We start from the raw sequence: 115,343 nt of genomic DNA, 5'->3' as shown, positions 1-115,343 counted from the left end.
CGTGCGCCCGCCTCGCTTGCCCCGTATTGTAAAGAGGGCTAAAGAGACGCGATCATCTTTGGGAATGGACCATATGTTCAAGCTGTTGAAAAAAGGGTTCAAGAAACTTGAACGCGCAGAGGTCGGCCAATTCGGCAATGACGTCTCGACCCGGCGCACCCGGCATCTGGCCATGTGGCATTTCCACCTGTTCGACCATGCCTTTTTGCGCGGGCTCTGGACCAATCTCTACGAGATCGCCCCCGGCGTCTGGCGCTCGAACCAGCCTTCTCCGAAACGGATTGAACGCTACGCAAACATGGGGATCAAGACGATCCTTTCCCTGCGCGGTGATAAGGACGTGTCCTTTACCCTATTGGAGCGTCAGGCCTGTGAAGCGCATGGCATCAAACTGGTCACGACCAAGAAAGCCGCCGCACGCGGAGCGTTGAGTGGCGCGGATTATGTCGCGCTGATCGACATTCTGGCCTCGCTTGAAAAGCCTTTCCTCATCCATTGCAAATCCGGCGCGGACAGGGCGGGGCTGGCCTCCGCGCTCTATCTTCTGCATTGTGAAGGGGCCTCGATCAAAGAGGCCAAGAAGATGCTCTCGTGGCGCTTCATGCATCTCAAAAGCACGAAGACCGGTATTCTCGACTATATCCTGCGACTCTATGAACAGGATATCGAGGCCCACGGCCCAATTCCGATCCGCGAGTGGTTCGAGACCCGATATGATCGGAAGCGTGCAAGTCAGTTCAAGAAATTCCGGTCGTTCCCATGACACACGAAAAACCGCAGAAAACCGACAAGACCAAAGCCAAAGGCGAAAGTTCGGCCCCCGTCGCAGGCAGGCTACAGGTGATCCCCGACACGCAGTCGCGCGTGCTGATCCGCTGGCTCTGGCACGACTATCTGCAGGCGCATCTGGGCTATGTCGTCATCGCACTTGTTCTGATGTCGCTCGAAGGCGCGATGCTCGGGGCGCTGTCCTATCTCATCAAGCCGATGTTCGACAAGGTTCTGGTCGCGGGACACTCCGATGCGCTTATGTGGGTAGCTCTGGCCGTCTTCGGGGTATTTTCGCTTCGCGCCATCGCGTCTTTCGGGCAAAGGGTGATCATGTCCCGCGTCGGGCAAAAGGTCTCCGCCAAACTACAAGGCGATCTGGTCGCCCATATGCTCACGCTGGACGGGCGTTTTTTTCAGGACAACCCGCCGGGCACATTGATCGAACGCACACGCGGCGACAGCAGCGCCGCGGCCACGGTCTGGGCCACGGTGCTTTCGGTGGCTGCACGCGATATGGTCTCGCTGGTCTCGCTTCTCGTCGTCGCCATTTCCGTAGACTGGCGCTGGACCCTGATCGCCGTGGCGGGGGCCCCACTTCTGGCCTTGCCGATCCATGTGCTGCAAAACATCGTCCGGCGCACATCCCGACGCGCGCGCGCAGCCTCGGCCCGCGTTTCCACCCGTCTCGACGAGATCTTCCACGGGGCCACGACGATCAAGCTTTCGGGCACAGAACGTCGCGAAGCGGATCGGTTCGAGGGAGAAATCAACGAATTTGTCGACGAACAGATCAAATCGGTCGCCGGTCAGGCCGGTATTCCGGCGCTTATGGACCTTGTCGCCGGTCTCGGCTTCTTCGGTGTGCTGCTCTATGGTGGCCAGCAGATCATCGAGGGCACGAAGACCGTCGGGGAGTTCATGTCGTTCTTCACCGCGATGGCGCTTGTCTTTGAACCGCTGCGCCGCCTCGGCAATGTCTCCGGCGCATGGCAGGCAGCGCGGGCCTCTCTGGAACGGCTCTACGCCATTTTTGCAGAGCGCCCCGCCATCACCAGCCCCGCCAAGCCCGCTCCGCTCCCCGTGCCTGCCGCCTCCGCCGACATCCGGTTCGAGAATGTCGAGTTCGCCTATGCCGATGCGCCGGTTCTGCGCGGCACGAGTTTCACCGCCGAAGCCGGCAAGACCACGGCTCTGGTCGGGGCCTCCGGTGCGGGCAAGTCGACGCTGTTTCACCTGATGACCCGACTGGCCGATCCCGTCAAAGGACAAATCACAATCGGCGGTCTGGCCACCACACGACTGGCGCTCGCCGAGTTGCGTGGCCTCTACTCCGTGGTCTCGCAAGATGCGCTTTTGTTTGACGAAAGCCTGCGCGACAACGTCCTGATGGGGGCCGAGGTGGACGAGGCCCAACTCCATGCCGCGCTCAAGGCCGCCCATGTCGAGGACTTCATCTCCACACTTGATCACGGGCTGGACACCCCTGTCGGCCCGCGCGGCTCCGGTCTGTCAGGTGGTCAGCGCCAACGTGTGGCCATTGCCCGCGCCGTGTTGCGCAACCGTCCGATCCTGTTGCTGGACGAGGCAACCTCCGCCCTTGATGCGCAGTCGGAAAAGATCGTGCAAAACGCGCTGGAATCCTTGTCCAAAGGCCGCACGACACTGGTCATCGCCCACCGGCTCTCGACCATCCGCAACGCCGACAAGATCGTGGTGATGGACAAGGGCCGCGTGGTGGACGAAGGCACCCATGACGAATTGCTGGCCCGTGGCGGTCTCTATGCCGATCTCTACAGGCTCCAATATTCGGACGGGCGCACGGTTATAGACGGGAGTCTTTCGAAATCCGGGCCGCACCGCCCCCAAGGCGAAACCGGAGAAGAGGCCAAAGAGACCGGCCTGCTTGCCGCCACCAGCCGGATGTTTGGAAACATGTTGGGTCTGTTCGGACGCACAAAGGACTAAGGTCGATCCGACCCTTGAGCCGCCGCGCGATCTCGACATCCTCCATCTCGGGCATGTCGGGAAAGCCACCGATCCCGTCATAAAGCTCGCGCGAGATGAGAAAGGCCTGATGGCCATAGGGCAGGCCGAACAGCTTCGTGCGCAGATTGGCCCAGCCTGCAAAGACTTTCGGCGCAAGCCCTTTGGCCTCGCGAAAGGACAGCGAATAGACCAAAGCGCGGTCATAGGACTGCGCGAGATGCTGCACTGTCGCTTCTGCCCATCCCTCCGGCATCCATGTGTCGGCATGAAGAAACAAAAGCCAGTCGCCCTGCGCGGCCTCTGCCCCGCGACCAAGCTGCCTGCCACGTCCGGCCGGACCGGTGACAAGCTCTGCGCCTACGAAATCTGCCATCTTCTCCACCCCGTCGGTGGAGCCGCCGTCGCTCAGGATCAACTCGCGCACCAGCCCCGCATCCAGCCCCTCCATGAGCGACAGCATCGTGTCGCGCAGCAAAGGCGTCGTGTTCAGCGTCGGTATGATGACGGAAATAGGCGCGCGCATAGGGGCTCCGGCAGGTTTACAGCTTCTCTTGGCTCCTCTCCTTCCTATATGAAGGGGGACAAAAGGGGAAAGGGTTCAGATGACCTATGATGCGCGCAAAGTGATCGAAATATCCGGTGAAGACCGGCTGCACTTCCTGCAAGGGTTGATCACCAATGATGTCAAAGGGCTGGAGGCGGGCGCGGTCTATGCCGCACTCCTGACGCCGCAGGGCAAGTTCATGGTCGATTTCTTTCTCGTCCCCGAGGGGGATGTGATCCTGATGGACCTGCCCGCATCTCAGGCTGAGGCCCTCCTCAAACGCCTCACCATGTATAAGCTGCGCTCGAAAGTCACGCTGGCGCTGACGAAGCGCACGGTCTCGCGCGGCCCCGGCCCTGCTCCCGAAGGCGCGTTCCAGGACCCGCGCACGGCGGAGATGGGCTGGCGTGCCTATGACGAGCGGCCTTCTGAGGCGGCGGATTGGGACGCAATCCGCGTCGCGCATTGCGTGCCGGAATTCGGCGTGGAACTGACGCCCGACACCTTCATCCTTGAAGCCGGATTCGAGCGCCTCCACGGGGTCGATTTCAAAAAGGGCTGCTACGTCGGTCAGGAGATCACCGCACGGATGAAACACAAGACCGAACTGCGCAAAGGCTTGGCGACTGTGAACATTGAAGGCGCGGCCCCCGTCGGCACCGAGATTGTCACCGAAGACGGCAAAACCGCAGGCACGCTTTTCACCCAGTCAGGCGACAACGCCATCGCCTATCTGCGGTTTGATCGCACCAAAGGGCCGCTCACCGCCGGAGAGGCCCGCATCCACGTCGCGGCCTCCTGAGCCCCGCAAGCAAAGAAAAAGCCGCCCCCAAGAGGACGGCTTTCCAAATTTGGCGCTGAGACAGGAGATCAAGCCCGCTCTGAATATTCCATAGTCTCTGTGTTCACCACGATGTCCTCGTCGGTTCCGACAAACGGCGGCACCATCACGCGCACACCGTTGTCGAGCACGGCAGGCTTGAAAGAGTTGGCAGCCGTCTGACCTTTGACGACCGGCTCGGTCTCCACAATCTTGCAGATCACCTTCTGCGGCAGGGTCGCGTTCAGCGCCTCTTCTTCGTAGAACTCGACCACGATGGTCATACCGTCCTGAAGGAAAGGACGACGCTCGCCCAGAATATCCGCCGGAATCGTGACCTGATCGAAGGTCTCCGTGTCCATGATGTTCAACAGGCCGTCGCTCTCGTAGAGAAACTGCATGTCTTTTTGTTCGAGACGCACACGCTCGACCTTGTCGGCAGAGCGGAAACGTTCGTTGAGTTTGCGGCCGTCACGCAGGTTTTTCAGCTCGACCTGAGCAAAAGCCCCCCCCTTGCCGGGTTTGACGTGATCGACTTTCACAGCGGCCCAGAGGCCCCCGTCATGCTCCAGCACATTGCCGGGGCGAATTTCGTTTCCGTTGATTTTGGGCATTTTACTAAACCGTGGCGTTTGGTTGAATTCGTCTTCCAGACCCCTATATCTTGACAGGTGTGGGCTGGCAAGGCGCTCTGAAGCGGTTGGGAACAGGACACGCACGCTCCCAGCTATGCGCCAGGCGCATAAAAGGTATGCGATTGCGTTGTATCCGAATCGTTACAAACCTGCCATAAGGGCCCGCACGCCGAAAAGACAAGAGCAATAATACAAGGATCACCCATGGCTGAGTTCGTGGACGGCACCGCTTTTAATCATGAGCAAGGAACACGTGCCCGCAAGCTGTTTGCGGCTGTTGTGTTGGCGGCTCTTGATGATGCGATCGCCGATGACAAAAAATATGGCAATGGCCCGGAACAGATCGCCCGTTGGGCGCGGTCTCGTGATGGCCGCGAAGTTTTGTCCTGTGCCGGTATCGACCCGTGTGAACGCGTTGTCGATGGCCTGATGGAATTCGTCTCCAAAGGTATTCGTACCTCTGTCGCACTCTCGCGCGAAGAAAGCGAACGCCGTCATGCACAGGAAGCGGCAGAAGCGGCATAACACCCGCCCCTGCTTTGTATTGAACAAGACGCGCCAAGCTGCTGGCGCGTCTTTTCTTTTGCGCGAATGCACGATCTCAAGCACAGTTCACAGTGAAGGAGATACTGCATGAGCAAAAAGATCGACACAGACACCGTCCCCGCAAAAATCGGCACGCTGTATCCCCCGCCGCATCACACCGCCACACGCGCCCGCATCAAAAAGGCACTGGGAGATCAGGCTGGGTTGACGCAATTCGGCGTGAACCTGACCGTCCTGCCACCGGATTGTTCCTCCGCCCTGCCCCACTGGCACGAGAAAGAAGACGAGTTCGTCTATATCATCTCGGGACATCCCGCCCTGGTCTATGGCGCGACGGAAGAACGCCTTGCCCCGGGTGACTGCGCGGGCTTCAAAGCGGGAGAAGAAATCGGCCACTGTCTGCGCAACGATACGGATTGCGATGTTGTGCTGCTCGAAATCGGATCGCGCAAAAATGGGGAGCGTGCTTTCTATCCCGGACTGGACCTCATGGTAGATACCGCAAAAGCGGACCTCTACTTCCACCTCGACGGCACACCCTACCCCGATCTTCACAGACGAGGCCCCGGCGAAGATTGACACGTTCCGATGTGAGTATTTTCACCATCAGAAAACCCCTTCCCTCTCCTTTGTGCCTCAAATACTCATGACACACAGGAGGATGCGCATGACCAAAGCGATCATGATACAAGGCACTGGGTCCAACGTCGGAAAGTCCATGCTGGTCGCTGGTATTTGCCGCGCTTTTACCAAGCGAGGGCTACGGGTTGCGCCCTTCAAGCCGCAGAACATGTCGAACAATGCCGCTGTCACCCAAGATGGCGGCGAGATCGGGCGGGCGCAGGCGCTACAGGCGCGGGCCTGTGGGCTTTCGGCGCATACGGATATGAACCCTGTGCTGCTCAAACCCGAAAGCGATCAAGGTGCGCAGGTCGTGGTGCAGGGCAAGCGCATGGGCACGTTGAAGGCCCGCGATTACGGGCGCGAGAAGCCCAACCTTCTGCCGAAAGTTCTGGAAAGTTTTCATCGCCTCGCGACCCGAGCCGATCTTGTGGTGATCGAGGGCGCTGGCAGTCCGGCGGAGACCAATTTGCGACAGGGCGACATTGCCAATATGGGCTTTGCCGAAGCGGCTGATGTGCCTGTGATCCTTGTCGGGGACATTGACCGCGGCGGCGTGATTGCCCAGATCGTCGGCTCGCACACCGTATTGTCACCTGCGGATCGCGCGCGCATTCGCGGCTTTGCGGTCAACAAATTTCGCGGTGATCCCAGCCTGTTCACAGAGGGTTCGAAAGAGATCGAAGCACGCACGGGTTGGGCCGATCTGGGCACCTTGCCGTGGTTTTCCCAAGCACATCTCCTACCCGCAGAAGATGTGATGGACATCGCCTCGCGTGGTTCCGGTGCAATCAAGATCGCCGTGCCGAGACTCTCCCGAATTGCGAATTTCGATGATCTCGACCCTCTGGCCGCAGAACCCGACGTAACCGTTCAAATTATCGAGCCGGGGCAGCCCCTCCCCGGTGACGCCGATCTGGTGCTGATCCCCGGCACGAAATCGACCATTGGCGATCTGGCCTTTTTCCGTGCGCAGGGATGGGACATTGACCTTCACGCCCATGTCCGGCGGGGCGGGCATGTTCAGGGCATTTGCGGCGGGTATCAGATGCTTGGCCAATGGATTGACGACCCGCAAGGGATCGAAGGCCCCGCGGGGCGGCACCGTGGCCTTGGCTATCTGGATGTCGAAACCGTCATGGGCGGCGACAAAAGGCTCGCGCAAGTGCGGGCGACGGATCACGGTTCGGGGCACACAGTCACGGCCTATGAAATCCATATCGGCCGCACCGAAGGGCCGGATATGGCGCGGGCATGGTTGAGCGTCGAAGGCCGACCTGAGGGGGCCGCCTCTCCGGACGGGCGCATTATGGGCTGTTACCTGCACGGGCTGTTCTCCGCAGATGCCTTCCGCGCCGCCTATCTGTCACGCTTTGGGGCGGGGCCTTCTACGCTACGTTTCGAGGCCAGCGTTGTGGACACGCTGGACCAGCTTGCGGATCATATCGCGGCCCATCTGGACCTCGACCGCCTCTATGCGCTCTCGTCAGACATATCTGTGGCAGCCCGATCTGCGGGGTGACTACTCGAATTCGCGCAGGGTCAGGGCGCGTTGCACTTCGCGGCGTACAAGGCGTCGGACATTGCGCGTGATGCGCTGACCTAATTCGCCCTGCAATTCTTCGCGGATCACTTGCGCCACAAGCTCGCGCAGCGCCTCTTCGTCGAGGATGTCCTCTTCGGCATAGCCCGCGAGCGCCAGTTCCTCTTCAAGGCTGGGGTCTGGATCGGGTGCCACGCCTTCGGCCTCTGTTGCCTCGCTCAGCTCAGCGTCATCCGCCTCAGCCACATCAGCTTGCGCGATCACAGTGTCGGTCTCGACATCAGCCGCCGCTGCCTCCTGCGCGGCCTCGAAAGAGGTTTCTTCAATCACTTCGGCATCATCAATCTGGTCCGAATTGTCGCGCGCCTGTGTCATCTCAACTCCATCTGCATCAAAAGGGGCTTGCGCGGCCTCTTCACGCGTCTCTTCGGACGTGGCCTCGGGCATCCCCTGAAAATGGAATACACGGGCGCCGGTTTCAGCAAAGGCACGCGGCATGACGCGCGGGATTTCGGCCTCCAGATCTTCCGACCCGTCCGGCTCCCACTCGGCGGCTTGCGCGCCAACGGCAGCCTCAAGTTCGGCGATGCGCTGTTCCAGAGACAGGCGTGCCACATGGGCGGCGGCGACCTCGTCCGGCGTGTCATCAAGTGCCGCGTTCCAGCTCTCGGTCTTCGGGGCCTCCTGCGCAACATCGCTCGACTCGGTCACGGCAGAGTGCAGTTCCTCGGAGACCAAAGCCTCAACGCTCACAGTCTTAACAGACGCAGGCTCATCTTTCGGCAGATGCACAGCCTGTTCCGGCGACAACACGAGAGGTGGCACGGGAGAGGCGTCCGCACGAGGGGCCTCCGGCTCGGCTTCTGATGTAGCTACTTCCGGTTTCTCCACCCGAAAATCAGGGGTCAGAACAAGAGCAGCGGGCGCGTCGGCTTCGGGTTCGGCTTCAGGGGCTGGCGCAGCGGCCTCTTCGGACAAGGCCTCCTTGTTCAGCGGCCATTTGAGTGTCAGCGGTGCTTGCTCGCGACATGCGCGCACTGGGTCATGCGGCTGAGAATGGGTCTCGGCCACCAAACGACGGATCGACGCCAATACATCGTCCGTATCAAGATTTGTCATCGGATCAGACATCCCGACTCCCTAAAGCCTTTCGCGAAAAACTTGAGTCCAAGTGGTTTGCGAAAGGCTCCCTACATAAATACTTTGCTCTGCGCGTCTCGCAACCCTGTGATCCGAGTCTCCTGCGAAACGCGTTCCTCAACACTCGTGATGGTAGCCAGCTTCGGCCTCACATACAACAAAGTGTTTTGTGTAAAATGAAAACCCCGCAGACCGACAGAGCGGCCCACGGGGCAAACAGAACAGGCTGAGAGCCAAGCTCAGTCTTTCATCAAGCCTTTGAGAACCCGATCCAGCTTCTCACCTTGCGGGCTGACATAGGTGGTCGGCGCATTTTTGACCGCATTGTAGTAGGCGCTCGGATCATAAACCGGCACGTCCAGTTTGAGCTGGTCGACGGTCAAGAGTCCCATGGATTGCAGCACAGAGAAAGCCTGTGTCTCGCGGGCGATCCGCGCCTGAATAGCCGACACTTGCGCGTCCAGCAGGTCTTGTTCCGCATCCAGCACATCAAGAGTGGTGGCCGCACCGAGATCGGCTTCTTCCTTCACCCCGTCATAGGCCACGCGCTGCGCTTTCACATAGGCGTTGGAGGCCTCTTCAGACGCCGCATAGACCGACAGCAAGGACCAGTTGGTGCGCACGGACTGCTCGACCTCACGCGTGGTTTGCAAAAGCTCCGCACGACTTGCATCCCGATCCGCGATGGCTTCGCGCACTTGAGACGCAATGCTGCCGCCGCTGTAGATCGTGCCGGACACGCCGACGCTCAGGGAGGTGTAATTATCCTCATAAGCCGAACTGTTTGTGTTATCCGTCACAGAATGCGAAATCGAAGCATCCACCGTCGGCAAGATGCTGCGCTCGGCCACTTCGACCGTGATATCATGGGCACGCACTTCATGCTGCAAGGCGACAATGCCCGGATGTTTCTGCTTGGCCAAGGTCACAGCCGCTTCGACACCGGACACCGGAAGTTTGATATTTGGCGGGCTGGACAGTTTTTCGGGATAGTGGCCAATCGCGACCTTGTAGGTCTCGCGGGCTGCCGCCAACTCCCCTTGTGCCGCGGCCAGTTCAGCACGCGTGGAGGCCAGTTGCGCCTCATATTGCGACACTTCGGTGCGGGTGATTTCCCCGACTTCAAACCGGTCTTGCGCCGCACGCAGGTTTTGCTGGTTCAGCCGCACCGCACTCTGGCGCAGGTTGAGAACCGCTTGAGCCTCGCGCACACCCATGTAGGCATCCACGGCATCGGCCAGAACAGTCTGTTCGATATTTACCAAAGCGGCGCGGGTGGCGAGCACAAATTCCTTTTGCACATCAACCGCGAGCTTGTTGCGCCCGAAGGTATACAGGTCCGCAGAGGCCACGAGGCTCAGCGTATTTGACCATTCGCCATAGGTATCTGCATCATAAATCGTTTTGCCACCGGAATAGCTATAAGACAGGCTCGGACGCAAAGCAGCCATCGCCTGCGACACACCCTCGTCCGTGGCCCGCAAAGTCGCACGGTTCTGCTCCAGAAGGCCGGAGGTCTTATAGGCCGACGCCAGCGCATCGCCGAGCGTTTCCGCCCAAGACGCCATAGGCACCGCGCCGATCCCCAGCGCCGCCACACCGGCGAACAGCGTTTTCTTGATTGAGTTGCTCTTGCTCATTGGCCGTATGCCCCTTTGTTTTCTTCGAACGCCGGGGCCTGCCCGGCCTGTCTCACGTTCGCGTTCTTAAAGCGCGAATTCCGCGCGTTTTTCAAATCCCGGAAGAACTGGCGCAGTCGCATTGAACGCCATGCGCCAGGTAATTTCGCCATCTATCTTGTAGCCAATACGCACGATGCCAAGGGCTCCGTCGATAAAAATAGCGCAGATGCGGCCTTTTTCCTTCACTTGCGACAGAATGTCCTCAGGCATTTCCTCAACACCGCCTTGCAGGATCACGACATCATAGGGGCCGTGCTGCGGCTCTCCCTTGGCAATCGGTCCTGTTTCGAGGATCACATTGTCCGAACCGTTGGCGACCAGAGCCTTGGCGGCCTCTTCGGCCAGTGCCTCGTCTTCTTCAACCGCCACAACCGCCTGCGCCATGCGCGCGATCACCGCCGAAGAATATCCAAGCCCGCATCCCAGATCGAGCACAAGCTCGTCATTCTCGATGTTGAGCACATCCAACATCTTCGCCAAAATCCGGGGATCCAGCACCACGCGGCCATTGCCGAGATCGACATGATCCCCGACATAAGCCGCCGCACGTTTTTCTTCCGGCACGAAATTCTCGCGCGGCACGGTCAACATGGCTTCGATAATGGGGAATTTGGTCACATCGGATGGACGAACCTGTGTATCGACCATTGTGGTGCGGAGCTGGGTGAAGTCTGGCATGGGCTGAACTCTTTCGTTCAAGGGCATCTCTCGCGTCGTTTTGCCATAAGCCTGCGGCAGGAGCAATATATCAATGCATCTGCGAATTCGCACAAAAGGCGGGTTGCACCGCTTTCAAGCTTGGTATAGATAGCGGCACACCATTTCAGGCGAGTTGGCGGAGTGGTGACGCAGCGGATTGCAAATCCGTGTACACCGGTTCGATTCCGGTACTCGCCTCCAATAAAATCAACGACTTATCATTTTTCGCGCTCATAGGGTATCACCTTCAGTATCAGATTCGCGTTCTGTTCTCGTTCTGTTCATTTGCGCTTCGCCGCCGCTTGACGGGCTTGCATGATTTGCCGAGCTTCCCCCGCATATTTCGCAATCATTGCTTTAGTAGTGTGCCCACTATAGCTCGCAATTTCATCATCGGTGCAGCCCGCCCATGCCAAATCCATCACCCCGCGATAACGCAAAGCATGCTGGTCAAAGTCCACAAGGCCAAGGCGCTTGCGTTCGGCCAGCATGATCCTTGCCATTGAATAATAGCTCATGGCGGAACCATCGGGACGGGTCAGAATGTGCCTAGACGGGTCAGGCTCAAAGCCCAGAGACGCCCTAGCTTGGTCAAGGGCCGCCTTGAGATTGTCCGTGCATGGAAGCTGCAAAACCTTGCCCGTTTTGTTCTGCGTCAATTTGAGCATTTCCCCGTCATAGTCGCCCCACGTAAAGCCCACCCAATCGCCCGGCCTTTGAACACTTCCCAGACCGATCTCAAAGATAAGGCGGGGCAAGGGCTTACCCTCTTCGCGCATCTTATCGACAGCCCAATCAGGCCAAGGTATGTGAGGTTTCTTGCGGTCATCGGGGACCTTGAAGGGCTCAATGCCGATTGCGGGATTGTCAATGCGCCAGCGCTTGCGGATCGCCAACTTCGACAGCATTCTGATTGCGATCGGGATGTAGTTTGCGAAATTCACGTTGTGACGGTGTTTTTCCATCGCGTCATAGATATCGGCTTGGGTCAGCTTTGAAACGTCCACATGACCGATCTTTTTCTTGAGGTATTCAAATACCGCCTCAAGATCATCTCTGTATCGTGGAGCGAAACCGGCCCATTTATCTGTCCTTTTAAAGGCGTCGATCAGAGCGGCCCAAGAAGTTTTGGTCACAGCTCGTTTGCCGCTCCGAATTTCCCAATACTCGCGGTCAAAATCCGCCGTTCCCTCTTGTGCCATTATCCGGAAGTATTTGCCCTTGATCCGAACGTACCAGCGCCCAGAGGGGTGCCGCCAGAGGTATTTCTTGCGCATCGTCACCAGCTCACCCCCTCCATGCCGCGCGCAGCTTCACCGCGCGCGATGGCCTGTAATTGTTCCACATCCCAACGCTCATAGCCGCCGATTTTCGTGGGCCTGGGCAGGACGCCCTCCTCCACCAACCCTCTAAACTCAGAAGGCTTCAAATCCAGAAGCGCTGCGGCCTTTCTATCACTGGCAAAAAGTGGATTGAGACGTTTCATTTTTCGCTTATCCTCCGCCCCCAACCGGACTTCACGGCCAGCACTTGCCCCGAAAAGATGTCAATACTTGGAGACATCAGCACTATCCTCCGATTTGGGCGCCACAGTATTGCGCTCAAAAAATTCCGTGATGGCTTCTGCTGGAACCAGATTACGATTAAAAATCCGCACATGCCTAAGCTCATGCGCAGCGATTAACTGGCGGACACGCCGCACAGACAGCGACATGCGTGCAGCCGCCTCTTTCGGGCTCAACAGGTCTTGAGACATATCTTGCTCCAATGTGTTATCTTCTATAGCATAAGGGCAAAATACGGCAAAATATGCCGAAAACCCTATACTTGTGTCATATATTGCACTTTTGAGCAAAAAAGAGGGCCAATGTCAAGCGATTGGAGCGAAATAGGCGACCGTATGCGACGCATAAGAAACCAAGCAGGACAAACACAACACGAGTTTGCCGAGACCCTTGGCACATCTCCACGCTCATACAAGGCCTATGAAAAGGGCAGTCGAGAGGTACCAACGTCCATCGTACTGCGTCTCTGTGAAATAAGTGCGGTGAGCCCTAGTTGGATCTTGCTTGGGCAAACTGACCGACCACTCTCTTCCACTATTGAGGCCGTCCGAGACTCTCTTGATGCAGGTATCGAGTTGTTGCGCACTTCAGCAGATGATCGATCATCAGAAACCTGGACAAACTACCTGACACTCTTGGTCAAGCTTACTCTCGACCATGACCACAGCATTAGCGTTGAGGACGCGAAAGAAATCCTGAAAATAGGAGACAACAAATGACCCCCCAAAGTGACACCATGAAAATTGCGCCTAGAGATTTCGACCTTTTCCAACCCGAACAGGCTGTGGAAAAATGGCTTACTAAAAAGACACTCCCGGTCCGACGCCTAGCGATTAGATTTGGCAATGTAGCTTTCCTCTTCGCCATGGTTTGCGCAATGTTTTTTGTGTCCGACACCTTGTTCCCAGAATATCAAATCGCTGCATTTACAAGCGTCTGCACTCTTTTGGCCTTTAGTCTTACCTTAGACGCACTCAGCCGCAAACTCTTGAAGCTTCATTGACTGAATTCCTCACAAGTCTTATTCGATTGTGTCCACTCATTGTCGCCCTCATACGTTGCAGTTACGTCGACCTGAACCGCGCCGGGTTTGCCGGAGGCTGATTTGTCTTAGTTACGCGGCCATGTCTGATCTTTCCAGAGCTGCATAGAAGTTTGCCTCTGCTTCGGCTGGCGGGATATTCCCGATGGGCTCTAGCAGACGGCGGTTGTTGAACCAATCGACCCACTCTAGGGTGGCATATTCGACGGCTTCAAAGCTGCGCCATGGGCCACGACGGAGAATGACCTCGGCTTTGAACAGGCCGTTGATCGTTCCGGCTAGCTTTGTCTTGGTCGCCAATAGAATAATCATTTAATGTTGTCGGCGGCTAGAGGGGCCTACTTGTCGGCGGCAAGCCTATCCTGCATTAGTCCTTGTTAAGAGCACAAGTATGGCGGACCGCCACGTTTGCCAAAAATCAGCGTTGCGAAGCAATTAGATTGTGAGTTCTTCGGAGTCTCCTCTATACACCGACCCAAAGGCCAAAAACGATTGAGCTAACTATTGAAAGTCATCCCCGAGATAAACCGTAAACTCGCTGAGGCGCGTAAAAGGCTGGGTGTAGACCATCACGTGATGGCGACGCTTTTGGGCCTTGGGCCTGAAGGAGCGGAAAAGGTGAAGCTGTGGGAGCACGGCAAAGGAGGGAAAATCACCCCCACCAAGCAAAAGGCTATTGAAGGCCTGCCTATCAAAATACCCTACAAGGATACCTGCAAGAAACCTGCGTTCAGGTTCATTGATCTCTTTGCCGGGATAGGGGGGATACGTCTCCCGTTCCAAGAAGCTGGCGGAAGGTGTGTCTTCACCGCCGAAATCGACAAGCATAGCAAGATCACCTACGCAGCCAATTTCGGGGAAGTGCCCGAAAAAGATGGCGACATAACCAAGTTCGCCTCTTCGGAAATCCCAAGGCACGATGTGCTTCTCGCAGGTTTTCCCTGTCAGGCTTTTTCACAGGCTGGGAAAAAGCAGGGTTTTTTCGACACCCGTGGCACGATGTTTTTCGAGATCCAACGCATTTTGGCTATGCATCACCCGAAAGCGTTTTTACTTGAGAACGTCAAACAACTGAAGGGACATGACAAGCAGCGCACCCTAAAAACGATTATGGCAATCCTTCGTGGCGAGGCTTCTGTCGAAATTCCTGAGGACGTTCATTTGTCCAAGGAGGCTCGCGCAAGTCTGGGAACAAAACTCAACTACGATGTCGATTTTGAAGTGCTCAGGGCGCGTGATTTTGGGGTGCCCCAGATCCGTGAGCGCATTTACATCGTGGGTATCCGTCGCGACAAGGACGCACCGTCCAATCACGTGCGGATCAAGGAGATGTTCCACAGGGTCAATGAAAATTACCGCTCGAAGGTACCTCTAAAAGATATTCTTATTGATGATCCCGAACGCACTCTGGACTTCACCATCTCGGACAAGCTCTGGACTGGACACAAAGAGCGCAAAAAGCGAAACCGAGCTAATGGCAAAGGGTTCGGTTACAGCCTTTTTGACCACAGGTCTGAGTATTGCAGCACAATGAGTGCTCGCTACTACAAGGACGGCAGCGAAATCCTCATTGATCAGTCAGACTTGGGGCGCAATCCACGCAAACTCCTTCCCGAAGAAGCACGCGCCTTGCAAGGATTCCCCGAAGAATTCGTGATCGACCAAGTCGGAAAACCTCAACTTTACAAGCAGTTCGGGAATTCTGTTGCGGTTCCTGTGATCCGAGCGATAGCAAGCGAGATGCTTAAAGAGGCCAACATACGGACAAGGAAAACCTGATGGTCGACATCGTCTCTTCAGAGGTGCGTAGTCGAATGATGTCAGGCATAAAAGGCAAGGACACGAAGCCGGAAATCCTGATAAGACAACTATTACATCGTGCCGGCTACAGATTCAGGCTTCATCGGAAAGACCTCCCTGGTCGACCAGATATTGTCCTAACTCGCTACAACGCAGTGCTATTCGTAAATGGTTGTTTCTGGCATGGGCACGAGGACTGCAATCTTTTCCGCCTCCCGAAATCGCGCCCGGAATTCTGGGAAAAGAAAATTTTCGACAATCGGGCACGGGACCACCGAAAACAAATAGAACTCATTGAACTCGGCTGGCGGGTTGGTGTCGTCTGGGAGTGCGCATTGAAAGGCAAAAACGCATTAGATCACGATAGCATTTTGAGATGCCTTGAAGAGTTTATTCGCAGAGACAGCCCGTTTTACGAACTGCGTGGAACGCATCAGTAGAGGAGACAGACATGGGGACCGTTTTCGAGGACATGCTGGCGGACAACGATCGGATTCTTGTGACCGTTCCGACGGATGCCAAGGTTATTACCTTCAGCAACAGTGGAAGGGGCGGCAAACGGAACTGGTTTGCCATGACAACAGATCAGCTAAGAGGCTGCCTTGAAGACATGCTTGAGGACTTGGGCGCTTTCCCGGCTATTTATGAGGAAAAGTTGTGGAGGGAGTTGTTCAAGGCCCATCTGACCGAAGATGTGGCGCGAACCATGGGAGCCGTGCAGACGCTGCCACTTTTCGAGGTTCTAGCAAAAGTGATCCACTACTCTAACAGTTCCGGCCCCAGATCGTTCAAGACGATCAACCTAGAGCCGAATGCCGTGCGGCAGGCTATTGCCATGCTCGAGCGCGCTTAAGGCCTATTCGCCCGCCTCTAGGGCCATGTGCGTGTAGCCCAACCCCTTAAGTTTCTCAAGGCACCTCAGCGCCGTTTTTGCCTGGTGCGCAGACGGAATTTTCGATGGGATCGCGGCGCAGATCGACAGAACCCTGTCATCCATGGGCGAAAGGGCCTTTTTGTTGGCCCCCCAGTTCAGAACGTCCTGCCAGAAATCAGCGCCGACTTCGATTACCCAGCTTTCGCCGATCAAATCCTTCGTCAAGTCACTGTCCGCCCGCGCCTCCTGCGCTACCGAACGGACATATTCAGGATCCACGAGCGCGTCCAGAAACTCTTCGGGATACTCTAGCTCACGCTCTTTGAGAGCCTTCCAACAGGCCTCTTTCTTTGCCCATTCTCCGATGTGCCGCATGCCTGCCACCGGGTTCAGGATCACCTCCTGTGCCTCGCAACACGCGATATCAAGCGCTGCTTCGAGGCTAGCCAGATTTCGTTGCAGTCTCCAGACACGATCGAGATCGATCGCCTTGTTCATCTCAGTTACATCTGAAACCACTTTCGCAATGCCGTATGTAACAATGTTCGCGCGGTAGCCGCCCTCGTACCACGTTTCGGCGGCAGCGGAGACAAGTTTTTCTGTGGCACGGAAGACAATTGCCTTTGAAACTAGACGTTTGTACCAGGTTTCATCAAAGGAAACTCCGTCCTTGCCCCATCTTGTCCCAATACTCTTGGCGAAGTTCGCAAAGTTCTTCTGTGCGCCAAGGCTGACAATATGGGGTTCGCACCGGAACGAGTTTTCGTATTTTGCGAGATCTGTCTTAGTGAAGAACCCTGAACGCGGGTAGGTCCCGTCAAATTTCTTCCGCTCAGCAGGAGTCTTGTTTCCTCGCGCGTCCGCATATTGGCCACGGGCTCGTTCATAGAACCACTTTGTATCCTGGAACCCGTTTTCCCCAGCTGGCGCATAGATTTTGCGAGAGAACTCCTCCATTCGGATATGGAACGGGTGGTTAGAAAAGAAATCAGCGGCATTCACCTTATTCTGGGTGTTGGCGTATTCTGAAATCTTGGGGACAACGTCTTCAGCTACCTCCTTCGGAACGATGTTGAGTTTCATCTGGACGTAGACGTTTTTCAGCTGCTCGGACGCTGTCTTCATCGCGGCGTGGAGGGAGGCCGTCGTCTGGCCACCGTTTACGATCTGCAGGTTTTCAACGCTTGACAGAACAAGGCCGTCATCTGTCTTGGAAATGGTCACAGCATCTGCTGTCGCGGTGATCCCATTGTTGTAAGGTAGGAACATGTGCGGTTCCTTGACGATCGTGTCTCGGATGCCTCGGTTCACATTGCCCCGCGCCTGAAGGAAAGAGCGCACATTCGATTCAAGAAGGCGAGCACCCCATTTATTGTAGATGTTTGCCAGCTGGTCGCCATTGATGACAGCTAAATAGCTTTCCAGAGCGGCATCGCCACCAAATGCCTTCAGGATAGGGATGCTACCGCCAAAGTCCTTTTCGAGGTCGATTACCAGATCCTCTCGGGCTTGGCCCTGTTCCACATATTTCCGAAGCCGCTTCAAGTCCCAAACGTTGTAAGTGACACTCTTGCCGTCGACCTCCCCCGCGGAATAGGCATCAGCCTTTGTCGTGGTGGACGCAGTCGTGGCTATGATCAATTTTATTTTTTCGATTTGCGACCACTTGCGCCAAATAAGGTCACACAGGATCGCACCGTCACTGGTCTCCTCGATCGCGTCGCGGAACTCTTCGCTTCTTGCCGCACGCAAGAATTCTACAAGCTTCCCGAACAAGATCTTAATGTCAGCCACGCCCATAGAGCGGACCGTGTCACTATATCGGAAATCCACTAGGATCAGGCTCAAGGTGCTGTCTTCGTTCTCGGTCCCGATACTGTAGCCGGTAACAGCTATCGATTTGGTGAGCGTTTTGGCATCCTCTTTGCGACGGCGCTTCCACTCCCCCTCGTGCCTGCTCCAAGATGGCGTATCGATTTCGCCAGCCTCGTTCAGCATGTCGCCGACCAGTTCGAAAAAGCTCTCCTCCTGAAGAGCCCCTTCTGATGTCGCAGTTCCCATAATGTCGGTCTGGAACTGTTGGTGGAATTCCTCAAGTCCATCCATATCAGGTCTTCCCCGCTAAAATATCCGGTTCCAATTCTGTGTTAAAATGTGCGCATTCTGCCAAGTCGATTGCATAGGTGACGTTGTGGACGCCGCTGGTAAGGGGGGGAGTGATGCGCGGGAAGCCGTCGGCAACTACGAAAGTTCGGCAGGTACCGACAATCCAGCGACGCTTCTCGTAGTCGTGGACGCGTTCATACCCGACAGCTTCAAGGCGCTCCTCGAGAACGTTGAGGCAGTCCGGATAGTCCTCGAACAGTGCAACAGTATTTTCTACATGGCCATGTAGATTGTCGCCTTCCGGAATAACGGCGCTATCCACGTCATACACCCGAAGGAATAGCTGTCGTCCGGTTACATCAGAGAGCTGGTCCTCCGAGGAGATCCTGACATATGGCTTGGCTGCGCCTCTTCGCGCTTTCACCTCTATGCAGGCTGCGGGAAACTCGAAGTCCTTTGCTGCGCCCTCCGGTCCGGTCCAACCCTCTATCGCAGTCTCTGGCGAAACGTGTGTTGCGACTTCACGAAGGAACGCCAGCTCGCCAACCAGCCCGCGCTGCTCCTCTTTGCTGAGACCCTGAGAAGATCCTCCTTTGAGCAGAAAATGCCATCGGCGCGTTCGCCTGACGACACGGTCCAGCGCGGCTGACTGGTCTGGCGCACTTTCAGCCGCTTCGACAATATCGCGGCAAAGGGTTTCAAAAATCTCGCGGTGCGCACTATCGAGAAGCGATATGACAAGGGCTCTCCCATTGATTGTTCTGAAACGCACTTCGATGTTCTTGAGCGCAGGAAGATCGGAGGCCATCTCTGTTTCGGGCTTGAGGCCCATCAACAGTGCAGGGGCCTTATTCTCGACCGTCGCCCAGAAGAAGTCATGCTTTCCGTGCGCATTTACGCGCCTCATGTTTCCTTCTCTGAGGCCTTTCCACGGGTCATCGCTCATCAGCGTCCTCCTCGTCCTCATCGATATCAGGCTCGCCAAAGAGCTCACGCTGTTTGGTGGTGTTTATGATGTATTCAACCTTTTCGTCCGCAGTCGCGGAGCTGGGAAAGCTGATGGCCCAGGCAACAACGGGTTTGTCAGGGAAGTCCTTGTGGCTTGCGATGTGCTTGTTCTCCGGTTCCTTTATCTCGACCAAATAGAGAGCAATCAGGGGGCGGCGCTCTGCAAGTCGGTATATCTTACCGGGATAGTTAACCTTCGAACCTACAGGAATATTCTTATGCTTGCGGTAGTCAGCTTCAACCTGTAGTGCCATTTCCTCCGATAGGCCGAGCCTTTCAACGCCTCGGGAGGAAACGCGCATCTTGGAGCCGCCAATTGACATAAATCCACGCTCCAGATCAAAAGCACCGATTTTCCGTGTAATTGGGATAATTGGCCAACCGAGTGAGGTGTCCAAATCGCCCTTTTTCAAAGAGGCGATATGAACATCCCATTCAGCGAGTTCATCATCCTTACGTTTGCGAATGTATTGCCTTATCGGGTCGATCTGGGTTGTGATGCTCTCCTCCGCATTTACCCATGCGAGAAGGAAATCGTCGATGATCTCGACAGGAACAGCCTTTAACAAGTATCCGCCCCTAACGGTTTCAGCCTTTTCTGGAGAATAACCTTCCTCTTGAAGCCGTGTGATGAATGCGCCCGCAGCATTCCTGTTTTTTTGGAGATCCTCGCCATTCGAGGTCAATCTCGCTGTCTCAACAAAGTTGGAGGACAGGCCTACCGCCACCGTCTTTTTACCGGATCCTAGCTTGTTCCGCGCGGTGACCATTAGTGCCGAAGGGTGGCTTTTGACGGCCAAACCGAACTGCTTTGGTGTTGCCTTTGCGCTCTCCATGAGACGCAGCTCCTGATGCAGTTCCTCCGTTGCATCCGCGATGTGGGCGTACCAAGACACAGCTTCACGGGGCATCCAGATTCGGCACAAATCATCATAGCCCATGCGGTATCCGAACCAGCGGCCCATTTGCATAAGCGTGTCGTACATCATGGTGTTACGGAGGAACCAAGTGGTTGTCAGCCCTTCAAGAGTGAGGCCTCGGGAAAGTGAGAAGCCTCCAACAGCAATCACCGTGACGCCCTGCTTGCCGGACGAGGAATAGTCGAGGTCGTTTCGTGCGCTGTTGACTTCAACAACCTTCGCCGATGCGACAGCGCTATGAAGGGCTGCGCGCACTGCAGACCAATCAAAGCCGCTGAATGAAAATTCATCATTCCAGACCCTTTTGAGCGCCGCGATCTCTGGGTCGCGGTCCGCCGCGTCTCCGTTTGCGCCGTTTACACGAAGCGAATTCTGGATACTGTCGAGCACGTCATGAAGGCGAATGCGCAAAAGCCCTTGCACGCGTGTAAACCGGCTCGCATTAACTAGCATGGAGGCATGCTTGTCAGCTTGACCTCGCAAGTTACGGATCGCCCTCGCAATCAGAAACGCGCGGAGTGCGTCATTCAGAGATGGTGGCAACTCGTTGAGCTCGTGGTCGATCTTGTGCTTTAGCGGCAGGATGTCTTCGTTATCGTCGATGTAGCGGATAAATTTCGGTTCGGTGTCGTCATCCGGAATGCCCTCTATGAAAACTCGCTTGCCTCCGAAGTAGTTCGATGGTGCGTCCAGTCCGATAATAAAATCACGAGGGAAAAGATCTTCGCCCCACATGTCGTCTTCCTGATCGGGGTCGATGAAAATGTTTGCGAACGGAGTGGCCGTGTAGCCCACATAGCTGCTACGGTGGAACAGGCCGAGCAATTCGCGGATCTGGCGATTGATTCTCGTGACTTCTTCCTTTCCGTACTTCGTGTTGATCGATGCGTTGTCTGCTTCATCATCAATAAGTAGCATCGGCTGACTAATCATTTCCTCATCGCCGTGTGAGCTGTTCTCTTTTAGCCAATCGATCAGGTTCCCCAAAGTGCTGTAGTTCTTTTTGATCACCAGGACGACTGGAACTTTGTAAGAGTCAATCTGGCTCTTGTTGGTTGTCGCGACGGCTTTTTTGAAGTCGTCGATCGTCGTAGTAAGGCTGACAGGTACATTGCGATCATCTGACAAGCCGACGCCGACACGCTTGTTGCTCTTACCGGCTTTGGACATTCTGCCCGTATCACGACCAATGAAGCCCTCGTCGATACGTTGTTGTGTCTGGTTACGAAGATTGTTGTGAATACCTGCGATCACGATGATCAGTCTGTATCCGGCGTCTGCAGCCTTGCAGATCAGACCGGTGTAGTTTGCGGTTTTCCCGCTCTGAACGTGGCCGACAACCATCCCCTTTGAGTCAAAGGGGCTGTCTTGTCGCGGATTACCCATCCTGCCGAGTGTTTTGTCGGTGATATCGTCGAGCTTAATTACGACATCCTTCGGCAAACCGGTCCGGATCAGATGCTCGCGGTAACGTTTCCAATAGAACGGATCGATGTTCTGTTTGGCTTCGTCTAGCCAAGGTTCGAAATCATCGCTGGTCACAACCGCCCCGAGGCCCATGCTGATGCCGTTACGTTCCTCGAACTCCCGCGCCAGAAATTCCTCCTGTTCGGACGACACCGACTCGTATCCCATTGCAGGCATGACCGAGTTCAGCGTCTTAATCAGAGCACGCAGTTCATCTGCTGTTTTTTTATCAGAACCGACAATGGCTTGCGAAACCTGGGCATCCAGAAATTCGTAATTGCTCACTTCGCTCATTTCAGGCATCTTCCTCTAGGTATTTGTTTATAATTTTCTGCGTCCGGTCCCAGTGGGAGCGGAGTACAACGTTGTTTTTCAAAAGGTCCGGAATGACATCGGCTGAGATGCCCCCTTCAAGTAAGCTCGTGATCAGGGCCCCTACCTGAAGGCTCAGCGCTTCGTCATCAAGGTGATCGCTAGCCACTTTCTCCGCCCCGCCGATAATGTCGGCATGAATGGTCTCCACCGGGAGGGATGATCCAATCAAACGGATGCAGGCATCGAAATCGCTTTTCAGATCATCTCCTAGTCGGTCACGAAAGTCCTGGAAGACGGGGTGAGAAAGATCCGGTTTGAAGATGATTTTGTCATCTTGCAAAACACGGTTCCAAACGGGCAGCTGATCGTCTGCAATCAGTTTTCGCCCTCGGCGCGTGTAGGTTCTTTTCGATGTGGAAACAAAACGTTCAACGATGGTCTTTAGCTTGTTTTTCACGATAGGTGGAAGTTGCGCCGATGCCTTTTTAACGTCGATTTTCCAGTCGGCATCCATGGAATTAGGAATGTCTACCGCAACGCGGCAGAGTTTTGTGGACTCAGCTTGCCTTGCCAATCCAAGCCAACCACCTGCTATAATCAAACGGTCGGCCCGATAGACATAAAGCCCTTGCGATCTTTGGTGCCCCTCTGGTCCGCCAATGTCATCCCATTCCTGTTTGGACATTTTCTTATGGTGGGGGAGAGTAACACATTTGAAACTCACGACTCCATTCGACAATTTCATGAACTCTTCGGAGTCCAATTGGCGTGCAGGATGTCCTTCGGCGAAAGGGTCAATCGGGTCGAGTTTTACGTGGTTTAGATAGAGAGAAATTCGCGCAGGAGAGCCGCTCAGATAACGGTGGAAGACCAGCCTGAGGTGGCGTTCAGCCCTGCTAAGGGCTGCATTGAGCGTTTGGGTTCGTTTGGCATCATCGTTCTTGTAGCCGCCATCGAGGCGATCTAGTTTTTTCCAAACTACAATAGTACCGGAATCTCCGAGGTGCTCCGCTGAAGGAACAGTGCCTGGATCATCAAGGATGGCAGCTGACCACCGGTTTGTTTCGCCAACTCGATCTAGGTCCCAAACCGCAGCAGTCGTTTCTCCATCCTTTCGCGTCAGAACAGTTAATTGCCGGCATTGAGAAAAGCTCGCACTTTTTAGGCCTAGGCCAAAACGGCCTAGATCTTTCGCATCGCGTTCATCCCGAGGGTTTTTCGTGCCGGGCCTAAGAGCCTCCAGCAACTCTGTCCTCGTCATGCCGTGACCATTGTCTGCAATAGCAATCCATGGGTCATCTGAGACTGTATCGGCGTAAATATCAATTCGCTTTGCACATGCAGTAATCGAGTTATCTACAATATCTGCCAGAGACGTATCGAGGCTATACCCAAAATCCCGAAGCCCCTCAATCAGGCTCGCGGCATGAGGTGGAAGCTCAATTTCTTGAGACGCGGAAATATCCATACAAGGGCATCCGTTGAATTATTATTACAACAATAAAAACGAATTTGTCCTGGAACTTGACCTCGTGCAAGAAGTTTGCCCCAAAATGCTGGAAATTAACTCTTTAAGAGGAGACGTTCTGGTGCGATGAAATCGGCCATGCGCTTATTCACGGCGAAATCAAATTCTGTCCAGTCCGTATGTCAATTTTCCCTAGCTGTCGCGCCAGAGATGAAGGCAGTGCTCTGCGCCCTGGAAATTGGATCACTTTAAGTTAGAGTACACCACTAATTTTTCGGAAAGCTCGCATGAACTTGCGGCGATCTGGTCGCAACGGTTGCGCGGACCGTCGATAATGCGCCTTCAACATCGTAGCCACCCACGTTGAAACTGGGACGCCCTGTGCGCTTTCGCTTATCCTTCCAACTTCCCTCTGACACCCAACGGCAAACGCGCAGTCACTTTCCCATCGCGCCGCGACTGTGAGTGGGGCTTGAAAGGCTCGGGCGTGTCCTCAGCTTCAAGAACAAGATCAATTAGCCGACCAAGAAAGCCGACACGGTTTGCCCCTCTGCCGCAGCAACAGCCTTTAGCTGCGCATGACGCTCAGGGGTCAAATATGTCATGGCGGCTTTCTTGTTTGTCGGCATATCAATCAAAAAGTAATTTACTTGTCGGCGGCTAGCCTATCCTGCATTAGCCCTTACCGCGAGCACATGTGTGGCGGGCCGCCACGTTCGTTCAAAATCTGCGTTGCGGAAACTGCCTGTGACCTGCCCCGCGCTTTTCCTGATGCTCTCATGGGGGAATTTTGAAAAATGGCGCCAAGGCTTTAGCCCCTACCGGAGCTTTAAAAACTGAGCTTCCAAAGCAACTAGGGCGCCCGCAGCATATGGCAGACGGCTCTCAACAGACTTTGGAGTCATCCCTTTAATGTTGTCGGCGGTTAGCCTATCCTGCATTAGTCCTAGTTGAGAGTACAAATGTGGCGGGCCGCCACGTTTGCCTAAAAACCAGCGTTTCAGGAAGTCTCCCGCCGCTGCGTCTTTTCTGTCGCTCCCCCGAGGGTATCGCGTTTTGCATTCAGCCTAACGGCCTACACCTTCCCGATCCGGTATCTTGCAAAACGCAGGATCGGGATAACGATAACAAATTTCCGATACAGAAGGGGTTATTCACTCCACCTCTTCTCTTCCAAGCAAATCATCAATCAATAGTCGGACAACAAACGAAGCTGAAAGCCCTTCCCCCGCACAAAAGGCCGCAAAGCGGTCAGCTTGGTGCGGCGGAACATAGGCTTTCACAAGCTGTTTCTTTTCCTTCGACATAATCAATATGGTCCCATTTGTCGGCGGCTAGCCTATCCTGCATTAGTCCTTGCTAAGAGCACAAGTGTGGCGGCCCGCCACATTCTCAAAAATCAGTGTTCCTCCGGCCTGCGCGGCAGCTTTTGCCGTGCCCTGCATCAAGGGCAGCAATGCGCAGATAATGAGAGCCAAACTTAACCAATCAGTCTGCACAAAAAGAATTTTTGGAGCGATGAATTTGATTTTGTCCCAACTCGTCCGGACGTGAGATCGCTAATGTCTGGTACATAGACGATGGCTGCTAGGCCAATGGATATCACCCATTCTCGCACAATCCGCGCGCACTGGCGGGTCGAGATGTGAACCCGACATTGACAAAACATCATATCACAGGATGCTGCGACGCATCCGAGGTCGGCTTCGAGCCCATTTTACCAGATGCCGCAGCATGTATGAACGTCTGGATTGGGATGGATCGCTTAAAGATGAAAGATTCCACTTTTGTTTGCACCACAAACAGACTGATCAAGCCAGCGGGGACCAGCAAAAGCAAAAAAGTCCGGAGCGCGTGAAACGCACCGGCCCTTGGTATTTGAGGACATCCCTTATTTTAGCGTCACCCGGTTGGCATCAATTCCTGATAGGAAAGAACCGTCAATGAACGGTGCAATCGACTCTACGGTCGGTGGCTCACCTTCTATAGAGCCGCGCTCGATAATCCACGCTCCTTCATCAACCATCAACTCCAACATTTCTTGATCGAGTTGCATGTTGAAATTGTAGTTAGATGACGCCGCAGCCACCTCTTCGGGCGTTAACGTGCCACTTAGAACGTTCGACACGGATTGGTGCGAAGCGACAGGGTCGGAGTTCACGACTTGCTCCCCCGCATAAAGTGATGCAAGGACGGCGGTCACCACGTCGGGGTTTTCGTCGATCATCTTTTGCGTGGCGACGAGAATGAAATGCGTGCCGTAGCTGTCGACGGGAACTTCTTGGTAGGCGTCGCCCAAAACCTCTTTGGCCCCAGCATAGAACGACGGGAACATAACCCCTGCGTCCACATCACCGCGAGCCAAAGCCGGAACGATGTCAGGTGGACCGACTGCTAAGATTTCTACAGTGATATCTGCAGCCGCGACTTCCTTTTCGAACATGTAATGAACGTTCGTACCCTGTGTCAGACCGACTTTCATCCCGTCCAGTTCGGCAATCGTGTCGATTTCTGGGTCGCCGCCGTGAATGATGCGTGTTGCTGTGTATTGTGACATCTCTGCAATCACACGGAACTCTTGTTCTTGCATCGCACCAATGACGGCAGGAAATTCACCGTGGTCCTCTCGATGACTACGTACGCAAGCAACAAGCTCACGGCGCTCGGAGCGGGATAAAAAGCCTGGATAGATCATGCCCCTACCTGAATCGTTCCAGCATCAGACGTCAATTCTTTAAAACTCGGATCCTCAATGACTCCGAGTATAACACAGTAAACCGCTTGATTTTTTCATGCTCGGCCGACGCTATCGCCCAACCCCAGACCACAACTATCGACGCAGAGAGAGGGTCAAGAACGCCTAGAGCAAACCCAACGCTAAACCTGCTTGATGTGGACATAACCCACGACAAATTACGCTACAGCGTAATTTCCCAGAATTAGCGCTGTAGCGTAAATTTCGCACAGTACTACTTTTCGCGCGATGCCAGCTGCACCTACCCAGGGGGCCTTCATGGTCCATTGGTTTTCTGAAAACATACCATATTTTCTGACAAGGAGTTCGCCCGTTTCAGGCTACAGAAGCTCTTCGTATTGGTACAAAATTTCAGCGGTTTGGAATAGTTTTCGAGCCTTGATCCGCTGTAATAATACTTCGGCATCCATATCAGGGTGTTTGAACCGCTCACGCATTTTCCGCAATGCAACTACAGCTGCGAGTGGGTCAAGTTCGATTGCATCAGAAATAAACTCGTCGGCCGAGATTGCATCAATGTCAAAAGGGACGAGTGCTTCGCTTGGGAAATCCTTAAGGTTTTCCGTCACAATTACCTGAGCGGATGTTGTGATCGCCGCAGCAAGAACATGGCGGTCATCAGGATCAGGCAAATCCAGACCGGCTTCAAGCCCAGCATACCCAGAAACGCATGCTTCGGGGAAAGCGCGTTCCATAGCGGAACGCTGCTTGTTAGTGTCAGCCCCGCCCTTCGTAATCTTGGCTATTGCACCGGCAGTTTCATCCATAATTCTATCGCTCCACCGGGGCCGGAAAAATCCGGCCTCGGCCAGCGACAAGATTATATTTCTGCGCATCGCGCACGCCAGGACATTTGCGTCAATCAGTGCCGTGAAACGGTCAGCATAGTCACTCATAAAAGATCGTTCTCCATGTCCATTGCGGCAAGGTCAGACAGTGCTTCAGAGCGATCAGTGTCGCGTTTCTTTTTGTATTCAAACAGATCTGCTGCTTTCACACGGCGATGCCGACCTGTTTTGAAGAAGGCGATTTCCCCTTCTTCTAGAAGTTTCACGAGGTGTGGACGCGACACATTCAACAAATCGGCCGCTTGCTGGGTGGTCAGCTCTGCATCCACAGGGATCATCCGGAACCCTCTGCCGCTTGAAACCAACCGCAACAACTCCATCAAGGATGCCGCGAGGGCTGGAGCCAACGTCACTGGTTCGATCTGCTTCTCACCTAGTGCCAGGCTCAGCTCAACTGCCTCATCACCGTTCACTTGAGAGGCAAGGATGCGGCGAAGACTGTCAGCATTATCAATTTCAACCTGATCCGGCAAACGTTCTGCGAACGCTTCTTTTGCTTGCATCATCATGGGTTCTCTCCTTTTCACGCGACGGGACCCTACGCCCCATTCGCAATAATCAAAATAAACGAAACAAACGTAAATGCAAGCACCGCTTCGTTCGCAAATTGAAGAACTTCCGAGGCTGGTTGCCCGCGCCCGATGAGCAACCTCTTGGCCGGCACGGAACAATTGAGGCTTCATACGCGAAACAGATAATGCTCGTGTACTCACAAAAAACTTTGTAAACATTTCCTCGGCCGCATGAACAGCATAAAGAGAGAGCCCGAAGCCCTGAGTATGGGGTCCATGGCCAATCACAGATCACCTAAGCCTACTCTTCCGCAGTAACATTGGCGATATTGCGCGTCTTAATCCGTTGCGTTAGCCAACCCACATATGCCTCACTGACTGGACCTCTTTCTACGGACAACAGTCACCGTTGCGCATCGGCTTTATGCAGTCGGTTTATCTCATATGCGTCATTGGCTGACCCCCTAGGTCGAGCGGGTCTGTGATCCCGATTTACCCCTTGATGCCCGACATAGTGATCCCGCGCACAAAGGCGCGTCGCGCAAAGAGAAAAACCAGCATCATCGGCAGGGTCACGATTGTCGCCGCGGCAAAGGTACGACCATAGTTGATATCAAAAGTGGACCGGTACTGCATCATCGACAGGGTGGCGGTCATTTTCTCTTGGCTTTGCACCACTATAAGCGGCCAGTAGAGGTCATTCCAATGCGCCACAAAAGAGAAGACGGAAAAGGCCGCAGCCGCTGGCACAACAGCGGGCAAGATCAGCCGCAAGACGATCTCGATTTCGGTAAACCCATCGACCCGCGCCGCCTCGATAATTGAGTCGGGATAGCTGTGGAAAAACTGTCGAAACAGGAAAATGGCGAAGACCGAGACAAAGAAGGGAAACATCATCGAAAAATAGGTGTCGAGCAGCCCCATTTTGACCAAGCCGAGGTAAATCGGGATCGAGGTTACATTGATGGGCACTGTCAGACAGGCGATCACCGTGCCAAGAAAAATGGTCGACCCGCGAAATTTGAGCTTCGCCAAGGCGTAGGCCGCAGGCACCGCCGTTATAAGCTGCACCGCAAGGATCCCGCAGCAGACAATCAAGCTGTTCAACAGGTAGCGTAGATAGGGTTGGGTGACGAGCACATCGTAGTAGTTTTGCACCCCGGCAAATGTACGCGGCCAAAACCTGAAGTCGGCATCAAAGACCTCTGACGTGGGCTTAAGGCTCGACGAGAGCATCCACACAAAAGGAAACACCATCAAACATGCCCCGAGCAACAGCACGATCGTGAGACACACTCGGCCAAGGGTGAGGTCCTTGAATGCCGCGCGCAGGCGGCGAAGTCCAACGGCAGGTGGCGGGATGATCATATCGGTCATTGAATGCCTTTCTATGGCTCGCTCAGTGGGCTGTTCTATCGGCCAGAAGGGTTTGGATCAGTGCAAAGACAAAGATCACCCCGAGGAAAAAAACGGAAAGTGCCGCCGCATAGCCCATGTTGAAATACTCGAACCCTTCGAGAAAGGTGAGGTAGAGGAATACTTCGGAGGCATGGTCGGGTTGGCCTTGGGTCAAGACGGCGACGGTATCGAACAGCTTGAACGCGGTAATGGAGGAGGTCACCGCGACAAAGACGGAGGTCGGCGCCAATGCGGGCCAGGTGACCCGCAAAAACTCATCGACGGGATGGTCTGCGCCGTCAATTTTCGCCGCATCATAGAGGCTGCGCGGGATCGCCGTCAGCCCAGCCATGAACAAAACCATATTGAACCCGATAATGGCCCAAAGCGAAATCCCAGCCAGCGAAAACAGCACCGCCTCAGGGGAGCCGAGGAAATTCACGGGGCCAATTCCGATGGTGGAAAGCCATTGGTTCAATATCCCTTGGCGGCTGTCCATTAATGCGGACCAAACCAGTGCCATTGCCGTCAGGGTTGAAGTCACAGGCATGAAATAGAGGATTTCGAACAGGGATCGGAACTGTTTGCGGTTCTGAATAGAGATGGCCAGTGTCAGCGGGATGACGAAGGCGCAGGGCAAAAAGACCGCCGCATAGATCGCTGTGTTGCGCAGGGCATTGCCGAACTGTGCGTCTGCAAACATCTGGCGATAATTATCGAGTCCAACCCATTCCCAATAGTCGCTGATCAAGGAGTAATCCGTTGCACTCGCCAAAACCACAGAGATCATCGGGCCGATATAAATCAGCAGAATCAATAGGGCTGCAGGGGCAATCATCGCATAGGCGAGACGGGATTGTCGGCGATGCAAAGAGGCAGTGGCGCTCATGCCATGACCTCCGACAGTGAGAGAACAGGGTCTGAAATCCGTTGCCCGTCTGCTCCAAACAGCATCAACGCCCCTTCCGGCACCCCCACGCGAAAGGTTGAAGGCACCATAAGCGGAGCGCGAGCATCGGAGCCTTTTTGTACCCGCAAGCGCAGCGCAATATCGGGAGCGTGGAGCAATGCGGCATGAACCACCAACTCGCCGCCCAAATCCTCAACGCTGTGGCGTGTGACGGTAAGAGTCGTGGCCGGTTCCGCACCGGCAGCCCCTGCCTCGACAAGGCGCAGGGCTTCGGGACGTACGCCCAGAAACAGAGTTGCGCCCTCGGGCTGACGGGTCGCGAGCGGGAGCACCTGCCCTGCTAGATCAAGCCCCCCCGCGACGGTACGCACGGGCATCAGGTTCACCTCAGGCGACCCGATGAACCGCGCCACATCCACCGACGCGGGATCGCCATAGAGCGTTGAAGGCGCTCCGACCTGAAGCAGCCGCCCCTCTTGGAGCATGGCGACTCGATCGGACATGGTCATGGCTTCCACCTGATCATGAGTGACATAGACGAAGGTCAGGCCCGATTTGCGGTGCAGCTCAACAATCTCTCGGCGCACCTCCACGCGCAGTTTGGCGTCTAGGTTGGATAGCGGCTCGTCCATCAAAAACAGGCTTGGGTCGCGCACGAGCGCACGACCCAAAGCCACCCGTTGCCGTTGACCGCCCGACAACGCGGCAGGACGACGCGCCAAGAGATGCGCGATGCGCAGCTGTTCGGCGACCTGTTCGACCTTGGACGTAATCTCACGCCGTGTGCTTGTGTGGTTGGGGGTTAAAAACCGCGCCCCCGGCAAGCGGGCATACATGGGCAACCGCCCCATCACCAGCGGCATTGCCATGTTTTGTGCCACGCTCATGTGGGGGTACAGCGCGTAATCCTGGAACACCAAAGCCACATTGCGCGCCTTGGGGGCAGCCTCGTCGACCCCAACACCGTCGATCTCGATTCGCCCTGTATCTGCAGTTTCCAGACCCGAGATGATCCGTAGCAAAGTAGATTTCCCGCATCCCGACGCGCCAACCAACGACAAAAATTCGCCGTCATGAACATCAAGGGAGATCCCCTTGAGGACCTGCGTGTCGCCAAAGGATTTCGTAATATCGGTAAGAGTGAGCCGCGCCATGTTCTAAACCTATTTAATGGTGGTGGGGGCCGCGTGAGGCCCCCACCCTTTGGGATGTGAGCGCACTCAGCGTTGCATCAGCTTTTCAGCCACGGCCTTGAGCGCGTCCGCGCCTTCTTGCGGCGCAGTTTCACCGAGCATCACCGCACGGATAATCGACCGCTGTTCGCGCCAAATTTTCTCGGACTGCGTGCCGGGGTAGCCGTACCATGCGCCAGCGCGCTCATACTGGCTCGATGGCGTCGCAAAGTATGGCTCTGCGGCGTAGTACTCGCCGAGATATTCATCTTCGAGAGACATAAGGTTGGTTGGCAAGTAGCCTGTGTTCTTTGCAGTCAACTCTTGACCTTTTGGGCCGGTGAGGAAGGTCAGGTATTCCCAAACGGCGGCCTGTTTTTCAGGGTCTTGTGTGGTGATAATCCCCGCATTGCCCCCTGTGGGCAGAGTGCCATTGGCGTCATCCCAAACGGTGAATTTGATCGAGTGCAGATCAAACCCTTCGCCGACGCGCTCTTGCATCAGTTTAGCGGAGGCCGGCGAGTTGGCGTAGAACCCAACCTTGCCAGAGGTGAAAGCGGTCAATTGCGTGTCGATGTCGGTGCTAGGATCATAGCCACCCTCGGTGACGATACGGCGCGCCAATTCCATCGCGGCAAGGCTGCGTCCGCCTTCGTCGAAGGTCACTGTATCGCCCGCCCCATTGAGCATTTCACCGCCCTGCTGTGCGATCAACACCTGAAACGGCCAGTCATCGCCCCATTGATCAACAGCGTAAGACATGCCGTCGATGTCATCCCCAAGCGCGTCGATTTTGGCAGCAAGGGCTAGAACGCCATCCCAATCTGTGGGGAAGTCCTCGATCGCGACACCCACTTGGTCGAGCAGGTCGGCGTTAACGTACCACTGAATCACAGAAGCGTTGAACGGCATACCGTACTGCACGCCGTCAACCTGCCCCAATTTCAGCATTTGCGCAGTGTAGTTGGCGTCTTTCCAACCTTCACCTTCGGTCGCCATCATGGTCGACAGATCGACGATTTGGCCACGCGCGGACAAGGCACGCGCCAACGAAGGCAACTGGTTGTAGGCCTCGAAAGCGCAATCAGGCAAAGTGTCGGTGGCTGAGCCGCGCATTAGTTTGAGATGCGTGTCGGCATAGTTTTGAGCGGGTGCAGCGTAGATCACTTCGATCTCGTCTTGCATCTGGTTGAACATCTCGGCCAAGGGTTGGTGCTGGCGGCTGAGATGACCTGCGTTGGTCAAGCACGTGATCTGGGTTTTGGCCTGTGCCGCACCTGTCAGAGCAAGTGTGGCCAAAATGGCCAAGGTGAATTTCGACGTCATGGGTCTTCCTTTGCGCATATCAGCCCCCATCATGGAGGACCTCTCGGGAAACGTCTCTGCTTCATCAGGCCAGAGACTACCGTCGACGGTCTAGCGGTACAGGTGCGACGCTATGACGACAGTTTTTCTAAGCTTGCGTAACGGGTCGATGGCAGTTTGATGACCCTCGCCTCAGGGCGCGGCGCGGGGAAATGGAGACGTAATCTATGCGCAATGCCTGTGTCGTGTGCCTGTCACACAACTGCCCTAAGAGCCGCCCCAACAAGGAGCGTACTTATGAAAATCATTCACATCACCGACACCCATCTGATGCCTGCGGGCGAAACCCTCTACACGCTTGACCCTGCCGCACGGCTCAAACGGGTTCTTGATGACGTCAAGCTGCGCCATGCGGATGCGGATTTGCTGGTCCTCACGGGCGATTTGACCCAAGATGGCAACCCCGCCGCCTACAGGCTTCTCGAGACGCTCTTGACCGATATGCCGTTTCCTGTGCGTCTGTTGCTCGGCAATCACGACGATCGCGCCAATTTCCACGCGGCCTTTCCCGCCCATCCCGTCGACAGCCACGGGTTTGTACAATCGATGATGGCGGTTCCAGAAGCCCAAGACCGCCTCTTGTTTCTCGATAGCAACAGTGCATGTGAGGTTGGCGGGCGATTTTGCGGCCAGCGCGCGGCATGGCTGCGTGATACGCTCTCCACCTGCCCTGACAGCCCGCTGATGGTGTTTATCCACCATCCGCCCGTGGCCCATGGCATGGCACATTTCAACAACATCGGACTGCATGACACAGAGACATTGATGGAAATTTTGCGCGCCCATGTAGGCGGTGTGCGCCATATCTTCTTCGGCCATATCCACATCCCCTTGACAGGGACCACCCATGACGGAATCGGCTTTACTGCAGGGCGCGGCTGTACACATCAGTTTCGGCAAGACTTCAACAACCCTGCCCCTGATTGGGTAGCGGGTGTGCCAAATTATGGGGTTATCACGCTAACAGCGGCGCAAATCTCCTACCACGTAGTTGATACGCTCGACGCCGAAACGCTTGTTCCCGCCAACGTGTGCGCAGGACCGTGAGCCCCATAGGGTTTAGATTAGATATGCTGTCAGACTGATTTATGTTTCGGTGAAGTAACCATGGGTGTGGGTGGCGTCAATTTCATTATCATCATGCGTCACCCTCGCTACGCACGACCAAGGTCACCCTCTCCTTTCTTCGCACTCCAGATTCCGGGAAATACGCACCCCACTCAGGCGTTCATATTCGGTAGCGCTCACAAGCACGAAGCTCAAAACTCCATAGCGCGTGATCCCGACGGGTTCTTCGCTGGCGCATGACAATACCTCCAACCTATGTCTGGCCAAGTATGTGGAAGAAAAAACTTTCATTAACGCTTCCTTTGCTCCTGCAAACTTTAATTTGAATTAGAATTTCTCGACCCGAGCCTTCAACCCAGAGCCCCAAATGAAACTTCTGAAGCGCTATCTTCTCGACGCACTCCCTGCACTAATTCCACTGGGACCGTCGCCTCCATTTTTGTTGGACAGAAGGCCAAGCTTTCGTTCAGTCCAGCGCTGCGCCATACCCGTAGACGCTTGTGCGCCGGCAGAAAGGGCGGCGGCAATAGAAGGCAGCAAGAAGAACATCACAAACGAAGCAGCCAGCATACCAAAGAAAAAGAACATTCTCAGCCGGGCAGATAACGTCGCAGTTTCCGATACCGCGTCTTGCAGCATTGCGATCAGGATAAGGCCCAGAACATAGGTCAACAACTTCAAAACACCGAAGTTCAGGATTTGCGCCAGCCATGAAAAGAACCACCCTCTCGAAAAATCAAACAGCGCGAACGCAATAAACAAAGGACCAACAGCCGCCATCATGGTCAAACCCAGGGTGATTAGAAGCGAAACTGCAAACACAATCGCTGCGACCACACCACCAGTCACCATCATGACTGCATAGTAAAGCGCACCTGTGATTTTCCCGCTCACGCCCTGAGAAACATAGAACTTTTGTATTTCGTCGGCGATACGAGCTGTTTCGCGAAAGATGGCATCCGCAGGAAGCGTATTGCCTGCCTCCCCGCCAGCCAACTGATCAATAAACTCAGGAACGCCAGAGGTAATCGTGCTACCGACCCATGAAGTATAGTCCCCCGCCTTCACGACGAGGGTCCAAATCACAAGCAATTTCATGGCTCGGAATGTAAAATCCATCACAGGCTCTTGGATCGAGCCCCTCATGACGGCCCAGCCATAGAGGATGATGTAAAGGGTCATGGCCGCTGACAGCGGTGCGGCTAGTGTTCCAGACATTGAGCTAGCAATTTCTGCGGCTACCTCTGTCGTGTTGTCAATGAAGCCGCTATAGATGCTTTGCCACATGCTCAATCCTCGCTGGATGTGTCGCCAAAATATTTATCCAAGTCTTCAAGATCCTTTGCGCTGGTCGCCTGTGACAGGGCGTCTCTGGCGTTGATGCAGTCTGCATCGAGATCCGATCCGTTTTTCACTTCACATTCATCGAGCATCGCTTGCCGCGCATCTGGGTGTTCCATGTAATACTGAACAGTCTGAGGGGATTTCACATCGTCTTTGCAGGCGCTTAGAGTGATCATAGCAGCCAATATAATGCTGATTTGTTTCATGAATTAGTCTCCGAAATAGGTGTCGAGGTCTGAAAGGTCTTTTTCACTGACTTGGAGTAAAGCTTCTGTGGCCCGTCGCTCCTCGGCTTCAAGCTGGGCCTCCTGAAGCATCGTCATACCCTGGATGCGCACGGCATCGTTCTGAAGCATGGCTTGCTCCACAGCGATGCGAGCGTTCAGGGCATCAATTTCTTTTTGGGTCGAAGCTGATCCGATTTGCTGACGCAGCTTGTCCAGTCCCTCAAGGCGCTGATCAGAAACGGCAACAATACGCTCCGCTACAGCGCCTTTACGACTGGTGCTGTTGCGTATGCGGGCGACTTCCTGCGCATAGAAATCCTCTGCTGAAATGTCGTCGTCAACCATAGTGGAGAAGTCTTCAAATTTTTGAGCCGTTGAGGATAGGTCGCCCGTGAGATCATTCAGATTGAGGTCAAACGCGGTTGCGACCTCTTGGGCGTCTGTGCCGAGAATTTCTCTCACTTCACTATCGTTCAAAAGGCTTACGATATCGTCCATATCGGTCATGCCATTGATCGATTCATAGAGATGAACAGCCTGCTCATATTCTTTGACAAGCTGGGCAATCTCTTGGGCGAACTGCTGCTTCTGGTTCGCGAGACTTGTGGCATCTATTACAGGAACGCCTTGAGCAAACCCGGAATGAGCCATGAAACATCCGAAGACGACAGATGCTGATAGTAGGTTTTTCATGCTTTTCTCCTTAAGTAGCTTATTTGCGTGGTGAGGGGCTGACCGAATGTACCCGCCATAAACGGGCCTGAACCTCTGCACCCTCTCGCGAATAGAGGTCAGCAACCACGAGTGCCGCCGTTCCCGCTGACTGGCGCGCATGTGCTGTTAATTCGTGGGAAATACTCAACGTGTCCGCGAAAGGCAAAGGTCTGATGGGGAACCGCAACTCAGCATGTCCCGCCAGTGAAGTACCAGCCAGACGCACACAACGAGAACGGTTATCAGCATCACCAAAACTACTGTTCGCATCAGGCAATTAAATCCGTTCCTCGATCCAAATCCGCCAAACCACAGACACACACGATAGGTTTGAATTTTTATTCGAGTGTTCAGCGACACTGATTGTTTTTCATGGAATTTCTGAGCCTTGATCATCACACAGCAACCCCCATGAGAGAACTGGTGAGATCAAAACGAGAGAGCTTGTCCATTTCCGCGCACTGTGCATGTCGCGTTACCGTTCTCTTCTCATCCTCGGAGGGCCTACGCAGGCAATTCATGGGTTGCCTCCCGTCCGGAGCAACGCATGTGTCAGCTCTCCAACCAAACCGTCGAGAACGGCAATCTGTCTGGCTTCTTTTCGAGCCATCCCTACAAAAGAAGCTGCTGCGTTTTTTGTGCCATAAGGGCCGTCCCTCTGAGAATTTCGATCAGCCACAATCAGACAAAGTGCGGTCCTCGCCTCGCCAATCTGCGTGCACCTCTCTCGCCACAACCGACTGGAAATACCCAGTTCGTAGGCGCGCTCGTGCGCGGCCCGTATGACTGCGGTCCAGTCCGTCGGACAACCGCAGGCATACAGATCAATGTATTCCCCCATCTGTGTTCCTGCCAAAAGCCGAGCATGGGCCGGGCTGGTGGTCAACCGCCCCTCCCCCTTCGGTTTCCCTGCAATACGAATTTTATTTTTCTTTTCTTCATTCGTATTGAGTCGGACATTTTCGTCTGACTCGACGGACAACTCTGGCTGACTGTCCATTTTTGAAAAGTCTGCGAGCACTGCTTCTAGCGCTTCAGCAACCTCTTTCATTTTCTTGATGTCGCTTAGCTCGGCAGGGCGACGACGCGGCAAGATACTGGTCGCCGCCTCATCAGCATCAACGCTTTCCAAATCCCGTATCTGCCTAAAGAGGCCCTGAATATGCTCTCGTAACCGTTTGCTTTCTTCATCGGCCTGCATCTGGCGACTGGCCAAGGCGCGAATGTACTCCGCCTGCTCGATCAGCGGGGCCAGATTGATGCCCGCTGCCCGTTTAATGACACCCGCGACACGATCACCGGAGCGGCTCTTGCGCTCTGGGTACGTCCGCTTGATCAACCCCGCATCAACCAGTTCAGCTTCGATCCTCGCAATCTGACGTTTTGATAGTCCAAAGAGATGAGCAAGCCGTTCTAGAGAATGCCAAATGGCGCAAATTCTGTCCTGCTGGAAATCAGACGGCTGGCAGTTGTCTATCGCAAATTCGAGATACTTAAGCGCGCCGCTCGACAGCCCGAGAGAGGTCTTTGCTTGCTGTAGCAAGAGTTTCAATCGGAAGGGGGAAATCCCATCCGGCAAACCGCCATGTGTGAGGTGCTGTGTCATGACCACACCTCCTGCCCCGAACTTGCGAAATACCGCGATTTCTGGTATCCAAATAGAGCAATGAACTTTTGTGTGTCGTCGGACAGGGCTGCAACCCTTCCGGCGACTTTCTTTTCCCAATGGACACTTCGATGCGGGAGCAGGCTCTCCAGCCGACGGCAGCCTCCTCTCAACACCCAAAGCACTAGGGTATCAGGTTCTCCTCTCGTTCGACATATGTCCTGATACCAAAAAACACCTAATATATTGTTATTATTAATGAAAGTGAGGGATTGCAAATCCGTGTACACCGGTTCGATTCCGGTACTCGCCTCCATTTATTCTCAAAGACATAATAGCATCTTGCCGCTCGGATCTCGCCTCCGTTCTCGCGCCCGATTACTCCGTGCGCTGCCCGTCATACTTTGCGACCACCCTCTACCACCAGCAAACTGATGCAATCACGCCCGCCTAAACACCTGCACAGTTTGTAAGCACCCACAACGAATTGGCTCTAGTTGCGAATAATTCTCAATATTTCATTTGACAGTTGCGAATGATTATCATTTACATATCAGCAGCAGAGACAACCTAAATCCTGAAGGACGCCCCATGAGTTTGAAGCGAAGCATATTTCTCAGCAGCATCGCCGCGCTGGCCCTTACTGGTGCCGCGCAGGCAGACGAGAAGATGAAAGTTGTGACGACATTCACCGTGCTTGCCGATATGGCCCGCCATGTTGCCGGTGACGCCGCAGAGGTGGTGTCGGTGACCAAACCGGGTGCGGAAATCCACGGTTACGAGCCGACCCCGCGTGATATTGTGCGTGCGCAGGACGCGGATTTGATCTTGTGGAACGGGTTGAACCTCGAACTGTGGTTCGAACAATTCCTGTCCAACCTGAAAAATGTGCCTTCTGTGACGCTGACCGAGGGGATCGACCCGATCTCGATTTCGGGCGGGGCCTATGAGGGCAAACCGAACCCCCACGCATGGATGGGGCTCGACAATGCCTTGATCTACATTGACAATATCGAGAAAGCCTTTGTCGAACACGACCCCGAGAATGCGGACGTTTACGCTGCAAATGCGGCCGCCTACAAAGAGGAACTGCGCGAAACGCTGGAACCTTTGCGGGCCGAGATTGCCGAAGTGCCCGAAGACAAGCGCTGGCTTGTGACCTGCGAGGGGGCGTTTTCCTATCTGGCTCGGGATTTCGACATGAAAGAGCTTTACCTCTGGCCTATGAATTCTGACCAGATGGGCTCCCCCAAACAAGTGCGCAATGTGATTGACGGGGTGCGAGAAAATGACATTCCCGTTGTGTTCTGCGAAAGCACGGTCAACACCGCTCCTGCCGAACAGGTCGCCCGCGAAACCGGCGCTGAATATGGCGGGGTGCTCTATGTCGACAGCCTCTCCGAGCCGGACGGTCCAGTGCCGACATATCTCGATTTGTTGCGCGTCACCTCGGAGACAGTGGCCAATGGGCTTGAAGCCGGCTTGAACTAGGCGCAGTTTACATACGACAGTATCCTGTCACGCGGGCTTGTGCGGCCTGCGTGACACGGGTTTTTGTCACAGAGCTTTTGTGGCGATCCCCGCACTCCAACAGATAGAAAGACGCATATGAGACAGGACAGTTCGAAGCCCCAGACCCAAGGCCCTCGGTCAAAAACGGGTGGCGGCATTTGGGCGCAAGATGTCACGGTCACCTATCGCAACGGCCATACCGCGTTACGTCACGCCAGTTTTGAAATTCCGCGCGGCACGGTGACCGCGCTTGTCGGTGTCAACGGGTCCGGCAAATCCACTCTATTCAAGGCTATCATGGGGTTTGTTCCCGTGGCGCAAGGCGACATCCGCCTTTTGGGCATGTCCGTGAACGACGCCCTGCGCAAGAACCTTGTGGCCTATGTGCCGCAGGCCGAAGAGGTCGACTGGTCCTTCCCCGTCCTCGTCGAGGATGTGGTGATGATGGGGCGTTATGGCCATATGGGCTTTCTGCGCCGCCCGTCCAAGGCCGACCACGCCGCTGTCGAAGAGGCTTTGAGGCGGGTCAATATGCTCGACTTCCGGCACAGGCAGATCGGTGAGCTCTCCGGCGGGCAAAAGAAACGCGTGTTCCTCGCCCGCGCACTGGCCCAAGAGGGTCAGGTGATCCTTCTCGACGAGCCGTTCACCGGCGTTGACGTGAAAACCGAAGACCAGATCATCGCCCTGCTGCGCGATTTGCGCGACGAGGGGCGCGTGATGTTGGTCTCCACCCACAACCTTGGATCGGTGCCGGAGTTCTGTGATCGCACGGTGCTCATCAAGGGCACGGTTCTGGGCTATGGCCCGACAGAGACGACATTCACCCGCGACAATCTCGAAGAAGCCTTCGGCGGCGTTCTGCGGCAATTCACGCTGGGCGGGGCCGATCTTCACGACGACGACGATCCGCGCCATGTCACCATCCTCACGGATGACGAGCGGCCTCTGGTCCATTATGGCGACAAGACCCACGTTCTGGGCGAGCCGCCACAGCCCGAAACCGCGCCCGACAAAGCACGGGAGGGCGATGCATGAACGTCCTGCTCGAACCGTTTTCCTACAATTACATGACCAACGCCATGTGGGTCTCCGCCCTCGTGGGCGGGGTCTGTGCCTTTCTGTCCTCCTACCTGATGCTCAAGGGTTGGTCGCTCATTGGCGATGCGCTCTCGCATTCGGTCGTGCCCGGTGTGGCGGGAGCCTATATGCTGGGCCTGCCCTTCGCGCTTGGCGCGTTTATCTCGGGCGGGCTGGCGGCGGCGGCGATGCTGTTTCTCTCGGAGCGCTCCGGCCTCAAGATCGACGTGATCATCGGGTTGATCTTCACCTCTTTCTTCGGGCTCGGCCTTTTCATGGTCTCGCTCAATCCGATGGCCATTTCGGTCCAGACCATCACTATGGGCAATATTCTCGCCATCACGCCCGAAGACACGCTGCAACTGGTGCTGATCGGGGTCGTGTCACTCGTTGTGCTTTTGTTGAAATGGAAAGACCTGATGGTGGTGTTTTTCGACGAAAGCCACGCCCGCTCCATCGGCCTCAAACCCCGACTCTTGAAAGCGGTGTTCTTTGTGCTGCTCTCGGCCTCTGTCGTCGCGGCGATGCAGACCGTGGGGGCGTTTCTCGTGATCGCCATGGTGGTGACACCGGGGGCAACGGCCTATCTCTTGTGCGACCGCTTCCCGCGCCTGATCATAACCTCTGTGCTGATCGGCACGGTGACCAGTTTCACCGGCGCCTACATCAGCTATTTCCTTGATGGCGCAACCGGCGGGATCATCGTCTGTCTGCAAACGCTGATCTTCCTTGTGACTTTTGTCTGGGCCCCGAAACACGGGCTTCGGGCCGCCCGCGCCAAGGCGCGCGCCGCTCTCACCGAAGGAGCGCCGGAATGATCGACACGATTTTGATGCCCTTCCAGTTCGGCTTTATGCAGAACGCCTTTCTGATCTCGGCCATTGTGGCGGTGCCCACGGCCATTCTGTCCTGTTTTCTGGTGCTCAAAGGCTGGGCGCTCATGGGCGATGCAATCAGCCATGCGATCCTGCCCGGCGTGGTGCTGGCCTATATCCTCGGTCTGCCGCTCATTTTCGGAGCCTTCGTCGCAGGCATGGTGACCGCACTGGCCACCGGCTACCTGTCGGAAAACAGCCGGATCAAACAGGACACCATCATGGGGGTGGTCTTCTCCGGCATGTTCGGCCTCGGCATTGTGATGTTCGTGGCGACGCCTTCGGATGTCCATCTCGACCACATCCTCTACGGCAATATGCTGGGTGTGGAGCCCCATGACCTCTGGACCGCAGGCTCCATCGCTCTCATCGTCTCTGCCGCCTTGCTGCTCAAGTGGAAAGACCTGATGCTCCACGCCTTCGATCCGGCGCAGGCGCGGGCCTCCGGTCTGCCGGTTCAGGTCTTGCACTACGGGCTTTTGACGGTGCTCTCGCTCACCATCGTGTCGACCCTGACCGCAACGGGCCTGATCCTTGCCGTCGCGCTTCTGATCGCACCGGGCGCCATCGCCTTTCTTCTGGTCCGGCGGTTCTCAAAGATGCTGGTGGTCGCTGTGATCATCAACTTCTGTGCTATGATCACAGGGGTTTACCTCAGCTTCTGGCTCGACAGCGCCCCAGCGCCTACCATCGTGCTGTTGCAGACCGCGATTTTCCTCGTCGCCTTTGTGCGCAGGATGCGGCAGGTCAAACGCCAAAGCCAAACGATCTGACGACAAAAGGCGGCGCAGTGTTTCCACTCGCCGCCTTTTTCATATTTGGACGCCTGCTCAAGCCTGCATTGGCAGCCAGAGCACGATCATCGGGAAACTCACCAGAAGCGCGATGGTAATCGCATCCGCGATGAAGAACGGCGTCACGCCTTTGAACACATCCTGCACGGACAGATCGTCACGCACGCCCGCAACCACGAAACAGTTGAGACCGATCGGCGGGGTGATCAGACAGAACTCTGCCATTTTCACCACAAGAATACCGAACCAGATCGCACACATCGGCCCTGACATGCCAAAGGCCGCATCCGCCGCCGCAACGGTTTCGCCACCATTGAGCGCCATCACCGCCGGATAAACCACAGGCAAGGTCAGGAGCAGCATCCCGATGGCATCCATGAACATCCCCAACACGGCATAGGCCAGAAGGATGCACACAAGGATCAGCATGGGCGACATGGTCAGCGAGGTCAGCCAGTCCGCAAACGCGCCCGGCAGGTCGGCAAAGCCCAGAAACCGCACATAGATCAACACGCCCCAGATGATGGTGAAAATCATCACCGAAAGCTTCGCCGTCTCCAAAAGCGCGTCACGGAACTGGCCCCAACGCATGCCTTTATAGACCGCCATCAGGAAGACCACGAAAGCGCCAATCGCACCGCCTTCGGTCGGCGTTCCCCAAGCCTCTCCGCCGAACGGGTTGTAGACGAACAGCACGATGGTCAGCACAACGATCATGATCGGCGCAGCCGGAGGCAGGGACTTAAAGCGTTCCTTCCATGTAAAGCCGCCAACCGCCGGACCAAAGCCCTTGATCGCCACGGACATACCCACAATCAGCGCGGCATAGACAAAGGCCGAGAACATGCCCGGCAGAAAGCCCGCCAGCAAGAGCTTGCCCACGTCCTGCTCCACGATGATGGCGTAGATCACCAAGATCGTCGACGGAGGGATCAGCGAGGCCAATGTGCCCCCTGCGGCAACAACACCTGCGGCGAATTTCTTGTTATAGCCGGCTTCGATCATCTCGGGGATGGCGATGCGGGCAAACACGGCAGAGGTCGCAATCGACGCGCCCGACACGGCGGAAAAGCCCGCTGTCGCAAACACGGTCGCCACAGCCAGACCACCCGGAACCCACGCGATCCACCGCTTGGCCGCCGTGAACAGCGCCTTGGTCAGCCCCGCGTAATAGGCGAGATAGCCGATCAGGATAAAGGTCGGGATGAGCGAGAGTGCCTGAGACGACACTTTCGAATGGGGCACCTGCCCCGCCGTCTTGGCCGCCACCGTCAAGGCCCAGCCGAAGGCCTCGGGATCGTAGCCTTTCTTCGACCAGAAAATCCAGATGAGGCCCACCATCCCTGCAAGACCGGCAGCAAAGGCCACCCGCATGCCGAGAACCACCATAACAAGAAGACCGCCGGAGACGATCAGACCGATTTCAATAGGATCCATATCCATTCCCTCAATCGTCTTTGCCGGAGACGTGTTCAGCCTCCATCGCGGCCTGTGTGGCCATATCAAGCACCAACGGCACCGCCACCGGATGTTCAGTGCCCAGAATGATCGCCCGAATATAGGCCGCGATCTGAAGCATCAGACGCACCGTCAGCACCCCGAAAGCCACAGGGGCCAGAAGCTTGGCAGGCCAGAGCGGCAAGCTGATATCCATCGAACTGTCACGACTCCACATCGGCATGGAGAAATCAAAACTGCGCTGGAAATGTGCCCATGTGCCCCAGACCATCAGCACCATGAAGACGAACATCGCAAAGGTGGTGATCAGTTCCGCGATATAGAGCGGACGGCCTTTCAGCGCACCCACCAGCATGTCCATCCGCACATGACCGCCGTTGCGCTGGGTGTAGGAAATCCCCATGAAGGCGATGAGCGGCATGGCCTGTTGGATCCAGTCCACATAGCCCGGCAGCGGCTGATTGAAGAAATTGCGCCCGCCGACGGAAAACACCGCCAGAAGCATCAGCGCGAACACCGTCAGGCCGCTCAAGAACGCCAGCACCAGTTCCAGTTTGTGTAGTCCCTGATCCAACCGGCTCAGCCGGCTGTCATCTGTCAGGACCGTGGCCGTTCCCGCCATCCTTTATCCCCTTATGTCCGAAAATCCGAAAAGACCCGCCCCGCAACACGCAGGACGGGCCAGCACTCAAGCGCGTCTCTTATTTCGAGGCGGCCACCGTTTCGATGACAAGATCATAGAGCTCCTGCGCAGGTAGGCCGCGCTTGGTGTTCTCCGTGATCCAGGCCGTCGCAGCAGGCGCCGCTGCGGCCTCTTTGAAGGCTTCGAGGTCTTCATCCGAGAAGGTCACCTGTTCGATGCCCTTTTCCTCGATCAGCGGACCCCATTTGGCCATGGTCTGCTCGTTATAGTAGTCGATGTAATAGTCGAGCGCCTCGTCCACGGAGCTGTCCAGAGCTTCGCGCTCTTCATCGGTCAGCATCTCGTAAGCGTCGATATTGACCACGACCGGACAGTTCACCGCGCCGGGGTTGAGGTTGGTGGTCCACCATGTCGCGATATCCGCCGTGCCGAAGGACATATGCGCGTGAGGAGCAAAAGCTGCCGCGCGGATCACGCCGCTGTCCATCGCCTGACGCACTTCCGTGGCGGACATGGAGGTCGGCACAGCACCGGAAGCCGACATGGCCGCGCCGATCCCGCCGGTGGCGCGCACGGTCAGACCTTTGAAGTCTTCGATGGAATGCGGCGCATCGCCCACACCTGCAAGGTTATACTGCGGCAGCGGGGTCGGCATCAGCAGTCTGGCGTTCCAGCGTGCCAGATCCTTGACCGTAGCCGGATGGTTATACACCGCCATTGCCACGTCGCGTTCCAGTTCGAGATTGTCTACGCCCAGAAACGGCAGCTCCAGCACGGTGATCGAGGGGTTCTTGTCAGGGTGATAGCCCGCACAGAACTGCGCCATCTCGAAGGCGCCGATGGAAATGCCGTCAAGGTTCTCGGTGTTTTTCGACAGACCGCCATAGGAAATGTTCATGGTGAATTCACCATTGGTCTTTTCCGCGACCAGCTCGGCGAGCTTTTCGACATTCTCGGTGAAAGCACGGCGCTTGCCCCACAGCGACACGTTCCATTCCGTCGCAATCGCCTCGCCCGCAAACCCGACGCAAAGCGCGGCCACAGCCGCACGTCCCAAAAACTTGTTCATGATGTCCTCCCAAGACATAAATTACCGTCTGTCAGGGAGTATGCGGCGGTCTTCACAATTCCGCTATGAGGGAATCTGCGCGCACTCTCCGCCGCGCCCTGCGGATTTCCGCAGAGCTACAACAGGGCATCTTTGTCGAGCCCCAGTTTCACAATCTTCTCGTTGAGCGTGCGCCGCCCGATCCCCAGAGCCTCGGCCACCGCATCCATCCGACCGTTTTGCGCCCGCAAGGCACGCGCGATGAGTTCCCGCTCGAACGCCGCAACCGCTTCGCGCAACGTATCAGGCACCTGCGTGGCGTGATCCGCCTGCAACGCCGCCGCGACCGAGGCCTGACCTCGCCGCGCCATGAGGACAAACCGCTCCGCCACGTTGCGCAGCTCGCGCACATTTCCGGGCCAGTCATGGCCCATCAGCGCGGCCATATCTTCCGCCCCCAAATCCGGCAGGCTCACCTCGTAGACGCGGGCAAACTCTCCGGTGAAACGGGTGAACAACATCAGGATATCGTCCCGCCGCGCGCGCAAGGTCGGCAAGTCCAGCCGTATGGTGTTCAGCCGGTGCAGCACATCGCGCCGGAGTTGCCCCGCTTCCACGGCTGCTTCGGGGTCCTCGTTGGTGGCAGAGATCACCCGAAAGGTCAGCTTGCGCGGCTGACTGGCCCCGACGGGCGTTATCTCGCGCTGCTCCAACACCCGCAAAAGCATGGTCTGCACAGGCAAGAGACAGGCGCAGACCTCGTCGAGGAACAAGGTGCCCCCATCCGCTGCCGCAAGCCGCCCTTGCCCCGCACCTTCCGCGCCAAACATCTCGCGCTCGAACCCTTCGGCGCTCAGGGTCGCACAATTGAGCGCAACAAAAGGGCCATCCGCGTCAGGGCCGAGATCATGCAACGCACGGGCGATCACATCCTTTCCTGTGCCGGTCTCCCCGACCAAAAGCACAGAGGCCGGACTTTCCGAAACCGTCAGCACCTCTTCCCGCACGGCACGCGTTGCCGACGACTGCCCCAGAAATTGCTTGTCGAGCCCCGAGAGATCGCGGAGCCGTGCCTTGAGCCGCTCGGTGCGCTGATGCAGCCGGTGCTGCCCGCCCGCATGGGAGAGAATCGTCAGAAGGCGACGTGGTTCATAGGGCTTTTCGACAAAAGAATAGGCCCCGTCCTGCATCGCCTGCACCGCAGTCGCAATATCGCCATGGGCCGAAATCAACACCAGCGGCGGCGAGTCCGGCGGCAATGCGGCCAGAAGGTCCAGCCCCGACATGCCCGGCATCCGCACATCAGACAGGATGACATCAGGCAACATCTCCGGCAGTGTTGCCACCACCTGATCGGCACGCGGCAAGGCTTCGACCTCGTGCCCTGCGGCTTTGAGAAGATCCATCAGGGAACTGCGCATGGCCTTGTCGTCATCGACCACCAAGACCCGCAATGCGGCCTCTTTCATATCTTATCCTCCCCGTCATCCCCGACCAGCGGCAATTCGACCCGAAACACAGCGCCGCCCGCCCCGTCTTTTGTCTCATCTGCATTCTGCGCCACGAGCCGTCCGCCGTGTTCGCGCACAATACTGGCCGAAATCGCAAGGCCAAGCCCCATGCCTTCGCCAGAGGCGCGGCGGGTGACGAAAGGCTCCTGAAGCTCGTCCAGCGTGGCCGCTCCCAGCCCGTGACCGGTGTCACGCACCTCGAACCACCCGATCGCGGCACCCTCGCCCTCCTGCTCTGTGCCCACCGACACGTCAAGCTGCGCGGCGCTTTCCTCCTCCATCGCATCAATCGCGTTGCGCAGGAGATTGGTCATGACCTGCTCGATCCGCAGCTTGGACCCTTGCACCACAACCGGCGGATCTGCGCGGCGTCGCGACAAGGTCACATGGGCGCGCTCCAGATTGGGCGCAACAAGCGCCAGCGCCTCGTCCATCGCCACATCAAGATCGACAGGCTCCAGTCCGCGCTGTCCGGGACGGGCGAAAAAACGCAATTGCCGTGTCAGCCCTTCTATCCGCTCGGTCAGGCCTGACAGATGCGCCAGCAATGCCGGATCAGATCGACCACTGATCTCCGCCGCAGCGATGTGGTTTTTCAGCGCCGCAATGGGCTGGCCCAATTCATGTGTCACCGAGGCCGACAGCTCCCCAAGAGCGGCCAGTCGGGACGCGCGTTCAAGTTCCTTTTGCGTGCGTTGCAGCCGCCGCTCCGCCGCGCGGCGCTCTTCTATCTCGACGGCAAGGCGCTCGTTGGCCAGACGCAATTCCGCCTCTTCGGCTTCTGAGCGCCTAAGCGCGGCACCGATCCGCTCCGTGCGTTTGAGTTGGTAGAGGATCACCGCCACAGCCGCCACGCCAAGCGCCAGCGCCGTGACCAGCCAACTCAAGGTCACAATCCGTTCACGGCTGGCGAAATAATGCAGGCTCCAGCCATGCGGCAGATCGGAGCTTGCCATATGCACCACATCCACGCCCCCGATCCGTGCGGAACGTTCGCCGCGCTGCTCCCAGTCCAGAGGCCGCAAATCCGCCCCGCTGAACTGACGGTCGCGTTCGATCCGCGCGCGTTCGGCCTCGGACAGCTCCCGCAAGAGCCGGTAGCGCCATGCCTCATCCGACGCCAGCAGCACTACGCCCTCGTCATTGGCCAGAAGCACCTGTTCGCCGCCGTCACGCCACGCGGCCTCAAGATCGGTCAGGTCAAGCTTGATCGCAATCACCCCGATCACACGCCCCGCCGCATCGCGCACGGGTTCGGAGATGAAATAGCCCGGCAAGCCCGTCGTCGTGCCGATCCCGTAGAATCGTCCCTGTCGCCCTTCAAGCGCATCGCGCACATAGGGGCGGAAAGCATAGTTATGCCCGACGAAACTCAAAGACGTGCCCGCATTCGAGGCGGAGATGGTCTCCCCCTGCGTGGTCATAAGGTAGATCGCATCCACGCCTGATTGGGCGGCAAACCCCCGCAAACGGATGTTCAGCGCGCCGCGATCTCCTCCTTCTGCTGTTGCCTGCACGAAAGGATCGCGGGCCAGCACATAGGGCAGATGCGAAAACCGCTCCAACTCGGCAATCACCGTGGAGCGATAGAGCGACAGACGCCCTGCCGCCTTGGATTGTTCCTGTGTGGAGAAATAAACGCTCGCTCCCTGAAACAGTAAGACCAGCGCCACCAAAGCAATACAGGCCGCAACCAGCCCTTTTCTTCGCACCATGCCCCTTCGCCGCCTCCTCTGTCACAGCTTGCCTGCCTCCCTGATCCAATTGACAGGCCCCCGCAGTTCACAGGGATCATAAAGCCTTTCACTCAAAACGATAGGCAAACCCGTCAGTGGCGCGATTGGCAAAAACATTCGCACGCTCACATCGCAAAACTGAACAGACAAGAGAACCTTGGCGGCCCTGACACAAAAAAGCGCCCCCGCAAAAGCAGGGGCGCGCGTGATCCAGCGGAGCAATGCCGGATCAGGACAGATCGAAGCGGTCGGCGTTCATCACCTTGACCCAAGCTGCAACAAAGTCATTCACGAATTTCTCCGCGTTGTCGTCTTGCGCATAGACTTCGGAATAGGCCCGCAGGATCGAGTTCGAGCCGAAGACCAGATCAACACGTGTCGCTGTGTAGCTTGTCTCGCCGGTTTTGCGATCAACGATGTCGTAAAGACCGTTTTCCTTCGGCAGCCACTTGTAGCCCATATCGGTCAGGGTCGTGAAGAAATCGGTGGTCAAAGCACCTTCGCGCCGGGTGAAGACCCCGTGTTTCGCTTCGCCATAGTTGGTGCCCATAACGCGCATCCCGCCAACCAGAACAGTCATCTCGGGCGCGGTCAGCCCCATGAGTTGGGTCCGGTCGAGCATTAGCTCCTCGGTCGAGACCACATAGTCCTTTTTGACCCAGTTGCGGTAGCCGTCATGGATCGGTTCCAAGACCTCGAAACCTTCCACATCGGTCATTTCCTGCGTCGCATCACCACGACCCGGCGCGAAGGGCACTTCGACGTCAAAACCAGCGGCTTTTGCGGACAGTTCCACACCGACATTGCCGGCCAGAACAATGGTGTCTGCCACGCTGGCACCGGCTTCTGCGGCCAGAGGCTCCAGCACGGAGAGCACTTTTGCCAGACGTTCCGGTTCGTTACCGACCCAGTCTTTTTGCGGGGCCAGACGGATGCGGGCACCATTCGCGCCGCCGCGACGATCAGAACCACGGAAGGTCCGCGCACTGTCCCATGCGGTCGATACCATCTCGGAGATCGAAAGGCCGGAGGCCGCGATCTTGCGCTTGAGTGCACCGATGTCATAATCGGTGGTGCCTTCGGGGATCGGATCCTGCCAGATCAGATCTTCTTCCGGCACATCCGGGCCGAGAAAGACCGATTTCGGCCCCATGTCGCGGTGGGTCAGTTTGAACCATGCACGGGCAAAGGCATCGGTGAAGGCGTCAAAGTCCTCTTTGAACCGCAGCGAGATTTCGCGATAGATCGGGTCCATTTTCAGCGCCATATCGGCATCCGTCATCATCGGGTTGTGACGGATCGACGGGTCTTCGACATCAGCGGGCTTGTCCGCCTCTGCGATCTCGACCGGCTCCCATTGCCATGCACCGGCGGGGGATTTGCGCAATTCCCACTCATGGTTGAACAGCATCTCGAAGAAACCGTTGTCCCATTTCGTCGGGTTGGTCGTCCATGCGCCTTCCAGACCGCTGACCATTGTGTCGCGACCGATACCGCGGCCCTTGGTGTTCATCCAACCAAGGCCCTGAAATTCGGGGCCGGCGGTTTCGGGATCCGGGCTGAGGTCATCGACATCGCCGTTCCCGTGACATTTGCCGACCGTGTGGCCACCTGCCGTCAGAGCAACGGTTTCTTCGTCATTCATCCCCATACGGGCAAAGGTTTCCCGCATATGCTGCGCGGTTGCGAGCGGATCGGGTTTGCCGTTCACCCCTTCAGGGTTCACATAGATCAGCCCCATCTGAACAGCCGCCAGCGGGTTTTCCAGCGTATGCGCGTCTTTCACATCGCCATAGCGGGTGTCGGATGGCGCGAGCCATTCTTTTTCCTCGCCCCAGTAGATGTCTTTTTCGGGGTGCCAGATATCTTCGCGACCAAAGGCGAAACCGTAGACCGGCAAGCCGGCTTGCTCATAGGCAATCGTTCCGGCCAGCATCAACAGGTCGGCCCAGCTGATCTTGTTGCCGTATTTCTTTTTGATCGGCCAGAGCAGACGACGGCCCTTGTCGGTGTTGACGTTATCCGGCCAGGAGTTCAACGGCGCAAAGCGCTGGTTCCCCGTGTTGCCCCCGCCGCGACCGTCCGTATTCCGGTAGGAGCCGGCAGTGTGCCATGAGACGCGCCCCATCATACCGATGTAGCTGCCCCAGTCACCCGGCCACCAGTCTTGACTGTCATTGATCAATGCGCGCAAGTCGTTTTTCAAAGCTTCAAAATCGAGCTTTTTGACTTCTTCGCGATAGTTGAAATCCTTGCCCAGCGGGTTTGTCTTGGTGTCGTGCTGGTGCAGAATGTCGAGGTTAAGCGCATTCGGCCACCACTCCATGACATCCTTGCCCATCTCGGTGTTGCTGCCATGCATGACTGGGCATTTGCCCGACATTTTCAGATCATTACCGTCCATCTGTTCCTCCGGTATGCTACGTGTTTCGTGGCGGGGGCGCGGCGGCGATCTATGTGGCTTGTGGCCTGAATCTCGCTGCTCCCGTTCCGTCTCGTAAAGAGGTAACAGGTTTGATCGATAAACAATAATTGTATTACTTATGGATTGCTATAAGTTATTCTAATTCGAAATCTGCTAGCAAAATCCGACCCTTCACGGCGCACAGGGCGAACCCTGCGGGTCGCTGGCTGTCTCGGAAGGCAGGCAATCCGGCTCAGGCACGTCAAGCCCCGCCCTTTCAAGATACCCCGCGATGGCCGATAGGGCGATCTCGCCCTGCACAAACATCCGGATTTCGGCCAAAGGATCCTCCGGCGTGCCTACCACTGCGAGTAAACGCTCCACTTCGTCGCGATCTCCGATCATGGATGCCGCGGCCAGCAAAAGCATATTGCGCGAGGGGCCGACCTGATCGGCATAGCCCTTGCGGGCCATATCAACCATGCGCGCGTTCTTATGCACAATGCCGGACACCAGAACCGGCAGATACATATAGGCCGAGGCATTGGCGCCCAGATCAATAGCCCTCAACGCCGCATCGCGGGCTTCATAAAGCAAGTCTGCTGACAAATATGCATAGGAGAGCACACCGTAAGCAGTCGGATTCGCCGGATTCAACTCTACCGCCTGACGCAAGGCACGGATGGCTAGATCGGTTTTGCCTTCGACATTGTAAACCGCGCCCAGAAGGATGAACACAACATCGGAACCGGGGAAACGATCCGCAAAACCTTCCGCATATTCTGTGAGCTTCTCGGGTGAGGACTGCATCGCTTCGGGCAAACCGGACGTATCCATGAACTGAAAGTCAGGGACCGAATGCAACATCAAAGTCCCGAAGGAGGTAGAGCCAACCGCATCGGTCTCCAGTATATCCGAGAAAGGCTCGAAACACCGATAGGCCGTTTGGAACTTTTCGGGACTATAATCGCTCAGAAACGCATCGGTCTTAAGAACACAGGAAAAGACGCTGTCCGGTGCCCCCGCCGCGCCCGTATCCGGTCGGCCAAGCGCACTGATCACACCACCTTGTGCCGCGAGATAACTGCTCATGCGATGGGACACGGCACGCAGGCTTGCATAAATCCCCTGCGCATCAACAGGATCGGACATTCGGGTTTGAAACAGTTCCTCGCCGGTCTCGACATCCACCAGCGCAACGGACAGATCAAGATGCCCCACGAGGCTCAGAATCGAACCGCGCAAGACATAATCGGCCCCTTCAAGCTCACTATTGAGATCGGCGTTCAAGACCCGCACATTCACGCGCCCAAAACGTTCGAGGTCTCCGGCCAGTTGTCTCTGCACATCTTTTTCATAAGTGTCGTTCTCCGCCCGATCCGTCAGATTGTCGAACGGCGCGATGGCAACGACCGGATAGCCCGGCTCGGTGCTTGCCGTTTCAATCGGACTTGACGGAAAGACAACATGCCAAATGCCATGTCCTAAAACACCCGCCGCAAAAACCACAATTAGGAACAGGACAAAGCGCAAACCAAACACCTTGCGCATCTTCGGCCTATCGGGGGCCTGCGCGTCAGAAGGCGGTTGTGCAGAACCCTCTGTGCCCGCCACATCATCCCGCGCGACCTTATCAACCACCGCCTCTTCGTTCTGTTGCTCAGCGGTCGATGGTTTCTCGACACGTAGCACCGACAGGGCATAGCTACCACGCGGGATGATCAGGCGATCGACGCGATCGCCATGTTGCGCATAGTAGCCATTGATGGCCTCCCGAAGCCGCCGCATCCGGACCCGCACAATCGGATCGGTCGAGGGATCGAACTCATCCCCTCTGCCGAGCAGCCCATGCGCAATGCCGTATTCGGTGATCTCGTCACCTCGTCCGGCCAAACACTCTTTCGCCAAATATTCGAGCAATGCACGGTTTGCCTTTGAACGTGCGAAAGCCTCACTTTCGAGAATGAGCGTAACTTCCCGCTGTAAAACTTCCAGTTTTTGCCCGTCCGGCAACATGCAGCCCCCCCCCCAGACCAATCTGTTGTCATGACAGAACGGTAACATGTTTCAGATAGGGGAAAAGAAAAAATTCCCCTTAAAACTTCACAAAATCCGAGAATCTGGTGTTTCAAACTCGGCTCACCTGCCGCGTGTTACATATTGTTACGCAAGCGCTTTGAAACAAAGGCCACCTTATGCAACTTTCTGAAACCATTTGTTTCTGAAAAAGCGGTTCTAAATCCGCAATAAGGCTCTCTCCAGTAACGATTTCCCGAGAGTTGTGTTTCATGCGCCCTGCCCCTTTGCACCATATGTCCCGCGTTCTGAACGCCTTGCGCATGCCCTTTATCAGGACACCCGCCAAAGAAGAGCGCACCAGCAGGAACCTCCGGGCCGCAAATGACACCAAGCCATATACGCAGTTTACTTCCGAGATCGGCCACGACGCACAACGCACCAATCTGCCGTGCCACAACCTGATCATTCTGAGCCGCGTAGCGCAGGCGGACAGCCTCATGCGCGGGACGACGAAATCCCTCAATCCGCGCATTGCCCGCTCTTTGGAAGAAGTCAGCGCACATTTTGATGCCGAGCGCTTCAAGTTAGTCGTCGTTGAATGTAACCCCGAACATTGCGATCTGGTCCAAAGCGCCATCGAGATTCAACGCCTTATTCCGCAAGGCGATGCAACAGCGCTCATCATCTTCAAACGCGCAACGCAGGAATGTCTCGACATGCTGCGCTACACGCCCAGCGCCGCCGCCTTTTCCTTTCTGTCCGTGCGGCCTGATGAGATTCGCACACATATTCAGGACTTACTGGCCCTTTAAGAACACCTCCGCGCCTGATACCCTTTACCCGAGCCGCCCCAATCGCGGCCCTTCAAGAGTTTGAACCCATGCCCACCCGAATCGCACGTCACATATCTATTGTCCTGCCCGCAAGCGCTGGGCGGATATCGCTATCCTCTGATATGTACAAAAAGCCTATCAGCAACTCCATGCACGCCCCCTGCGCGTCACCCCAAGCCGTATCTACGCCCCTGACCACGGGGGAGACAGAGTTGATTGATAAGCTGCTGGAGGCCTGCACCCAATACCAACAAGCAGGGGAAACCCAGCTTTCCGATCTGGTCGATCGGATTGGCATGAACCTGATGCAGTCCTTTATGACCCGCAAGAAAGATGATCCCCGCAGCACGTAAACCTTCCACGCCATAGAGAGGAAAAAGCCCCCGAACAAGCTGCACAAGAGAAGTAGGGACAAACTTTCGCTTCCGCAGCCATACGAGGGCTTTCAAAGGACTGTGCCCCCGAACAAGGGGCACAGAAGGACCAAAATCAGTTCGGGATAATTTCCGCCACCGGACGCGGAGTGGTCATTGTTTCCGTCGGCAGCACCGGCAGAGTGACTTCCGGCATTTCACCGGTCAAAGAGCCAAGGAAAGCCACGATCTTGTCGGCTTCATCCTCGGACAGGTCTTCGCCCAGTTGGCTTTCGGCCATGATCTGCACAGCGACCTTGAGATCCCAAACCTTGCCGGAGTGAAAATAAGGCGCGGTCAATGCGATGTTGCGTAGCGGACCTGCGCGGAAGACATATTCGTCATCCACAGTATCCGTCACAGCAAAGCGGCCACGGTCGCCCTCAGGCAGAATATCGGAGCCGGGCTTTTCGATCAGACCAAAGGGATAATAGTCCTCGCCGCCGATGTTGATACCGGAGTGACAGGCGATACAGCCCTTGTCCATGAACAGTTCAAGACCAGCAAGCTCTTCGGCAGAAAGCGCATCGTCATCCCCGTTTAGCCATGAATCAAACGGCGCAGGGGTCAACAGCGTAGCTTCGAAGGCTTCGATGGCCTTGGCCATATTGTCAAAGGTGACCGGTTCGTCTTCATCGGGAAAAGACTCTTCGAACCATTCCACATATTGCCCCATAGATGACAGGGTCGCGACCACATTGTCAGGCGTGTTGGCCATTTCGACACCGGCCTGAATCGGACCTTTTGCTTGAGCTTTCAGGTCATCGGCACGACCGTCCCAGAACTGGGCAGCGTTGAAGACGGCGTTCAAAACGGTTGGCGAGTTCCGCGGGCCTTTTTGCCAGCCATGACCAACGGATGTTTCCATGTTGTCATCCCCGCCTGTGGTCAGGTTGTGACAGGAATAGCATGAGAAAACGCCCGATGCCGACAGACGCGGATCAAAGAACAGCGCTTTGCCCAACTCGATTTTCTCTTCGGTGATTTTATTGTCCTGCACGGCAGGAACCGTTGAAGGAAGCGGTTTGAAGAACTCAAGGGCATATTCCCTGAGCTCGTTTGCAGAAGCCGCCGAGGCCCCCAAAACAAAAGCACTGGTCATCAATGCCAAACGCGGTGCAAGTTTCATATTTTTCTCCCTAGCATCTCGTGATGCATTCAGTAGATCGCGCGCATGACAAAAATTAGAATCCCTCTAAGAAACAGCTATGACCTAGATCAATTCCAATTCTAAAACCCCGCTTGATCTACCCCCTCTTGCCAACAGACCGGCAGAGCGCGTAAGCCGATGGGCAAGTCTGAACCTGCGAGGCGCATGTCTTGTTTTTCTATCGTTTCCTTTTGACCATCCTGAGCCCGCTGTTTGCGCTTGCGCTACTGCGGCAAGTTTTGCGCGGACGCGAGAGCTTGTCCGATCTGGCCGAACGCTTCGGTGCCGGGCTGACATCTGCGCGCGTGTCCACATCTCCGCGGCTCTGGGTCCACGGGGCCTCGAACGGAGAAATGACCGCCGCACGTGTCTTGGTCGAAGAGGCACTGTCTCGTGCAAATGATCTGGACATTCTCGTAACGGTCAACACGGTCAGCGCCCGCAAGATGGTAGCGGACTGGGGCCTTCCCCGCGTCGAGGTCCGGCTTGCCCCGATGGATTTTCGACCGGTGCTCAAACGCTTTCTTGCTGCCATCCGGCCTGTCGCGCTGGTGTCCTTGGAAAACGAAATCTGGCCCAACCGCTTCACCCTTCTCGCTCAACGCGGCATCCCCGTTGTCGTGGCCGGAGCGCGCATGTCAGAGCGCACGGCCTGCCGGTGGGAAAAGATGCAATTCCTGCTGCGCGGCATCATCAGCCCGACCATCGCCGCGATCTCCAAACTGGCCGCGCAAGACACGGCCTCGGAGCAACGCCTGCTCCAGCTCGGCCTGCCCGCGTCCGCCCTACTGCCGCGCATGAACCTCAAAAGCACAGTCGCCCTCGCGCCTGCGCCCGCCGCAGAACTCGCCGCCCTTGAGCAGGTTTTCCCCCGCGACAAAACACTGCTCGCAGCCTCCACCCATGCGGGCGAGGAACGTCTGGTGCTTGAAGCCTTCCATGACCTGCAAAAGGACCACCCTGACGCACGTCTAATCCTCGCCCCGCGCCACCCGTCGCGGGCAGATGCCCTTGCGGCAGAGCTGACCCGTGCAGGGCTGGATTTCGCGCAACGCTCCAAAGGTGACGACCCCGCGCAATCACAGATTTATCTGGCCGATACACTGGGCGAAATGGCGCTGTGGTATCACCTTGCAGGCATGTCTTTCATCGGCGGCTCCCTGACGCATCACGGCGGGCACACGCCCTATGAACCTGTCCAGTTCAACACTGCCATCCTACATGGCCCTCATGTCTCGAATCATGTTGCCGCATATGAGGCGCTCGATCAGTCCGGCGGCGCACGCATTGTCTCCGACGCGCACGCGCTCTATGAAGCGGCCAGCGTCCTCATGTCCAATCCGCAACACGCCAAAGACATGACAGCAAAAGCCCACACCGCCCTGAGCCCTCTGCGCGAAGCCCATCTCCGGCAAGAGGCCTTCTGGTCCGCTCTAGCCGAGCTGACCAAGCTGCCCGCGCTGAAATAGATCACACTGGCCTGCGCCCCCGCGTCAGATGGAGAAGGTGCAAAATTCCCTTTCCAGCCGTCATGCAGATTTGATAGTCCTCTGTCAGCCTGATGCGACGAAACAGGCGGACGCGCTTTACACGATGCCGTCCCCTTTCCGCATTCAGCCAAAGGACAAACAGGTGTCAGCCATGAGGCCCAGACAACATCCGGTCAAACTCGGTCGCAACGCCAAAGACAGCGTGCGCACACAGTTTGGCGCATTGGTGTGGCGCTGGCGCAAGGACAAACTGCAAGTCTTGCTGATCAAAACACGCGGCGGCAAACGCTGGATCATCCCGAAGGGCTGGCCGATGGACGGGCAAACCCCTGTGCAGGCCGCCGCCACCGAAGCCTGGGAAGAGGCCGGGATCAAGGGCCGCCCCGCGCCCATCTGCATCGGGCTCTACTCCTACCAGAAATATCCACGCAACGGCGAAATGCCGATGCCCTGCGTGGTGGCCGTTTTCCCGCTCAAAGCGCGTTGGGAGTTCGACAAATATCCGGAAGCCTCCGAGCGCAAACGCAAATGGGTTTCCCCGAAAAAAGCCGCCGCGATGGTCGAGGATGCAGAACTCGCCCAGATCATCCGCCACTTCAATCCGCGTCACTTCCGCCTCTGAACAATCCGGCGCAGGCCAGACGATGCATTTGAACACAGCCCCCGAGATTGCAAAATGCGGGGGCAATGCCTATTGTAGAGAGCCTGTTCCTTGGAAATGCGCGCATCATGATCCGCTACACGCTCAAATGCTCCGAAGACCATCAGTTCGAAAGCTGGTTTCGCTCCGCCGAAGCCTTTGAGACCCTGCGTGCCGGTGGACAGTTGACCTGTCCGGTCTGCGGCTCTGCCGGTGTACACAAAGCCATGATGGCCCCGCGCGTGAGCACGGCCCGCAAAAGTGACACAGGCCCCGTCGATGTCGCGCCCGAGGCTCCGCCCGTCGCGTCGGCCCCACCGCAGGCCACACCAATGGAACCACCGCGCCCCTCCCCCGAAGAGGTCGAGCAAGCCATCGCGCGGCTGCGCGCCGAGGTCGAGACCAAATCCGATTACGTCGGCGTCGAATTTGCCACGGAAGCCCGCAAAATTCACGAGGGAGAGGCCCCCGCACGGCCCATCTATGGCGAAGCCAAACTCGATGACGCCAAGGCCCTTCTGGAAGATGGCGTGCCAGTTGTGCCCCTGCCCTTTGCGCCCAAACGCAAAATGAACTGACCTCATCAAAGGCACCGGACATGGACACAGCCCTCATCACAGGCGCATCGCGCGGCATCGGCGCAGCGCTTGCCTCCGAACTCACAGACCGCACCTATGACGTGATCGGCACATCGACCAAAGGCGGCAACGGGCTTCATGCGCTCGACATCACGGACCAGCGCTCTGTCACCGCATTGGCCGATACGCTGAAAGATCGCTCTATCGGGCTGCTGGTGTGCAACGCCGGACTCTATCTCGACAAGGGCCAGCCCCTCGACACAGGCTACCCGCCCGAGATGTGGGCCGAGGAATTTGCAGTCAATGTCACCGGCGTCTTTCTCATGGTGCAGGCGTTCTTGCCCGCGCTACGTGCCGCACGGGGCAAGATCGCGATCATTTCGTCGCAGATGGCCTCCCACACCCGCGCTCCGGGCGGTGCCTATATCTATCGCGCCTCGAAAGCCGCCGCGCTGAACCTTGGTCGCAACCTTGCCAGCGACCTGAAAACAGACGGGATTCCCGTCGGCATCTATCACCCCGGCTGGGTCCAGACCGACATGGGCGGCGGCGCAGCAGACATCACCGCGACAGAAGCCGCCACCGGTCTGGCGGATCGTTTCGCAGAGCTTTCGCTCTCCTCTACCGGCTGTTTCGAGACATGGGACGGGCGTCCACACGCTTATTGAGCCTCCTTTGTGGCAAAAATACTCATTCGCAATGGCCGCAACTCTTGCGCTCACGCCGGAAGCCACTTAGAGAACCGTGACCACTGACGAGGACGGGGGATAGGGCAAGAGATGCCAATTCTCGTAATGAAATTCGGCGGAACATCCGTCGCCACGCTCGACAAGATCAAACGCGCTGCAAAGCGCGTCGGTCGCGAAGTGGCCAATGGCTACGACGTGATCGTCGTGGTTTCGGCCATGTCCGGCGAGACCAACAAGCTCGTGGGCTATGTCAACGAGACCTCACCGATGTATGACGCGCGCGAATATGACGCCGTGGTCTCCTCGGGCGAGAACGTGACTGCGGGCCTCATGGCCTTGACGCTTCAGGAAATGGATGTGCCGGCACGCAGCTGGCAGGGCTGGCAAGTGCCGCTCAAGACCAACTCCTCTCACGGCGCAGCGCGGATCGAAGAAATCCCGACCGACAACATCCTCGCCAAATTCGGTGAAGGCATGAAAGTCGCCGTGGTTGCAGGTTTTCAGGGCATTTCCCCCGAAGGCCGGATCACCACGCTGGGGCGCGGCGGCTCGGACACCACCGCTGTGGCTTTCGCAGCCGCCTTCGACGCCGACCGCTGTGACATCTACACCGATGTGGACGGGGTCTATACCACCGACCCGCGGATCGAGAGCAAGGCCAGCAAGCTGGAAAAAATCGCGTTCGAAGAGATGCTGGAACTGGCTTCTTTGGGGGCGAAGGTGCTTCAGACCCGCTCTGTCGAACTGGCCATGCGCTACGGCGTGCGCTTGCGCGTGCTGTCGTCTTTCGAGGAATATGACCCCAATGCCGGCACGCTGATCTGTGCCGAGGAGGATATCGTGGAAAACAAACCAGTCTCGGGCATTGCCGCCTCCCGCGAAGAAGCCAAAATGACGCTCCTGTCTGTGGCGGACCGCCCCGGCATCGCCGCCTCTATTTTCGGACCTCTGGCCGAAGCGGGCGTCAATGTCGATATGATCATCCAGAACATTTCCGAAGAAGGTCGCACCGACATGACCTTCTCTTGCCCTGTCGATCAGGTAAACCGCGCCAAAGCCGCGCTAGGTGCGGCCAGAGACCGTGGCGAGTTCAACTTTGGCGAGTTGGTCTCCGACACCGAGGTAGCGAAGATTTCGCTCGTCGGCATCGGTATGCGTTCGCAATCAGGGGTCGCGGCCAAGATGTTCAAGGTGCTCTCCGACGAAGGCATCAACATCAAGGTCATCGCCACTTCGGAAATCAAGATCTCCGTTCTGGTGGATCGCAAATACACCGAGCTTGCGGTTCAGGCACTCCACGACGCCTTTGAACTCGACAAAAGCTGATCCAGTAGCGGAAACTTTTGACCGCCTTATGAAAGCCTCCGCCCTTGCGGGGGCTTTTCTTATTCCCGTTTCCCTGATTTTCAGGCCATACAGCGTTTCCCGAGCACCTTTGGCACGATGCGACCGCAAAACGCCTTTGCAACCAGCGCCCCACAGCACAATCTTTCTGCACCTGCATCATCAAGCCACGGAATTTTCTGCACTTTTTCCAAGCAAATTATAGCTGATCGCTCTGATCCCGCTTGTTTTTCTCTGGGCAAGACCCACATCTGTGCTCTAAAGAAGACGACGCCAGAGGTAAGGCGCGCGAGAGGACCGGCGGGGACATGCCAAACAATATGGAGAGCGAAAGCCGGAAGCTGTTGGGCCGGCTCAGGGACACGTTGGCCGAGGACAGCGCAGGTCAGGAACGTCTTGACCGCATCACCAGCCTAATCGCCGACAGTATGCAGACAGAAGTCTGCTCGATCTATCTCTTCCGCGATTCCGACACGCTGGAACTCTGTGCAACCGAAGGGCTGAAAGCCGAAGCCGTCCACCAGACACGGCTGCGGATTGGCGAGGGGCTTGTCGGACGGGTTGCTCGCACCCGCTCTATGGTCAATGCCGCCGATGCCCCCTCCGAGCGCGGTTTCCGCTATATGCCCGAAACCGGCGAAGAACTTTTCTCCAGCTTTCTGGGCCTGCCGATTCAACGGCTGGGCGAGATTCTCGGCGTTCTGGTCGTCCAGTCCAAAGATGCCCGCGCCTTCACCGACGATGAGGTCTATGCTCTCGAAGTGGTGGCGATGGTGCTGGCCGAAATGACCGAACTGGGTGCCTTTGTCAGCGACGAGGGCGGCATGACAGCGCTGCATCAGCATCCGGTGATGTTTCGCGGCGCAACCGGTCAGGAGGGCGTGGCCGAGGGCAATGTCTTCCTGCACGAGCCCCGTGTGGTCGTTACCAACCCTGTCGCGGACGACCCCGAGGCGGAAACCGAACGCCTGCGCAAAGCGGTCGATCAACTACGTCTCTCTGTGGACAGTATGCTGGCCAATGTCGAACCTTCGGAGAAAGACCAACGCGAGGTGCTCGAAGCTTACCGGATGTTCGCCAATTCCCGTGGCTGGATGCGCCGGATGGAAGAAGACATCGGGCGCGGTCTCTCGGCCGAAGCCGCCGTGGAGAAAGAACAGGGCGCCGCACGCACCCGTCTGGCGAAGGTGCCCGACCCCTACATGCGTGAACGGCTCCATGATCTTGACGACCTGTCAAACCGGCTGCTGCGGATTCTCACCGGCCAAGGCCATGAGACCGGCGCGGAAATGCCGGAAAACCCCATCCTTGTCGCTCGCAACATCGGCCCCGGCGAATTGCTGGAATATGGCAAAACGCTCAAGGGCATCGTGTTGGAACAAGGCTCCGTCGGCTCCCATGCCGCCGTGGTGGCCCGCGCTTGGGCAATTCCCTTGGTAATCCATGCCGAAGGCATCACGACAGAGGCCCTCAATGGCAATGCGATTCTGGTCGATGGCGATCAGGGCATTGTGCATCTCAGGCCCGAAGATACCGTCGCCACCGCGTTTCGGGACAAGATCGCGATGCAGGCCGAGGCGCAACAACGCTATGCCGGCCTTGTGGGTCTGCCTGCGGAGACGCTCTGCGGCAAACATATCGCCATGCATATGAACGCGGGCCTGATGGCCGACCTGCCCTCTCTGGCCTCTTCTGGCGCAGAAGGTGTGGGGCTGTTTCGCACGGAATTGCAATTCCTGATCCGCAACAAGGTGCCCCGTCGCGGCGAGCTTGCCACGCTCTATGCCCGCGTCATGGATGCGGCACGTGGCAAACGTGTGGTGTTTCGCACACTCGACATCGGGTCGGATAAAGTTCTGCCCTACATGAAGCCGCAAGACGAGCCGAACCCCGCAATGGGCTGGCGCGCGATTCGAGTGGGGCTGGACAAGCCCGGCGTCATGCGGATGCAGTTGCAAGCCCTCACCCGCGCCGCAGCTGGGCGCCCTCTGACGATCATGTTCCCTTTCGTGGCACAGTTCGACGAGTTTCGCGAGGCGCGAGCCCTTTTGGATGATGTGCTGATTTCCGAACGCAAACTCGGATATGTTCCGCCCTCCTCCATTGAAGTCGGCGCGATGCTCGAAACCCCGTCTTTGGCCTTCGCACCCGATCTGTTCTTTGAACAAACCGATTTCATTTCCATCGGCGGCAATGATTTGAAACAGTTCTTCTTCGCCGCAGATCGGGAGAACGAACGGGTCCGGCGCCGGTATGATACGCTGAACTATTCCTTCCTGAACTTCATCCGCCAGATCGTGCAACGCTGCGACCAGTTCGACACACCTGTGTCTTTTTGTGGCGAGGATGCAGGCCGTCCGATCGAAGCTGTGGCGCTGGCAGCTATGGGTGTGCGCACGCTCTCCATGCGTCCGGCCTCCATCGGCCCGGTGAAAGCCATGCTCCGGCGACTTGACCTTGATGAGGTGGCGCAGGTGATTGATCAGGCGGCAGCAAATGGTGCCCAATCGGTGCGCGAAGATCTCACCGCCTATCTAAGCAAGCAGGGTTTCATGCTCTGAAGCGGCTTCTCTTCTGCCGCCCCTCCCTGCGTCTAGATGCAGAAGCGTATTGCGGTGCCTCGCATCCACTCACGCATTAAGGTTAATCTGATTAAGGTTAACGCATGAAAGCCCACAGCAAACGTCGTTTGCAACTGACCTCTGTATGCATCTGGTTGCGTCTGACAGGGACCGAACTTTCAATACATTGCGCGAGAATGCGTTAACGGCTCATTTCCTCGCTCAACATCTCCTTGAGCGTCTCAAACGGCAGGTCACTATCCTCAGCCATGCGTAACATGGCAAAGCTCACATGCGCCATATCCTGATAATAGGCCGTGTAGGCGTAATTCGTCGCGGCCCCCGCCACCGCTCCCAACACAGGCACGGTTTGTGTCGCCAGCTTTTGCCCCAGAACCACAGACAGACGCGGCGCAACCTTGGCGATGATCCCGTTCAGCGTCGCCCCTGTCAGAGTCGTCCGCGCGGCCAGAAACCCGAGATCGGCCCCGTCATCATCAGCCAAAGGACCGGCGGCTGCAAAGACCTGAATACAGGCTTTGCGCACATCATCCCGCGCAGGATCAAACCCGTGATCTTCAGCAACGCCTTGAATGGCATGAAGCAGCACAGTTGTGGTCACCGGCAGTTCGGCCAAAGCGGTCGGCAACCCTCCGGCACCGCCAGCCGCCCCCAGCCCCGACGTCACCGCCCGCGACAGCCATGTGTTGACCTTCACCGTCCGTCGTCCCCGCGCAGCCCCTTCAAACGCCAGTTCAAGCGCCGAGAGCGTCGCGGCCTCCAACTGTCCGCGCACGGGGGCAGGCAGTTTATCAAACAAGCCGTCCGCCTTGCCGCCCACCATGTTCAAAATCTGCATGCCGGGATGATTGGCGCGTTTCAACCGACGCGCAAGCGCACGGATCGCCTCCGGTGTGGGGGCTTGCAAAACGGCATGGGGGCCAGCATTCAAAGGCGGCAATTTCTTGGTCATTGCCTCTATTTGGGGTCAGTCGTCCTTGTGAACAAGACCCGCAACCCCATCCCACGCGCCGGGATGCAAGGCCACGCCCAGCACACGGTCCGGATTCGTGGGCGGCGGCATTTCCACATGGTGGAGTTTTTCAAAACCGAAACGGGAATAATAGGGCTCGTCCCCCACCAGCATCACCCGCTCCCAACCGAGTTTGACGGCTTCGGCCATGGCCTCTGTCATCAACATCCCGCCCAGCCCCTCACCCTGACGGGTCGGGTGGACCGCAATAGGTCCAAGCAAAAGTGCGCGATGCCTGTCCTCCCCGATGCGAATGGGCCAGAAGCGGATCGCAGCGGCCAAAACGCCGCCCTCATCACGCGCAATCAGACAAAGATCGGACACCTTCTCGACCCCCTCGCGCAACCGGTAGGAGGACAAAAGCTCGCGCCCAGGCGCGAAGCAGGTGTCATAGAGGGCTTCGACCTCCCATAGATCATCCGGTGACTCGGTTTCGAGCTGATACACGCCTGCCCCTTTCGCTCCGCCCGCTTGCTGCGGTTTTGGCTCGAAATTCTGCTAACACAGCGTTAAATGGGGGGCAACGCGTCGAAACGCGAAAGGACCGTTCCGAAAATGTATTATCGCCCCAGCGACGGGCATGACCTGCCGCACAATCCGTTCAGCGCCATTGTCTCGCCCCGCCCCATCGGCTGGATTTCGACGCGGTCCGCTTCGGGACACGAGAATCTCGCGCCCTATTCCTTTTTCAACGCGGTCGCCTATGCGCCGCCGCAGGTGATGTTCGGCTCTGTCGGCGCGAAAGACACGATGCAAAACCTGCGCGAGACAGGCGAGTTCTGCGTCAATCTGGTTGGCGCGGAGCAAATCGCGATGATGAACGCCTCCTCAGAAGCGCTGGCCTTTGAGGAAGACGAGTTCACCCACTCGGGCACGTTGCGCGCCCCCTGTCGCGAGATTGCCTGCTCCCGCGTCGAAGATGCCCCCGCCTCTCTGGAATGCAGGGTCACGCAGATTGTGGAGCTTGTGGGGGCGGAGAACACCGCCGTGTTCGGCGAAGTTGTCGGTATCCACATTCGTCCCGATCTGATCGTCGAGGGCCGCTTCGATGTGGTCAAGGCGCGTCTGTTGTCGCGTCTCGGCTATCGGGATTATGCCGAAATCACCAAAGTATTCGAGCTTACGCGCCCGAAGGCTTGATCCGGACTGAGTATTTTTCGCACAAAGGAAACGTAAAAAGGGGCCGCGCGGGCCCCTTTTCTTGTCTCATTCAAACATTTTCGCCTAGTGCCCGCTGCCGAGAACACCGGTGCGCACGACATAGTCCGTAGCGACCTGATAATCAGGATCGTCATCGCTATCGACCATCAAGTGACCCGCTTTCGACAGCAGGCGGTGACAGTCGCGGCTCAGATGGCGCAGCTGGATTTCCTTGCCCCGCGCCTCGTATTTCGCCGCCAGACTTTCGATCGCATTCAGCGCCGATTGGTCGGCCACACGGCTATCGGCGAAATCGACGATCACCATAGACGGATCATTTGCCGGATCGAACATTTCAAGAAATCCTTCGGCGGAACCAAAAAACAGCGGGCCCTGAATTTGATAGACCTTGGCGCCTTCGGGTGTCTCATAGGTTTTGGCATGGATGCGCGAGGCATTCTGCCACGCATAGGCCAGCGCCGAGACGATCACGCCGACGACAACAGCGATTGCGAGGTCTTCGAGGACGGTCACAACGGTCACCAGAACGATGACAAACGCATCCACGCGCGGCACTTTGCGCATCACGTTGAACGAGTTCCATGCAAACGTGCCGATCACCACCATGAACATCACGCCGACAAGTGCTGCGAGCGGGATTTGTTCGATCAGCGGGCTGGCGACCATGATGAAGGCCAGAAGGAACAGCGCTGCGGCAATCCCTGCCAGACGCGTACGCCCGCCGGATTTCACGTTGATCATCGACTGCCCGATCATCGCACAGCCGCCCATTGAACCGAAGAAACCGGAGATCACATTGCCTGCACCTTGGGCCAGACATTCCTGCGACACGCCACCGCGCTCACCCTTGATCTCGCCCACGAGGTTGAGCGTCAACAGGCTCTCGATCAAGCCCACAGCCGCCGCGATCAGCGCATAGGGGAAAATGATGTGCATCGTGGAGAGGAAGCTCTCCATGCTTTCGAACATCGGCACGGCAGGGATGTGGAAGGTCGGAAGCCCGCCTTTGATCTGCGCCATGTCACCCACGCGCGGCACGTTGATGCCAAAGGCAATCACAACCACGGCCGTGATCAGGATGCCGGCCAGGGGTGCGGGGATGATATTGGTCACTTTCGGCAGGAAATATACCACCGCCATCGTCAAGGCGACCAGCGCCAGCATGATCACGAGCGGCATGCCGGTCATGAAGCTGTCCGTGCCTGGCACCTTGAACTGCGTCAGCTGGGCGAGGAAAATCACGATAGCCAGACCGTTTACAAAGCCCAGCATCACCGGGTGCGGCACAAGCCGGATGAATTTGCCCAACCGGAAGATGCCCGCAAGGATTTGCAAAATCCCCATGAGGACCACGGTGGCAAAGAGATATTCGACACCATGCTCGATGACGAGAGAGACGAACACGACCGCAATCGCCCCCGTCGCGCCGGAGATCATCCCCGGACGCCCGCCGAACACGGCGGTGACAAGCCCCATAATGAAGGCCGCGTAAAGCCCGACCAGCGGGTGGACTTGCGCCACAAAAGAAAAGGCAACGGCTTCGGGCACAAGCGCCAAAGCCACGGTGAGGCCGGAGAGGACATCGGTCTTGGCCTGTGTCGGCGTGAGCTTGGTCGATGTCGTTCCGGAAATGGAGAGGTTTTTCGCAAAACTTGCGAGTGCGGATTGTATCACGGGGTCATCCCTTGGTATTTTGAGGTTTCTTTGCCCGTTCACGGGGCCTTGACGCCCCCATAGCGCGTTTTGTCGCATTGCGAAAGCCCATCGCCATACACTGTGCAAGAACAGCCGTCATCTGTTGCGCTTTGCCCCTTGCACCCTGTTCTGCATCGCCGCAAACTCCGCCCGACCAGCAAGGAGACAGGCATGGCAGACAGGCAACGTGTGATCGGTGTGATGGGCGGCTCGGGCGTCTATGAGATTGACGGGCTGGAAGATGCCACTTGGCAGGAGGTCACAACACCTTGGGGAGCGCCCTCGGATGCCTTGCTCACCGGCAGGCTGGACGGCATCAAAATGGTTTTCCTCCCGCGTCACGGGCGCGGCCATGTCCATTCCCCTTCCACGGTAAATTACCGCGCCAATATCGACTCGATGAAACAGATGGGGGTCACCGACCTTGTCTCCGTCTCCGCCGTGGGATCATTTCGCGAAGAAATGGCTCCGGGGGATTTCGTAATCATCGACCAGTTCATCGACCGAACCTTTGCGCGGGAAAAGTCCTTTTTCGGCACGGGCTGCGTGGCGCATGTCTCCGTGGCCCATCCGGTCTGCGAACGGCTCTCCGGCCTTGCCTATGAGGCCGCACGCGCAACCGGCGTCACGGTGCATAAAGGCGGCACCTATCTGGCTATGGAAGGCCCGCAGTTCTCATCTATCGCGGAAAGTCGGATGTATCGCGAAAGCTGGGGCTGCGATGTCATCGGCATGACCAATATGCCGGAGGCGAAACTCGCCCGCGAGGCGGAGATCTGTTACGCCTCCGTCGCGATGGTCACCGATTATGACAGCTGGCATCCGGATCACGGCGCGGTGCAGATCACCGACATCCTCGCGACGCTCAAAGCCAATACCGCCCATGCAAAATCCCTTGTCGCCGCGCTGCCCGGGCGACTGGGACCGCATTACACGCCCTGCCCCTATGGCTGCGACCGTGCGCTGGAACATGCGATCATGACCGCGCCGGACAAACGCGCACCGGAGATGATCGAAAAACTCGCGACCGTCGCGGGCCGCGTTCTGAAAGGATAAGGCATGAAAACCGTCAAGGATTACATCCGCACCATCGTCGACTTCCCGCATGAAGGGATCATGTTCCGCGATGTCACAACACTCTTTGCCGACCCGCGCGGAATGCGGCTGGCCATCGACCAGTTGCTCGCCCCCTATGTCGGCCAGCATATCGACAAGGTCGTAGGGCTGGAGGCACGCGGCTTCATCATCGGCGGCGCCATCGCGCACCAGCTGTCCATCGGCTTTGTGCCCATCCGCAAGAAAGGCAAACTGCCCGGCGCAGTGATTTCGGAAGATTACAAGCTCGAATATGGCGAGGCCGTGGTCGAAGTGCATGACGACGCCATTCAGCCCGGCGAGAAAATCCTTGTCGTGGACGACCTTCTGGCCACGGGCGGCACCGCAGAGGCGGGAACCAAACTCGTGGAACGTCTCGGCGGCGAGATCGTCGGCTGCGCCTTTATCATCGACCTGCCGGAGCTTGGTGGCCGCAAACGTCTGGAAGACCTCGGCTACGACATTCACGCCCTATGCCAGTTCGACGGCGCGTGACCACACCCGCTCCATAAGCAAACACGAACACCCCGCGCCCTGATCGCCACCGTTCAGGGCGCTATCGGGCAAACCGCCCTGCTTTCTGATGGCTCAAATACTCAGTCTGCGCGCAGGCGCAAAACGGCACCCGGATTCATGATGCCATTCGGATCAAGTGCCGCCTTGATCGCCCGCATCGCCGACAGTTTCGCCGGATCACCATAGCGCTCCAGATCCTCGGATTTGAGACGCCCGACCCCGTGTTCGGCTGAAAACGACCCGTCATATTCCGCCACCAGATCATGCACCACGCGCTTCACCTCAAGCCGGATATTCTCATACTCCGACCGGTCCCGCCCGCGCGCCGGAAACACGTTGTAATGCAGGTTGCCGTCGCCCAGATGCCCGAAACAATTCACTCGCACATCGCCCAAGGCCTCAAGCCGCTTGATCCCTTCGGGGATGAAGGCGGCGATCTTCGAGAGCGGGATGGAAATGTCATGGGAGGAAATCGACCCGACCCGTTTGTTGCCCTCTGGAATCGTCTCGCGCAGGGTCCAGAAGTCCTGCCGCTGCGCCTCGCTTTGAGCAATGACCCCGTCGGAGACCAGCCCCGCCTCGAACCCCTGCTCGAACAGTGTTGCCAGCATCTCCTCCGGATCGGACGCGCCAGACACGCCGAGATCAATCAGCACGCTCCACTCGGGATGGTCCTCGAATGGCTGGCGCAGGTCGGGCATGGTATCCGACAGGAAATCCAGCCCCATGCCGGAGATCAGTTCAAACGCCGAAATCCCCTCCCCCGCGATGCCCTGCGCCAAGTTCAACAGCTCCAGCGCCGCCGCAGGTGAGGGCACGATCAGAATCGCCGCCGCCGTCCGCTCCGGTCGCGGGAAAAGCCGCAGCGCCGCCGCCGTGATTACACCCAGCGTGCCCTCGGCCCCGATCAGAAGATTGCGGAGGTCATAGCCCGTGTTGTCCTTGCGCAGCCGTTTCAGCCCGTGGAAAATATGCCCGTCCGGCAGCACCGCCTCAATCCCGAGACACAATTCCCGCGCATTACCGTAGCGCAACACGTTGAGCCCGCCGGCATTGGTCGAAAGGTTGCCCCCGATCCGACAGGAGCCCTCAGCCCCCAAGGACAGCGGAAACAGGCGGTCCTGCTCCTCTGCGGCAGTCTGCACATCGGCAAGGATCGCACCGGCTTCGGCCACGATGACATTTTCCTGCGGATAGACCCCACGGATTTTTGTCATTTTCTCAAGCGAGAGCGCCACAGGCGCAGGCCCGTCATGGGCGATCTGCCCGAGCACCAGACCCGTTCCGCCACCCAAGGGAACAATGCTGACACAGGCCGCATTGCACAACTGCACGATGGTCGAAACCTCCTCCACCGTCGCCGGACAGGCAATGGTGGCCGCTTGCCCCTGATAACGCCCACGCGGGTCTTCCAACTCCCCAGAACGCCGCTCTCGCAACGTGCCGGCAGGCAAGGCCGCTTCAAGGCGGGCCAGAAATTCAGGGGTAGCAGGGTGTATCATGGGCGGCTCCTTCGTCACAGATGTAGCCAACGACGCCCGTCGCCTCAATCCGAAATCTCAGTCCCAAAAATCAGGCCGAAACCTCTGGCCGAGTTCTCAGGCCTGACCGATTGTCGTCGGTCCTCGCCGGTCAGGATGCAAAGCCGAATAGAGCACATGGTTGCGCCAGCGCCCGTTGATCTGGAGATAGGCCTGCGCCACGCCTTCATATTTGAAACCGGCCTTTTCCAGCGCTCCACGCGAGGCGACATTTTCCGGCAGGCAGGCCGCTTCAAGCCTGCTCAGGCGCATACGGGTAAAAGCGTGGTGGGTGACGGCAGCAATCGCCTCTTTCATATAACCGTGGCGGGCATAACGCGCCCCGATCCAGTAGCCGATAGTGCCCGCCTGCGCCGGACCACGGCGGATATTGTCGAGCGTCAACGCGCCCAAAAGCGCATTGTCCTCGCGCCGGAACAGAAACACCGGAAGCCCTGTGTCGCTTTTGTAACTGCGCTCGGCCCAGATCACACGGTTGGTAAAGGATTTGCGCGTCAGATGGTCCTCGGACCAAGTGGGCTCCCACGGCTGCAGGAACTCCATGCTTTCAGAGCGCAAAGCCGCCCAAGCGCGATAGTCCGAATGCTGGGGAAGGCGCAGCGTCATACGCTCCGTCTCGATCCTTACCTTCGGCCGTCGCATCAGCATCAGGCAGCAAACCTCTCACGCAGATCTTCAAGCTCCGGCGCGGCTTTCACCGGACCATAAAGCGCCATAGAGGCCTTGCCCAATCCGGTCTGCGCCAGAAACTCCCGCACACTTTCAAGGCTGACCGCGTCGATCCGCTCGACCGTTTCCTCAAGCGCCGGAATACGCCCCCAGATGCCCAGCATCCGTGCATTGCGCTCGGAGCGCGAGGACGGGCTTTCCAGCCCCATCAACAGCCCCGCCTTGATCTGCGCCCGCGCACGGTCCACTTCGACCATCGTCATCTCGGAGGCGGCGCGTTTCATCTCGTCCACGGTCACCTCGGCCAGTTCCGCGATCTGCTCGCCGGAGGTGCCCGCGTAAATCGTGGTCAGACCGGTGTCGGAATAGGCCCCCGACTGCGCATAAATCGTGTAACACAGCCCGCGTTTTTCGCGCAGTTCCTGAAACAGACGCGAAGACATGCCGCCGCCCAAAGCCGTGGTCGCGGTCTGGGCGATATAGATGTTCTCGTCACGATAGGCCGGCCCTTCGAAAGCCAGCGTGAAATGCGCCTGTTCCAAGGATTTGACCTTGCGAAACTCGCCACCCTCGAACCGTGCCGGATCGGCATAATCGCGACCGTGCGGTTTAAGATCGCCAAAGATCGCCTCGGCCTCAGCCACGATCCGGTCGTGATCGATATTCCCCGCCGCAGACAGGACCATGCGTTCGGGGCTGTAATGCTCTTCCACAAACCCTGCGAGATCGTCGCGGGTAAAATTCCGCACCCGTTCGGCGGGGCCAAGGATCGTCCGGCCCAGCGCCTGTTTCGGGAAGGTGGCCTCTTGCAGCCAGTCGAAAATCACATCATCGGGCGTATCAAGCGCCTGACCGATCTCGGAGAGGATCACGCCGCGTTCGACTTCCAGCTCATGCGGATCGAAAATCGGGTTCAGAACGATGTCCCCGATCACGTCCAGCGCCAGAGACACATCATCTTTGAGCACCCGCGCATAATAGGCCGTGGTTTCCCGCGTGGTATAGGCGTTGAGATAGCCGCCGACATTTTCCAGCACTTCCGCGATTTGCAAAGGCGTGCGGCGCTTGGTGCCCTTGAACGCCATATGTTCGAGAAAATGCGCAATGCCGTTCTGTTCGATGCGCTCGTGCCGCCCACCTGCCAGCACCCAGACCCCGATCGACGCGCTTTGCATCGACGGCTGAAGTTCGGTGACAATCCGAAAACCGTTAGGAAGGGTGTGGATACGTGGACTCAAGCGAGACGCTCCTTGATGAGGGATTTAAGACCGTCGAGGTCATTGGGCACCACTGTGAACCGCTCGTCGCGCTCGAACAGATCGGCCATATGCTCCGGCAGGTCCGGATGAATACCGCAGGCCGCTTCGACCGCTGCGGGGAATTTCGCCGGATGCGCGGTCGAAAGCGAGACCATCGGCACATCGCCCAAATGCTCCTCCGCCACTTTCACAGCCACAGCCGTATGCGGGCAGAGAACTTCGCCCGTGCGTTTGTGCATGTCAGCAATCGTGGCAGTGGTTTCTTCTTCAGAGGCGCGGCCCGATTGGAACGTGTCCCGCAGACGGTCCATCGCCCCTTGGGAAATCTTGAACGCGCCGGATTTGAACTCGTCCATAAGCTGCGCAATCGCCGCACCTTCGCGGTCATAGACATCGAAAAGCGCACGTTCGAAATTCGACGACACCTGAATGTCCATCGACGGGCTGATCGAGGGGACCACGCCTTCTTTCGTGCAGGCCCCTGTTTCCATCGTCCGGTGCAGAATGTCGTTCTGGTTCGTGGCAATTACCAGCGTCTCGATCGGAAGACCCATGCGCTTGGCGATATAGCCCGCAAAGATGTCCCCGAAATTGCCGGTCGGCACGGTAAAGGAAACCTTGCGATGCGGCGCCCCCAGAGAGACGGCCGAGGTGAAGTAATACACGACCTGCGCCAGCACCCGCGCCCAGTTGATCGAATTGACCGCCGCAAGTTTGACGTGATCGCGGAAGTCGATATCGGCAAACATATCCTTGAGCGCTGCCTGACAATCGTCAAAGTCGCCCTCAACCGCAAGCGCGTGGACATTGGACTCGGACGGTGTCGTCATCTGGCGGCGCTGCACATCGGAGACGCGGCCATGCGGAAAGAGGATGAACACATCCACATTCGACAGGCCCTTGAAGGCTTCGATGGCGGCAGAACCGGTGTCCCCCGAAGTCGCACCGACAATGGTCACATGTTCCCCGCGCCGCGTCAGTGCGGCCTGAAACAGTTGCCCGATAAGCTGCATGGCGAAATCTTTGAACGCCAGCGTCGGCCCGTGAAACAGCTCCAGCAGGAAGTGGTTCGGCCCCAACTGCACCAAAGGCGCACGGGCGTCATGTTTGAAGCCTGCATAAGCCTTCGCAATAATCTCCTGAAACTCGGCATCAGTGAAGGTGTCGCCGATGAAAGGCTTCATCACCTTGAAGGCGGCCTCCTCATAAGACAGCCCCGCCAGCGCGGCAATCTCGCCTTCGCTCAGGGTCGGAATGGTCTCGGGCACATAGAGCCCGCCATCAGAAGCAAGGCCCGTCAACATGGCCTCTTCAAAGTTCAAAACCGGCGCATCGCCGCGGGTCGAGATATAACGCATGTGCTCCGCTCGTCAGATTGTTCGCGTCCTGATACGCCAGAGAAGGAAAAGAGTCATCCCTAACCAGACAAGACAGAGCGAAAACCACGTAATCGCATATTCAAGATGGTCATTCGGAATGCCCGCGACGCCCACGGGCATCGGCTCGATCCCCTCTCCCGTGCTTTCTCGTGCCACGATCAGGACCGGCTCTGTGTCCAAAGCCGCCGCCATCGCCGGAATGTCCCGCCCGAACCAGATGTTGCGCGCCATGTCCGGCTCAGGGGTCGAGGCGTTCATATCATCCGGCCAATGCAGATTGCCGATCACCGTGACAGCCCCCTTGGGACGCGCCGCCTCTTTCGCCTCGTCCGACACAAATCCGCGATCCAGCAACACCCGCCGCCCGTCGTCCAACGTCAGCGGCGCGACGATCAGATAGCCCGCGCCGATCTGCTTGCGCGAGACCAGAACATGCAGCTCCGCATCCCCGATCTTCCCCTCGACCACCACCGGCAGGTATTTCATGGACGGATCAACCACAGCCGGCAGCGGCACGGGATCGGCGCGGATCTCCGCACGAATCTCGGCCAGAATCCCCTCTTTCCACGCCATACGCGACAGCTGCCATGTGCCCAACCAGATCAGAATGCCACAGCCGAGGACACCGATCACGATGGGGAAAATCATCCGTTTGTGCATCTTTTCTCCATAGAGGCTCTCCAATGGAAAAGGGCGCGATCCCCGCGCCCTTCTAACCGGTTTTCTGATGGCGGGAAATACTCAGGGCACTCACTGGCCCCAGATGTAAACCGCCACGAACAGGAACAGCCAGACGACATCCACAAAGTGCCAATACCATGCGGCGGCCTCGAACCCGATGTGATCCTCCGGCGTAAAGTCACCGCGCATCGCACGAACCAGACAGATGGTCAGGAAAATCGTGCCGATGATCACATGGAAACCGTGGAATCCTGTGGCCATAAAGAAGGAGCCAAAGAAGAAGTCGCCCCCGAAGGTCCAGCCTTCATGCACAAGCAGCTCGTAGTATTCATAGGCCTGAAACAGTGTGAACACCGCGCCGAAGCCCACACCAATCGCAAGACCGGCAACGAGGTCCTTGCGGATATTGCCATGCACCAGAGCATGGTGCGCCCAAGTCACGGCACAGCCGGACAGCAACAGGATCAGTGTATTCATCAGCGGCAGGTGGAAGGCATCCACCGGAATGAATTCGGGCTTCACATATTCCGTGCCCGGATAGCTCCACATCGGATAGAGCGCATTCTTGAAAAACGCCCAGAACCATGCGGCAAAGAACATCGCCTCGGACATGATGAACATGATGAAACCATAGCGCAGACCGATCCGCACCACCGGCGTGTGATCCCCCGCCTTGTTCTCCTTGATCGTCTCGCCCCACCAGCTCCACATCACATAGAGCACACCGATGAAACCGATCAGGAAGATATAAGGGTTGTCCTTGGCCATCCACATCACCGCGCCAAATAGCATGACAAAGGCAGCCATTGCCCCCATCAGCGGCCAGGGCGACGGTGGAAGGATGTGGTAGTCGTGGTTCTTTTCGTGCGCCATTGCGTGCGTCCCTCTCCCTTAGAGTGCCCGTTCGGGCTTAGTTCACAGTGGTCTGCACAGGGCTGCCGCTATCCAGCGCGGCATAATCCTCAGGCAGATCTGTTTCGTGAAATGTATAAGACAGTGTGATCCGATGCACATATTTCGCATCCCTGTCGGTCGTGATTTCCGGATCGACATAGAAGGTCACGGGCATCAGTACCCGCTCACCGGGCTTGAGTATCTGTTCGGTAAAGCAGAAACAGTCGATCTTGGTAAAGAAATTGCCCGCCTCGAAGGGCGCGACATTGTAAGACGCCGTGCCCGCGATCACACGATCGGTCGGGTTGTAAGCCTCGTAAAACGCCAGCCCCGTCTCCCCGATGCGCAATTCCATCACGTTTTCAACGGGCTTGAACTCCCATGCCATCGACGGATCCGTGTTCGCGTCAAAGCGGATCTTAATGGTCTCGTCCAGAATGACATCCGAGGCGCTCTCGGCCACATCCGTGGTGCCACCAAAGCCCGTCACCCGACAGAACCAGCTGTAAAACGGCACAGAGGCCCACGCCAGCGCGCCCATGAGGGTCACCACCCCCACGAGTTGCAGCACTGTCTTTTGCGGACCTTGGAGTGCCATCAGTATTGTGTCTCCTGCGTTGCAATGGAGGGATCAAGCACGGTCACCTTGACCACGGTCAACCCGATCAGCAGCACGACAAAGGCCGCCAAAGCCAGCCCCAGCCCCACATTGCGGGAGCGGCGGCGGGTGTGAATGTCGTGCAGCTTGGTGATTGCCATCTTAGAACGGCCCTCCGATGCCAAAGGAAAAGAGCACCTTGTCAGCCATAAGCGCCATGAAATGCAGGAAAGTATAGGCCAGCGACAGTTTGAAAAACGCGCGCTCGGCCTTGTAGCCGTCAGCTTCCGCCACGACTTCATCGCGCCGCCAGAGCACCACAGCCCCGCGCAGGAACAGAGCGTTCATCACCACTGCAACGACCAGATAGCTCCACCCTGCCAAGGGTGTGGCAAACATTGCTGCGGCGAATCCTGCCAGCAGCACGGTGTAGACAAGGATATGGTTGCGCGTCGCACGCTTGCCGTGGGTGACGGTCAGCATCGGCACTTTCGCCTTGTCGTAATCCGCGTTCATGAACAGCGCCAGAGACCAGAAATGCGGCGGCGTCCACATAAAGACCAGCATGAACATCAGAACCGAAGACAGCGTGATGTCCCCCGTCACCGCAGCCCAGCCGATCATCGGAGGAAATGCCCCCGACGCCCCGCCGATCACGATGTTCTGCGGCGTCGCGCGTTTGAGCCACATGGTGTAGACCACCGCATAGAAAAAGATGGTGAAGGCCAAAAGCGCCGCTGCGACCCAGTTTGTCGCAAGATACAGCATGACGACCGAAAAGGCCGAGAGAGTCAGGCCAAGGCCCAGCGCTTCTTCGCGCGTGACTTTCCCCGCCGGAATCGGGCGCGACTTGGTGCGTTTCATCACCATGTCAATGTCGCTGTCATACCACATGTTCAGTGCGCCGGAGGCTCCGCCGCCGATGGCAATGCAAAGAATCGCGAAAAACCCCAGAAACGGATGAATCCCGCCCGGAGCCACGATCAGACCGGCAAAGGCCGTGAACACGACCAGAGACATCACACGCGGCTTGAGCAGCGCAAAATAGTCGCCGAATTCCGCCTCGTGTTTGTCGTCCAAAATGATCGTCGCGTCAGTCATCGCATATTGTCCAGTGCGTTTTGCCAGTTGTGAAGATGCCCCCCGACGGGCTTTGACCTCTTATGGGGGGCGCTTTCGTGCGTGGGTCTTGTTCTTTTATATGGCGGGGCGGTTGATCCGCCCTCACCCGAAATCTTAGTTGGCAGATGCCAGTTTGATTGCGCTCGGAGCGGTGTCGTTGGCGGCGTAAAGCTCTTTGGCCTGCGCCAGCCAAGCGTCATATTCGTCCTGCTCCACCACCTGCACCGTGATCGGCATATAGGCGTGGTCCTTGCCGCAAAGCTCGGAACATTGGCCAAAGAAGGTGCCGGTTTTCTCGGCCTTGAACCAAAGCTCGGCCACACGGCCCGGAACGGCATCCTGTTTCACGCCAAAGGCAGGGATTGTCCAGCTGTGGATCACATCCGCACCGGTCACACCCATCACGATTGTCTTACCCACAGGCACAACAACCTTTGTATCGGTGGCCAACAGGAACTGGTCCTCGGAATAGCCCGCCCGCACCAGCTTGTCGCGCATCGCATCGTTCAGCACATAGTTGCGCGCACCGGCGTCGTAATCCTCATCCGTCATATTGGCAGGGTGACCCAGAAGATAGCTGTCGAAGGCAATGTCTTCGTCCACATATTCATAGCCCCAATACCATTGGTAGCCCGTCACCTTGATATAGATGTCGCCCTCCGGAATTTCCTGCTGCTTGAACAGCACCGGAAGGGAAAACGCACCAATGACCACGAGGATCAGGATCGGCACGATGGTCCAGGCCACCTCGATTGGCGTGTGATGGGTAAAGCTCGCCGGCGTTTTGTTGACCTTGCGGTTGTAACGCACGATGACCCAGAGGATCAGCGCACAGACAAACCCGACGATCAGGGCAATGACCACCAGAAGCATATGATCAAGCGATTGCAGATCACGCGCCAGTTCCGTCGCGGCGGGCTGGAACCCTGTCTTGCCCGACACGGGCGCGCCCAGAAGTTCACCGTCCTGGGCCCATGCCCCGGTCGCCATACCGGTCGTGGTCAGCGTTGCAAAAAGAGCGGCCGCCGCAGCGGACCCAAAAGATTTTGTGCGCATTGTCTCTTCCCTAGGTTGCAATCAGGGTTGTTTCCCCGACGGCTGCCCCGGTATTCCGGGTGCGTTTTCGTTTGAGTCTGCCCTATCAAAGACCATATTAGGCGTGACGGGACAAGAATTCCTATCCGCATTCAGCTGTTTTTTTGATCTAGATCAAGTCTAAAGGGAGAAAATCCATGACTTCGAGCCGTTTTGACCCATTTACAAATGCGATCGAACTTGAAAACTCCCTTGCGATTCTCCGTGAGGCCATCGCGGGAGCCGATGATGGCGAGCTTTTTCTCGAACGGCGCACCTCCGAAGGTCTGGTCCTTGATGATGGCCGTATTCGCACCGCATCCTATGATGCGTCCGAAGGGTTCGGACTGCGCGCCGTGCGGGGCGAAACCACCGGATATGCCCATTCCACAGAGATCACCGAACAGGCCATCCGGCGCGCCGCCGAAACCGCACGTCTCGCCGTGGGCGAAGGCGGCGGCACATTGGCCGATGCCCCGCGCCTGACCAACGTCCATCTCTACACCGACGAAAACCCGCTCGACGGCGCCGCCTTTGATGTGAAAATCGAGACGCTCAAAGAGATCGACGACTACCTGCGCGACCTTGATACCCGTGTGGTGCAGGTCACCGCCTCGCTCGCCGCCTCCCATCAGGAGGTCTACATCCTGCGCCCCGAAGGCGGGCTGACCTCCGACATCCGCCCTATGGCGCGACTCTCCATTTCCGTCATTGTCGAACAGAATGGCCGTCGTGAAAGCGGCTCTGCGGGCGGTGGCGGACGGTTTGGCCTGACCGGTCTCATCGCACCGGATCACTGGCAGGGTGTAGCCCGCGAGGCCCTACGCATTGCCGTTGTGAACCTCGAAGCCGTCCCCGCCCCCGCCGGTGTCATGGATGTGGTGCTCGGACCGGGCTGGCCCGGCGTATTGCTGCACGAAGCGGTCGGGCACGGGCTTGAGGGTGATTTCAACCGCAAGAAAACTTCTGCCTTCGCAGGGCTTATGGGCCAACAGGTCGCCGCAAAGGGCGTCACCGTGCTGGACGATGGCACCATCCCCGACCGGCGCGGGTCGATCTCTGTCGATGACGAAGGCACCCCCTCGGAGAAAACCACGCTCATCGAGGACGGTGTTCTTGTTGGCTACATGCAGGACCGCCAGAACGCACGTCTCATGGGCGTCACCCCCACCGGCAACGGTCGGCGCGAAAGCTACGCCCACGCCCCGATGCCGCGGATGACCAACACCTATATGCTGGGCGGAGATGCCGCTCCAGACGAGATCATCTCCGACATGAAAGACGGCATCTATGCCGTGGGCTTCTCCGGCGGTCAGGTCGACATCACCAACGGCAAATTCGTCTTCAACTGCACCGAAGCCTATCGGGTCGAGAACGGCCGGATCGGCGCACCGGTCAAAGGGGCCACGTTGATCGGAGACGGGGCCACCGCCATGAAACATGTGCGTGCCATCGGCAATGACATGGCGCTTGATCCCGGCGTTGGGAACTGTGGCAAACAGGGGCAATGGGTGCCTGTGGGTGTCGGCCAGCCGACCCTGCTGATCGGCGGGCTGACAGTCGGCGGCTCTGCCGCATAAGCGCCCTCCTCCAGATTGCTCTAGCCCCAAGGCGGGGCTCACAACCGCCTTGGGTGTCCCGTCTCAGGCCTGTCCGTATCTGGCATGACCGAAGCGAAAAACTTCGTTTGTTTGCGAAAAAAGCCAAATTTTCCTGTTTTTGGTAACTGCTCATTAACCATTTTGAGTGAATGTGAAGGGGCAAGAGACGGAGAGAGTTGGTTCCTTGGATTTCATCCCTTCCCACCACCCCCTCACCCCACCCCACACCGAGGAAGATCGGGCCATCTGGCTTCGCCTCTTGCGCTCTCGCCGCGTTGGCGTGAGCACCTTTTACCGACTGATGAAAGAACACGGCGATGCGGCCGCAGCCCTTGAGGCCCTGCCCGAAATCGCCCGTCAGGCCGGTGTTTCCGATTATCAGATTTGCCCTCAAGGCGTGATCGACGCGGAACTGCGGGCGGGGCGCAAACAGGGTGCGCGGCTCCTGCTGCGTGGCGATCCCGACTATCCCGCACTTCTGGCACAGATCGACGACGCGCCGCCCGCGCTCTGGGTCAAGGGCGATCTTTCCCTGCTCGAACGTCCCGCGCTGGCCATCGTAGGCGCGCGCAATGCCTCCTCTCTGGGCCATCGCTTCGCCCGCACACTCAGCCGCGATCTTGGTGCTGAAGGATTTGCTATCGCCTCCGGCCTTGCCCGGGGGATCGACGCAAGCGCACATGAGGCGGCCTTGGACACCGGCACGCTCGCTGTGCTGGCCGGTGGTCTGGACCAGATCTACCCCGCAGAAAACACCGCGCTTTATCATAGCATGGCCGAGTCGGGCCTGCTGTTGTCCGAGCAACCGTTCGGCATGAAACCCTTTGCCCGCCACTTTCCGATGCGCAACCGGATCGTCTCCGGTCTGGCCCGCGCCACCATCGTCGTCGAGGCCGCCGCACGCTCCGGCTCGCTTCTCACCGCAGGCAATGCGCTGGATCAGGGGCGGGAGGTCATGGCCGTGCCGGGGCATCCGTTTGATGCACGCTCGGCGGGCTGCAACATCCTGTTGCGCGACGGGGCCACCCTCATTCGCAGCGCCCGCGATGTGATCGACACACTGGCCGCCGCCTCGCCGCTGGCCCAGACCGCCATGACGACCCCGCAAGAGGCCATCCCCGTGCCTGCGGCCCCCGCAGAGACCCGTACTCTGGCCGATCACGCCGCCCTCCATCGGGAGATTCTCTCCCGCCTGTCCGGCGCTCCCCTGCCCGAGGACGACCTCATCCGCGACCTCGGCGTGGCGCCCGAACGTGCCAGTGCGGAGATTCTCAACCTTGAACTCGATGGCCGGATCGCACGCAAACCCGGTGGCATGCTGGCGCTGGGATAGGGGCCGGAAGCGCGCCACAGCCACCTCCGGCCTCACCCATAACAGCCTCGCCTCGCGTCTCTTTACGCCGATCCCTAAGGTCACAGTTTCGTCGGGACAAAAAAGAAAAGCAGAAGGCTGCGACACAATAATCAACGCTTTGCATTGACATTCCCCACAGGCTCAGACCATTTTCCGCCGCCATAAGCCCCATTCACACGAGAATCTTAAGGACCGTCCATGCCAGTTGTTGTTGTCGAATCCCCGGCCAAGGCCAAAACGATCAACAAGTATCTGGGCAAGGATTACACGGTGCTGGCCTCCTACGGCCACGTTCGCGACCTGCCGCCGAAAGATGGCTCTGTCGATCCGGACCATGAATTCGAGATGAAATGGGAGATCGGCGCGGACAGTCGCAAACACGTCAAAGCCATCGCAGATGCGCTCAAAGACGACGACGAACTGATCCTCGCGACTGACCCCGATCGCGAAGGGGAGGCGATTTCGTGGCACTTGCAGGAGGCTCTGACCAAACGTCGCGCGATCAAGAAATCCACCGCCGTGTCGCGCGTGACCTTCAACGCCATCACCAAGCCCGCCATTCTGGAGGCCATGAAGCACCCGCGTCAGGTCGATGTGCCGCTGGTCGACGCCTATCTGGCGCGCCGCGCTCTGGATTATCTTGTGGGCTTCAACCTCTCCCCCGTTCTGTGGCGCAAACTGCCCGGTGCGCGCTCCGCAGGGCGGGTGCAGTCGGTCTGTCTGCGCCTGATCGTCGAGCGTGAGCAGGAGATCGAAGCCTTCAACCCGCAGGAATACTGGACCGTCAAGGCGCTTCTGGAAACGCCGCGCGGGCAGAGTTTCGAAGCACGCCTGACCCAGCTTTCCGGCAAGAAGCTCGACAAATTCGACCTGAAAGACCGGATGAGCGCAGAAATGGCCGTTCAGGCGGTCAGTTCGCGGGCGCTCAAAGTCGCTTCTGTCGAAGCCAAACCCGGCTCGCGCAACCCATCCGCGCCTTTCATGACCTCGACGCTGCAACAGGAAGCCAGCCGTAAATTCGGCATGGGTGCACGCCAGACGATGAATTCGGCGCAGCGGCTCTATGAGGCGGGTCTCATCACCTATATGCGGACCGACGGCATCGACATGGCCCCCGAAGCGGTCGCGCAGGCCCGTGAGGCCATCAAAGACCGCTATGGCGATCAATATGTGCCCCAAAGCCCGCGGATTTATAAGAACAAAGCCAAAAACGCCCAAGAGGCCCACGAATGTATCCGCCCGACGGATATGTTCGCCGCCCCCGACAAGGTCAATCTGAGCGACGCCGACCAGCGCAAGCTCTACGACCTGATCTGGAAACGCACCATCGCCGCCCAGATGGAAGGCGCGAAACTCGAACGCACCACCGTGGACATCGCCTCAGACGACCATGAGGTTGTGCTGCGTGCCACCGGTCAGGTCGTTGTCTTTGACGGGTTCATGGCGGTCTATACCGAAGGCCGCGATGATGTGGAGGAGGACGACGAGGGCCGCCTGCCGCAGATCACGCAGGGTGAGGCTCTGAAAAAAGTGGCGGGCGGGCTCAAGGCCCAAGCCGCCGAAAAAGAGGCGATTCTGGGCGCGGAAGACGCCGTTATGGGGCTTCAGCACCACACCAACCCGCCGCCGCGCTACACCGAGGCCACCTTGGTCAAGCGCATGGAAGAACTGGGCATCGGGCGCCCGTCCACCTATGCCTCCGTGCTGACGACGATTGTCGACCGCGAATATGTGCGCAAGGAACAGAACCGCCTGATTCCCGAGGACAAGGGCCGGATCGTCACGATCTTCCTGATGAATTTCTTCCGCAAATATGTGGGCTATGAATTCACCGCGAATCTCGAAGAGGAGCTTGACGAAATCTCGGCGGGCGAACTCGATTACAAAGAGGTTCTGGCGAAATTCTGGCGCGACTTCCATGCGGCCATTGCGGAAACCTCCGACCTGCGCATCTCCGAAGTGCTCGACAAGCTCGACGACGCGCTCGCCCCGCAGCTTTACCCGCCGCGCGAGGATGGCTCCGATCCGCGCGTCTGTCCGAAATGCGGTCAAGGCTCGCTCCATCTGAAAACCTCGCGCACGGGCGGGTTTGTCGGTTGTTCCAACTATCCCGAATGCACCTACACACGTCCGATTGCGGGCGAAGGTGCCGAAGGGGATGAACGTCTTCTGGGCGAGGACAACGGCGACGAAATCTGGCTCAAATCCGGACGGTTCGGCCCCTATGTGCAACGCGGGGAGCCAACACCCGAAAACAAGAAACCGCCACGCGCCTCCCTGCCCAAGGGCTGGTCGAAAGACGACATGGACCTTGAGAAAGCACTCACGCTTCTGTCTCTGCCCCGCGAGATCGGCGAACATCCCGAAGGCGGCATGATCAAGGCCAATTTCGGACGGTTCGGCCCCTATCTGATGCACCAGCTGCCCGATGAGGCCAAGCCCGTCTACGCCAACCTCAAAGACCCGAATGACGTGTTCGAATGCGGTATGAACCGCGCGGTGGAGCTGATCACCGAGAAGCGCAACAATCCGGGACGCGGGCGCTCGGCGGCGGCGAAGCCGTTGAAAGAACTGGGCGAGCATCCCGATGGCGGCGGGCCGGTGAATGTGATGGAGGGGCGCTATGGCCCCTATGTGAAATGGGAAAAGGTCAATGCGACCCTGCCCAAAGACATCAAACCGGAAGACCTGACCATGGAGCAGGCGGTAGAACTGATCGCGGAGAAGGCGGCCAAGGGCGGCAAAAAGAAAGCCCCCGCCAAGAAAAAAGCCGCGCCGAAGAAAAAGCCGGCGGCGAAGAAAGCTCCGGCGAAAAAGAAAGCTGCGGCTAAGAAGACAACAGCCTCTTCAAATGATGATGGTGATATCGTCGAATAATCGCCACAGAATGATTAAAGGGCGCCCTCAAAGGCGCCCTGTTTCATTCAGAACTTTGGTTTGAACCGGTTGACGGGAATGGAGAACACCGCCCTGCCCTTGTCATCCGGCTCCGGCAAACGCCCGCCCCGAATATTGACCTGAAGCGCATAGAGCATCCGCGCCGGCAAAGGCAGGGTCGCATCACGCGCATCACGCGTCCGGATAAATTCCTCTTTCGAAATCCCGTCTTTCACATGGATATTCGAGGCTTTGTGCTCCGCCACAGTGGCCATACAGGCCTCCTCACGCCCGCCTTTGCGGTAGTCATGCCCCACAAAGATACGCGTGTTGTCAGGCATGGCCAGAATGGTTTGCAAACTGTTCCAGAGTTCCTCTGACGAGCCGCCGGGAAAGTCAGCGCGAGAGGTCCCGCTGTCGGGCACCATGAATGTGTCATGGGCAAAGACCGCATCTCCTATGACATAGGTGATGGAGGCCAGCGTGTGTCCAGTAGACAGAATCACCTCGCCCTTCAGATTGCCGATCCCGAACGTGTCACCCGCTTCGAACAGTCGATCCCAGTAGTCCGGACGGTTCTTGAGGCTGTCATTGGCATAGAGATCGGCCCAGATGTTCTGCACATCGAGAACCTTCTTGCCAATCGCCTGCGGCGCACCGAGTTTTTCCGCCAGATAGGGCGCGGAGGAAAAATGGTCCGCATGGGGATGCGTGTCCAGCACCCAGACGACCTTCAGCCCTTCTTGCTTCACATAGTCGAGCAGCACGTCGGCGCTGGCGGTCCATGTCGCACCTGAGGCCGGATCAAAATCGAGAACCGGATCAATAATTGCGGCGGATTTGGTTGCCGGGTCCGAGACGATATATTGCCAGGAACCACTGGCCTCCTCGTAGAAGGCGGCAACATCGGGGCTTCCGGCGGCACCGGAACTTGGGAAAACCTGCATGTCTAATATCCTTTGCGCGTCATTTCATATTCTTACTTTTGCATATGATGTGACCTGTTTCGGAATCAAGTCCGACAAAAATAATATATTATGATAGCAGGACACAGCTTTTCTTATTTCGCGCCGCCACAGGCGCAGAGCTAGTGTTGCGGCGCAGCAAAGAATTGACTTGGGCCCCAATAATCCCATTAATCGGGCAAACGGATTTCGTGGAGGAGAGACATGAATAAAGTATACGGATCGGCCAAAGAGGCCCTCGACGGGGTATTGCAGGACGGGATGCTGATTGCTGCGGGCGGTTTTGGCCTGTGCGGCATCCCCGAGCTTCTGATCGAAGCCATTGTCGAAAGCGGGGTCAAAGACCTCACCGTGGCCTCGAACAATGCGGGCGTGGACGGGTTTGGCCTCGGCAAGCTTCTGGAAACCCGCCAGATCAAAAAGATGATGTCCTCCTATGTGGGCGAAAATGCCGAATTCATGCGCCAGTATCTTTCAGGCGAGCTGGAGCTTGAGTTCAACCCGCAGGGCACCTTGGCCGAGCGTATGCGTGCAGGTGGCGCGGGCATCCCCGGTTTCTACACCAAGACCGGCGTTGGCACCGTGATTGCCGAGGGCAAGGACCACCGCGAGTTTAACGGAGAGACCTATATCATGGAGGAAGGCATTTTTGCCGATCTCTCCATCGTGAAAGCATGGAAGGCCGACGAGACCGGCAACGCGATTTTCCGCAAGACCGCGCGCAACTTCAATCCGCCCGCCGCCATGTGTGGCAAAATCTGCGTGATGGAAGTCGAGGAGATCGTGCCCACAGGCTCGCTCGACCCCGATCACATCCATATGCCCGGCGTCTATGTCCATCGCCTCATTCAGGGCGAACACGAAAAGCGCATCGAGCAACGCACCACGCGCCCGCGTCCGGCAGCGTAAGGAAAACACGGTTTGGGCAGCCCCTATGATACCCTGTCTGCCTCCGCCCTCTGGCGGAGCGGTGTCGCCGAAGTTGACCCTTTGGCGATTGACGGGGTTTATCTGCCCAAATTTCCGGTTACCCCCGACACCAAAATCATGACGGCGGGAAGCTGTTTCGCCCAGCATGTCCACCGTGCGCTTGCGGCGCGCAACTGGGCGGTGATTGACGTGGAAACCCCGCAAGGTCCGATCCCGCGTGCGGTGCTCAACCGTTACGGCTACGGGCTCTATTCCGCGCGCTATGGCAACATCTACACCGCACGGCAGATGCTCCAGCTTTTGCGCGAGGCACTGGGAGAGATCCGCCCCGCAGAACCGATCTGGACCCGCGACGGGCGGTATTTCGACGCCCAGCGCCCGAATGCCGAACCGCTCGGGCTGGAAAGCGCAGAGCATGTCATGGAGGCCCGTTCCGTCCATTTGCGCCGCGTCCTGCGCGCCGTCAAACGGGCGGAGGTGTTCGTCTTCACCCTCGGACTGACCGAGGTCTGGCGTCACAAGGAAAGCGGCACGGTCTACCCGACCGCCCCCGGCACGCTCGCCGGTCATTTCGATCCGGAGGTCTACGGCTTTCACAACTTCACCCTGCCGGAGGTGCGCAAAGACCTTGAGGCCCTGCGCACGCGGCTCAAAGCCCTGCGCCCCGACCTCAAGATGTTGCTCACCGTATCTCCCGTGCCGCTCACCGCCACGGCGACAGACAAGCATGTGCTGGTCTCCACCAGCTATTCCAAAGCCGTGCTCCGCGGGGCGGCGGGGGAAATGGCCGCGAAATATGAAGACGTCGATTATTTCCCCTCATTTGAGCTCATCACCAACCCCGCCGCAGGAGGCCGGTTCTACAAGAACAACCTGCGCAGCGTGACCGAAGAAGGCGTCACAGCCGCCATGCGGATGTTCTTTCAGGCCCATGCGCCCGATGCCTCTGCAACGGACGGGCCAACGCAAGACCGTTTCGAGGATGATGCGGACGAGGCCGATCTGATCTGCGAAGAGGCCCTGATCGAGGCGGCACGCTCATGAGAGAGAAAATCCTCATCATCGGCACCTCGCACACAGGAGCCTTCTATACCGCCCGCGACGCCATCGCGGCGGGCTTCCCCGATCTGGATGTCAGCTATTTCGGTCTGCCGGGGCGCGTCTATAGCAGCGCGATCTACGAAGGCGGTGTGTTCCGTGCCCCCGAGAGCATGCCGCGACAACTGGCGTGGATGGACCGCCGCGAGATCGATTTCGCGCCCTTCTCCCATATCCTGCATGTCGGAGAACGCTATGCGCTCAACCATGTCATGCGGCTTATGGTGTTCCATGATGTGCTTGAAGAGCCGGAACGCACGGGACGTGCCTTTATCTCCAGCGCAGCACTCGCGGATCTGATACGCGGCACGGTTGCCAGACGCGCCGAGCGCCTGCTGGAACGGTTCGGGCGGGACAGCCGCGCCTGCTTTCTGCCCGCCCCCTACCCGCTTGCACGCTCCACCCGTCTCGGTGCCGGACATGAATATGCCCTCGCCGCACTCGGCAAACGCGCCCACGGGGCGAAGTGGATGGCGCTCTACGAGCAGATCATCGAAGAGGAAATGCACAAGGCCGGTCTGAACGTGCTTTTGCAACCCCGGCAAACCCGTGCGGGCCAGTTCATGACCGCCGACCACTTTGCCCGCGCCGACACGGACCAGTCCGCCCCCCCTGACAAGGTCGACCACCGACACATGAATGCAGATTATGGATGGCAGGTGTTTTGCGCCTTCGCGCAACGCTGCCTCGGACAGACACCGGAAAGCGGCATCACCGCTCCGGCGCAACAGTTAAAGACAGGTTAGCCGGACGCAACACCGGCAAATGGAGGAGAGAAAACATGGCTTGGGATCGTAACCAGATGGCGGCGCGCGCCGCACAAGAGCTTGAAGACGGCACCTATGTGAACCTCGGGATCGGCATCCCTACACTGGTGCCGAATTTCATCCCCGAAGGCGTCACCGTGACACTGCAATCGGAAAACGGCATGTTGGGCATGGGCCCTTTCCCCTATGAGGGCGAAGAGGACCCCGACCTGATCAACGCTGGCAAGCAAACCATCACGGAACTGCCCAACACCGCCTATTTCGACAGCGCCTTTTCATTTGGCATGATCCGTGGCGGCAAAATCGCCATGGCCATCCTCGGCGCGATGGAAGTGGACGAAAAGGGCGATCTGGCGAACTGGATGATCCCTGGCAAGCTCGTCAAAGGCATGGGCGGCGCGATGGATCTCGTCGCCGGTGTGGGCCGCGTGGTGGTGGTGATGGATCACACCAACAAACACGGCGATTCGAAACTCTTGCATAAATGCACCCTGCCGCTGACGGGTCAGGGCGTGGTAGATCGCGTCATCACCAATCTCGGCGTGCTGGATGTGGTCGAGGGCGGGCTGAAGATCGTCGAGCTTGCCGATGGCGTCAGCGAAGACGAGCTGCGCGCGGCGACTGAGGCGACCATCGTCGATTGAGTATTTTTAGCACAAAGGAAACCGGACGCGGGCGATTGGGTCCGCGTCACTTCTGCGCGCGAATGGCGTTGGTCGCAAACACACAGCCGTCAGAATACAGGTCCGGCGGCGTCACACAGAGCCGTTTTGCCACCTGCCACGCCGCCAGCACTTTCGGCACATAGGCGCGCGTTTCCGCATAGGGCGGCGGGCCTCCGGCGGCTTTCACCGCATTCTCGCCCGCATTATATCCCGCAAGCGCCAGCGCCAGATCACCGTTGAACTCGGACAGAAGCCAATCGAGATAGGCGATCCCGCCCTTGATGTTCTGTTCCGGATCTGTCGCATCGACACCGAAACGCGCCGCCGTCGCCGGAATAAGCTGCATCAAGCCTTCCGCCCCTGCCCCGCTCACAGCCGTCTCGTCGCCGGAAGATTCGACCGCAATCACCGCCAGCGCCAGTGCGGGGCTGACCTTGGTTCCGATGGAATGAAGCAAGAGCGCCGTTCCGTAGCGATTGGCCAGATCGGTGACATGCTGGAAGGACGGGCGCGGGATCGCACCACCGGGGTCACGATCCAGCGCTGCCAGAGCCGCCTCGAACCGCGACGCCCCCGCGCCAGCTAGATCATGTGGCACGGCGTCCCAATACCAATCCAGTAGATCGGCCGGAGCGGCATCTGCCTCGGGCTTGGCCGCCGGAGGGGCCTTGACCGTTTTGGCACCGGGGCGGATTTGCACAGAGATCAGATTCCCCGCCCCGCCTTGCGGCACAGCGACTCGCTTGGAGTGGACTTCGGGCCAGGGCGGCGGCGACTCGGCCTCTTTGACCTCCTGCTGCGCGTTGTCTTGGGCCTGAATCGGGCTCACAGCCGTCAGACCCAGACAAATTACAGCGCAACATCGGGCGACTCGCCCCCGCGACAGGATCGGGAAAGGAAAAAACATGCTCGAACGACTCTCTTTTCCAGCCTCACGGGGCCGGACTTCTTTATGATTGGCTCCATTTTCGCAAAAATCACCGGTTTAAGCGAGGGATTTGGGTCGATTCCGAATAAATAGAATGCAAGGTTTCACGGATTATTTGCCGCAAGAGACTTTTCCCGAAAAATGGTTAAATTTATTTTTATTTAAAAACAGTGTGTTAATAGAAAATTTACGCGAAAAATTCTTTGCGCCAAAATCGTACTAATGCTGCCCAACTCTCGCCCCAGTTCGAGGGCCATATAGCCTCATCGAAAGCGCAACGAGACACACCGGCAAGGGAAACGCCGAAGCTCGAAGCGCCGAGACGTGGAAACCAAATGTTACAACATCCTTGGAGGGATACATTATGAAACTTTTCAAATTCGCAAAAACCTTCTCCCGTGACGAAGAAGGTGCTGTGACCGTTGACTGGGTTGTTCTGACCGCAGCTATCGTGGGCCTCGGCATTGCTGTTCTGACGACCGTTGGCGGTGGCGTGATGGATCTTGGCAATGCAATTGGCTCCGACCTCTCGACAACTAACACGACTGATTGGGGCGCACTCACAGGCGGTGACAGCTAACTACATTCTTAAGCGTATAGTAATGGCCAAGCAAACGGCACAACACGTTTTCCGGAGAACGCATATGGAACTCTTGGGTCTAAAAAAACTCTTCAATCAAGATGAAGATGGTGCGGTGACCGTCGACTGGGTCGTCTTAACCGCAGCGATTGTAGGACTTGGCGTTGGTGTACTGTATGCTGTTTCTGGCGAAATTATTGACGTGGGCGACAAAATCGCCGACGACATCGATGAACGTGGTATAGTAGATTACTCTACGCTCATAGATGAAAGCTAGCTTTACACCTGGTCTTAAGACAAACGCTACACAGTTGAATTAAGACAAAACACGAAAAGAAGGCCGCGCTTCTAACATGAAGCGCGGCCTTCCTGTTTTATCTATGGCTCCACTCCCCACAAAACAACAACCCCGCGATTTCCCGCGCTTTGTTCGTAAAGTCGCAAAAATTCACGAGAGCGCCACGGCAAAATCACCGAATTGCCTCATTTCATTGACAGGTTAACCGCATATCGCGAGAGGGGACGGGTTCCCCACATGCAAAGGGACGAAGAGTTATGCGTATTATTTTTGGATTGGTCCTCGTCATCGGGGTCGCTCTGGCCGGGTTTGCCGTTCACATGACCCGCGGCTATTTGTCGACCTATCAGGCGGAGTTGAACCGTGAGAAAGCCTTACGCTCCCAGACGGTTCAGACCGAAGATATTTATGTGGCCCTCGAACAGATTTCCTATGGGGAAGAAATCACGCCGGACAAGGTGAAAATCGTGAAATGGCCGGTGAACGCCTTCCCGAAAGAGCCGTTCCAAACCGAAGAACAGCTCTTCCCCGAAGGCACCGGTGTCGTGCGCTCCGCATTGCGGACGATCGAGCCGATGGAACCACTTATGGCCGCCAAGCTCACCCGTCCGGGCGAGAAAGCAGGTGTTGCGGCACGTCTGTCCAAAGGCATGCGCGCCTTTGCGATTCGCGTGGACGTAACCAGCGGCGTCGCCGGTCTGTTGCGCCCCGGAGATCGGGTCGACATCTACTGGACGGGGACATTGTCCGGCTCGCAGACCGAAACAACAAAACTCATCCAGTCCTCGATGCCTCTCGTGGCCGTCGACCAATCCGCTGACGAGGAACGCCAGTCCAACGTGATTGCCCGCACCGTCACGGTCGAAGCCAGCCCAACGGAAGTCGCCGCACTGGCCACGGCCCAAAGCACAGGCCGCCTGTCACTGGCGCTTGTGGGGCTCAATGACGACACGGTGGTCGGCAGGGTCGAGATCGATAAAAACACGCTTTTGGGTGTCGAAGAACAAGTCGTCGTCGAAGCCCCGCAAAAAGAGACCTGCACCATCCGCACACGCAAAGGTGGTAATATGGTTACAACCCAGATCCCCTGCTCCAACTGAGACGCAGGATCATGACTGCAAGGAGTGACTCGAAAGGGTCGCTCTTTTTTGTGGAAATTCAACAATATATCCACATCCATATCGTTTCGTTTGGACGCATCCGGATCAGTGGCTTGTGGCTTATCCACATCACCAAACGCCGCCAAGAGATTGATTCTTGCAAAAAAAACCGAATTAACGCATTCTCGGCGCAATTGGGCCGATAGAGTCCGTTTTTGAGGCGTGGTCGAATAGAGGCAGGATCACATGAAAGCATTTAATATATTTAAGGCGGCTCTCATCGGGTTTGCCGTTATGAGCTCAACGCCCCAAGGGGCTTTTGCAGAGAAACTTCGCGTTATGACCGGCTCGCCATCTGGCGTGCTGAACGTGCCGATGAACCGCGCAGTGGTGGTCGAAAGCGACGAACCCTTCACGGAAGTCTCGGTCGCAAACGCGGAAATTGCGGATATTTCCACATTGTCGGAACGCTCGATCTATGTGCTCGGGCGAACCCCCGGCATGACGACCATGACGCTTCTGGCCCCTGACGGGTCGCTGATCACCAATGTGCAGGTGCAGGTCACACCAGATCTGACCGAATTCAAAGAGCGCCTGCGCCAGATTATGCCCAATGAGAGCATCGAAGTGCGCACTGCCAATGACGGTATTGTCCTGTCCGGCATGATTTCTTCCGTCACCATGATGGATCGCGCGGTGGAACTGGCCGAGCGCTATGCGCCGGGTCGTGTGTCCAACCTGTTGAACATCGGCGGCACCCAACAGGTGATGCTGAAAGTGCGCTTTGCCGAAATGTCGCGCTCTGTATCGAAAAACCTCACCGCCTCGCTTGGCGTCGAATATGGCGGCAACGATGCCACCAGCAGCGCATTGCTTGGCGGCACCGCAAGCGGCGATGGTCAGGGACAATTCTCGATCGGCGGTACAATCGGCGACACCGAGCTTTCCATCCTGCTCGAAGCGATGGAAGAAAAAGGCGTGTCGCGCACATTGGCCGAGCCCAACCTGACCGCGCTTTCCGGCCAGCAGGCGAAATTCCTCGCCGGTGGTGAATATCCGATTCCTGTGTCCGACGATGACGGCATCTCCATCGAATACAAACCGTTCGGCGTTGAGCTTGAATTCATCCCGCGCGTCATCAATGGCGACCAGATCAACCTTGAAATGCGCGCAGCGGTCTCCGGCGTTGATTCTTCGGTGAACTACACCGCGAACGGCTTTACCGTAAATTCGTTCAAACGCCGTGAAACCTCCACCACGGTGGAACTGCGTGACGGGCAAAGCTTTGCCATTGCCGGACTTCTGGAAGACGATTTCGAAGATCTCATCGGTCAGGTTCCGTGGCTGGGCGATATTCCGGTTCTGGGCGCCCTGTTCCGCTCCACCGACTATTCACGCAGCCAATCCGAGCTCGTGATCATCGTCACCCCGCACCTTGTCACCCCGACAAATGGTCTGGCGCTTTCCTTGCCGACCGACCGTGTGAAAATCCCGAGCGAAAAAGAGATGTTCCTTTTCGGGAAAACACTGGGCGGCACATCCGCGCCGAAATCCGGTGGTGCGGCAGAAGTGGCGAAACAGGACTTCTCCGGGTCCTATGGCTATGTGATGGAGTAAGGACATGCGCGGGACTTTGAAACTGACATTCGCGGCCACGGCCCTCCTGGCTCTTGGCGCCTGCTCCGAACAACCTGCGGGCTCCACGCTCGACAACGGGACATTTGGCAATGCGACGATGAACAATACGCTCGTCCAGACCGGTCAACTGAATTATGTGATTGATCTGAACGAACGCTTCGCGGCCCAGGTGCCGACCACCGTGAATTTCGAGTTCAACTCGGCCATTCTCGACGGTGTCGCCCGTGATGCCATCCGCAAACAGGCGCATTTCATGGCGCAATTCCCCGAAGTGCGCTTCCGCGTTTACGGGCACACCGACCTCGTCGGCTCCAACGCCTATAACAAGGCGCTTGGCCTGCGCCGCGCAAAAGCCGTGGTCGCAGAGCTTGCCCGCAACGGCATCTCGCGCTCGCGTCTCGAAGCGATGGTCTCGTATGGCGAAACCCAGCCGCTCATCGTGACCCAGCATCCGGAACGCAAGAACCGCCGCACGGTCACCGAAGTTTCCGGTTTCGTGGAAAACGAAAAGCTGGTGATGGACAGCCGCTATGCGGAGATCATTCACCGCGATTATGTCGAAAGCGCCGTCTCGACAACGAGTATAGAAACGACAGGCTCTATCGACGAGTAGTAACATCGTTCCAGAATAGCGAATTATTACGCGATTTTGGCCCTATTGTTGCCCTAGTTGACCGGCACCTTATCCCCATTGGGAGCAGTATATCCGTCCTCCGAGTCGGATAAACGCGCCAGGGGAATAAGGGCCGGTCTTTTCTTTGAAAGACCGCGATCCTCATAAGCCTGGCGTTCGAGTAAAAAGGACGCTTTGAGCAATGTCGAGTGAAGCTCTATTGGAAGACGACCCGACCCCGCTGATCGCCTGTACGATCAGTCGGGATGTGCAGAATTTTGATCTTCTGATCGAAGATATGGAGACCGAATTGGGCGAAGCCTGGGGAGATCTCTCTTTTGAAGACGCACGGCAATTTTTCCGCCAACCGGAGAGCGGGGCCCTCAAGTTTGTCGCCATCGCCCTTGATCATGAGGACGAGAGCCAACTGGCCCTGATCGCCGATCTGGTCAAATCGGCCAAGGCGCAGGACGTCAAGGTCATCCTGATTGCCGATGAGGTCTCGCCTATGGCCTTGCACCAGTTGCTACAACTCGGTGCCGAGGACTTCATCCCCTACCCTCTTCCCGAAGATGCGCTGCATGACGCCATCGAACGGCTGGATGCCCCGCAAAAAGTGGCCGCTGTCGACTTTGTCGAAGCCACCGCCGCCCCGCAGGCCCAGCTTCAGTCCGGTGCAAACGGTATCATCCTACCGGTGCAATCCATGGCCGGCGGCGCGGGGGCGACGACCATCGCCGTGAACCTCGCGTGGGAACTGGCCACGATCGAAAAGAAAGGTCCGCAACCGCGTGTACTTCTGATCGATTTCAACCTGCAATTCGGGTCCGTATCGACCTATCTCGATCTGCCGCGGCGTGAAGCCGTCTATGAATTGCTGTCCCCGAGCGACGAGATCGATGACGACCTGTTCAAAGGTGCATTGTTGAATTTCAACGACAAAATGTCGGTCCTGACCTCGCCTGCGGAAATTCTGCCGCTCGATTTCATCGAGGCGCAGGACGTGGAGCGACTGCTGGAGAAAGCACGTAGCCATTTCGATTATGTGATCGTCGATATGCCCGCCACTCTGGTGTCGTGGACCGAGACGGTTTTGAACGCGGCGGAGTTCTATTTCGCGCCCATCACACTGGACCTGCGCTCCGCACAGAACATCCTGCGCCTGCGCAACACGCTCAAGGCCGAGGAATTGCCGTTCGAAAAACTACGCTTCCTGCTGAATTTCGCGCCCAAAGGCATCGATATGTCCGCCAAGGCACGCATCAAACGTATGGCCGAAAATCTCGAAATTGCCATTGATGTGCAGTTTCCGGACGGCGGTCGTCCGGTGCGCGAGGCCTGCGATCAGGGCGTGCCTCTGGGAATCGAAGCCACCAAGAACCCGTTGCGCAAGGAAATCCACAAACTTGCCGCCTCGATTCATGCGCGCCAGACGGAACAGCTTGAAGCCGCACAATAAGGGGTACATCCCCGTATGAGGTAGAACAGAAATGTTTTCGAGATATAAGAAAAACGAGACCCAGAAGGCCGCTCCGGTAAAAGCGCAACCCACCAGCGCCGCGCCAGAAGAACCCAAACGCGCGGCACCGCCCAAGCCGAAAGCACCCGCGCCCAAACCGGCCCGCCGCTCGGCCCAGGCCGCGCCCGTGGACAAAGAGCGCCGCCGCAAGGAACGCCTGAGTGAAATCAAGGTCGAGATGCACAAGCGTCTCCTTGAGGATCTGAACCTGTCCGCTCTCGAAACCGCCTCCGAAAAAGACCTCAAGGCTGAAATTTCCGATATCACCGCCGAGTTCCTCGCCGATCAGGGCCTTGTCCTGAACCGCGAAGAGCGGATCATGCTGAACCAGAACCTCTATGACGAGGTGCGTGGTCTCGGTCCGCTGGAACCGCTTTTGCAAGATGAAAGCGTGAACGATATTCTGGTGAACGGCCCGCAACAGATTTTCGTCGAGCGCGCGGGGAAACTCGAACTTTCCGACATCACGTTCAAAGACGAAAAGCACCTGCTGCGCATCATCGACAAGATCGTCTCCGCCGTCGGTCGTCGCGTGGACGAATCTAACCCCTATGTTGACGCCCGTCTTGCGGACGGGTCACGTTTCAACGCGATGGTGCCTCCGGTCGCCGTGGACGGCTCGCTCGTCTCCATCCGGAAATTCAAAAAGGAAAAGCTCGGGGTCGACGATCTGGTGCGTTTCGGCGCGTTTACCGAAGAAATGGCCGCCTATCTTCAGGCCGCCGTCTCCACCCGCCTCAATGTCATCGTCTCGGGCGGGACAGGTTCCGGTAAAACCACCACGCTCAACGCCCTGTCGAGTTTCATCGACAACTCCGAACGCATCCTGACCATCGAGGATACGGCGGAACTTCAACTCCAGCAGACCCATGTGGGCCGCATGGAAAGTCGCCCCGCCAACGTCGAGGGCAAGGGCGCCGTGACCCAGCGCGACTGTTTGCGCAACGCACTGCGGATGCGTCCGGACCGGATCATCGTCGGCGAGACGCGCGGCGAAGAGGTGATCGACATGTTGCAGGCCATGAACACCGGCCACGACGGGTCAATGACCACGATCCACGCCAACTCCGCCCGCGATGGTGTGTCGCGTCTGGAAAACATGATCGCCATGGCCGGGATTGAGATGCCGCTCAAGGCCGTGCGCTCGCAAATTTCCTCGGCTGTGAACCTCATCGTGCAGGCCTCGCGCCTGCAAGACGGGTCGCGCCGCATGGTCTCCATCACCGAAATCACCGGGATGGAGGGCGATGTGATCTCCATGCAGGAAGTGTTCCGCTTCCAGCGCACGGGCCTCACCCCGGACAACAAGATCATCGGTCACTTCACCGCAACCGGTGTGCGCAGCCACTTCTCCGAACGGTTCCGCATGTGGGGCTATGACCTGCCGCCATCCCTGTTTGAACCGACCAATCCGCGCTAAGGAGCCCGAAGACCATGATCATTTCAATGGAACCGATCATTTACGGCGTGATTTTTGTCGCCGTTCTGCTCCTCGTCGAGGGCATTTACCTAACGGTATTCGGCAAGTCGATCTCGCTGAATTCGCGGGTCAACCGGCGCTACGAGCTTTTGGAAAAAGGTTCGGGCAACCGCGAAGAAGTGCTCAACCAGCTCCGCAAGGAGATGAGCCAGCACCTCCAGTCACGGAAAATTCCGCTCTATTCCGTGCTGGCCGAAAAGGCGCAAAAGGCCAATATCGCCTTCTCGCCCAAACAGCTTCTGATGATCATGGTGCTTTTGGGCATGGTGGCCTTTGTGGGTCTCTCCATCGGCACGTCGGCCTCGATGCCGATCCGTGTGGCCGTCTCCGTGCTCATGGGGATCGGCGCAGTCTATGTCTGGATCCAGTCCAAAGCCAAAAAACGCCTCGCGCTGATCGAAGAGCAACTGCCCGACGCCGTGGAACTCATGGTACGCAGCCTGCGTGTCGGCCACCCGTTTTCCAACGCGCTCAACATCGTCGCCAAGGAAGTACCCGATCCGCTGGGCACCGAAATGGGCGTGATCGCGGATGAAAGCGCCTACGGACGCGAGGTAGGCGAAGCCCTCAAAGACATGGCCGAACGGCTCGACATGCAGGACTTGCGCTTTCTCGCGGTCGCCGTCTCCATCCAACAGCAATCGGGCGGGAACCTCGCCGAAGTGCTCGAAGGCCTCTCGAAAGTGATCCGTTCGCGCTTCAAACTCTTCCGTCGGGTGAAAGCCATCACCGCCGAGGCGCAATGGTCCGGCAAATTCCTCTCCGGCTTCCCGCTTCTGGCGCTGCTGACAATTACGTTGATCAAACCCGATTACTACGATTCAGTCAAAGACACCCCCGCCTTCATCCCCGCCTGTCTGGTGGTCGCCGGCTTCCTGACTGTGAACATCTTCGTCATGAAAAGCCTTGTGAACATCAAGGTCTGAGACGGAAAGGACAATCCCGATGCAAGAGATATTTTCTGCCATTCTGGGCGATCAACTCGGGCCTTTCGGACCGCTGATCCTCATGGGCACATTGGGCGCGGTGCTGATCCTCTTCACCCTGCCTGTGTTGTTGAAAAAGAAACAGGACCCGCTGGACCGCCTGCGCGACCAGATCAAGACAAGCAAGGATGTCGCCAACGGGAAAGCCCCCGCCAGACTGCGCTATGACAACCAAAAAGGCGCGAGGCTCGAAAAATACTCCGCGTTTCTTGAGCCGCAGGACGAGGAAGAATATTCCGCCGCCCAGCTCAAAATGATTCAGGCAGGGTATCGCTCCAAGAACGCGGTGCGCATGTTCCACTTTGCCCAGTTCGCGATGGGACTCGGCGCTTTGGCGCTTGGGCTAATCTATGCACTGCTGAAATCGGCGCAACAGGACATGAGCCCGAAATCTCTGGTCCTGACCGTTCTGCTGCCCGGCGTGATCGGCTATATGGCGCCCAAATACTGGGTAACCCGTAGGATCGAGGCCCGCAAAGAAGAGATCGTCAACGGCTTTCCCGACTCGCTCGATTTGATGCTCGTGTGTGTCGAAGCCGGTCAGTCTCTCGATCAGGCCATCATCCGTGTGGCCGTTGAAATCCGGGCCGGCTTTCCGGCTCTGGCGGATGAATATGAAATCGTCTCCCACGAGATCAAGGCCGGTAAGGACAAGAGCGTGGTGCTCAAAGACATGGCGGAGCGGTGCGGCGTGCCGGATGTGGCCTCTTTCGTCACCGTGTTGATCCAGTCGCAACAGTTCGGGACCTCGATTGCCGATGCCCTGCGGATTTACGCGGCCGAGATGCGCGACAAACGCGTGATGCGCGCCGAGGAAGCCGCCAACAAGTTGCCGACCAAGATGACCCTTGCCACAATGATGCTGACCGTGCCGCCGCTTTTGATCATTCTGATTGGCCCCTCGGTCTATGACATCTATACATTGCTCAACGAAACCAATTTCTGACCCCTTTCACGGGCAACTGGTTCAGGGCAAAACAGGGGACATCATGCCTCACCGACATATGCGCGCGCCTCTCGGGGCCGCGCTTTTCCTCTCTCTTCTGGCCGCCTGCCAATCCGGCGGTCTCAAACCGCTTGCTGATGCGGGGGACTACGCGCCTGTGGGCGTGGATACAACGGAGCAAGCCGTGGACGGTCTCACCGTCGGTCACCGCCTTATGGCCGCGGGCGAATATGAACTCGCACTCAAAGCCTATTACCGCGCCGCCCTTCACCAGGGCATGACGGTCGACACCCTGTCCGCCATCGGCTCGGCCAAGCTGCGGCTCGGGCGGATGGGACAGGCGGAGCGGGATCTGCGGCAGGCCATCGAACTGGATGAAACTTTTGTGCCCGCGTGGAACAACCTTGGCGTCGCGCTGATGGAACAGGGCAAATATGGCGAGGCCGAGCGCGTATTCCGCACCGCCTTTGCCTTGGACAGTGGCGAATCTGCCGAAATCCGTGACAATTTGCGCTTGGCCCTCGCTAAAATGGAAAATCCTGAGTATAGTGACGTCTACGAGAGCAATTTTACCTTGGTGCGCCGCGGGACGGGAGAATATCTTATCCTTGCACGCTGAGACCGCCTGAGACCCGAAAACGGGCCGGAGGTCGATAACAGGGCAAAACAAACGAGATTGAGGCAACAGGGTCCAAAAGGCACGAAAGCCACGGGGAACAACCCCAAGGACCAGAGCAGACAAGAGGTGGCAGGCACCATGAGCAGTATTTTCGTGCGCAAATTTCCTATTTTCACCCTCGCGATTGCGGGGACGGTGGCGCTTACGGCCTGCCAGAAACCCTTTGGCGGGGATGTGCGCCGCGCCGACACCTCCGTGAATGCCATCGACGGCACCGGCATTTCGGATGTCATGCTCAATGCCGCCGATCCGGCTGAAGCCGTGTCCTATTTCTCACGATCCGTGGGCGAAAACCCCGACCGGATCGACCTGCGCCGCGGGCTGGCCAAATCCCTGATCCGCGCGGGCGAGAACGACGCCGCTGTCGAAGCTTGGAAATCCGTGGTTGAACACGAAGACTCCACCAATGATGACAAGGTGGACTACGCCGACGCGCTCATCCGCACCGGCGCATGGGACGAGGCCGAAGCCCAGCTCGACAGCGTGCCGCCCACCCATGAGACCTACAAGCGCTACCGCCTTGAGGCGATGATTGCCGACAGCAATCAGGAATGGAAAAACGCCGACAGTTTCTACCAGACCGCCGTGGGCCTGACGACGCGCCCCTCCGGCGTGCTCAACAACTGGGGCTACTCGAAAATGACACGCGGCGAATACAAAGAGGCCGAAAAACTCTTTGCCAAAGCCATCACCTATGACCCGACGCTGTTCACCGCCAAGAACAACCTCGTTCTGGCCCGTGGCGCCCAAGGCCAATACGATCTGCCCGTCATGGAAATGACCCAGACCGAACGCGCCCAGCTGCTCTACACGCTGGGGCTGACGGCTGTGAAATCCGGCGATGTCGCCATCGGCAAGGGCTTGATCAAGGAAGCCATCGACACCCATCCGCAACATTTCGAAGCCGCTGTGCGCTCGTTGCGCGCGCTTGAAGCGAATGTCTCGAACGGCTGACCTGTCATGATCTCTCTTCCCGCGCACGCCGCCCTGTGGTTTCTCCTGCCGGTCACGGTGGTCTCCTTCATCGCCGCTTTCAATGATTTGAAACGGATGAAACTGCCCAATGTGGTCGTCCTCACTCTGGCGGCGATCTATGTCGTCATGGGGCCGTTCCTTCTGCCCTTCGAACAATACCTCTGGGGCTTTGCCCATGCTGCAGTGATGTATGTCGTGGCCCTCTTCGCCTATGCCTATCTCGACGTCGGCGCGGGCGACGGCAAATTCGCGGCAGCCATGTCCATGTTCATCCCGTTTGCGGACCTCGGAACGGTGCTGACCCTGTTTGCCGCCTTCCTGCTCGGCGCCTTCATTGCCCATCGCGGCGCACGCGCCGTGCCCGCCATCCGACGCGCCACCCCCGACTGGATTTCGTGGGAGCACAAGAAATTCCCTATGGGGCTGGCACTTTCAGGCACAATGGTCTGCTATCTGGCTCTGGCTGCATTCCTCTGATTCCTGCCATGCGCGACGTAGGCCCCCTGCCCTGCTCGCGCCACATGCCCTTCATATTGCTCCGGAAATGTCGAAATATTGCCGGATTTCTTCGCTTTAACCGAGGAGATTCGTGAACGCGGCACAAAGCCGTCGGGACATACGGCACGCCAGAAGCCGGTCCGGGAAAAGACGATACGGGAAAAGAAAGAGCAGAACAGATGGACACTACCCCGAATGTGATCGCGCCTGTTGCACCGAAACGTGCAGAAGACACGGGGCTCTCCCCCGTCATGATGCGCGATATCGTGTTGAAAACAATGTTCAGAACCAATCTCGAACAGGTCTCCAGCCTGTCCGTCGCCTTGGCACTTCCGGTCTCCGTCACACAGGACCTGATCGACAAGGCCCGCGAACAGGGGCTCGTCGAAGCCACAGGCACGTTGCACGCAGGGGCCGGTTCGGAAATGGGCTTTCGCCTCTCCGACACCGGAAAATCCCGCGCGCTCGATGCCTTGAGCCAGTCCGAATATTACGGCGCCATGCCCGTCCCGCTGGAAGACTACGCCGAACAGGTCAAACGCCAGTCGGTGCGCAATATGAAAGTAACCCGTGACGCGCTCTTGGGCGCGATGGGGCACCTGATCCTGCCGCCCGACCTGCTCGACCAGCTTGGACCTGCGGTGGGCGCTGGGCGCTCGATCCTGATGTATGGCCCGCCGGGGAACGGGAAATCCTCCATCTCCAACGGCATTCGCGACGCGCTTGGCGATCTGATCTATGTGCCGCGGGCGATCGAATACAACGGCTCGGTGATCACCGTCTATGACCCGCTGATGCACGTCAAACGCGAAGACCCCGAAGACGATGTCAACGCGCTGCGCAAAACCGCGAACCGGTTTGACCGCCGCTATGTGCGCTGCGAACGACCCTCGGTTGTGACGGGGGGCGAACTGTCGCTCGACATGCTCGATCTGGTCTACAACCCGACCGCACGGACCTATCAGGCTCCGTTGCAGCTCAAATCCACCGGCGGCATCTTCATCGTGGACGACCTTGGTCGCCAAGAGGAACCGCCGCAAAAACTCGTCAACCGCTGGATCGTGCCGCTTGAGGAAAGCAAGGATATTCTCGCGCTCCAGTCCGGCGAGAAATTCGAGGTGCCCTTTGACACGCTGGTGATTTTCTCCACCAACTTCCACCCGAACAAGATCTTCGATACCGCCGCCCTGCGCCGGATTTTCTACAAGATCAAGATCGACGGGCCGGATCAGGCGGGCTTCCTGAAAATCTTCGCCATGGTCGCGCGCAAAAAGAAAATGCCGCTGGACGAGGACGCCTTGGTGTATCTGCTCAAAGAGAAATACCCGACCATCGACAATGTCTACGCCAACTACCAGCCGGTGTTCCTCATCGACCAAATGATCTCCATCTGCGAGTTCGAAGGCATCCCCTACCAGATGACGCCGGAACTGGTGGAACGCGCTTGGGCGAACATGTTCGTCAAGGAAAGCGAATTCGCACACTAAAGCGTTTCTCAAAAACCTTGAGACCCTCAATTTTTGAGAAGCGCAGCAACATCAATGCAGTGTGGACACGCTTTTCGCTCAATCTGATTCAGATTAACCGAAAAACGCCTTAACCTGTCACGGTCGGCCGGGGACAAGCGCGGGATCCTGTTGTCTTGCAAGGGGAAAGCCCTGCGCGAAACCTGCGGAGGGCAGCCCTTTGGGCAGGCATGGAGGATGTGAGTATTTTGGCCATCAGAAAGCCTGATGGGGTGGTTAGGGTGCGGCGTGGCGCACGGGACCACAGAGTGCCTCCGACGGAGGGTTGGACCTCGCGGCACCGGCGCTCATAGACTGGCTTCGATATTTTAGTATCGGAGCATTTCCCATGACCGCCCAGCGCCTGACCATCCCGAAACCTGAGATTGATGGTGCACGCTCAGCTTGTGATCCGTGTTCACCATTTTTACCCCGCGTCCCGAGCAAATGGCTCGATATCATACAAGCTTCTCTCCGCGTTGCGGCTCAAGCCATACCATCCTTGCGCACCATCCACCCAGCGAGCTTCCAGCCAAGCACCGAGATCAGCGCACCGAAGTATCCGTCGATCGCGTAGTGCCATGCAAGCATGACGGACCCAACCATAATAATACCTGCAAACACGGCCATAACCCGCCCCGCCCAGCGGCCATAGGTATAGGCATAGAGCATCATGAGCACGCTTGATGCGACATGCATGCTCGGCATTGCCGAAATGCCACCCCCCCGCCCCTCAGCCATATAGCCATCCCAAAGCATCTCATGCACATTGAGCGACCAGATACGGCCAATCGCGTCATACCCTTTGAGTGTCTCGGTCAGGGCCACGAAATCCGTCCCAAAACCAAGGCGCTCATAGTAAACCGGCCCCGCCGAAGACAGCAGCGTCGCAATCACATTGCCCCCTCCGAACCAGACCAGTACGAAGGCAATCAGGTAGCGGTAATGCGTGGCCCGGTTCTCCTTAGAGAAACAGGCCAGGAGCACCGAGAAATATATCAGAAAAAGCCAGCCATGATAGGCCGCATTGACCCCGGTTGCAACCATCGGTGTCCCGATCAGACCCAGTATAATCTTGTAAGGCTCGGTACCGAAATGCAGCACACGATCCCATTCGGCAAAGGTTGCATCCCAGGAAAACGGATGAATGTAGGGAATCGCAAATTTGAGATATGAGAACGTCCCCATGAAAACAATGAAGGCCGCCAGAGACACCATCCCGATGCTCATCCGCTCGAAATCAAGGAAGACCCGCACCACATCCGCGACCATCTGGTGGATCGGGCGCTCAGGGCGCAGTACGAAGGCGAGATACATAAACCGCCCCACCAACAGCAAGATGAGGTAGAGCGGCAACAGCACCGTAAACAGCACCATCAGCGAACTGAACGTGCCCGTCTCGAACGGCACGCCAATCAAGCCGCTGACATAGGTAGCCGCCACCACAGTCACCAGCACACAGGCGATCAATAGGCGATTCCTTATAAGGCACTGCGGCCAAACCCAAAAAAAGCTGCGCGAATGTTCTGTCTGCATAGACATGATTTCTGCCTCCAGTTCTATCGTTGGGCACGAAAAAACAGGAAAAATAGGCAAGGATAAGGCAGAATTGAGCCGACATTTCCAAAATATTGTCTTCGGCTGAAAAAGGGCGCCTCAGTCAGTTCAAAAGAAAGTCGGGGCATTTCGTTCTCAAAATTCGTTCAGGGCCTGAAATTCAGGTTAGGCGACATTCAACAACTTATACAATACGTGGCGCGCTCAGGAAGATAACCCCCCTTCCCATCCCCCCCTCTCACACGTTAAACCTCCCGCCAAACCTGTGATCCCAAGGAGCCGACAATGGCAGCCAATCAATTCGTCTACTTCATGGACGGCGTGTCCAAGACCTACCCCGGCGGCAAGAAAGTGTTCGAGAACATCCGCCTCAACTTCCTGCCCGGCGTGAAGATCGGTGTGGTCGGTGTCAACGGCACCGGTAAATCCACGCTCATGCGGATCATGGCTGGTCAGGACAAGGACTTCCAGGGCGAGGCCTGGGCCGCCGAAGGGGCGCGCGTCGGCTATCTTCCGCAGGAGCCCGAGCTTGACCCGTCGCTTGACGTGCGCGGCAATGTCATGCTTGGCGTGGCGGAGAAAAAGGCCATCCTCGACCGCTACAACGAGTTGGCGATGAACTACTCGGACGAGACCGCCGAGGAAATGGCCCAGCTTCAAGACAAGATCGACGCCGAGAACCTCTGGGATCTCGACAGCCAGATCGACGTGTCGATGGAGGCCCTGCGCTGCCCGCCGGATGATGCCGATGTCACCACGCTTTCGGGCGGTGAGAAACGCCGTGTCGCGCTGTGCAAACTGCTGCTCGAAGCCCCCGACATGCTGCTCCTCGACGAACCGACCAACCACCTCGATGCCGAGACCATCGCGTGGCTGCAACAGCACCTCATCGACTACAAGGGCACGATCCTGATCGTCACCCACGACCGCTATTTCCTCGATGACATCACCGGCTGGATTCTCGAACTCGACCGCGGCGCGGGCATCCCCTACGAGGGCAACTATTCCTCATGGCTCGAACAAAAGGCCAAACGCCTTGAGCGCGAAGCCCGCGAGGACAAGGGTCGCCAGAAAACCCTCGAACGCGAACTCGAATGGATGCGTCAGGGGCAAAAGGCGCGTCAGGCGAAACAGAAAGCGCGGATCAACGCCTATAACGAACTGGCCTCGCAATCCGAGCGCGAGAAAATCTCCCGCGCCCAGATCGTTATCCCCAACGGCCCGCGTCTCGGCTCCAAGGTGATCGAGGTCGAAGGTCTCAAGAAAGCGATGGGCGACAAGCTTCTGATCGAAGACCTGTCCTTCTCCCTGCCGCCGGGCGGGATCGTCGGCGTGATCGGCCCCAACGGTGCCGGTAAATCGACCCTGTTCAAAATGCTCACCGGTCAGGAAACCCCTGATGCGGGCACGGTGGACTATGGCGACACGGTCAAACTGAGCTACGTGGACCAGAGCCGCGACGACCTCGACCCCAACGCCACCGTGTTCGAAGCCATCTCCGACGGGCAACAGATCATCCAGCTTGGCGATGCGGAAGTGAACGGGCGGGCCTATTGCTCGACCTTCAACTTCAAAGGCGGCGACCAGCAGAAGAAGGTCGGCGTGCTGTCAGGCGGGGAACGCAACCGTGTCCACATGGCGCGGCTGCTGAAATCCGGCGGCAACGTGCTGCTGCTCGATGAGCCGACCAACGACCTCGACGTGGAGACGCTACGCGCACTCGAAGATGCGCTGACCGACTTTGCAGGCTGTGCGGTGGTGATCTCCCACGACCGTTTCTTCCTCGACCGGATCTGTACGCATATTCTGGCCTTTGAGGGTGACGCGCATGTGGAATGGTTCGAAGGCGACTTTACGGCCTATGAAGAGGACAAAAAGCGGCGTCTGGGACCGGATGCGCTTGAGCCTAAACGGTTGAAGTATAAGAAGTTTTCACGGTAAGAACATGCAAAGGCGCCTTCGGGCGCCTTTGGTTTTTAGATAGGACATGGAGATATTGGGAAAAGCGAGTTTAATCAACTTCACCCGAATGCTTCTATTTCTCGAAGCACTTCCGAAACAGCTTTTTTTGCCATGTCTACTCCACCATAAAGGTTCACTAAACTAGGGTTTTCATTTATCAGCTTTGTTGCAAACTTTTCTTTCTCAACCGAACTAAATCCATTTTTAAATTTGTTGTCAGTGAGCGCCGAATTTACGACTTCCTGCATGAAAATATCTCGAACCTTACCTTTATTGCCCTTTAAAGGTTGAAACGAGTGATTTCGAGAAGGCAAGTTCTGTGAGTTGATCGCGTCTCTTTTTATATCAAGAGCTATTGCCTTAAGTGTTTGCAATTCTCTTAATAAATAGTCTTCTTTATCAACTTCTTTCGTTTCAAGGCCTGTTACCTTAAACTTACCAAAGTGCTTCAAAAACGACTGATAATTTGGCTTCTTACTCGCCTCCAATGTTGCAGTGAGTTTGGCCGCTAAGTTTTCTTTTAAATCGACGATTTCATTGTATCGAAGCCCTCGCGGATATTCGAGATGTTCGATTGGAGAGGTGTCAAAGCTATATGAAGTCTGATCATCCTTTAATACAATCGCAGGCTTATCAAATGCCAAACGTAATCCAAGCTCAAACATCACATTTGCATTCTTGGCACTAACATCACACACGATAATATCTGCGTCGTATATATTCTGCACAATGCGTGCTTGTATCACCCCGATATCATCAGATTGGCTAACGAGCTTCGCCTCGAAACCGGCATTCTCCGCTGCCTCCTCGATGATTGATCGCACGTCCGCCCAGTGAGAACTTGGGCAGCCATCAATCTCGGATATGGGCATTACAATACCGCAAACCTTTTTACTGGAACTTTCGTCTTTGGACATATTGCACCGTAATATCTATTAAGTATTCCAAACATTACTACGGCTTTTGATATTCTCAACCCCCGAGCCTGACCCGAGGGAGGGAGCGTGAAACGCGCCCGCCCGTGGGGGCGGGGCAGGCGCGTCAAAGATGCGTTGCATCTTTGAATAGCCCGCAACCGGCGCACTTCAAAAAGCCCTGCGTATTCCTCTATCAGAGAGCGAAGCAAACGGTTGCACCGCAGCATCTTTGTATCCCCCCTCACTCCGTATCCCGCCACGCCGCCATCTGCGCTTCCTCGCTCAGGCCCGCTTTGCGTGCGGCCATTAACGCATCGAATTTGCGTTCGGTGATCGCCAGTTCCGCGATCTTCATTTGGGCATAGGTGCCAAGCACATGGTTGATCCGCGCCTGATAGCCCTGCCCCTGCGCCCGAAAGAATTTCGCCACGCTCTCGTCAAGGCGCAGCGTCACCTTCACCTTCTTCTCCCGCACGTCGATGTCCTGCTCCAGCGTCGCCCATGCTTCCGGCACGATCTGCGCCACGTCCCAGTCATAGGGATCGAGCCGCCCCAGTTCGGTCGCGTGGCGCTGCAACCGCTCGCGGGCCAGCCGCTGGGTTTTGGTCAGGCGCGGCGGGCGCGGCGCGGACTGTCTGGGCGGGATACGGGTCATGGCACTCTCCGTCATGGCACTCTCGGGTATGGGGCCACCCTGCCATCGGGCGGTTAACATCGCCTGAGAGCAGCGCACGCGAGGGTCCGACAGAAGTCCGACGCAAAACAGACGATTTTCCGACCCTCTGAAAATACTTCTATCTTTCTGCACGGAATCATGCGATAAGCCTTCTTGCGACGTTACCTCTATCGACCCTTCTGTTCTCCTTCATCGGCTACAGTCTTCGATCGACCACTGACTAGCCGGGTCCCTGCAATAGTGTGAGGGGCATAAAATTAGGAGATACACGATGGCTAATGGCACCGTGAAATGGTTCAACTCAACTAAAGGCTTCGGCTTCATTCAGCCTGAAGGCGGCAGCAAAGACGTGTTCGTTCACATCTCCGCTGTTGAGCGTTCCGGCCTCACCGGCCTTGCTGATGGCGCGAAAGTTACTTTCGACATCGAAGCTGGTCGCGACGGTCGTGAGTCCGCAGTGAACCTCGAGCTGGTCTAAACCACTCTTCGGCCTCAGGGCCGAGCCATGATAGAGAAAACGCCCACGATTTCGTGGGCGTTTTTGTTTGTTTTGAATGCGTTAAATACGTTTTTTAGAAATCAGCGTTTCTTCACAAATTCGGTCAAAATCACGATCCGCTGGCCTTCAACACGGCCTTCGATGTGATTTTCATTGTCCTGCACGAGCGAAATACCCCGCACAGCCGTGCCGCGCTTTGCGGTAAAGCCTCCGCCTTTGACCGGCAGATCCTTGATCAGCACCACTGTATCGCCAGAACTCAGAACCGCCCCGAGACTGTCGCGGTGGATCACGTCGGGACCGGCCGCCTTGGCCCATTCTTCGACTTCCGGCTCCAGATACAGCATATCAAGCGCATCTGCCGCCCAGCCTTCTTCGCGGAAACGGTTGAGCAAGCGCCACGAGATGACCTTGACCGCATCACTCTCCGACCACATGGAGGTGGTCAGTGCTTCCCAATGGCCTTCGGGCACGGCTTCGCCCTTGAGCCCGCTCGCACAGGTCCCGCACAGACTGACCACATCGGTGCGCGGCTGCGCCGTCACCTCGGTCAAATCCCCTTCGGCCCCACATATTTCACATTGCGCCATATCGTCCTCCTGATTGTTATCCGAAAGGATTTAAGGCCCAGTCCCCGTAGGGACAAGCGACAAACCGCCGCTACGATTTCGCGTCAGAAAACTGTCGTAGAAAATCCTCTTTAATCTCGCGGTGGAACACAGCATAGTTGGGTCGTGTTCAAGACGGGGGGGAACCGTCTGAGGGAAAGGCCGACTGTGCGGAATGTTATGAAATTGGCCACTGCGCTCGCGATCTGTAGTTCTGCAGCGCATGCCTTTGAAGCCCGGCTCGAAACCACAGCCGACGACGATCTGGCCAAGCGGTTGCGGGCGGCGTCAGCCGTGATTGAAGCGGCGGATACGGAGGTCACGGCCCCCGAAGAGATCATCGCGGCGGTGCAATCCGACTATCGCACGCTGATCGGGACGCTCTACCGCGAGGGCTATTACGGGCCACGCATTTCCATTCGGGTGGATGGCCGTGAAGGCGCATCTATGTCCCTGATTTCCCTACCCTCCCAAGTTCAGTCCGTGGTGATCGAAGTCACCCCCGGCCAGCGCTTTGTCTTTGGCGAGACCACGGTTGCGCCGCTGGCCAGGGGCACAGAGTTGCCGGCGGATTTCAAACGCGGCGAGGTTGCGCATTCCTATCTCGTCGGCGATGCGACAGAGGCGGCGATCGAAAGCTGGCGCGAAGCGTCGCACGCAAAAGCCGTACTCAAAGATCAGAGCATCATCGCGGATCACCCAGAAAAGACTCTGGACGTCGATGTCGAGATTGACCCCGGTCCGGCGGTGAAATTCGGCAAGCTGCAATTCTCCGGAAGGACCACCGTGCGCGATGGCCGCCTGTCACGGATCGCCAACCTGCCCACCGGCTCCTCCTACCATCCGGAGAAGCTCGACCTTGTGACCAAACGCCTGCAGAAAACCGGCACCTTCCGCTCGATCACCCTGCGCGAAGCCGAAGAGTTGAACGCCGACGGCACCCTCGACATCACCGCCACGCTGATTGATGACAAGCCGCGCCGCCTCGGTTTCGGTGCAGAACTGTCCTCGCTCGAAGGCGGCACGCTGAGCGCCTACTGGATGCATCGCAACATTACCAACAATGCCGACAGGCTGCGGTTTGATGCTGAGATTTCCGGCATCGGCGGCACCAACGAGATCGACGCCACCCTGTCCGCAAGCTACCGCCGTCCGGCAACGGTGACGCGCAAGACTACGCTGGTGCTGGCCGCCGAACTCGAACATCTTAACGAGCCGGATTACACCTCCGACATCGGGGAATTCACCTTCGGGTTCGATGTGGAAACCTCGCCCAATTCAACCTTCTATGCAGGTCTCGGCTATCGCTATTCCCAGGTTGAGGACGATCTCGGCTCACGCGATTTCTCCTATATCATCCTGCCAATCGAAGGCTCTCGGGACACGCGGGACAACTCTCTGAACCCGACCAGAGGCACCTATTTCGAAGCCGACATCACCCCGTTTCTCAGCCTGAACGAAGCCTCCAGCGGCGTCCGTATTTTTGCCGACGGGCGGAGCTATATCTCCTTTGGCGGTGACGACCGGTTTATCCTTGCCGGACGGGTGCAACTGGGCTCGATTTCTGGCGCGGATTACACCGATGTCTCCACCGATATGCTGTTTTTCTCCGGCGGCGGCGGCACCGTGCGCGGGCAACCCTATCAATCCTTGGGCGTTGATCTGGGCAGCGGCGACGAGATCGGCGGATCCAGTTTTCTGGGCCTCTCCGGCGAATTGCGCGCCAAGGTGAAGGGCAATATTTCCGCTGTCGGGTTCTACGATCTCGGCGGGATCGGCACCACCGCCCTGCCCGGCGAAGATGCGGAATGGCATGCGGGCGCCGGTCTGGGCCTGCGCTACAACACAGGCTTCGGCCCGATCCGTCTCGACCTCGCCGGCCCTGTTTCCGGCGACACGGGTGACGGGCTGCAAATCTATATCGGAATCGGGCAGGCCTTTTGATGAAACGCGTTTTTCCACTTACCGCCGGTCTTTTGCTGCCTGTCGCGCTGATTGCACAGGACACAGAAAGCACCGACCGCGACCGCTCCATGATCGTCGGGTTTCTTGAGGACAACCTCTCGGGCGCAGGCCGCGACATCCGCATTGAAGGCTTCAAGGGCCTGCTCTCCTCCACCGCCACGATGGAGGAACTGACCATCGCCGACGAGACCGGCGTCTGGTTCACCTTGCGCAATGCCGAACTGGACTGGAGCCGCACCGCGCTTCTGGCCGGTCGGGTCGAGGTCACACGGATTGCCGCCGAAGAAATCCTGTTCGAGCGTCTGCCGGAAACCACTGACGAAGGCATCGACGTGCCCGATCCGGAGGCCACGCCCTTTGCCCTGCCGGACCTGCCGGTTTCCATCGACATCGGCGCGATTGAGGCCGAGCGCGTCCGTCTTGGCGCACCGGTTTTAAAACTTGGCGAGGCGGTCGAGCTTTCCCTCACCGGCTCTGCCAAACTGGCCGACGGCTCTGGCGCAACCAATCTCCAGATCGAACGGATCGACTCCAAAGAGGGACAATTCGCCGTCGCGGTCTCTTATGACAACGAAACCGACGTGCTGGACCTCGACATCTCGCTGAACGAGGGCGCGGGCGGGCTGATCTCGACGCTGGGCAACCTGCCCGGCTCTCCGCCACTGGCCCTGACCGCCCAAGGCGCAGGGCCGCTTGACGACTTCACCGCCGACATTGCGCTGGCGACCCACGGCGAAGACCGCCTGACGGGCCAGATCGCGCTCAGAGCCGATCCTGACCCCGACGCGCCCGCCGACGCAGCCGCCCCGCGCCGGTTCTCCGCCGATCTCTCCGGTGATCTCACCCCGCTCTTCAGCGCGGATTATGCGCAATTCTTCGGCCCCTCCTCCACGCTCACCGCAGCAGGCGTGTCCTATCCCGAGGGCGGTTTTGATCTTGATCGTTTTGCCCTGTCCACCCGCACCCTGTCGCTGGTCGGCTCCACCACCATCGGCGCGGATGGCTGGCCCAGTGCCTTCTCCGTTTCCGGCACGCTGGAAAGCCCCGACGACCGCCCTGTTCTTTTGCCCTTCGGCGAAAGCCGCTCCATGGTGCAGCAGGCCGATATTATCGCCAAATACGATGTGACACGCGGGCAAAGCTGGTCCGCGAATATCGATGTCAGCGACTACACACAGGACGGGCTGGCCATCGCCTCCGCCCGCATCGGCGCACAAGGGACGATCACTCAGCAAAGCACAGCCACAAGCACGGCTCTGGGCGCAATCAAGGCCCGCTTCGGCCTGACGGTTCAGGGGCTTGCCTCTGATGATCCTGCCCTACAAGCGGCTATTGGCTATGCGCCTGCGATTACCGGTGATGTCTACTGGCGCGAGGGTGAACCCTTTATCATCCAGAGCCTTGAGGCTCGCACCGACGCGACCCGCGCCAGTGCCTCCGGTCAGATCAGCGGCTTTGACACCGGATTTGAATTCACCGGCACGCTCGGCCTCGACACGCCAGACCTGAGCCGCTTTGCCGCCTTGTCCGGTCTCGATCTAGCTGGGGCCACAAGCGCCACGGCCAAGGTCAACATTTCTCCCCTGAACGGCACGTTCGACATTGAGGCCGAGGCCACAGGCACCGATCTGCGCACCGGCATTGAACAGCTCGACACGCTCACCGGTGGCAGCAGCGATATCCGCCTCTCCGCCAAGCGCGACGAGACCGGCGTGACCCTGCGCCCGAGCACGCTCAAAACCGCCGCTTTGGACGTCAGTGCCAACGGGGCGCTAGGCACTGATACGGGCGCGCTCAACCTGAGCGCACGCCTTGATGATGTTGCCCGCCTAGGCGTTGCCCTGAGCGGGCCTTTGACGCTGGATGCCGAGATGGCGCATAGCGGGGCAGATAGCCCTTGGAGCGCCCGCGCTGTGATGAACGGTCCGGGCGGTTCAACCGCCACGCTGTCCGGCACGCTGGCGCAAGACATGGCGCAGGCCGATCTCGACCTGACAGGCTCCGCCCCTTTGGGTCTGTCCAACCGGCTGACCAGCGCCGCGCTCACGCAGGGCACCACCACGTTCAACCTCGGGATCAATGGCCCTCTGGCACTCTCCTCCGTCAGCGGGCAGGTGCAGGTTACCCCCGGCGGGCGCATCGTGATCTCGTCGGCAGGACTGGCGCTCACCGTCAATCGCGCCGTGGCCACGCTCAACGGCGAACAGGCGCAACTGGACTTTGACGCCAGCGCCGACACGGGCGGCTCAATCACCGCCTCCGGTCAGGTCGGCCTGGGTGGCGCACTGCCCGTCGATCTCACAGTGGGTCTCAACACGCTCGGCCTCAGTGATCCGCAGCTTTATGAAACCTCGATTGACGGGGACCTGAGCATCGCTGGCTCACTCACCGGTGCGGCTAATATTTCCGGCAATTTGACCCTTGGAGAGACCAATATCACGGTCGCATCTGCAGGCATTGGCGGCGGGGGCGACATTCCCGACATCACCCATCTCGGCGCCCGATCCGGCGTGACCCAAACCCGTGACCGTGCAGGCCTCATTCAAACCGAGAGCGACGGCGGATCTTCTGCAGTCTACGGGTTGGATGTGAGGGTGTCCGCGCCGAACCAGATCTATGTGCGCGGGCGAGGGCTGGATGCCGAACTCGGGGGCCGCATCCGCGTGCGCGGCACCACGGCGGATGTGATCCCTGTCGGGCAATTCTCTTTGATCCGCGGGCGGCTGTCGCTTTTGGGCAAGCGCATCACGATGGAAGAAGGCTCGATCACCCTGCAAGGAGAACTCGACCCGATCCTCTATCTGGTAGCCGAAACCGAGACCGATACGCTCACCGTGCAACTGATCACCGAAGGTCCGCTCAGCGCACCGGAACTGACCCTGTCCTCCTCGCCGGAGCTACCCGATGACGAGATCCTCGCGCAGCTTCTTTTCGGCAAAGACCTCAGCGAGATGTCCGCGCTTCAAGCCGCGCAAATGGCCGATGCCGTAGCCACACTCGCCGGTGGCGGAAGCGGGCTTGTCGGCTCGATCCGTGACAGTTTCGGGCTGGACGATCTGGACCTTGAAACCACAGAAGAAGGCGACAGCTCCCTCAAAGTCGGCAAGTATATCTCGGATTCACTCTACACCGATGTCTCCATCGACAATGAAGGCAAATCCGAGATCAATCTGAATTACGACGCCACGGACAACATCACCCTCAAAGGCTCCGCCTCCTCGGACGGGGATACGGGCATCGGGGTGTTCTTCGAACGGGACTACTAAAACGCGGCGTTCAGCGTGGCGGCACAAACGCCGCCCACGCCGTTTCTGCTTTGGCGTAATGTGCACAATCGGGATGGTGGTCATTGACCAGACCCATCGCCTGCATAAAGGCATAACAGGTGGTCGGGCCGACGAATTTCCAACCCCGCTTTTTCAAATCCTTCGACAGGCGTTTCGAGGTTTCTGTCGTCGCGGGCACGCCTTCGATATGCCGCGCTTCCTCGCGCCCCTCATAGGTCCAGAAAAACCGCGCAAGACTGCCGAACTCCTGCTCCATCTCCCGCGCACGGGCCGCGTTGTTGATGACTGCGGCGATCTTGCCACGATGGCGCACGATGCCCTTGTCTTGCAACAGGCGCGCTATATCCGCCTGATCGAACTGGGCCACCGTGTGAAAATCGAAGTCCTTGAACGCCGCGCGGAAATTTTCGCGCTTTCGCAGGATGGTCCACCACGACAGGCCGGACTGGAAGCCTTCCAGGCAGATTTTCTCGAACAAACGACGGTCATCCGCGACCGGATATCCCCATTCCTCGTCATGGTATCGGATATATTCCGGATCGCGCGCACACCACGCACAGCGGTTTAACCCGTCCTCTGCGGTGAAAAGTTGATCCATCGAGACCTCCAGAGACAGGTGCCCGAAAGAACTTCGGGACGCGCCGTGTAACGTGTGAACGCAAAAGCCCATCGCACGTGCCGCAAGTTTCGGGCGCAGGAAATGGGCTGTTAATCGCGGGTGGCTTTGGCTTTCGGACGCAGGCGGATCACCACATCGACAGAGGCAATCTCCGTCCCCTCAGGGGCGGCAGGCAGGCGTTCGATCTTCAGCTCGCTGGAGGGCGCATCGGTCAGCTCCCCTGCACCTTCCCAGAAGAAATGCGGGTGCTCGTCCATATTGGTGTCGAAATAGCTGCGCGAGCCATCGACTGTCACCTCTTGCATCAAACCGGCGTCGCAGAAGGCTTTCAACGTGTTGTAAACCGTGGCCAGCGACACCTTTTCTCCGGCTTCGCGCGCGGCTTCGAACAGGCTCTCGGCGGTCACATGCCGGTCTTGCCCGTCCCCGACCAGAAGCTTCGCAAGCGCAACCCGCTGACGGGTCGGGCGCACGCCGCCCTCGGCCAACCAAGCCTCTCCACGGCGAATTTCGATGTCTGCAATCTGGGTCATGTGCGTTCATTTTCCTGGCTACAGAGCATAATATAGGGGGGGAAGCAGAGGAAATTCAATCGTAAATCCCTGACAAGCCGGTTCAAACCCCTTATATTGCGGGAAGAACTGCATGATTTCTTCTCCTGCCTTGCGCCTTGCACGCGCCTTATGCCGGGTGATAGAGGGAGTGCGACCTAAAAGTTAGATGGGAAGCAGGGCGTTACCACATGACCGAATATCCGACGAGCTTCACGAAAGAAGACCTTTTGAAATGTGCCGCAGGCGAGTTGTTCGGCGAGGGCAATGCCCAGCTTCCGGCGCCGCCGATGCTGATGATGGACCGCATCACCGAGATTTCCGGCGACGGCGGGGCCCATGGCAAAGGCCATGTGGTCGCAGAATTCGACATCACACCCGACCTGTGGTTCTTTGAATGCCACTTCCCCGGCAACCCGATCATGCCCGGCTGTCTCGGCCTTGACGGTCTGTGGCAGCTCACAGGCTTCAACCTCGGCTGGCGCGGCTGGAAAGGCCGCGGCTATGCGCTTGGCGTTGGCGAAGTGAAACTGACCGGCATGGTCCGCCCCGATCGCAAAATGCTTACCTACAAGATCGATTTCACCAAAGCGATCCAGACCCGCCGCCTGACCATGGGCGTCGCGGACGGGGTCGTCGAAGCCGACGGTGAAGTCATCTATCAGGTCAAAGATATGAAAGTTGCGTTGTCGGAGAATTAAGAAACGACGACATTACCAGATGAAGAGCGGCGGGGCGAAAGCCTCGCCGTTTTTTTGTGGCTGCCTGACTGGAGAAAGCGAACCCGATCACATCCCGACTTGTGAACAGGCAATAGTCAACTAACATTGGATTGAAAATGATAGGTAAGGAGGATCAAGGGGGTATAATTGAAAAGATTAAATTTACGCATTGCTCACAAAAGAATTGCAGATAAAAAAGCGCGTCAAAATGCGGCCAAATTGCAAAATCAAAAAAATTTAACCGCGAGATTCTTCAAACTATCCCGCTCTATCTACTTTGTTATTGGCTTTGCACTCGGCCTTATGGCTGATGCACTAAGCATTCCCAAAGCAATTGTAGACTTCGAGCACTACCTTGGAGGTGCGAAAGACTATGCTTACCGATTAGCTTACCGTCCCGCGAATTGGTCTGGCGTTTTCGATGCTTTCCCCGAAGGTATCACCGACATAAATGATCTGGGAATTTTAGTTCCTGCTGAAGTCACATTGAAAATAGAAAGCCATAACGGGAACGGTATCGATGGAAGGGTTTGGTGGAATAAGTCATGTGACTTCGGCGTCCCACATAAAGGATTGTTGCTCCAAGGCCGTATAAACATTGGAGGCTCTATAGCAGACGTTCAAGTGTTCGACTTCTTCAATGGAAAGAGACTGGATCTATTTGAAGGTCAGTTGATAAATGATGGTGACCTGCCCCCCACAAAATCCCTCATTTTAATGTAGAGTCTGCCCAATCTTGAAGGAGCAGACGAATGCGAAAGAGCCGTTTTACCGAGGCGCAGATAATCGGGATGATCAAGGAGCAAGAGGCTGGCATGCCGACGGCTGAGGTGTGTCGTAGACACGGCCTCAGCCCTGCGACGTTCTACAAGTTCAAGTCTAAGTATGGAGGCATGGAAGTCTCGGATGCTGCCAGGCTGAAAACGCTGGAGGACGAGAATGCCAAACTCAAGCGCCTGCTGGCTGATACGATGCTGGACAACGTCGTTCTGAAGGATTTGCTGGGAAAGAA

106 protein-coding genes, 1 tRNA gene and 2 pseudogenes are annotated in these 115,343 nt (G+C 57.6%); 55 read left to right on the top strand and 54 right to left on the bottom strand.

Annotated features, from left to right (window positions below; translation table 11 throughout):
* Positions 1-73: 73 nt before the first annotated feature.
* Both BM152_RS00535 and BM152_RS00530 read left to right on the top strand, forming a co-directional pair.
* Complete coding sequence (locus BM152_RS00535) at positions 74-763, top strand: tyrosine-protein phosphatase (protein ID WP_074913889.1); 690 nt, start codon at positions 74-76, stop codon at positions 761-763.
* Entirely contained in the window at positions 760-2,736 is a 1,977-nt protein-coding gene (locus tag BM152_RS00530; protein WP_074913877.1) for an ABC transporter ATP-binding protein, read from the top strand. The genes BM152_RS00535 and BM152_RS00530 overlap by 4 nt, the downstream gene beginning before the upstream one ends.
* Before the next feature lie 226 nt (positions 2,737-2,962).
* Here the strand turns inward: BM152_RS00530 and BM152_RS19665 are convergent.
* Positions 2,963-3,280: pseudogene (locus tag BM152_RS19665) on the bottom strand (glycosyltransferase); the annotation flags it as partial.
* A gap of 79 nt (positions 3,281-3,359) precedes the next feature.
* Between BM152_RS19665 and ygfZ the strand changes: the two are divergent.
* Entirely contained in the window at positions 3,360-4,103 is a 744-nt protein-coding gene (gene ygfZ / locus BM152_RS00520; protein WP_066603031.1) for a CAF17-like 4Fe-4S cluster assembly/insertion protein YgfZ, read from the top strand.
* A 68-nt stretch (positions 4,104-4,171) separates the two neighbouring features.
* Here the strand turns inward: ygfZ and efp are convergent, their stop codons facing one another.
* Positions 4,172-4,735, bottom strand: a complete 564-nt coding sequence (efp, locus tag BM152_RS00515) for an elongation factor P (RefSeq protein ID WP_066603028.1) — start codon at positions 4,733-4,735, stop codon at positions 4,172-4,174.
* Positions 4,736-4,960: 225 nt separating this feature from the next.
* Between efp and BM152_RS00510 the strand changes: the two genes are divergently transcribed.
* The 3 genes from BM152_RS00510 (at position 4,961) to BM152_RS00500 (ending at position 7,445) form a co-directional block, all read left to right on the top strand.
* Positions 4,961-5,281: a DUF6280 family protein gene (locus BM152_RS00510; RefSeq protein WP_066603020.1), complete on the top strand. Its 321-nt coding sequence runs from the start codon at positions 4,961-4,963 to the stop codon at positions 5,279-5,281.
* A 108-nt stretch (positions 5,282-5,389) separates the two neighbouring features.
* Positions 5,390-5,881 carry a cupin domain-containing protein gene (locus BM152_RS00505; protein ID WP_066603017.1) on the top strand — a complete coding sequence of 164 codons (492 nt, stop codon included), beginning with the start codon at positions 5,390-5,392 and terminating at the stop codon, positions 5,879-5,881.
* 88 nt (positions 5,882-5,969) lie between these two features.
* A complete protein-coding gene (locus BM152_RS00500) occupies positions 5,970-7,445 on the top strand; it encodes a cobyric acid synthase (RefSeq protein ID WP_066603013.1) in 1,476 nt (491 codons plus the stop codon).
* Here the strand turns inward: BM152_RS00500 and BM152_RS00495 are convergent, their stop codons facing one another.
* The 3 genes from BM152_RS00495 to BM152_RS00485 all read right to left on the bottom strand — a co-directional run bounded on the left by BM152_RS00495 (position 7,446) and on the right by BM152_RS00485 (position 10,966).
* Positions 7,446-8,597: a hypothetical protein gene (locus BM152_RS00495; protein ID WP_066603009.1), complete on the bottom strand. Its 1,152-nt coding sequence runs from the start codon at positions 8,595-8,597 to the stop codon at positions 7,446-7,448.
* A gap of 248 nt (positions 8,598-8,845) precedes the next feature.
* Positions 8,846-10,246, bottom strand: coding sequence for a TolC family outer membrane protein (locus BM152_RS00490; RefSeq protein ID WP_066603006.1), 1,401 nt, complete (start codon positions 10,244-10,246; stop codon positions 8,846-8,848).
* 66 nt (positions 10,247-10,312) lie between these two features.
* Positions 10,313-10,966 (bottom strand): protein-L-isoaspartate O-methyltransferase family protein, encoded by a 654-nt coding sequence (locus BM152_RS00485; RefSeq protein WP_066603005.1) that lies wholly within the window; start codon positions 10,964-10,966, stop codon positions 10,313-10,315.
* Positions 10,967-11,114: 148 nt separating this feature from the next.
* Between BM152_RS00485 and BM152_RS00480 the strand changes: the two genes are divergently transcribed.
* A tRNA-Cys gene (locus tag BM152_RS00480) sits at positions 11,115-11,188 on the top strand.
* A gap of 80 nt (positions 11,189-11,268) precedes the next feature.
* Here the strand turns inward: BM152_RS00480 and BM152_RS00475 are convergent.
* From BM152_RS00475 to BM152_RS00465, 3 genes are read right to left on the bottom strand one after another with little or no spacing between them, the layout of a single operon-like run.
* Complete coding sequence (locus BM152_RS00475) at positions 11,269-12,264, bottom strand: tyrosine-type recombinase/integrase (RefSeq protein WP_231730522.1); 996 nt, start codon at positions 12,262-12,264, stop codon at positions 11,269-11,271.
* A 2-nt stretch (positions 12,265-12,266) separates the two neighbouring features.
* Positions 12,267-12,473 carry a hypothetical protein gene (locus BM152_RS00470; RefSeq protein WP_066602999.1) on the bottom strand — a complete coding sequence of 69 codons (207 nt, stop codon included), beginning with the start codon at positions 12,471-12,473 and terminating at the stop codon, positions 12,267-12,269.
* 60 nt (positions 12,474-12,533) lie between these two features.
* Positions 12,534-12,743, bottom strand: coding sequence for a helix-turn-helix domain-containing protein (locus tag BM152_RS00465; protein ID WP_074913888.1), 210 nt, complete (start codon positions 12,741-12,743; stop codon positions 12,534-12,536).
* A 111-nt stretch (positions 12,744-12,854) separates the two neighbouring features.
* Between BM152_RS00465 and BM152_RS19680 the strand changes: the two genes are divergently transcribed.
* Together BM152_RS19680 and BM152_RS00455 are read left to right on the top strand one after the other, a co-directional pair.
* Entirely contained in the window at positions 12,855-13,271 is a 417-nt protein-coding gene (locus tag BM152_RS19680; protein WP_066602992.1) for a helix-turn-helix domain-containing protein, read from the top strand.
* A complete protein-coding gene (locus BM152_RS00455; protein WP_066602989.1) occupies positions 13,268-13,555 on the top strand; it encodes a hypothetical protein in 288 nt (95 codons plus the stop codon). The genes BM152_RS19680 and BM152_RS00455 overlap by 4 nt, the downstream gene beginning before the upstream one ends.
* Before the next feature lie 111 nt (positions 13,556-13,666).
* On the opposite strand, the pseudogene BM152_RS00450 reads toward BM152_RS00455, so the two are convergent.
* Positions 13,667-13,876 (bottom strand): annotated as a pseudogene (locus BM152_RS00450) (IS3 family transposase); the annotation flags it as partial.
* A gap of 222 nt (positions 13,877-14,098) precedes the next feature.
* On the opposite strand from BM152_RS00450, the gene dcm reads away from it, so the two are divergent.
* The 3 genes from dcm to BM152_RS00435 are packed head-to-tail and all read left to right on the top strand — an operon-like array spanning position 14,099 to position 16,247.
* Positions 14,099-15,373, top strand: coding sequence for a DNA (cytosine-5-)-methyltransferase (gene dcm, locus BM152_RS00445; protein WP_231730515.1), 1,275 nt, complete (start codon positions 14,099-14,101; stop codon positions 15,371-15,373).
* On the top strand, positions 15,373-15,834 hold the full coding sequence (locus BM152_RS00440) for a very short patch repair endonuclease (RefSeq protein ID WP_066602987.1): 462 nt from the start codon (positions 15,373-15,375) through the stop codon (positions 15,832-15,834). The genes dcm and BM152_RS00440 overlap by 1 nt, the downstream gene beginning before the upstream one ends.
* Positions 15,835-15,845: 11 nt before the next feature.
* Positions 15,846-16,247, top strand: a complete 402-nt coding sequence (locus BM152_RS00435) for a hypothetical protein (protein ID WP_066602984.1) — start codon at positions 15,846-15,848, stop codon at positions 16,245-16,247.
* A 3-nt stretch (positions 16,248-16,250) separates the two neighbouring features.
* Here BM152_RS00435 and BM152_RS00430 read toward each other — a convergent pair whose 3' ends face one another.
* From BM152_RS00430 to BM152_RS00380, 12 genes are all read right to left on the bottom strand, one after another.
* Positions 16,251-18,374 carry an AIPR family protein gene (locus BM152_RS00430; RefSeq protein ID WP_066602983.1) on the bottom strand — a complete coding sequence of 708 codons (2,124 nt, stop codon included), beginning with the start codon at positions 18,372-18,374 and terminating at the stop codon, positions 16,251-16,253.
* A gap of 1 nt (position 18,375) precedes the next feature.
* Entirely contained in the window at positions 18,376-19,320 is a 945-nt protein-coding gene (locus tag BM152_RS00425) for a PD-(D/E)XK motif protein (protein ID WP_066602982.1), read from the bottom strand.
* Positions 19,310-22,063: a Z1 domain-containing protein gene (locus BM152_RS00420; RefSeq protein ID WP_066602979.1), complete on the bottom strand. Its 2,754-nt coding sequence runs from the start codon at positions 22,061-22,063 to the stop codon at positions 19,310-19,312. Before BM152_RS00420 ends, BM152_RS00425 begins: the two co-directional genes overlap by 11 nt.
* A gap of 1 nt (position 22,064) precedes the next feature.
* The gene (locus BM152_RS00415) at positions 22,065-23,552 is read right to left on the bottom strand and encodes an ATP-binding protein (RefSeq protein WP_066602976.1); all 1,488 of its coding nucleotides are present in this window, start codon (positions 23,550-23,552) and stop codon (positions 22,065-22,067) included.
* 1,154 nt (positions 23,553-24,706) lie between these two features.
* A complete protein-coding gene (locus BM152_RS19110) occupies positions 24,707-24,859 on the bottom strand; it encodes a hypothetical protein (protein ID WP_156444359.1) in 153 nt (50 codons plus the stop codon).
* A 584-nt stretch (positions 24,860-25,443) separates the two neighbouring features.
* Positions 25,444-26,247, bottom strand: coding sequence for an ABC transporter substrate-binding protein (locus BM152_RS00410; protein ID WP_082715353.1), 804 nt, complete (start codon positions 26,245-26,247; stop codon positions 25,444-25,446).
* Between the two features lie 380 nt (positions 26,248-26,627).
* A complete protein-coding gene (locus BM152_RS00405; protein WP_066602965.1) occupies positions 26,628-27,203 on the bottom strand; it encodes a PIN domain-containing protein in 576 nt (191 codons plus the stop codon).
* Complete coding sequence (locus BM152_RS00400; RefSeq protein ID WP_066602958.1) at positions 27,200-27,664, bottom strand: helix-turn-helix domain-containing protein; 465 nt, start codon at positions 27,662-27,664, stop codon at positions 27,200-27,202. Before BM152_RS00400 ends, BM152_RS00405 begins: the two co-directional genes overlap by 4 nt.
* 495 nt (positions 27,665-28,159) lie before the next feature.
* Entirely contained in the window at positions 28,160-29,044 is an 885-nt protein-coding gene (locus BM152_RS00395; RefSeq protein ID WP_231730514.1) for a carbohydrate ABC transporter permease, read from the bottom strand.
* 22 nt (positions 29,045-29,066) lie between these two features.
* Complete coding sequence (locus BM152_RS00390) at positions 29,067-29,954, bottom strand: carbohydrate ABC transporter permease (protein ID WP_074913875.1); 888 nt, start codon at positions 29,952-29,954, stop codon at positions 29,067-29,069.
* Entirely contained in the window at positions 29,951-31,129 is a 1,179-nt protein-coding gene (locus BM152_RS00385; protein WP_066602947.1) for an ABC transporter ATP-binding protein, read from the bottom strand. The genes BM152_RS00390 and BM152_RS00385 overlap by 4 nt, the downstream gene beginning before the upstream one ends.
* Before the next feature lie 66 nt (positions 31,130-31,195).
* A complete protein-coding gene (locus BM152_RS00380) occupies positions 31,196-32,473 on the bottom strand; it encodes an extracellular solute-binding protein (RefSeq protein WP_066602943.1) in 1,278 nt (425 codons plus the stop codon).
* A gap of 276 nt (positions 32,474-32,749) precedes the next feature.
* Here BM152_RS00380 and BM152_RS00375 point away from each other — a divergent pair, with 276 nt between their 5' ends.
* Complete coding sequence (locus BM152_RS00375) at positions 32,750-33,559, top strand: phosphodiesterase (RefSeq protein WP_066602937.1); 810 nt, start codon at positions 32,750-32,752, stop codon at positions 33,557-33,559.
* Positions 33,560-33,964: 405 nt separating this feature from the next.
* Here the strand turns inward: BM152_RS00375 and BM152_RS00370 are convergent, their stop codons facing one another.
* The 4 genes from BM152_RS00370 to BM152_RS00360 form a co-directional block, all read right to left on the bottom strand.
* Positions 33,965-34,867: a TrbL/VirB6 family protein gene (locus tag BM152_RS00370; protein ID WP_066602935.1), complete on the bottom strand. Its 903-nt coding sequence runs from the start codon at positions 34,865-34,867 to the stop codon at positions 33,965-33,967.
* A 2-nt stretch (positions 34,868-34,869) separates the two neighbouring features.
* Entirely contained in the window at positions 34,870-35,130 is a 261-nt protein-coding gene (locus BM152_RS18880; RefSeq protein WP_139222456.1) for an EexN family lipoprotein, read from the bottom strand.
* 3 nt (positions 35,131-35,133) lie between these two features.
* On the bottom strand, positions 35,134-35,844 hold the full coding sequence (locus tag BM152_RS00365) for a TrbJ/VirB5 family protein (RefSeq protein WP_066602932.1): 711 nt from the start codon (positions 35,842-35,844) through the stop codon (positions 35,134-35,136).
* A gap of 538 nt (positions 35,845-36,382) precedes the next feature.
* A complete protein-coding gene (locus BM152_RS00360; RefSeq protein WP_066602931.1) occupies positions 36,383-37,471 on the bottom strand; it encodes a helix-turn-helix domain-containing protein in 1,089 nt (362 codons plus the stop codon).
* Between the two features lie 591 nt (positions 37,472-38,062).
* Between BM152_RS00360 and BM152_RS00350 the strand changes: the two genes are divergently transcribed.
* The 4 genes from BM152_RS00350 to BM152_RS00335 all read left to right on the top strand — a co-directional run bounded on the left by BM152_RS00350 (position 38,063) and on the right by BM152_RS00335 (position 41,711).
* Positions 38,063-38,962, top strand: a complete 900-nt coding sequence (locus BM152_RS00350; protein ID WP_066602927.1) for a metal ABC transporter substrate-binding protein — start codon at positions 38,063-38,065, stop codon at positions 38,960-38,962.
* A gap of 117 nt (positions 38,963-39,079) precedes the next feature.
* Positions 39,080-40,021 (top strand): manganese/iron ABC transporter ATP-binding protein, encoded by a 942-nt coding sequence (locus BM152_RS00345; protein ID WP_066602922.1) that lies wholly within the window; start codon positions 39,080-39,082, stop codon positions 40,019-40,021.
* Positions 40,018-40,881, top strand: a complete 864-nt coding sequence (locus BM152_RS00340) for a metal ABC transporter permease (protein ID WP_066602919.1) — start codon at positions 40,018-40,020, stop codon at positions 40,879-40,881. The genes BM152_RS00345 and BM152_RS00340 overlap by 4 nt, the downstream gene beginning before the upstream one ends.
* On the top strand, positions 40,878-41,711 hold the full coding sequence (locus BM152_RS00335) for a metal ABC transporter permease (RefSeq protein ID WP_066602916.1): 834 nt from the start codon (positions 40,878-40,880) through the stop codon (positions 41,709-41,711). The genes BM152_RS00340 and BM152_RS00335 overlap by 4 nt, the downstream gene beginning before the upstream one ends.
* Positions 41,712-41,768: 57 nt before the next feature.
* On the opposite strand, the gene BM152_RS00330 is transcribed toward BM152_RS00335, so the two are convergent.
* From BM152_RS00330 to BM152_RS00300, 7 genes are all read right to left on the bottom strand, one after another.
* On the bottom strand, positions 41,769-43,169 hold the full coding sequence (locus BM152_RS00330; protein WP_066603714.1) for a TRAP transporter large permease: 1,401 nt from the start codon (positions 43,167-43,169) through the stop codon (positions 41,769-41,771).
* A 10-nt stretch (positions 43,170-43,179) separates the two neighbouring features.
* Positions 43,180-43,812, bottom strand: a complete 633-nt coding sequence (locus BM152_RS00325) for a TRAP transporter small permease subunit (protein WP_066602914.1) — start codon at positions 43,810-43,812, stop codon at positions 43,180-43,182.
* A gap of 79 nt (positions 43,813-43,891) precedes the next feature.
* Positions 43,892-44,902, bottom strand: a complete 1,011-nt coding sequence (locus tag BM152_RS00320) for a C4-dicarboxylate TRAP transporter substrate-binding protein (protein WP_066603712.1) — start codon at positions 44,900-44,902, stop codon at positions 43,892-43,894.
* 116 nt (positions 44,903-45,018) lie between these two features.
* The gene (locus tag BM152_RS00315) at positions 45,019-46,350 is read right to left on the bottom strand and encodes a sigma-54-dependent transcriptional regulator (RefSeq protein ID WP_066602909.1); all 1,332 of its coding nucleotides are present in this window, start codon (positions 46,348-46,350) and stop codon (positions 45,019-45,021) included.
* Positions 46,347-48,107, bottom strand: a complete 1,761-nt coding sequence (locus BM152_RS00310) for a sensor histidine kinase (protein WP_066602905.1) — start codon at positions 48,105-48,107, stop codon at positions 46,347-46,349. Before BM152_RS00310 ends, BM152_RS00315 begins: the two co-directional genes overlap by 4 nt.
* A 250-nt stretch (positions 48,108-48,357) precedes the next feature.
* Entirely contained in the window at positions 48,358-50,532 is a 2,175-nt protein-coding gene (katG, locus tag BM152_RS00305; protein WP_066602902.1) for a catalase/peroxidase HPI, read from the bottom strand.
* A 192-nt stretch (positions 50,533-50,724) separates the two neighbouring features.
* A complete protein-coding gene (locus BM152_RS00300; protein ID WP_066602899.1) occupies positions 50,725-52,548 on the bottom strand; it encodes a hypothetical protein in 1,824 nt (607 codons plus the stop codon).
* A gap of 272 nt (positions 52,549-52,820) precedes the next feature.
* Between BM152_RS00300 and BM152_RS00295 the strand changes: the two genes are divergently transcribed.
* Both BM152_RS00295 and BM152_RS19105 read left to right on the top strand, forming a co-directional pair.
* The gene (locus tag BM152_RS00295) at positions 52,821-53,363 is read left to right on the top strand and encodes a hypothetical protein (protein ID WP_066602897.1); all 543 of its coding nucleotides are present in this window, start codon (positions 52,821-52,823) and stop codon (positions 53,361-53,363) included.
* A 233-nt stretch (positions 53,364-53,596) separates the two neighbouring features.
* The gene (locus tag BM152_RS19105) at positions 53,597-53,737 is read left to right on the top strand and encodes a hypothetical protein (RefSeq protein WP_156444358.1); all 141 of its coding nucleotides are present in this window, start codon (positions 53,597-53,599) and stop codon (positions 53,735-53,737) included.
* 136 nt (positions 53,738-53,873) lie between these two features.
* On the opposite strand, the gene BM152_RS00285 is transcribed toward BM152_RS19105, so the two are convergent.
* Positions 53,874-54,899 (bottom strand): cytochrome-c peroxidase, encoded by a 1,026-nt coding sequence (locus tag BM152_RS00285; RefSeq protein WP_414835848.1) that lies wholly within the window; start codon positions 54,897-54,899, stop codon positions 53,874-53,876.
* A 218-nt stretch (positions 54,900-55,117) separates the two neighbouring features.
* Between BM152_RS00285 and BM152_RS00280 the strand changes: the two genes are divergently transcribed.
* The 6 genes from BM152_RS00280 (at position 55,118) to ptsP (ending at position 62,249) form a co-directional block, all read left to right on the top strand.
* Positions 55,118-56,416 (top strand): 3-deoxy-D-manno-octulosonic acid transferase, encoded by a 1,299-nt coding sequence (locus BM152_RS00280; RefSeq protein WP_066602891.1) that lies wholly within the window; start codon positions 55,118-55,120, stop codon positions 56,414-56,416.
* Positions 56,417-56,588: 172 nt separating this feature from the next.
* Positions 56,589-57,059, top strand: a complete 471-nt coding sequence (locus BM152_RS00275) for an NUDIX hydrolase (protein WP_066603705.1) — start codon at positions 56,589-56,591, stop codon at positions 57,057-57,059.
* 107 nt (positions 57,060-57,166) lie between these two features.
* A complete protein-coding gene (locus tag BM152_RS00270) occupies positions 57,167-57,655 on the top strand; it encodes a DUF1178 family protein (RefSeq protein ID WP_066603701.1) in 489 nt (162 codons plus the stop codon).
* 20 nt (positions 57,656-57,675) lie between these two features.
* On the top strand, positions 57,676-58,323 hold the full coding sequence (locus tag BM152_RS00265; protein ID WP_066602888.1) for an SDR family NAD(P)-dependent oxidoreductase: 648 nt from the start codon (positions 57,676-57,678) through the stop codon (positions 58,321-58,323).
* Positions 58,324-58,434: 111 nt separating this feature from the next.
* Positions 58,435-59,670, top strand: coding sequence for an aspartate kinase (locus BM152_RS00260; RefSeq protein ID WP_066602886.1), 1,236 nt, complete (start codon positions 58,435-58,437; stop codon positions 59,668-59,670).
* 326 nt (positions 59,671-59,996) lie between these two features.
* On the top strand, positions 59,997-62,249 hold the full coding sequence (gene ptsP, locus BM152_RS00255) for a phosphoenolpyruvate--protein phosphotransferase (protein WP_066602883.1): 2,253 nt from the start codon (positions 59,997-59,999) through the stop codon (positions 62,247-62,249).
* Between the two features lie 202 nt (positions 62,250-62,451).
* Here the strand turns inward: ptsP and BM152_RS00250 are convergent, their stop codons facing one another.
* Both BM152_RS00250 and BM152_RS00245 read right to left on the bottom strand, forming a co-directional pair.
* On the bottom strand, positions 62,452-63,222 hold the full coding sequence (locus BM152_RS00250) for an EcsC family protein (protein ID WP_082715350.1): 771 nt from the start codon (positions 63,220-63,222) through the stop codon (positions 62,452-62,454).
* A gap of 15 nt (positions 63,223-63,237) precedes the next feature.
* Positions 63,238-63,729 (bottom strand): GNAT family N-acetyltransferase, encoded by a 492-nt coding sequence (locus BM152_RS00245; RefSeq protein ID WP_066602880.1) that lies wholly within the window; start codon positions 63,727-63,729, stop codon positions 63,238-63,240.
* A 108-nt stretch (positions 63,730-63,837) separates the two neighbouring features.
* Here BM152_RS00245 and BM152_RS00240 point away from each other — a divergent pair, with 108 nt between their 5' ends.
* Complete coding sequence (locus BM152_RS00240; protein ID WP_066602878.1) at positions 63,838-64,422, top strand: flavin reductase family protein; 585 nt, start codon at positions 63,838-63,840, stop codon at positions 64,420-64,422.
* A gap of 84 nt (positions 64,423-64,506) precedes the next feature.
* On the opposite strand, the gene BM152_RS00235 is transcribed toward BM152_RS00240, so the two are convergent.
* Positions 64,507-66,117, bottom strand: coding sequence for a SulP family inorganic anion transporter (locus BM152_RS00235; RefSeq protein WP_066602874.1), 1,611 nt, complete (start codon positions 66,115-66,117; stop codon positions 64,507-64,509).
* A 192-nt stretch (positions 66,118-66,309) separates the two neighbouring features.
* On the opposite strand from BM152_RS00235, the gene BM152_RS00230 reads away from it, so the two are divergent.
* A complete protein-coding gene (locus tag BM152_RS00230; RefSeq protein WP_066602871.1) occupies positions 66,310-67,194 on the top strand; it encodes an S-methyl-5'-thioadenosine phosphorylase in 885 nt (294 codons plus the stop codon).
* Positions 67,195-67,197: 3 nt separating this feature from the next.
* Positions 67,198-67,728: an adenine phosphoribosyltransferase gene (locus BM152_RS00225; RefSeq protein WP_066602868.1), complete on the top strand. Its 531-nt coding sequence runs from the start codon at positions 67,198-67,200 to the stop codon at positions 67,726-67,728.
* 101 nt (positions 67,729-67,829) lie between these two features.
* Here BM152_RS00225 and BM152_RS00220 read toward each other — a convergent pair whose 3' ends face one another.
* The 10 genes from BM152_RS00220 to coxB form a co-directional block, all read right to left on the bottom strand.
* Positions 67,830-69,251 (bottom strand): FAD-binding oxidoreductase, encoded by a 1,422-nt coding sequence (locus tag BM152_RS00220; RefSeq protein WP_066602863.1) that lies wholly within the window; start codon positions 69,249-69,251, stop codon positions 67,830-67,832.
* A 96-nt stretch (positions 69,252-69,347) separates the two neighbouring features.
* Complete coding sequence (locus BM152_RS00215) at positions 69,348-69,938, bottom strand: GNAT family N-acetyltransferase (protein WP_066602860.1); 591 nt, start codon at positions 69,936-69,938, stop codon at positions 69,348-69,350.
* Positions 69,938-71,197, bottom strand: coding sequence for a M16 family metallopeptidase (locus BM152_RS00210; RefSeq protein ID WP_066602857.1), 1,260 nt, complete (start codon positions 71,195-71,197; stop codon positions 69,938-69,940). The genes BM152_RS00215 and BM152_RS00210 overlap by 1 nt, the downstream gene beginning before the upstream one ends.
* Positions 71,194-72,576, bottom strand: coding sequence for a threonine synthase (thrC, locus tag BM152_RS00205; protein WP_066602854.1), 1,383 nt, complete (start codon positions 72,574-72,576; stop codon positions 71,194-71,196). Before thrC ends, BM152_RS00210 begins: the two co-directional genes overlap by 4 nt.
* 12 nt (positions 72,577-72,588) lie before the next feature.
* A complete protein-coding gene (locus BM152_RS00200) occupies positions 72,589-73,257 on the bottom strand; it encodes an SURF1 family protein (RefSeq protein WP_066602850.1) in 669 nt (222 codons plus the stop codon).
* 90 nt (positions 73,258-73,347) lie between these two features.
* A complete protein-coding gene (locus BM152_RS00195) occupies positions 73,348-74,151 on the bottom strand; it encodes a cytochrome c oxidase subunit 3 (protein WP_066602847.1) in 804 nt (267 codons plus the stop codon).
* 37 nt (positions 74,152-74,188) lie between these two features.
* Positions 74,189-74,770 carry a cytochrome c oxidase assembly protein gene (locus tag BM152_RS00190; protein WP_066602844.1) on the bottom strand — a complete coding sequence of 194 codons (582 nt, stop codon included), beginning with the start codon at positions 74,768-74,770 and terminating at the stop codon, positions 74,189-74,191.
* A complete protein-coding gene (locus BM152_RS19100; RefSeq protein ID WP_170125638.1) occupies positions 74,770-74,931 on the bottom strand; it encodes a hypothetical protein in 162 nt (53 codons plus the stop codon). The genes BM152_RS00190 and BM152_RS19100 overlap by 1 nt, the downstream gene beginning before the upstream one ends.
* 1 nt (position 74,932) lies before the next feature.
* A complete protein-coding gene (gene cyoE, locus BM152_RS00185; protein ID WP_066602841.1) occupies positions 74,933-75,871 on the bottom strand; it encodes a heme o synthase in 939 nt (312 codons plus the stop codon).
* A gap of 135 nt (positions 75,872-76,006) precedes the next feature.
* Positions 76,007-76,948: a cytochrome c oxidase subunit II gene (coxB, locus tag BM152_RS00180; RefSeq protein WP_066602838.1), complete on the bottom strand. Its 942-nt coding sequence runs from the start codon at positions 76,946-76,948 to the stop codon at positions 76,007-76,009.
* A gap of 176 nt (positions 76,949-77,124) precedes the next feature.
* Between coxB and tldD the strand changes: the two genes are divergently transcribed.
* The 3 genes from tldD to topA all read left to right on the top strand — a co-directional run bounded on the left by tldD (position 77,125) and on the right by topA (position 82,798).
* Entirely contained in the window at positions 77,125-78,546 is a 1,422-nt protein-coding gene (gene tldD / locus BM152_RS00175; RefSeq protein ID WP_066602834.1) for a metalloprotease TldD, read from the top strand.
* 214 nt (positions 78,547-78,760) lie between these two features.
* Positions 78,761-79,900, top strand: coding sequence for a DNA-processing protein DprA (gene dprA, locus BM152_RS00170; protein WP_331711564.1), 1,140 nt, complete (start codon positions 78,761-78,763; stop codon positions 79,898-79,900).
* Between the two features lie 219 nt (positions 79,901-80,119).
* Entirely contained in the window at positions 80,120-82,798 is a 2,679-nt protein-coding gene (topA, locus tag BM152_RS00165; protein ID WP_066602831.1) for a type I DNA topoisomerase, read from the top strand.
* Between the two features lie 47 nt (positions 82,799-82,845).
* On the opposite strand, the gene BM152_RS00160 is transcribed toward topA, so the two are convergent.
* The gene (locus BM152_RS00160) at positions 82,846-83,745 is read right to left on the bottom strand and encodes an MBL fold metallo-hydrolase (protein ID WP_066602828.1); all 900 of its coding nucleotides are present in this window, start codon (positions 83,743-83,745) and stop codon (positions 82,846-82,848) included.
* Positions 83,746-83,967: 222 nt separating this feature from the next.
* On the opposite strand from BM152_RS00160, the gene BM152_RS00155 reads away from it, so the two are divergent.
* From BM152_RS00155 to BM152_RS00140, 4 genes are read left to right on the top strand one after another with little or no spacing between them, the layout of a single operon-like run.
* Positions 83,968-84,672: a CoA transferase subunit A gene (locus BM152_RS00155; RefSeq protein ID WP_066602823.1), complete on the top strand. Its 705-nt coding sequence runs from the start codon at positions 83,968-83,970 to the stop codon at positions 84,670-84,672.
* Between the two features lie 12 nt (positions 84,673-84,684).
* The gene (locus BM152_RS00150) at positions 84,685-85,737 is read left to right on the top strand and encodes a GSCFA domain-containing protein (RefSeq protein ID WP_066602821.1); all 1,053 of its coding nucleotides are present in this window, start codon (positions 84,685-84,687) and stop codon (positions 85,735-85,737) included.
* Positions 85,734-86,537, top strand: a complete 804-nt coding sequence (locus BM152_RS00145; protein WP_066602819.1) for a hypothetical protein — start codon at positions 85,734-85,736, stop codon at positions 86,535-86,537. Before BM152_RS00150 ends, BM152_RS00145 begins: the two co-directional genes overlap by 4 nt.
* Before the next feature lie 35 nt (positions 86,538-86,572).
* Positions 86,573-87,202 carry a 3-oxoacid CoA-transferase subunit B gene (locus BM152_RS00140; RefSeq protein ID WP_066602817.1) on the top strand — a complete coding sequence of 210 codons (630 nt, stop codon included), beginning with the start codon at positions 86,573-86,575 and terminating at the stop codon, positions 87,200-87,202.
* 46 nt (positions 87,203-87,248) lie between these two features.
* Here the strand turns inward: BM152_RS00140 and BM152_RS00135 are convergent, their stop codons facing one another.
* Complete coding sequence (locus tag BM152_RS00135; RefSeq protein WP_082715349.1) at positions 87,249-88,130, bottom strand: lytic transglycosylase domain-containing protein; 882 nt, start codon at positions 88,128-88,130, stop codon at positions 87,249-87,251.
* 385 nt (positions 88,131-88,515) lie between these two features.
* Between BM152_RS00135 and BM152_RS00130 the strand changes: the two genes are divergently transcribed.
* From BM152_RS00130 to BM152_RS00070, 13 genes are all read left to right on the top strand, one after another.
* Positions 88,516-88,731, top strand: coding sequence for a Flp family type IVb pilin (locus BM152_RS00130; RefSeq protein ID WP_066602812.1), 216 nt, complete (start codon positions 88,516-88,518; stop codon positions 88,729-88,731).
* Between the two features lie 64 nt (positions 88,732-88,795).
* Positions 88,796-89,008, top strand: a complete 213-nt coding sequence (locus tag BM152_RS00125; RefSeq protein ID WP_066603695.1) for a hypothetical protein — start codon at positions 88,796-88,798, stop codon at positions 89,006-89,008.
* 278 nt (positions 89,009-89,286) lie between these two features.
* Positions 89,287-90,129, top strand: coding sequence for a Flp pilus assembly protein CpaB (gene cpaB, locus BM152_RS00120; RefSeq protein ID WP_066602809.1), 843 nt, complete (start codon positions 89,287-89,289; stop codon positions 90,127-90,129).
* A gap of 246 nt (positions 90,130-90,375) precedes the next feature.
* The gene (locus BM152_RS00115) at positions 90,376-91,746 is read left to right on the top strand and encodes a type II and III secretion system protein family protein (RefSeq protein ID WP_066602799.1); all 1,371 of its coding nucleotides are present in this window, start codon (positions 90,376-90,378) and stop codon (positions 91,744-91,746) included.
* A gap of 4 nt (positions 91,747-91,750) precedes the next feature.
* The gene (locus tag BM152_RS00110) at positions 91,751-92,380 is read left to right on the top strand and encodes an OmpA family protein (protein ID WP_066602796.1); all 630 of its coding nucleotides are present in this window, start codon (positions 91,751-91,753) and stop codon (positions 92,378-92,380) included.
* Positions 92,381-92,582: 202 nt separating this feature from the next.
* The gene (locus tag BM152_RS00105) at positions 92,583-93,839 is read left to right on the top strand and encodes a CpaE/TadZ family protein (RefSeq protein WP_066602794.1); all 1,257 of its coding nucleotides are present in this window, start codon (positions 92,583-92,585) and stop codon (positions 93,837-93,839) included.
* Between the two features lie 31 nt (positions 93,840-93,870).
* Complete coding sequence (locus BM152_RS00100) at positions 93,871-95,319, top strand: TadA family conjugal transfer-associated ATPase (protein WP_066602793.1); 1,449 nt, start codon at positions 93,871-93,873, stop codon at positions 95,317-95,319.
* A 14-nt stretch (positions 95,320-95,333) separates the two neighbouring features.
* A complete protein-coding gene (locus BM152_RS00095; RefSeq protein WP_066602790.1) occupies positions 95,334-96,305 on the top strand; it encodes a type II secretion system F family protein in 972 nt (323 codons plus the stop codon).
* Between the two features lie 19 nt (positions 96,306-96,324).
* On the top strand, positions 96,325-97,311 hold the full coding sequence (locus BM152_RS00090; protein WP_066602787.1) for a type II secretion system F family protein: 987 nt from the start codon (positions 96,325-96,327) through the stop codon (positions 97,309-97,311).
* A gap of 43 nt (positions 97,312-97,354) precedes the next feature.
* Positions 97,355-97,930: a tetratricopeptide repeat protein gene (locus tag BM152_RS00085; protein WP_082715348.1), complete on the top strand. Its 576-nt coding sequence runs from the start codon at positions 97,355-97,357 to the stop codon at positions 97,928-97,930.
* 138 nt (positions 97,931-98,068) lie between these two features.
* On the top strand, positions 98,069-98,944 hold the full coding sequence (locus tag BM152_RS00080; protein ID WP_066602780.1) for a tetratricopeptide repeat protein: 876 nt from the start codon (positions 98,069-98,071) through the stop codon (positions 98,942-98,944).
* A 6-nt stretch (positions 98,945-98,950) separates the two neighbouring features.
* Complete coding sequence (locus BM152_RS00075) at positions 98,951-99,442, top strand: A24 family peptidase (RefSeq protein ID WP_066602777.1); 492 nt, start codon at positions 98,951-98,953, stop codon at positions 99,440-99,442.
* Positions 99,443-99,642: 200 nt separating this feature from the next.
* Positions 99,643-100,950 carry a P-loop NTPase family protein gene (locus BM152_RS00070; protein WP_066602774.1) on the top strand — a complete coding sequence of 436 codons (1,308 nt, stop codon included), beginning with the start codon at positions 99,643-99,645 and terminating at the stop codon, positions 100,948-100,950.
* 504 nt (positions 100,951-101,454) lie between these two features.
* On the opposite strand, the gene BM152_RS00065 is transcribed toward BM152_RS00070, so the two are convergent.
* The gene (locus BM152_RS00065; protein WP_066602771.1) at positions 101,455-102,438 is read right to left on the bottom strand and encodes a phosphatase PAP2 family protein; all 984 of its coding nucleotides are present in this window, start codon (positions 102,436-102,438) and stop codon (positions 101,455-101,457) included.
* A 372-nt stretch (positions 102,439-102,810) separates the two neighbouring features.
* Here BM152_RS00065 and ettA point away from each other — a divergent pair, with 372 nt between their 5' ends.
* Positions 102,811-104,466, top strand: a complete 1,656-nt coding sequence (gene ettA, locus BM152_RS00060; protein WP_066602770.1) for an energy-dependent translational throttle protein EttA — start codon at positions 102,811-102,813, stop codon at positions 104,464-104,466.
* An 80-nt stretch (positions 104,467-104,546) separates the two neighbouring features.
* Here ettA and BM152_RS00055 read toward each other — a convergent pair whose 3' ends face one another.
* Positions 104,547-105,404: an RNA helicase gene (locus BM152_RS00055; protein WP_139222454.1), complete on the bottom strand. Its 858-nt coding sequence runs from the start codon at positions 105,402-105,404 to the stop codon at positions 104,547-104,549.
* A 241-nt stretch (positions 105,405-105,645) separates the two neighbouring features.
* Positions 105,646-106,059 (bottom strand): BrnA antitoxin family protein, encoded by a 414-nt coding sequence (locus BM152_RS00050; RefSeq protein WP_231730513.1) that lies wholly within the window; start codon positions 106,057-106,059, stop codon positions 105,646-105,648.
* A 292-nt stretch (positions 106,060-106,351) separates the two neighbouring features.
* Between BM152_RS00050 and BM152_RS00045 the strand changes: the two genes are divergently transcribed.
* Positions 106,352-106,558 carry a cold-shock protein gene (locus BM152_RS00045; protein WP_066602754.1) on the top strand — a complete coding sequence of 69 codons (207 nt, stop codon included), beginning with the start codon at positions 106,352-106,354 and terminating at the stop codon, positions 106,556-106,558.
* 101 nt (positions 106,559-106,659) lie between these two features.
* Here BM152_RS00045 and BM152_RS00040 read toward each other — a convergent pair whose 3' ends face one another.
* Positions 106,660-107,169, bottom strand: a complete 510-nt coding sequence (locus tag BM152_RS00040; RefSeq protein WP_066602751.1) for an alkylphosphonate utilization protein — start codon at positions 107,167-107,169, stop codon at positions 106,660-106,662.
* Between the two features lie 198 nt (positions 107,170-107,367).
* Between BM152_RS00040 and BM152_RS00035 the strand changes: the two genes are divergently transcribed.
* Positions 107,368-109,131 (top strand): autotransporter assembly complex protein TamA, encoded by a 1,764-nt coding sequence (locus tag BM152_RS00035; protein ID WP_066602748.1) that lies wholly within the window; start codon positions 107,368-107,370, stop codon positions 109,129-109,131.
* The gene (locus tag BM152_RS00030; RefSeq protein WP_066602742.1) at positions 109,131-112,418 is read left to right on the top strand and encodes a translocation/assembly module TamB domain-containing protein; all 3,288 of its coding nucleotides are present in this window, start codon (positions 109,131-109,133) and stop codon (positions 112,416-112,418) included. The genes BM152_RS00035 and BM152_RS00030 overlap by 1 nt, the downstream gene beginning before the upstream one ends.
* A 10-nt stretch (positions 112,419-112,428) precedes the next feature.
* On the opposite strand, the gene BM152_RS00025 is transcribed toward BM152_RS00030, so the two are convergent.
* Positions 112,429-113,037, bottom strand: coding sequence for a DNA-3-methyladenine glycosylase I (locus BM152_RS00025; protein WP_066602740.1), 609 nt, complete (start codon positions 113,035-113,037; stop codon positions 112,429-112,431).
* 110 nt (positions 113,038-113,147) lie between these two features.
* Complete coding sequence (gene irrA / locus BM152_RS00020; protein WP_170845850.1) at positions 113,148-113,591, bottom strand: iron response transcriptional regulator IrrA; 444 nt, start codon at positions 113,589-113,591, stop codon at positions 113,148-113,150.
* 209 nt (positions 113,592-113,800) lie between these two features.
* Between irrA and fabA the strand changes: the two genes are divergently transcribed.
* From fabA to BM152_RS00005, 3 genes are all read left to right on the top strand, one after another.
* Positions 113,801-114,310, top strand: coding sequence for a bifunctional 3-hydroxydecanoyl-ACP dehydratase/trans-2-decenoyl-ACP isomerase (fabA, locus tag BM152_RS00015; protein ID WP_066602739.1), 510 nt, complete (start codon positions 113,801-113,803; stop codon positions 114,308-114,310).
* A gap of 168 nt (positions 114,311-114,478) precedes the next feature.
* Positions 114,479-115,054 (top strand): hypothetical protein, encoded by a 576-nt coding sequence (locus tag BM152_RS00010; protein WP_066602737.1) that lies wholly within the window; start codon positions 114,479-114,481, stop codon positions 115,052-115,054.
* A gap of 29 nt (positions 115,055-115,083) precedes the next feature.
* The coding region (locus BM152_RS00005) for a transposase (RefSeq protein ID WP_074913873.1) at positions 115,084-115,343 on the top strand (260 nt) is incomplete at its 3' end.

It is taken from the genome of Celeribacter halophilus (assembly GCF_900114135.1).
Classification (GTDB): Bacteria; Pseudomonadota; Alphaproteobacteria; order Rhodobacterales; family Rhodobacteraceae; genus Celeribacter; species Celeribacter halophilus.
The sequence above is the reverse complement of the archived record's forward strand: the minus strand, read 5'-3'. Positions and strand labels throughout refer to the sequence as shown.

Coding starts and splice junctions, on each gene's coding strand:
- BM152_RS00535 (WP_074913889.1), top strand. CDS start 74: ATGTTCAAGCTGTTGAAAAAAGGGTTCAAGAAACTTGAACGCGCAGAG.
- BM152_RS00530 (WP_074913877.1), top strand. CDS start 760: ATGACACACGAAAAACCGCAGAAAACCGACAAGACCAAAGCCAAAGGC.
- ygfZ (WP_066603031.1), top strand. CDS start 3,360: ATGACCTATGATGCGCGCAAAGTGATCGAAATATCCGGTGAAGACCGG.
- efp (WP_066603028.1), bottom strand. CDS start 4,735: ATGCCCAAAATCAACGGAAACGAAATTCGCCCCGGCAATGTGCTGGAG.
- BM152_RS00510 (WP_066603020.1), top strand. CDS start 4,961: ATGGCTGAGTTCGTGGACGGCACCGCTTTTAATCATGAGCAAGGAACA.
- BM152_RS00505 (WP_066603017.1), top strand. CDS start 5,390: ATGAGCAAAAAGATCGACACAGACACCGTCCCCGCAAAAATCGGCACG.
- BM152_RS00500 (WP_066603013.1), top strand. CDS start 5,970: ATGACCAAAGCGATCATGATACAAGGCACTGGGTCCAACGTCGGAAAG.
- BM152_RS00495 (WP_066603009.1), bottom strand. CDS start 8,597: ATGTCTGATCCGATGACAAATCTTGATACGGACGATGTATTGGCGTCG.
- BM152_RS00490 (WP_066603006.1), bottom strand. CDS start 10,246: ATGAGCAAGAGCAACTCAATCAAGAAAACGCTGTTCGCCGGTGTGGCG.
- BM152_RS00485 (WP_066603005.1), bottom strand. CDS start 10,966: ATGCCAGACTTCACCCAGCTCCGCACCACAATGGTCGATACACAGGTT.
- BM152_RS00475 (WP_231730522.1), bottom strand. CDS start 12,264: ATGCGCAAGAAATACCTCTGGCGGCACCCCTCTGGGCGCTGGTACGTT.
- BM152_RS00470 (WP_066602999.1), bottom strand. CDS start 12,473: ATGAAACGTCTCAATCCACTTTTTGCCAGTGATAGAAAGGCCGCAGCG.
- BM152_RS00465 (WP_074913888.1), bottom strand. CDS start 12,743: ATGTCTCAAGACCTGTTGAGCCCGAAAGAGGCGGCTGCACGCATGTCG.
- BM152_RS19680 (WP_066602992.1), top strand. CDS start 12,855: ATGTCAAGCGATTGGAGCGAAATAGGCGACCGTATGCGACGCATAAGA.
- BM152_RS00455 (WP_066602989.1), top strand. CDS start 13,268: ATGACCCCCCAAAGTGACACCATGAAAATTGCGCCTAGAGATTTCGAC.
- BM152_RS00440 (WP_066602987.1), top strand. CDS start 15,373: ATGGTCGACATCGTCTCTTCAGAGGTGCGTAGTCGAATGATGTCAGGC.
- BM152_RS00435 (WP_066602984.1), top strand. CDS start 15,846: ATGGGGACCGTTTTCGAGGACATGCTGGCGGACAACGATCGGATTCTT.
- BM152_RS00430 (WP_066602983.1), bottom strand. CDS start 18,374: ATGGATGGACTTGAGGAATTCCACCAACAGTTCCAGACCGACATTATG.
- BM152_RS00425 (WP_066602982.1), bottom strand. CDS start 19,320: ATGAGCGATGACCCGTGGAAAGGCCTCAGAGAAGGAAACATGAGGCGC.
- BM152_RS00420 (WP_066602979.1), bottom strand. CDS start 22,063: ATGAGCGAAGTGAGCAATTACGAATTTCTGGATGCCCAGGTTTCGCAA.
- BM152_RS00415 (WP_066602976.1), bottom strand. CDS start 23,552: ATGGATATTTCCGCGTCTCAAGAAATTGAGCTTCCACCTCATGCCGCG.
- BM152_RS19110 (WP_156444359.1), bottom strand. CDS start 24,859: ATGTCGAAGGAAAAGAAACAGCTTGTGAAAGCCTATGTTCCGCCGCAC.
- BM152_RS00410 (WP_082715353.1), bottom strand. CDS start 26,247: ATGATCTATCCAGGCTTTTTATCCCGCTCCGAGCGCCGTGAGCTTGTT.
- BM152_RS00405 (WP_066602965.1), bottom strand. CDS start 27,203: ATGAGTGACTATGCTGACCGTTTCACGGCACTGATTGACGCAAATGTC.
- BM152_RS00400 (WP_066602958.1), bottom strand. CDS start 27,664: ATGATGATGCAAGCAAAAGAAGCGTTCGCAGAACGTTTGCCGGATCAG.
- BM152_RS00395 (WP_231730514.1), bottom strand. CDS start 29,044: ATGACCGATATGATCATCCCGCCACCTGCCGTTGGACTTCGCCGCCTG.
- BM152_RS00390 (WP_074913875.1), bottom strand. CDS start 29,954: ATGAGCGCCACTGCCTCTTTGCATCGCCGACAATCCCGTCTCGCCTAT.
- BM152_RS00385 (WP_066602947.1), bottom strand. CDS start 31,129: ATGGCGCGGCTCACTCTTACCGATATTACGAAATCCTTTGGCGACACG.
- BM152_RS00380 (WP_066602943.1), bottom strand. CDS start 32,473: ATGACGTCGAAATTCACCTTGGCCATTTTGGCCACACTTGCTCTGACA.
- BM152_RS00375 (WP_066602937.1), top strand. CDS start 32,750: ATGAAAATCATTCACATCACCGACACCCATCTGATGCCTGCGGGCGAA.
- BM152_RS00370 (WP_066602935.1), bottom strand. CDS start 34,867: ATGTGGCAAAGCATCTATAGCGGCTTCATTGACAACACGACAGAGGTA.
- BM152_RS18880 (WP_139222456.1), bottom strand. CDS start 35,130: ATGAAACAAATCAGCATTATATTGGCTGCTATGATCACTCTAAGCGCC.
- BM152_RS00365 (WP_066602932.1), bottom strand. CDS start 35,844: ATGAAAAACCTACTATCAGCATCTGTCGTCTTCGGATGTTTCATGGCT.
- BM152_RS00360 (WP_066602931.1), bottom strand. CDS start 37,471: ATGACACAGCACCTCACACATGGCGGTTTGCCGGATGGGATTTCCCCC.
- BM152_RS00350 (WP_066602927.1), top strand. CDS start 38,063: ATGAGTTTGAAGCGAAGCATATTTCTCAGCAGCATCGCCGCGCTGGCC.
- BM152_RS00345 (WP_066602922.1), top strand. CDS start 39,080: ATGAGACAGGACAGTTCGAAGCCCCAGACCCAAGGCCCTCGGTCAAAA.
- BM152_RS00340 (WP_066602919.1), top strand. CDS start 40,018: ATGAACGTCCTGCTCGAACCGTTTTCCTACAATTACATGACCAACGCC.
- BM152_RS00335 (WP_066602916.1), top strand. CDS start 40,878: ATGATCGACACGATTTTGATGCCCTTCCAGTTCGGCTTTATGCAGAAC.
- BM152_RS00330 (WP_066603714.1), bottom strand. CDS start 43,169: ATGGATCCTATTGAAATCGGTCTGATCGTCTCCGGCGGTCTTCTTGTT.
- BM152_RS00325 (WP_066602914.1), bottom strand. CDS start 43,812: ATGGCGGGAACGGCCACGGTCCTGACAGATGACAGCCGGCTGAGCCGG.
- BM152_RS00320 (WP_066603712.1), bottom strand. CDS start 44,902: ATGAACAAGTTTTTGGGACGTGCGGCTGTGGCCGCGCTTTGCGTCGGG.
- BM152_RS00315 (WP_066602909.1), bottom strand. CDS start 46,350: ATGAAAGAGGCCGCATTGCGGGTCTTGGTGGTCGATGACGACAAGGCC.
- BM152_RS00310 (WP_066602905.1), bottom strand. CDS start 48,107: ATGGTGCGAAGAAAAGGGCTGGTTGCGGCCTGTATTGCTTTGGTGGCG.
- katG (WP_066602902.1), bottom strand. CDS start 50,532: ATGGACGGTAATGATCTGAAAATGTCGGGCAAATGCCCAGTCATGCAT.
- BM152_RS00300 (WP_066602899.1), bottom strand. CDS start 52,548: ATGTTGCCGGACGGGCAAAAACTGGAAGTTTTACAGCGGGAAGTTACG.
- BM152_RS00295 (WP_066602897.1), top strand. CDS start 52,821: ATGCGCCCTGCCCCTTTGCACCATATGTCCCGCGTTCTGAACGCCTTG.
- BM152_RS00285 (WP_414835848.1), bottom strand. CDS start 54,899: ATGACCAGTGCTTTTGTTTTGGGGGCCTCGGCGGCTTCTGCAAACGAG.
- BM152_RS00275 (WP_066603705.1), top strand. CDS start 56,589: ATGAGGCCCAGACAACATCCGGTCAAACTCGGTCGCAACGCCAAAGAC.
- BM152_RS00270 (WP_066603701.1), top strand. CDS start 57,167: ATGATCCGCTACACGCTCAAATGCTCCGAAGACCATCAGTTCGAAAGC.
- BM152_RS00265 (WP_066602888.1), top strand. CDS start 57,676: ATGGACACAGCCCTCATCACAGGCGCATCGCGCGGCATCGGCGCAGCG.
- BM152_RS00260 (WP_066602886.1), top strand. CDS start 58,435: ATGCCAATTCTCGTAATGAAATTCGGCGGAACATCCGTCGCCACGCTC.
- ptsP (WP_066602883.1), top strand. CDS start 59,997: ATGCCAAACAATATGGAGAGCGAAAGCCGGAAGCTGTTGGGCCGGCTC.
- BM152_RS00250 (WP_082715350.1), bottom strand. CDS start 63,222: ATGACCAAGAAATTGCCGCCTTTGAATGCTGGCCCCCATGCCGTTTTG.
- BM152_RS00240 (WP_066602878.1), top strand. CDS start 63,838: ATGTATTATCGCCCCAGCGACGGGCATGACCTGCCGCACAATCCGTTC.
- BM152_RS00230 (WP_066602871.1), top strand. CDS start 66,310: ATGGCAGACAGGCAACGTGTGATCGGTGTGATGGGCGGCTCGGGCGTC.
- BM152_RS00225 (WP_066602868.1), top strand. CDS start 67,198: ATGAAAACCGTCAAGGATTACATCCGCACCATCGTCGACTTCCCGCAT.
- BM152_RS00220 (WP_066602863.1), bottom strand. CDS start 69,251: ATGATACACCCTGCTACCCCTGAATTTCTGGCCCGCCTTGAAGCGGCC.
- BM152_RS00215 (WP_066602860.1), bottom strand. CDS start 69,938: ATGCTGATGCGACGGCCGAAGGTAAGGATCGAGACGGAGCGTATGACG.
- thrC (WP_066602854.1), bottom strand. CDS start 72,576: ATGCGTTATATCTCGACCCGCGGCGATGCGCCGGTTTTGAACTTTGAA.
- BM152_RS00200 (WP_066602850.1), bottom strand. CDS start 73,257: ATGCACAAACGGATGATTTTCCCCATCGTGATCGGTGTCCTCGGCTGT.
- BM152_RS00195 (WP_066602847.1), bottom strand. CDS start 74,151: ATGGCGCACGAAAAGAACCACGACTACCACATCCTTCCACCGTCGCCC.
- BM152_RS00190 (WP_066602844.1), bottom strand. CDS start 74,770: ATGGCACTCCAAGGTCCGCAAAAGACAGTGCTGCAACTCGTGGGGGTG.
- BM152_RS19100 (WP_170125638.1), bottom strand. CDS start 74,931: ATGGCAATCACCAAGCTGCACGACATTCACACCCGCCGCCGCTCCCGC.
- cyoE (WP_066602841.1), bottom strand. CDS start 75,871: ATGACTGACGCGACGATCATTTTGGACGACAAACACGAGGCGGAATTC.
- coxB (WP_066602838.1), bottom strand. CDS start 76,948: ATGCGCACAAAATCTTTTGGGTCCGCTGCGGCGGCCGCTCTTTTTGCA.
- tldD (WP_066602834.1), top strand. CDS start 77,125: ATGACTTCGAGCCGTTTTGACCCATTTACAAATGCGATCGAACTTGAA.
- topA (WP_066602831.1), top strand. CDS start 80,120: ATGCCAGTTGTTGTTGTCGAATCCCCGGCCAAGGCCAAAACGATCAAC.
- BM152_RS00160 (WP_066602828.1), bottom strand. CDS start 83,745: ATGCAGGTTTTCCCAAGTTCCGGTGCCGCCGGAAGCCCCGATGTTGCC.
- BM152_RS00155 (WP_066602823.1), top strand. CDS start 83,968: ATGAATAAAGTATACGGATCGGCCAAAGAGGCCCTCGACGGGGTATTG.
- BM152_RS00145 (WP_066602819.1), top strand. CDS start 85,734: ATGAGAGAGAAAATCCTCATCATCGGCACCTCGCACACAGGAGCCTTC.
- BM152_RS00140 (WP_066602817.1), top strand. CDS start 86,573: ATGGCTTGGGATCGTAACCAGATGGCGGCGCGCGCCGCACAAGAGCTT.
- BM152_RS00135 (WP_082715349.1), bottom strand. CDS start 88,130: ATGTTTTTTCCTTTCCCGATCCTGTCGCGGGGGCGAGTCGCCCGATGT.
- BM152_RS00130 (WP_066602812.1), top strand. CDS start 88,516: ATGAAACTTTTCAAATTCGCAAAAACCTTCTCCCGTGACGAAGAAGGT.
- BM152_RS00125 (WP_066603695.1), top strand. CDS start 88,796: ATGGAACTCTTGGGTCTAAAAAAACTCTTCAATCAAGATGAAGATGGT.
- cpaB (WP_066602809.1), top strand. CDS start 89,287: ATGCGTATTATTTTTGGATTGGTCCTCGTCATCGGGGTCGCTCTGGCC.
- BM152_RS00115 (WP_066602799.1), top strand. CDS start 90,376: ATGAAAGCATTTAATATATTTAAGGCGGCTCTCATCGGGTTTGCCGTT.
- BM152_RS00110 (WP_066602796.1), top strand. CDS start 91,751: ATGCGCGGGACTTTGAAACTGACATTCGCGGCCACGGCCCTCCTGGCT.
- BM152_RS00105 (WP_066602794.1), top strand. CDS start 92,583: ATGTCGAGTGAAGCTCTATTGGAAGACGACCCGACCCCGCTGATCGCC.
- BM152_RS00100 (WP_066602793.1), top strand. CDS start 93,871: ATGTTTTCGAGATATAAGAAAAACGAGACCCAGAAGGCCGCTCCGGTA.
- BM152_RS00095 (WP_066602790.1), top strand. CDS start 95,334: ATGATCATTTCAATGGAACCGATCATTTACGGCGTGATTTTTGTCGCC.
- BM152_RS00090 (WP_066602787.1), top strand. CDS start 96,325: ATGCAAGAGATATTTTCTGCCATTCTGGGCGATCAACTCGGGCCTTTC.
- BM152_RS00085 (WP_082715348.1), top strand. CDS start 97,355: ATGCCTCACCGACATATGCGCGCGCCTCTCGGGGCCGCGCTTTTCCTC.
- BM152_RS00080 (WP_066602780.1), top strand. CDS start 98,069: ATGAGCAGTATTTTCGTGCGCAAATTTCCTATTTTCACCCTCGCGATT.
- BM152_RS00075 (WP_066602777.1), top strand. CDS start 98,951: ATGATCTCTCTTCCCGCGCACGCCGCCCTGTGGTTTCTCCTGCCGGTC.
- BM152_RS00070 (WP_066602774.1), top strand. CDS start 99,643: ATGGACACTACCCCGAATGTGATCGCGCCTGTTGCACCGAAACGTGCA.
- ettA (WP_066602770.1), top strand. CDS start 102,811: ATGGCAGCCAATCAATTCGTCTACTTCATGGACGGCGTGTCCAAGACC.
- BM152_RS00055 (WP_139222454.1), bottom strand. CDS start 105,404: ATGTCCAAAGACGAAAGTTCCAGTAAAAAGGTTTGCGGTATTGTAATG.
- BM152_RS00050 (WP_231730513.1), bottom strand. CDS start 106,059: ATGACCCGTATCCCGCCCAGACAGTCCGCGCCGCGCCCGCCGCGCCTG.
- BM152_RS00045 (WP_066602754.1), top strand. CDS start 106,352: ATGGCTAATGGCACCGTGAAATGGTTCAACTCAACTAAAGGCTTCGGC.
- BM152_RS00040 (WP_066602751.1), bottom strand. CDS start 107,169: ATGGCGCAATGTGAAATATGTGGGGCCGAAGGGGATTTGACCGAGGTG.
- BM152_RS00035 (WP_066602748.1), top strand. CDS start 107,368: ATGAAATTGGCCACTGCGCTCGCGATCTGTAGTTCTGCAGCGCATGCC.
- BM152_RS00030 (WP_066602742.1), top strand. CDS start 109,131: ATGAAACGCGTTTTTCCACTTACCGCCGGTCTTTTGCTGCCTGTCGCG.
- BM152_RS00025 (WP_066602740.1), bottom strand. CDS start 113,037: ATGGATCAACTTTTCACCGCAGAGGACGGGTTAAACCGCTGTGCGTGG.
- irrA (WP_170845850.1), bottom strand. CDS start 113,591: ATGACCCAGATTGCAGACATCGAAATTCGCCGTGGAGAGGCTTGGTTG.
- fabA (WP_066602739.1), top strand. CDS start 113,801: ATGACCGAATATCCGACGAGCTTCACGAAAGAAGACCTTTTGAAATGT.